Annotated in this window: 104 protein-coding genes, 1 tRNA gene, 1 other RNA gene and 2 pseudogenes; 61 read left to right on the plus strand and 47 right to left on the minus strand. The window is 64.8% G+C overall.

Annotation, left to right across the window (positions count from 1 at the left end; translation table 11 throughout):
* On the minus strand, positions 1 to 897 hold an 897-nt coding region (locus ACW2Q0_RS24485), incomplete at its 3' end, for a cbb3-type cytochrome c oxidase subunit I (protein ID WP_457193250.1).
* 817 nt (positions 898 to 1,714) lie between these two features.
* Here ACW2Q0_RS24485 and ACW2Q0_RS24490 point away from each other — a divergent pair.
* Positions 1,715 to 2,452, plus strand: a complete 738-nt coding sequence (locus ACW2Q0_RS24490) for an STAS domain-containing protein (RefSeq protein ID WP_457193251.1) — start codon at positions 1,715 to 1,717, stop codon at positions 2,450 to 2,452.
* 13 nt (positions 2,453 to 2,465) lie between these two features.
* Here the strand turns inward: ACW2Q0_RS24490 and ACW2Q0_RS24495 are convergent, their stop codons facing one another.
* The 5 genes and pseudogenes from ACW2Q0_RS24495 to galK form a co-directional block, all read right to left on the minus strand.
* Positions 2,466 to 3,506, minus strand: a complete 1,041-nt coding sequence (locus tag ACW2Q0_RS24495) for a DoxX family membrane protein (protein WP_457193252.1) — start codon at positions 3,504 to 3,506, stop codon at positions 2,466 to 2,468.
* A gap of 362 nt (positions 3,507 to 3,868) precedes the next feature.
* Positions 3,869 to 4,444 (minus strand): annotated as a pseudogene (locus ACW2Q0_RS24500) (AMP-binding protein); the annotation flags it as partial.
* Entirely contained in the window at positions 4,350 to 4,604 is a 255-nt protein-coding gene (locus tag ACW2Q0_RS24505; RefSeq protein ID WP_457193253.1) for a hypothetical protein, read from the minus strand. The gene ACW2Q0_RS24505 and the pseudogene ACW2Q0_RS24500, both read right to left, overlap by 95 nt.
* Before the next feature lie 12 nt (positions 4,605 to 4,616).
* The gene (locus ACW2Q0_RS24510; protein ID WP_457193342.1) at positions 4,617 to 6,323 is read right to left on the minus strand and encodes a sodium:solute symporter family protein; all 1,707 of its coding nucleotides are present in this window, start codon (positions 6,321 to 6,323) and stop codon (positions 4,617 to 4,619) included.
* Positions 6,324 to 6,472: 149 nt separating this feature from the next.
* Complete coding sequence (galK, locus tag ACW2Q0_RS24515) at positions 6,473 to 7,609, minus strand: galactokinase (protein ID WP_457193254.1); 1,137 nt, start codon at positions 7,607 to 7,609, stop codon at positions 6,473 to 6,475.
* Between the two features lie 173 nt (positions 7,610 to 7,782).
* Between galK and ACW2Q0_RS24520 the strand changes: the two genes are divergently transcribed.
* The 3 genes from ACW2Q0_RS24520 to ACW2Q0_RS24530 are packed head-to-tail and all read left to right on the plus strand — an operon-like array spanning position 7,783 to position 10,555.
* Positions 7,783 to 8,373: a pyruvoyl-dependent arginine decarboxylase gene (locus ACW2Q0_RS24520; protein ID WP_457193255.1), complete on the plus strand. Its 591-nt coding sequence runs from the start codon at positions 7,783 to 7,785 to the stop codon at positions 8,371 to 8,373.
* Entirely contained in the window at positions 8,370 to 8,987 is a 618-nt protein-coding gene (locus tag ACW2Q0_RS24525; protein WP_457193256.1) for a hypothetical protein, read from the plus strand. The genes ACW2Q0_RS24520 and ACW2Q0_RS24525 overlap by 4 nt, the downstream gene beginning before the upstream one ends.
* A complete protein-coding gene (locus tag ACW2Q0_RS24530) occupies positions 8,987 to 10,555 on the plus strand; it encodes a diguanylate cyclase domain-containing protein (RefSeq protein WP_457193257.1) in 1,569 nt (522 codons plus the stop codon). Before ACW2Q0_RS24525 ends, ACW2Q0_RS24530 begins: the two co-directional genes overlap by 1 nt.
* On the opposite strand, the gene ACW2Q0_RS24535 is transcribed toward ACW2Q0_RS24530, so the two are convergent.
* From ACW2Q0_RS24535 to ACW2Q0_RS24565, 7 genes are all read right to left on the minus strand, one after another.
* On the minus strand, positions 10,552 to 11,271 hold the full coding sequence (locus tag ACW2Q0_RS24535; protein ID WP_457193258.1) for a DUF6319 family protein: 720 nt from the start codon (positions 11,269 to 11,271) through the stop codon (positions 10,552 to 10,554). The genes ACW2Q0_RS24530 and ACW2Q0_RS24535 overlap by 4 nt on opposite strands.
* Positions 11,272 to 11,655: 384 nt before the next feature.
* Positions 11,656 to 13,104 carry a PepSY-associated TM helix domain-containing protein gene (locus tag ACW2Q0_RS24540; protein WP_457193259.1) on the minus strand — a complete coding sequence of 483 codons (1,449 nt, stop codon included), beginning with the start codon at positions 13,102 to 13,104 and terminating at the stop codon, positions 11,656 to 11,658.
* A 296-nt stretch (positions 13,105 to 13,400) separates the two neighbouring features.
* The gene (locus ACW2Q0_RS24545; protein ID WP_457193260.1) at positions 13,401 to 13,964 is read right to left on the minus strand and encodes a hypothetical protein; all 564 of its coding nucleotides are present in this window, start codon (positions 13,962 to 13,964) and stop codon (positions 13,401 to 13,403) included.
* A 145-nt stretch (positions 13,965 to 14,109) separates the two neighbouring features.
* Positions 14,110 to 15,768, minus strand: a complete 1,659-nt coding sequence (locus tag ACW2Q0_RS24550; RefSeq protein WP_457193261.1) for an acyl-CoA synthetase — start codon at positions 15,766 to 15,768, stop codon at positions 14,110 to 14,112.
* 142 nt (positions 15,769 to 15,910) lie between these two features.
* Positions 15,911 to 17,536 (minus strand): acyl-CoA synthetase, encoded by a 1,626-nt coding sequence (locus ACW2Q0_RS24555; RefSeq protein WP_457193262.1) that lies wholly within the window; start codon positions 17,534 to 17,536, stop codon positions 15,911 to 15,913.
* Between the two features lie 182 nt (positions 17,537 to 17,718).
* The gene (locus tag ACW2Q0_RS24560; protein WP_457193263.1) at positions 17,719 to 18,345 is read right to left on the minus strand and encodes a hypothetical protein; all 627 of its coding nucleotides are present in this window, start codon (positions 18,343 to 18,345) and stop codon (positions 17,719 to 17,721) included.
* Between the two features lie 183 nt (positions 18,346 to 18,528).
* Positions 18,529 to 18,843 carry a hypothetical protein gene (locus ACW2Q0_RS24565; protein ID WP_457193264.1) on the minus strand — a complete coding sequence of 105 codons (315 nt, stop codon included), beginning with the start codon at positions 18,841 to 18,843 and terminating at the stop codon, positions 18,529 to 18,531.
* A gap of 69 nt (positions 18,844 to 18,912) precedes the next feature.
* Between ACW2Q0_RS24565 and ACW2Q0_RS24570 the strand changes: the two genes are divergently transcribed.
* The gene (locus tag ACW2Q0_RS24570) at positions 18,913 to 19,119 is read left to right on the plus strand and encodes a hypothetical protein (RefSeq protein ID WP_457193348.1); all 207 of its coding nucleotides are present in this window, start codon (positions 18,913 to 18,915) and stop codon (positions 19,117 to 19,119) included.
* A gap of 823 nt (positions 19,120 to 19,942) precedes the next feature.
* Positions 19,943 to 20,770, plus strand: coding sequence for a hypothetical protein (locus tag ACW2Q0_RS24575; RefSeq protein ID WP_457193265.1), 828 nt, complete (start codon positions 19,943 to 19,945; stop codon positions 20,768 to 20,770).
* A 57-nt stretch (positions 20,771 to 20,827) separates the two neighbouring features.
* Here the strand turns inward: ACW2Q0_RS24575 and ACW2Q0_RS24580 are convergent, their stop codons facing one another.
* Positions 20,828 to 21,514: a GntR family transcriptional regulator gene (locus ACW2Q0_RS24580; protein ID WP_457193266.1), complete on the minus strand. Its 687-nt coding sequence runs from the start codon at positions 21,512 to 21,514 to the stop codon at positions 20,828 to 20,830.
* A gap of 222 nt (positions 21,515 to 21,736) precedes the next feature.
* Between ACW2Q0_RS24580 and ACW2Q0_RS24585 the strand changes: the two genes are divergently transcribed.
* The 11 genes from ACW2Q0_RS24585 (at position 21,737) to ACW2Q0_RS24635 (ending at position 29,357) form a co-directional block, all read left to right on the plus strand.
* Positions 21,737 to 22,177 carry a hypothetical protein gene (locus ACW2Q0_RS24585; RefSeq protein ID WP_457193267.1) on the plus strand — a complete coding sequence of 147 codons (441 nt, stop codon included), beginning with the start codon at positions 21,737 to 21,739 and terminating at the stop codon, positions 22,175 to 22,177.
* A gap of 5 nt (positions 22,178 to 22,182) precedes the next feature.
* Complete coding sequence (locus tag ACW2Q0_RS24590; RefSeq protein ID WP_457193268.1) at positions 22,183 to 22,461, plus strand: hypothetical protein; 279 nt, start codon at positions 22,183 to 22,185, stop codon at positions 22,459 to 22,461.
* Position 22,462: 1 nt separating this feature from the next.
* The gene (locus ACW2Q0_RS24595; RefSeq protein WP_457193269.1) at positions 22,463 to 23,116 is read left to right on the plus strand and encodes a DUF2637 domain-containing protein; all 654 of its coding nucleotides are present in this window, start codon (positions 22,463 to 22,465) and stop codon (positions 23,114 to 23,116) included.
* A gap of 16 nt (positions 23,117 to 23,132) precedes the next feature.
* Positions 23,133 to 23,552, plus strand: a complete 420-nt coding sequence (locus tag ACW2Q0_RS24600; protein ID WP_457193270.1) for a hypothetical protein — start codon at positions 23,133 to 23,135, stop codon at positions 23,550 to 23,552.
* A 282-nt stretch (positions 23,553 to 23,834) separates the two neighbouring features.
* A complete protein-coding gene (locus ACW2Q0_RS24605; RefSeq protein WP_457193271.1) occupies positions 23,835 to 25,109 on the plus strand; it encodes an FtsK/SpoIIIE domain-containing protein in 1,275 nt (424 codons plus the stop codon).
* Entirely contained in the window at positions 25,106 to 25,438 is a 333-nt protein-coding gene (locus tag ACW2Q0_RS24610; RefSeq protein ID WP_457193272.1) for a hypothetical protein, read from the plus strand. Before ACW2Q0_RS24605 ends, ACW2Q0_RS24610 begins: the two co-directional genes overlap by 4 nt.
* On the plus strand, positions 25,435 to 25,620 hold the full coding sequence (locus ACW2Q0_RS24615; RefSeq protein ID WP_457193273.1) for a hypothetical protein: 186 nt from the start codon (positions 25,435 to 25,437) through the stop codon (positions 25,618 to 25,620). The genes ACW2Q0_RS24610 and ACW2Q0_RS24615 overlap by 4 nt, the downstream gene beginning before the upstream one ends.
* An 82-nt stretch (positions 25,621 to 25,702) precedes the next feature.
* The gene (locus ACW2Q0_RS24620) at positions 25,703 to 26,110 is read left to right on the plus strand and encodes a hypothetical protein (protein WP_457193274.1); all 408 of its coding nucleotides are present in this window, start codon (positions 25,703 to 25,705) and stop codon (positions 26,108 to 26,110) included.
* A complete protein-coding gene (locus ACW2Q0_RS24625; RefSeq protein WP_457193275.1) occupies positions 26,107 to 27,894 on the plus strand; it encodes a replication initiator in 1,788 nt (595 codons plus the stop codon). The genes ACW2Q0_RS24620 and ACW2Q0_RS24625 overlap by 4 nt, the downstream gene beginning before the upstream one ends.
* A gap of 12 nt (positions 27,895 to 27,906) precedes the next feature.
* Positions 27,907 to 28,092: a helix-turn-helix domain-containing protein gene (locus tag ACW2Q0_RS24630; RefSeq protein ID WP_457193276.1), complete on the plus strand. Its 186-nt coding sequence runs from the start codon at positions 27,907 to 27,909 to the stop codon at positions 28,090 to 28,092.
* Positions 28,092 to 29,357, plus strand: a complete 1,266-nt coding sequence (locus ACW2Q0_RS24635; RefSeq protein ID WP_457193277.1) for a tyrosine-type recombinase/integrase — start codon at positions 28,092 to 28,094, stop codon at positions 29,355 to 29,357. Before ACW2Q0_RS24630 ends, ACW2Q0_RS24635 begins: the two co-directional genes overlap by 1 nt.
* Positions 29,358 to 29,450: 93 nt before the next feature.
* Here ACW2Q0_RS24635 and ACW2Q0_RS24640 read toward each other — a convergent pair whose 3' ends face one another.
* From ACW2Q0_RS24640 to hisN, 3 genes are all read right to left on the minus strand, one after another.
* Positions 29,451 to 30,671 (minus strand): acyl-CoA dehydrogenase family protein, encoded by a 1,221-nt coding sequence (locus ACW2Q0_RS24640; protein WP_457193278.1) that lies wholly within the window; start codon positions 30,669 to 30,671, stop codon positions 29,451 to 29,453.
* 30 nt (positions 30,672 to 30,701) lie between these two features.
* Positions 30,702 to 32,096 (minus strand): acyl-CoA dehydrogenase family protein, encoded by a 1,395-nt coding sequence (locus ACW2Q0_RS24645; protein WP_457193279.1) that lies wholly within the window; start codon positions 32,094 to 32,096, stop codon positions 30,702 to 30,704.
* A 770-nt stretch (positions 32,097 to 32,866) separates the two neighbouring features.
* Positions 32,867 to 33,649 (minus strand): histidinol-phosphatase, encoded by a 783-nt coding sequence (hisN, locus tag ACW2Q0_RS24650; RefSeq protein ID WP_457193280.1) that lies wholly within the window; start codon positions 33,647 to 33,649, stop codon positions 32,867 to 32,869.
* A gap of 271 nt (positions 33,650 to 33,920) precedes the next feature.
* On the opposite strand from hisN, the gene prfB reads away from it, so the two are divergent.
* The 9 genes from prfB (at position 33,921) to ssrA (ending at position 42,112) form a co-directional block, all read left to right on the plus strand.
* Positions 33,921 to 35,036 (plus strand): peptide chain release factor 2, encoded by a 1,116-nt coding sequence (gene prfB, locus ACW2Q0_RS24655; protein ID WP_457193281.1) that lies wholly within the window; start codon positions 33,921 to 33,923, stop codon positions 35,034 to 35,036.
* Positions 35,037 to 35,894, plus strand: a complete 858-nt coding sequence (locus ACW2Q0_RS24660) for a mechanosensitive ion channel family protein (protein ID WP_457193282.1) — start codon at positions 35,037 to 35,039, stop codon at positions 35,892 to 35,894.
* A 236-nt stretch (positions 35,895 to 36,130) separates the two neighbouring features.
* Positions 36,131 to 36,811 carry a cell division ATP-binding protein FtsE gene (gene ftsE / locus ACW2Q0_RS24665; RefSeq protein WP_457193283.1) on the plus strand — a complete coding sequence of 227 codons (681 nt, stop codon included), beginning with the start codon at positions 36,131 to 36,133 and terminating at the stop codon, positions 36,809 to 36,811.
* On the plus strand, positions 36,811 to 37,716 hold the full coding sequence (gene ftsX, locus ACW2Q0_RS24670) for a permease-like cell division protein FtsX (RefSeq protein ID WP_457193284.1): 906 nt from the start codon (positions 36,811 to 36,813) through the stop codon (positions 37,714 to 37,716). The genes ftsE and ftsX overlap by 1 nt, the downstream gene beginning before the upstream one ends.
* 190 nt (positions 37,717 to 37,906) lie before the next feature.
* Positions 37,907 to 39,793 (plus strand): DNA helicase RecQ, encoded by a 1,887-nt coding sequence (recQ, locus tag ACW2Q0_RS24675; RefSeq protein ID WP_457193285.1) that lies wholly within the window; start codon positions 37,907 to 37,909, stop codon positions 39,791 to 39,793.
* A gap of 114 nt (positions 39,794 to 39,907) precedes the next feature.
* Positions 39,908 to 40,159 (plus strand): hypothetical protein, encoded by a 252-nt coding sequence (locus ACW2Q0_RS24680; RefSeq protein WP_457193286.1) that lies wholly within the window; start codon positions 39,908 to 39,910, stop codon positions 40,157 to 40,159.
* Between the two features lie 51 nt (positions 40,160 to 40,210).
* Entirely contained in the window at positions 40,211 to 40,684 is a 474-nt protein-coding gene (smpB, locus tag ACW2Q0_RS24685) for an SsrA-binding protein SmpB (protein ID WP_364508176.1), read from the plus strand.
* 20 nt (positions 40,685 to 40,704) lie between these two features.
* Positions 40,705 to 41,544 carry an EamA family transporter gene (locus ACW2Q0_RS24690; RefSeq protein WP_457193343.1) on the plus strand — a complete coding sequence of 280 codons (840 nt, stop codon included), beginning with the start codon at positions 40,705 to 40,707 and terminating at the stop codon, positions 41,542 to 41,544.
* Positions 41,545 to 41,741: 197 nt separating this feature from the next.
* Positions 41,742 to 42,112, plus strand: a transfer-messenger RNA (tmRNA) gene (gene ssrA / locus ACW2Q0_RS24695).
* 114 nt (positions 42,113 to 42,226) lie between these two features.
* On the opposite strand, the gene ACW2Q0_RS24700 is transcribed toward ssrA, so the two are convergent.
* On the minus strand, positions 42,227 to 42,661 hold the full coding sequence (locus ACW2Q0_RS24700) for a hypothetical protein (RefSeq protein ID WP_457193287.1): 435 nt from the start codon (positions 42,659 to 42,661) through the stop codon (positions 42,227 to 42,229).
* A gap of 114 nt (positions 42,662 to 42,775) precedes the next feature.
* On the opposite strand from ACW2Q0_RS24700, the gene ACW2Q0_RS24705 reads away from it, so the two are divergent.
* Both ACW2Q0_RS24705 and ACW2Q0_RS24710 read left to right on the plus strand, forming a co-directional pair.
* Positions 42,776 to 43,051: a hypothetical protein gene (locus tag ACW2Q0_RS24705; protein WP_457193288.1), complete on the plus strand. Its 276-nt coding sequence runs from the start codon at positions 42,776 to 42,778 to the stop codon at positions 43,049 to 43,051.
* A 71-nt stretch (positions 43,052 to 43,122) separates the two neighbouring features.
* A complete protein-coding gene (locus tag ACW2Q0_RS24710; RefSeq protein ID WP_457193289.1) occupies positions 43,123 to 44,427 on the plus strand; it encodes a serine hydrolase domain-containing protein in 1,305 nt (434 codons plus the stop codon).
* Positions 44,428 to 44,787: 360 nt separating this feature from the next.
* On the opposite strand, the gene ACW2Q0_RS24715 is transcribed toward ACW2Q0_RS24710, so the two are convergent.
* Positions 44,788 to 44,985: a hypothetical protein gene (locus ACW2Q0_RS24715; RefSeq protein WP_457193290.1), complete on the minus strand. Its 198-nt coding sequence runs from the start codon at positions 44,983 to 44,985 to the stop codon at positions 44,788 to 44,790.
* Between the two features lie 114 nt (positions 44,986 to 45,099).
* Here ACW2Q0_RS24715 and ACW2Q0_RS24720 point away from each other — a divergent pair, with 114 nt between their 5' ends.
* The 7 genes from ACW2Q0_RS24720 to ACW2Q0_RS24750 all read left to right on the plus strand — a co-directional run bounded on the left by ACW2Q0_RS24720 (position 45,100) and on the right by ACW2Q0_RS24750 (position 49,321).
* The gene (locus ACW2Q0_RS24720; protein WP_457193291.1) at positions 45,100 to 45,495 is read left to right on the plus strand and encodes an ankyrin repeat domain-containing protein; all 396 of its coding nucleotides are present in this window, start codon (positions 45,100 to 45,102) and stop codon (positions 45,493 to 45,495) included.
* 107 nt (positions 45,496 to 45,602) lie between these two features.
* Positions 45,603 to 46,871, plus strand: a complete 1,269-nt coding sequence (locus tag ACW2Q0_RS24725; protein ID WP_457193292.1) for a glycosyltransferase 87 family protein — start codon at positions 45,603 to 45,605, stop codon at positions 46,869 to 46,871.
* Positions 46,872 to 47,112: 241 nt separating this feature from the next.
* Positions 47,113 to 47,286: a hypothetical protein gene (locus tag ACW2Q0_RS24730; protein ID WP_457193293.1), complete on the plus strand. Its 174-nt coding sequence runs from the start codon at positions 47,113 to 47,115 to the stop codon at positions 47,284 to 47,286.
* A 97-nt stretch (positions 47,287 to 47,383) separates the two neighbouring features.
* On the plus strand, positions 47,384 to 48,097 hold the full coding sequence (locus ACW2Q0_RS24735; RefSeq protein ID WP_457193294.1) for an IclR family transcriptional regulator: 714 nt from the start codon (positions 47,384 to 47,386) through the stop codon (positions 48,095 to 48,097).
* A 94-nt stretch (positions 48,098 to 48,191) separates the two neighbouring features.
* On the plus strand, positions 48,192 to 48,554 hold the full coding sequence (locus tag ACW2Q0_RS24740) for a hypothetical protein (RefSeq protein ID WP_457193295.1): 363 nt from the start codon (positions 48,192 to 48,194) through the stop codon (positions 48,552 to 48,554).
* Between the two features lie 72 nt (positions 48,555 to 48,626).
* Entirely contained in the window at positions 48,627 to 48,917 is a 291-nt protein-coding gene (locus ACW2Q0_RS24745; protein WP_457193296.1) for a hypothetical protein, read from the plus strand.
* Between the two features lie 113 nt (positions 48,918 to 49,030).
* On the plus strand, positions 49,031 to 49,321 hold the full coding sequence (locus ACW2Q0_RS24750) for a hypothetical protein (RefSeq protein ID WP_457193344.1): 291 nt from the start codon (positions 49,031 to 49,033) through the stop codon (positions 49,319 to 49,321).
* Here the strand turns inward: ACW2Q0_RS24750 and ACW2Q0_RS24755 are convergent.
* The 3 genes from ACW2Q0_RS24755 to ACW2Q0_RS24765 are packed head-to-tail and all read right to left on the minus strand — an operon-like array spanning position 49,318 to position 51,667.
* Positions 49,318 to 49,860 carry a thioredoxin family protein gene (locus ACW2Q0_RS24755; protein WP_457193297.1) on the minus strand — a complete coding sequence of 181 codons (543 nt, stop codon included), beginning with the start codon at positions 49,858 to 49,860 and terminating at the stop codon, positions 49,318 to 49,320. The two genes, ACW2Q0_RS24750 and ACW2Q0_RS24755, sit on opposite strands and share 4 nt — an antisense overlap.
* 49 nt (positions 49,861 to 49,909) lie before the next feature.
* Entirely contained in the window at positions 49,910 to 50,851 is a 942-nt protein-coding gene (locus ACW2Q0_RS24760; protein WP_457193298.1) for a serine/threonine dehydratase, read from the minus strand.
* A 45-nt stretch (positions 50,852 to 50,896) separates the two neighbouring features.
* Entirely contained in the window at positions 50,897 to 51,667 is a 771-nt protein-coding gene (locus ACW2Q0_RS24765) for a dienelactone hydrolase family protein (protein ID WP_457193299.1), read from the minus strand.
* Positions 51,668 to 51,800: 133 nt separating this feature from the next.
* Here ACW2Q0_RS24765 and ACW2Q0_RS24770 point away from each other — a divergent pair, with 133 nt between their 5' ends.
* On the plus strand, positions 51,801 to 52,280 hold the full coding sequence (locus tag ACW2Q0_RS24770) for a hypothetical protein (protein WP_457193300.1): 480 nt from the start codon (positions 51,801 to 51,803) through the stop codon (positions 52,278 to 52,280).
* 199 nt (positions 52,281 to 52,479) lie between these two features.
* On the plus strand, positions 52,480 to 53,190 hold the full coding sequence (locus tag ACW2Q0_RS24775; RefSeq protein WP_457193301.1) for a helix-turn-helix domain-containing protein: 711 nt from the start codon (positions 52,480 to 52,482) through the stop codon (positions 53,188 to 53,190).
* Between the two features lie 7 nt (positions 53,191 to 53,197).
* Here ACW2Q0_RS24775 and ACW2Q0_RS24780 read toward each other — a convergent pair whose 3' ends face one another.
* On the minus strand, positions 53,198 to 53,590 hold the full coding sequence (locus ACW2Q0_RS24780) for a VOC family protein (RefSeq protein WP_457193302.1): 393 nt from the start codon (positions 53,588 to 53,590) through the stop codon (positions 53,198 to 53,200).
* 48 nt (positions 53,591 to 53,638) lie between these two features.
* Positions 53,639 to 54,052, minus strand: coding sequence for an arsenate reductase ArsC (locus ACW2Q0_RS24785; RefSeq protein WP_457193303.1), 414 nt, complete (start codon positions 54,050 to 54,052; stop codon positions 53,639 to 53,641).
* Positions 54,053 to 54,454: 402 nt separating this feature from the next.
* Here ACW2Q0_RS24785 and ACW2Q0_RS24790 point away from each other — a divergent pair, with 402 nt between their 5' ends.
* Complete coding sequence (locus ACW2Q0_RS24790) at positions 54,455 to 55,201, plus strand: SIR2 family NAD-dependent protein deacylase (RefSeq protein ID WP_457193304.1); 747 nt, start codon at positions 54,455 to 54,457, stop codon at positions 55,199 to 55,201.
* A gap of 12 nt (positions 55,202 to 55,213) precedes the next feature.
* On the opposite strand, the gene ACW2Q0_RS24795 is transcribed toward ACW2Q0_RS24790, so the two are convergent.
* Positions 55,214 to 56,509 (minus strand): D-arabinono-1,4-lactone oxidase, encoded by a 1,296-nt coding sequence (locus ACW2Q0_RS24795; RefSeq protein WP_457193305.1) that lies wholly within the window; start codon positions 56,507 to 56,509, stop codon positions 55,214 to 55,216.
* 55 nt (positions 56,510 to 56,564) lie between these two features.
* The gene (locus tag ACW2Q0_RS24800) at positions 56,565 to 57,245 is read right to left on the minus strand and encodes a TetR/AcrR family transcriptional regulator (protein ID WP_457193306.1); all 681 of its coding nucleotides are present in this window, start codon (positions 57,243 to 57,245) and stop codon (positions 56,565 to 56,567) included.
* Positions 57,246 to 57,651: 406 nt separating this feature from the next.
* On the opposite strand from ACW2Q0_RS24800, the gene crcB reads away from it, so the two are divergent.
* From crcB to ACW2Q0_RS24830, 6 genes are all read left to right on the plus strand, one after another.
* Positions 57,652 to 58,080 carry a fluoride efflux transporter CrcB gene (crcB, locus tag ACW2Q0_RS24805; RefSeq protein WP_457193307.1) on the plus strand — a complete coding sequence of 143 codons (429 nt, stop codon included), beginning with the start codon at positions 57,652 to 57,654 and terminating at the stop codon, positions 58,078 to 58,080.
* 33 nt (positions 58,081 to 58,113) lie between these two features.
* Complete coding sequence (locus tag ACW2Q0_RS24810; RefSeq protein WP_457193308.1) at positions 58,114 to 58,488, plus strand: DUF190 domain-containing protein; 375 nt, start codon at positions 58,114 to 58,116, stop codon at positions 58,486 to 58,488.
* Positions 58,485 to 58,847 (plus strand): fluoride efflux transporter FluC, encoded by a 363-nt coding sequence (locus ACW2Q0_RS24815; RefSeq protein WP_457193309.1) that lies wholly within the window; start codon positions 58,485 to 58,487, stop codon positions 58,845 to 58,847. The genes ACW2Q0_RS24810 and ACW2Q0_RS24815 overlap by 4 nt, the downstream gene beginning before the upstream one ends.
* Before the next feature lie 47 nt (positions 58,848 to 58,894).
* Positions 58,895 to 60,535, plus strand: coding sequence for a phosphoglucomutase (alpha-D-glucose-1,6-bisphosphate-dependent) (gene pgm, locus ACW2Q0_RS24820; RefSeq protein WP_457193310.1), 1,641 nt, complete (start codon positions 58,895 to 58,897; stop codon positions 60,533 to 60,535).
* 100 nt (positions 60,536 to 60,635) lie between these two features.
* Positions 60,636 to 61,970: an MFS transporter gene (locus ACW2Q0_RS24825; RefSeq protein WP_457193345.1), complete on the plus strand. Its 1,335-nt coding sequence runs from the start codon at positions 60,636 to 60,638 to the stop codon at positions 61,968 to 61,970.
* A gap of 119 nt (positions 61,971 to 62,089) precedes the next feature.
* Positions 62,090 to 62,827, plus strand: coding sequence for a DsbA family protein (locus ACW2Q0_RS24830; RefSeq protein WP_457193311.1), 738 nt, complete (start codon positions 62,090 to 62,092; stop codon positions 62,825 to 62,827).
* On the opposite strand, the gene ACW2Q0_RS24835 is transcribed toward ACW2Q0_RS24830, so the two are convergent.
* Together ACW2Q0_RS24835 and ACW2Q0_RS24840 are read right to left on the minus strand one after the other, a co-directional pair.
* A complete protein-coding gene (locus tag ACW2Q0_RS24835) occupies positions 62,797 to 63,129 on the minus strand; it encodes a hypothetical protein (RefSeq protein WP_457193312.1) in 333 nt (110 codons plus the stop codon). The genes ACW2Q0_RS24830 and ACW2Q0_RS24835 overlap by 31 nt on opposite strands.
* Before the next feature lie 703 nt (positions 63,130 to 63,832).
* A complete protein-coding gene (locus ACW2Q0_RS24840) occupies positions 63,833 to 64,165 on the minus strand; it encodes a transglycosylase family protein (protein ID WP_457193313.1) in 333 nt (110 codons plus the stop codon).
* 1,002 nt (positions 64,166 to 65,167) lie between these two features.
* On the opposite strand from ACW2Q0_RS24840, the gene ACW2Q0_RS24845 reads away from it, so the two are divergent.
* Positions 65,168 to 65,240, plus strand: a tRNA-Ala gene (locus ACW2Q0_RS24845).
* Between the two features lie 96 nt (positions 65,241 to 65,336).
* On the opposite strand, the gene ACW2Q0_RS24850 is transcribed toward ACW2Q0_RS24845, so the two are convergent.
* Positions 65,337 to 66,287 carry a tyrosine-type recombinase/integrase gene (locus tag ACW2Q0_RS24850; protein WP_457193314.1) on the minus strand — a complete coding sequence of 317 codons (951 nt, stop codon included), beginning with the start codon at positions 66,285 to 66,287 and terminating at the stop codon, positions 65,337 to 65,339.
* Here ACW2Q0_RS24850 and ACW2Q0_RS24855 point away from each other — a divergent pair.
* A complete protein-coding gene (locus tag ACW2Q0_RS24855) occupies positions 66,247 to 66,537 on the plus strand; it encodes a HEAT repeat domain-containing protein (protein WP_457193315.1) in 291 nt (96 codons plus the stop codon). The two genes, ACW2Q0_RS24850 and ACW2Q0_RS24855, sit on opposite strands and share 41 nt — an antisense overlap.
* On the opposite strand, the gene ACW2Q0_RS24860 is transcribed toward ACW2Q0_RS24855, so the two are convergent.
* The 6 genes from ACW2Q0_RS24860 to ACW2Q0_RS24885 all read right to left on the minus strand — a co-directional run bounded on the left by ACW2Q0_RS24860 (position 66,451) and on the right by ACW2Q0_RS24885 (position 71,040).
* On the minus strand, positions 66,451 to 67,056 hold the full coding sequence (locus ACW2Q0_RS24860; protein WP_457193349.1) for a hypothetical protein: 606 nt from the start codon (positions 67,054 to 67,056) through the stop codon (positions 66,451 to 66,453). The two genes, ACW2Q0_RS24855 and ACW2Q0_RS24860, sit on opposite strands and share 87 nt — an antisense overlap.
* Positions 67,057 to 67,366: 310 nt before the next feature.
* A complete protein-coding gene (locus tag ACW2Q0_RS24865) occupies positions 67,367 to 67,828 on the minus strand; it encodes a phage tail protein (RefSeq protein WP_457193316.1) in 462 nt (153 codons plus the stop codon).
* 307 nt (positions 67,829 to 68,135) lie between these two features.
* Positions 68,136 to 68,996, minus strand: coding sequence for an ABC transporter substrate-binding protein (locus ACW2Q0_RS24870; RefSeq protein WP_457193317.1), 861 nt, complete (start codon positions 68,994 to 68,996; stop codon positions 68,136 to 68,138).
* Between the two features lie 16 nt (positions 68,997 to 69,012).
* Positions 69,013 to 69,759: an SDR family NAD(P)-dependent oxidoreductase gene (locus ACW2Q0_RS24875; protein WP_457193318.1), complete on the minus strand. Its 747-nt coding sequence runs from the start codon at positions 69,757 to 69,759 to the stop codon at positions 69,013 to 69,015.
* A gap of 103 nt (positions 69,760 to 69,862) precedes the next feature.
* A complete protein-coding gene (locus ACW2Q0_RS24880; protein WP_457193319.1) occupies positions 69,863 to 70,354 on the minus strand; it encodes a TetR/AcrR family transcriptional regulator in 492 nt (163 codons plus the stop codon).
* On the minus strand, positions 70,336 to 71,040 hold the full coding sequence (locus ACW2Q0_RS24885) for a class I SAM-dependent methyltransferase (RefSeq protein ID WP_457193320.1): 705 nt from the start codon (positions 71,038 to 71,040) through the stop codon (positions 70,336 to 70,338). Before ACW2Q0_RS24885 ends, ACW2Q0_RS24880 begins: the two co-directional genes overlap by 19 nt.
* 447 nt (positions 71,041 to 71,487) lie before the next feature.
* On the opposite strand from ACW2Q0_RS24885, the gene ACW2Q0_RS24890 reads away from it, so the two are divergent.
* Positions 71,488 to 72,429 (plus strand): acyl-ACP desaturase, encoded by a 942-nt coding sequence (locus ACW2Q0_RS24890; protein ID WP_457193346.1) that lies wholly within the window; start codon positions 71,488 to 71,490, stop codon positions 72,427 to 72,429.
* Between the two features lie 297 nt (positions 72,430 to 72,726).
* Here the strand turns inward: ACW2Q0_RS24890 and ACW2Q0_RS24895 are convergent, their stop codons facing one another.
* The 5 genes from ACW2Q0_RS24895 to ACW2Q0_RS24915 form a co-directional block, all read right to left on the minus strand.
* The gene (locus tag ACW2Q0_RS24895; protein ID WP_457193321.1) at positions 72,727 to 73,452 is read right to left on the minus strand and encodes an MspA family porin; all 726 of its coding nucleotides are present in this window, start codon (positions 73,450 to 73,452) and stop codon (positions 72,727 to 72,729) included.
* Positions 73,453 to 73,487: 35 nt separating this feature from the next.
* Positions 73,488 to 74,093 (minus strand): MspA family porin, encoded by a 606-nt coding sequence (locus tag ACW2Q0_RS24900; RefSeq protein WP_457193322.1) that lies wholly within the window; start codon positions 74,091 to 74,093, stop codon positions 73,488 to 73,490.
* Between the two features lie 400 nt (positions 74,094 to 74,493).
* Complete coding sequence (locus ACW2Q0_RS24905; protein WP_457193323.1) at positions 74,494 to 75,342, minus strand: class I SAM-dependent methyltransferase; 849 nt, start codon at positions 75,340 to 75,342, stop codon at positions 74,494 to 74,496.
* 3 nt (positions 75,343 to 75,345) lie between these two features.
* Positions 75,346 to 75,690: a VOC family protein gene (locus tag ACW2Q0_RS24910; RefSeq protein ID WP_457193324.1), complete on the minus strand. Its 345-nt coding sequence runs from the start codon at positions 75,688 to 75,690 to the stop codon at positions 75,346 to 75,348.
* Positions 75,691 to 75,710: 20 nt separating this feature from the next.
* Entirely contained in the window at positions 75,711 to 75,869 is a 159-nt protein-coding gene (locus tag ACW2Q0_RS24915) for a CopG family transcriptional regulator (RefSeq protein WP_364393553.1), read from the minus strand.
* Between the two features lie 157 nt (positions 75,870 to 76,026).
* On the opposite strand from ACW2Q0_RS24915, the gene ACW2Q0_RS24920 reads away from it, so the two are divergent.
* Complete coding sequence (locus ACW2Q0_RS24920; protein ID WP_457193325.1) at positions 76,027 to 76,614, plus strand: hypothetical protein; 588 nt, start codon at positions 76,027 to 76,029, stop codon at positions 76,612 to 76,614.
* Positions 76,615 to 76,726: 112 nt separating this feature from the next.
* Here the strand turns inward: ACW2Q0_RS24920 and ACW2Q0_RS24925 are convergent, their stop codons facing one another.
* Positions 76,727 to 77,167, minus strand: a complete 441-nt coding sequence (locus ACW2Q0_RS24925; RefSeq protein WP_457193326.1) for a hypothetical protein — start codon at positions 77,165 to 77,167, stop codon at positions 76,727 to 76,729.
* 102 nt (positions 77,168 to 77,269) lie between these two features.
* Here ACW2Q0_RS24925 and ACW2Q0_RS24930 point away from each other — a divergent pair, with 102 nt between their 5' ends.
* Entirely contained in the window at positions 77,270 to 77,857 is a 588-nt protein-coding gene (locus ACW2Q0_RS24930; protein ID WP_457193327.1) for a SanA/YdcF family protein, read from the plus strand.
* A gap of 108 nt (positions 77,858 to 77,965) precedes the next feature.
* Complete coding sequence (locus ACW2Q0_RS24935; RefSeq protein ID WP_457193328.1) at positions 77,966 to 78,637, plus strand: hypothetical protein; 672 nt, start codon at positions 77,966 to 77,968, stop codon at positions 78,635 to 78,637.
* A gap of 133 nt (positions 78,638 to 78,770) precedes the next feature.
* Here the strand turns inward: ACW2Q0_RS24935 and ACW2Q0_RS24940 are convergent, their stop codons facing one another.
* Positions 78,771 to 79,301 carry a phenolic acid decarboxylase gene (locus tag ACW2Q0_RS24940; RefSeq protein WP_457193329.1) on the minus strand — a complete coding sequence of 177 codons (531 nt, stop codon included), beginning with the start codon at positions 79,299 to 79,301 and terminating at the stop codon, positions 78,771 to 78,773.
* A 145-nt stretch (positions 79,302 to 79,446) separates the two neighbouring features.
* On the opposite strand from ACW2Q0_RS24940, the pseudogene ACW2Q0_RS24945 reads away from it, so the two are divergent.
* Positions 79,447 to 79,608, plus strand: a pseudogene (locus ACW2Q0_RS24945) (ATP-dependent DNA ligase); the annotation flags it as partial.
* A 4-nt stretch (positions 79,609 to 79,612) separates the two neighbouring features.
* Here ACW2Q0_RS24945 and ACW2Q0_RS24950 read toward each other — a convergent pair.
* The gene (locus ACW2Q0_RS24950) at positions 79,613 to 80,596 is read right to left on the minus strand and encodes a DUF4389 domain-containing protein (protein WP_457193330.1); all 984 of its coding nucleotides are present in this window, start codon (positions 80,594 to 80,596) and stop codon (positions 79,613 to 79,615) included.
* A 550-nt stretch (positions 80,597 to 81,146) separates the two neighbouring features.
* On the opposite strand from ACW2Q0_RS24950, the gene ACW2Q0_RS24955 reads away from it, so the two are divergent.
* The 5 genes from ACW2Q0_RS24955 to ACW2Q0_RS24975 all read left to right on the plus strand — a co-directional run bounded on the left by ACW2Q0_RS24955 (position 81,147) and on the right by ACW2Q0_RS24975 (position 85,610).
* Positions 81,147 to 82,511 carry a glutamine synthetase family protein gene (locus tag ACW2Q0_RS24955; RefSeq protein ID WP_457193331.1) on the plus strand — a complete coding sequence of 455 codons (1,365 nt, stop codon included), beginning with the start codon at positions 81,147 to 81,149 and terminating at the stop codon, positions 82,509 to 82,511.
* Complete coding sequence (locus ACW2Q0_RS24960; protein WP_457193332.1) at positions 82,492 to 83,232, plus strand: gamma-glutamyl-gamma-aminobutyrate hydrolase family protein; 741 nt, start codon at positions 82,492 to 82,494, stop codon at positions 83,230 to 83,232. The genes ACW2Q0_RS24955 and ACW2Q0_RS24960 overlap by 20 nt, the downstream gene beginning before the upstream one ends.
* Complete coding sequence (locus tag ACW2Q0_RS24965; protein WP_457193333.1) at positions 83,229 to 84,587, plus strand: aldehyde dehydrogenase family protein; 1,359 nt, start codon at positions 83,229 to 83,231, stop codon at positions 84,585 to 84,587. Before ACW2Q0_RS24960 ends, ACW2Q0_RS24965 begins: the two co-directional genes overlap by 4 nt.
* 10 nt (positions 84,588 to 84,597) lie before the next feature.
* Positions 84,598 to 85,365, plus strand: a complete 768-nt coding sequence (locus ACW2Q0_RS24970; protein ID WP_457193334.1) for a 3-oxoacyl-ACP reductase — start codon at positions 84,598 to 84,600, stop codon at positions 85,363 to 85,365.
* 80 nt (positions 85,366 to 85,445) lie between these two features.
* Positions 85,446 to 85,610 (plus strand): hypothetical protein, encoded by a 165-nt coding sequence (locus tag ACW2Q0_RS24975; protein WP_457193335.1) that lies wholly within the window; start codon positions 85,446 to 85,448, stop codon positions 85,608 to 85,610.
* Between the two features lie 413 nt (positions 85,611 to 86,023).
* On the opposite strand, the gene ACW2Q0_RS24980 is transcribed toward ACW2Q0_RS24975, so the two are convergent.
* Complete coding sequence (locus ACW2Q0_RS24980; RefSeq protein ID WP_433762116.1) at positions 86,024 to 86,230, minus strand: hypothetical protein; 207 nt, start codon at positions 86,228 to 86,230, stop codon at positions 86,024 to 86,026.
* Between the two features lie 252 nt (positions 86,231 to 86,482).
* Here ACW2Q0_RS24980 and ACW2Q0_RS24985 point away from each other — a divergent pair, with 252 nt between their 5' ends.
* Positions 86,483 to 86,629, plus strand: coding sequence for a DUF1059 domain-containing protein (locus tag ACW2Q0_RS24985; RefSeq protein ID WP_063721623.1), 147 nt, complete (start codon positions 86,483 to 86,485; stop codon positions 86,627 to 86,629).
* A 60-nt stretch (positions 86,630 to 86,689) separates the two neighbouring features.
* On the opposite strand, the gene ACW2Q0_RS24990 is transcribed toward ACW2Q0_RS24985, so the two are convergent.
* Positions 86,690 to 87,409 carry an SDR family oxidoreductase gene (locus ACW2Q0_RS24990; RefSeq protein WP_457193336.1) on the minus strand — a complete coding sequence of 240 codons (720 nt, stop codon included), beginning with the start codon at positions 87,407 to 87,409 and terminating at the stop codon, positions 86,690 to 86,692.
* 169 nt (positions 87,410 to 87,578) lie between these two features.
* Here ACW2Q0_RS24990 and ACW2Q0_RS24995 point away from each other — a divergent pair, with 169 nt between their 5' ends.
* The 4 genes from ACW2Q0_RS24995 (at position 87,579) to ACW2Q0_RS25010 (ending at position 91,875) form a co-directional block, all read left to right on the plus strand.
* Complete coding sequence (locus tag ACW2Q0_RS24995; protein ID WP_457193337.1) at positions 87,579 to 88,163, plus strand: TetR/AcrR family transcriptional regulator; 585 nt, start codon at positions 87,579 to 87,581, stop codon at positions 88,161 to 88,163.
* A gap of 156 nt (positions 88,164 to 88,319) precedes the next feature.
* A complete protein-coding gene (locus tag ACW2Q0_RS25000; protein WP_457193338.1) occupies positions 88,320 to 89,756 on the plus strand; it encodes an ammonium transporter in 1,437 nt (478 codons plus the stop codon).
* Positions 89,753 to 90,130, plus strand: coding sequence for a hypothetical protein (locus ACW2Q0_RS25005; RefSeq protein WP_457193339.1), 378 nt, complete (start codon positions 89,753 to 89,755; stop codon positions 90,128 to 90,130). Before ACW2Q0_RS25000 ends, ACW2Q0_RS25005 begins: the two co-directional genes overlap by 4 nt.
* A gap of 443 nt (positions 90,131 to 90,573) precedes the next feature.
* Positions 90,574 to 91,875, plus strand: a complete 1,302-nt coding sequence (locus ACW2Q0_RS25010; protein WP_457193347.1) for an MFS transporter — start codon at positions 90,574 to 90,576, stop codon at positions 91,873 to 91,875.
* Positions 91,876 to 91,919: 44 nt separating this feature from the next.
* Here ACW2Q0_RS25010 and ACW2Q0_RS25015 read toward each other — a convergent pair whose 3' ends face one another.
* On the minus strand, positions 91,920 to 92,279 hold the full coding sequence (locus ACW2Q0_RS25015) for a hypothetical protein (protein WP_457193340.1): 360 nt from the start codon (positions 92,277 to 92,279) through the stop codon (positions 91,920 to 91,922).
* Between the two features lie 254 nt (positions 92,280 to 92,533).
* On the minus strand, positions 92,534 to 93,712 hold a 1,179-nt coding region (locus tag ACW2Q0_RS25020), incomplete at its 5' end, for a transcription termination factor Rho, short form (RefSeq protein ID WP_457193341.1).

The raw sequence follows: 93,712 nt of genomic DNA on the forward strand, positions 1-93,712 counted from the left end.
GCCGATGGCCAACGTCGCATAAACCAGTGTGGTGTAGCCGAATAGCGGCTTGCGGCTGAATACCGGGAAAACCTCGGTGACGATGCCGAAGAACGGCAGCGCGACGATATACACCTCGGGATGTCCGAAGAACCAGAACAGATGCTGCCATAACACAACGCCACCGGTGCCCGGATCGTAGATATGGGCACCGAGGTGGCGGTCGTAGGCCAGTGCCATCAGCGCCGCGGTCAGAATCGGGAACGCGAGCAGGATCAGGATGCTGGTGACCAGGATATTCCAGGTGAAGATCGGCATCCGGAACATCGTCATGCCCGGACAGCGCAGGCAGATCACCGTGGTGATCATATTGACCCCGCCGAGAATGGTGCCGACACCGGAAACCGCCAAACCCAGGATCCACAGGTCCGCGCCCGCGCCGGGCGCATGCCCGATGGTGCTCAGCGGGGTATAGCCGGTCCAGCCGAAGTCGGCGGCGCCGCCGGGGGTGACGAAGCCCGCCGTCGCGATGGTCGCGCCGAACAGGTACAGCCAGTAACTGAGGGCGTTGAGCCGGGGGAAGGCCACGTCCGGCGCCCCGATCTGCAGCGGCAGCACGCAGTTGGCGAAGCCGAACAGGATGGGCGTCGCATAGAACAGCAGCATGATCGTGCCGTGCATGGTGAACAGCTGGTTGAACTGCTCGGTCGACAGGAACTGCATACCGGGCCGGGCCAGTTCACCTCGCATCAGCAGCGCGATGAGACCACCGATGAAGAAGAAGGTCATCGCGGTGGTCAGATACATGACCCCGAGCACCTTCGGATCGGTGGTCGTGATCATTTTCCAGAAATAGGAGCCCTTCGGCCCGACCCGCTGCGGATAGGGCCGCACAACTTCGAGTTCTGTGGTACTCACGGGCCGTCGCCACCTTCCGATCGCCGAGCAGCCTTGTCCGGATTATGCGCCTTTCCGATCGCCGACATGCGTGCTTTGCCCCAAGGCCGCCGTCGGTTCCGCTGCCACGGTATGACTGGACCTGCGACCACGGTGGGATGTGCGTCCGTCACGCGTGCCGCAGCGTGGAAATACGCCGATCGGGCACGCTGGAGTGCAAGGAAGAGCTTCATCGGATGGGCGATGCCGCAGGGTACACCAGGGCTGTTCCCGCCTCGGCCAGAGACAATCGTACCGAAGCCGGCGTGGCCGTCCCGCTGGTCGTTGATGCAACGCCGTTTCGGCGGTAAGTGCCGCGCCAACAGCTGACCCGGCCACTCCGGCGTCGAGCCGAGAGCGGATTGTCGCGGCGTCTTCGGTCACGCCGCCGTCATTTCGACGCAGGCATGAGCGTGGTGCAGCCCTCACGGCCCGGCAGCCTGATCAGGCGGCACGTGATCTGTGCGGATCGATCGGCCCGCACAGACAATGAGCGCGGGAACGATCATGGCTGACCGGCCTGAGTGCGAATCCCGATACACCGGCTACCGGTCGGTCAAAGAAATTGCGGCGTAATGCAATCGGATGAACCGTCGTCGTATCGCTCCGCAGAATCATTGACACCGAAGACATCCCGCAGCGACTCGCGCGTCATGACCGGCCCGTGGGACTGGGTATTGGTGATGCGGTCCGACACCGAGAGTGACCAGCGACGAAATTCGTCGATGAACCGCCGTTCATCACCACGACCCGATTCGGCGCCTCGGTGACGGTGTAGCTCTTACCGAAGCTCTCTGCGGTGACTGGGTATTTCGTGACGCCCTCGGTCACGGCGGGTCTGGTGGACGCGGATTCGCAGACCGTGGTCGAACATCCGGTGACGGCGAGAGTGCTCACGGCCAACGCCGGCACAGCGGCGCGTTTCATAGGCATGAAGGCTTGGTTGTCCGGCGTCACGCCTTGGTTCCCGGAAATTTTTCGCATCTGTTACCGTGTGCCGCGCATCATCCCTGTACAGACCCAGCCGACCCTGCTTGACTTGGGAGACAGGTCCAACCGGACCGCAGGAGAGCGCATGTCGACCCATTTCGCTTGTCCGGCAGGTAGACCCGCTGACCGCAACGAACCGGAACACGGTGAGCGCGTCGATATTTCGACCGTGCCCGAAGCTCGAATCATCCAGTTCGCGGTCAGCCATCCGCGTGGCGATGTGACGCTGGTGGTCGTCGCGGGCGAGGTCGATCTGTGCACCGCGCCGCGACTACGGGACAAGCTGTTGCGTGCCTTCGGTTCTCGAGGCTCGATCACGATCGTCGATCTGTCGCCGGTCACCTTCTTCGCCGCCGCCGGACTGGCGACCCTGGTCGAGGCCCAGGCGGCGGCCGAAAAGGCTGACCGCAGAATGGTTTTGATCACCACGGTGCGCTGCGTCGATCGGGCCATCGAGGTCACCGGACTTGCCACGAACTTCCGCCGCGTCGGATCCCTGGCCGCCGCACTCGCGGACCATACACCGGGATGTGCTGCCCCGGTGTAGGGTCCACGCGAAATCAGCGGCGCCGCGCCTCCAATCGGGCGCGGGCCCGCGCGATCCGTGCCTGCGCGAGAGTCACCCGCTCCTGAGCTTCATCGAGACGACGCAGCGCCTTGTCGACCCGTGGCTGGGCCTTCTTGGCGCGCCGCTCCGTCTTCTCGGCCAAGCGCGCGCCGCGCTTGTGTGCCTTCTTCGAGAGTTCGGCGCCGCGTTCGCGTGCGGTCGATGCGAGTTCTGGTCCGCGTTCCTTCGCGAGCTCGGCGAGTTCGATGCCGCGGTGCTGGGCGATTTCGGCGAGGTGTGTGCCGCGTTCGCGTGCCGTCGATGCGATTCCTGGCCCGCGTTCCTTGGCGATTTCGGCGAGTTCCGCGGCCTTCTCGGCCCACTTCGCACCGCGCTCCCTGGCCAGCTCGGCCCATTCCGGACCGTGCTCCCGGACCGTCTCCGCGATATCGGAGCCCCGCTCCTGGGCGACCGCGACCTGGGCCGCCGCGACATCGCCGAGTTCGCGGGCCCGCACGGCGGCATCGTGCGCATGGCGGCGCAATGCCTCGCCGGTCGAATCCGTTGCGGTGAATGGCAATGCGGCCGAAACCGCCGCCGTGGCATTGCTCGCGGCACGTCGACCACGCCAGCCGAGCGAGGGCCTGCCCTCGGTATCCGCGCTGGCGATTATCAGACCGCCGAGCAGACTCACATCTTTGAGGAAGGCGGTGCGCTTGGCCGCCTTACGTTCTGGATCCTTCTCCGCCCAGAAGTCCTGCTCGCTGACCGTCGCAGGAATCACTGTCGCGGCCAAGGTGAGCGAGGCCAGGCGCGGAAACTTACCGAGGGCGAGCAGCACACCGGCCGAGACCTGGGTGATCGCATTGATCCGCACGAATGTCCCCGGATCCGATGGCAATTTCGCGGCGATTTTGTCGGGCAGCGATTGCTGACCCTGCTGGACCAGAGCCGATGCCGCTTGGGCGCGCGGCTCGGGGTGGACCAGTGCGTCGACCCCATCGGCGACGAACGTGGTCGCCAGCAGTGGTCGGGCAAATCGGCGTAGCAACATGACGTCCCTTTCCTCGATGGCTGAGGTTCGGGTAACCGCGTTCGGCGACGTCAAACAACAAGATCAACACCCGTAATCAGGGTTTGACCGGGTGTTCTGTCGCGCCGAACGGCCGTACCTCCGGACTGGACAGAAAGGTGGTGATGATGTTCGTTACGGTCTTGGGATCTCCACCATAAGCAGGTGACCGCATTCCGTGAGCTGAATTCGAGTGCGCGGATGCAGTGTCTCGTCGAGTCGGGCGCCGGCGCGGGCCGACAGGACGCGGTTCTGCTCGCCCCGGATGGTGCAGATCGGCGCAACCGCGGGCCCGGGGTGGGAGATATCGAAGTCGGCATAGATCGGATCGGATATGGTGCTGGGAGGACACCGATATCGCCGGTGCGTAACCAGCGGTCGGGCGTGATGGCGGCGGCCGTCGCGGCCTCGTCGGCCCAGTAACCGAGCATGACATAGGGACCGCGCATGCAGATCTCACCCTCGACACCCTCGCCGACGGGCGCGCCCAGCCCGTCGCGGATCTGCAGTTCGACCCCGATGACCGGGCGACCGACGGTGTCCGGGGTGGTGGCGAGTTCGGCCGGTGTGGCGATGGTCGCCGCGGTACTGCATTCAGTCATGCCGCAACTGGTGACCAATGCGGTCTTGGCGACCGGAAGTTGTTCGCGCAGTCGCTGCTGCAATGCGGCCGAGGACGGTGCCGAGTTCAGCGAGAAGCCGGCCAGCGAGGTCAGGTCGTACTCGGCCAGATCCACTTCCAGCAGGCGACTCGCCATGGTCGGCGTCGCACCCCAACTGGTGATCCGCTCCCGTTCGATCAGCCGCTGTGCGGGAACACGGCGGTCAGGGCTGGGTGGGCGAGTCCTCGTCGGGTGCCTGGTCGTGCACCTCGGTCGGCACCGGGACCGGCCGCAACAACACCCAGACCAGGAAGGCAAGCGCCACCGCCCCCATCCCGAGACCGGCCCAGAGATTCACATTCACCCCGCCGGTCTTGACTTCCTCGGCACCGGTGTCGTGCACCAGCCCGGTCACGACCAGAATTACGGCGTAACTGCCCAGCAGTGCGCCGACAATGGTGCGGATATCGAAAAGCATCGTCTGGCCTCCTTATCCGACGATGAAATTCAGCGCGATGACCAGGACCAGCGCGATTCCGGCGAGCAGCACCGGCCGCTGGTACCACGGCAGGCTCGCCTCGTCTGGATCGTGCCGCAGTTGCTTCGGCGTCTCCGAATACACCAGTCCGACGAGCTCGGCATCCGGTTTCGACTGCGTCACCTGGGTGACCGCGACGCTGATCACGATATCCACCACGAACGCCACTGCGGCCGCGACAAAACTCGACCCTTGACCGGACAGTTCGAAGACTCCGGTCTTGTGCAGGATGAAAACCACAATGGCCGACGCGGTTCCGAGGACCAGTCCCATCCACCCCGCGGTCGGCGTCATCCGCTTCCAGAACATGCCGAGAATGAAGGTCGCGAACAGCGGTGCGTTGAAGAAGCTGAACAGTGTCTGCAGATAATCCATCATATTGCTGAAATTGCCTGCGATGAACGCGGTTCCGATCGCCGCGACGGTCGCGCCGACCGTCGCGAGCCGACCGACCTTCAGGTAATACCCGTCCGGCCGATCCTGGCGCACATACTGCTGCCACAGGTCATAGCTGAATACCGTATTGAAGGCGGAGATATTAGCCGCCATACCCGCCATGAACGCCGCCAGCAACCCGGCGAGCCCGACACCGAGCAGCCCGTTCGGCAGCACATCCTTCATCAGATACAGCAGCGCCTGGTTATAGGTGACATCACCCGAGTAGTGCGAACCGGCCGTCTCCGCGGTCTTGTACTCGCTCATCTGCGGCACCAGCACCGCGCTGATCATGCCGGGAATCACCACGATCAGCGGAATGAACATCTTCGGATACGCGCCGATGATCGGCGTGCGCCGCGCGGCGGAAATGGAATGCGTCGCGAGTGCGCGCTGCACCTCGACGAAGTTGGTGGTCCAGTAACCGAACGAGAGTACGAATCCGAGCCCGAAGATGATGCCGATCACCGACAGGAAGTTGTCGGAAAACCCACTGAGCGCATTGCCCGGCCAGGACTCCAACTGCGCGCCACCGCCGGGCGCAGCGGTCACCTTGTCCCGCAAACCATTCCAGCCACCGGCCTTGTGCAGGCCGACCAGAGTCAGCGGCAACAGCGCGGCGACGATCACGAAGAACTGCAGCACCTCGTTGTAGATCGCCGCGGATAATCCGCCGAGGGTGATGTAGGACAGCACGATCACTGCGGCGGCGAGCACCGACACCCACAGCGGCCAGCCGAGCAGCACATTCAGAATCGAACCGAGCAGATACAGATTCACCCCCGCAATGAGCACCTGCGCGATCGCGAAGCTCAACGCGTTCACCAGATGTGCGCCGGTGCCGAAGCGCCGCCGCATGAATTCCGGCACACTGCGCACCTTGGAGCCGTAGTAGAACGGCATCATCACCACGCCGAGGAACAACATGGCAGGCACCGCGCCGATCCAGAAGTAATGGAAGGTCGGGAAGCCGTATTCGGCGCCATTGGCCGACATGCCCATGATCTCGACCGCACCCAGATTGGCGGAGATGAAGGCGAGGCCGGTCACCCAGGCGGGCAGCGATCGTCCGGACAGGAAGAAGTCGATACTCGACGAGACCCGCCGCCGGGCCAGCAGACCGATGCCGAGTACGAAGATGAAGTACAGCGCTACCAGCGCGTAGTCGACGGGCTGCGCGTCCAGGCGCAGTGTTGTCTCGGCTTGTACCGAGACGGCATCCAGCGCCGAGGGGAAAACGGTCGAATCGGCAAGCGGCACAGCGCCGTCCCTCCGGGCGATGAAACCAGGCGTAGGGCTAACTCTCGGGTTCTACTGTGCGTGATCGTGCAGTACCCGCGTGGCACAATCACGCACAAATATTGGACAGTTGGTCAAACGATGCGGTGCGCACCCGCACCGGGTACGACGACGAATGTGCGCGGTGCCGCGAAACCCGATCGCGCGAACCGGTTTCGCACCGCGTCGGTGACTGCCGCGGTGTCGTCCCGATCGATCAGCGCGATCGCGCTGCCGCCGAAGCCGCCGCCGACCATGCGGGCGCCATATGCCCCGGCCTCGAGCGCGGTGGATACCGCGGCGTCCAGTGCCGGTGTCGAAACCTCGAAATCATCGCGCAGCGATTCGTGTGCCGCGGTCAGGATCGGTCCGATCGCACGCGGATCCGTGCCGCATCGCAACTTTTCGGCAACCGAAAGTACGCGCGCATTCTCGGTCACCACATGCCGGGCGCGCCGCCGTAGTACAGCATCGCCGATGCGGTCCACGGCGGCCACCGATTCGATATCGCGCAGCGCGGGCACCTCGAGTGCGGCGGCGGCCGCCTCGCATTGGGCGCGCCGCCGCGCGTAATCGCCATCGATCAGCGTGTGTGGCTGTCCGGTATCGATCACCAACAATTCCAGCCCGAACCGATCGAGATCGAACGGAATCTGTTCGTGCGCGACACCGTCGCGTGCGACCAACCGTCGCACATCCAGGAACAACGCATGTCCGGCCGTGCACAGGATCGATGCGGACTGATCGAGCAGTCCGGTCGGCACCCCGGCGTAGTCGTTCTCGGCGGCGCGGGCCAGGTCGATCAACTCCCGATCGGTGACGATGGGCGCGAACAGATCTCGCAGCGCGACCGCCACCGCACAAGACAACGCCGCCGAGGACGACAATCCGGCACCGATCGGCACCGCACCATCCAACGCCAGGTCGACGCCGTCGCGCGCATATCCGCGCCGGGCGAATTCGGACACCGCGCCCAGCGGATAGCGCGACCAACCGGGCACCCGATCCCGTTCGGCAGCAAGCTCGCTCACCGCGACCAGCACCGTCTCACCCGGCCGCTGCCGTGAGAGCACCCGCACCCGGCCGTCGGTCCGCACCTCGGCCTGACACTCGACTACCAGCGGCAATGCGATGGGCAGTACGAAACCGTCGTTGTAATCGGTGTGTTCACCGATGATGTTGACCCGCCCCGGAGCCACCCACTTCGGCACGAATTCCTCACTTCGTCGCATTGGCTGTGCCCACGCATGTCATCCCAGCAACCGTGGGTACCACACCCTACGAGACACGCCGCCGGAGCATGTCTTTCGGCCCACGCGGATGCGTGATCGATCGTCTTGACGCACAGTCGAATTTGACGCAATACCGGCCTAAATAACCCGGCCGGTGGTTTCGGGAGGGCATTATGGTTCTGACAACCCCACGCGGCGGCTTACTCGGGCTGCAGTGGATCGATCGACTACTCCCGCCCATGGGCAGGCCGGACCGCGGCGATCAGCGTGACTCCGGAGCTCCACTGACGATCGAGATCGGCGCGGCGACGGGGGTTGGCCCGACGAGTATGTCGGCCTTCGATGCGGCACTGCGTGACCTGGGAGTAGGTGATGCCAACTTGATCCGCCTGTCATCGGTCATCCCACCGCGTGCCGCCTTGGCCCGCAGCGGCCGCGTCCGCAAACCGATTCCCTGGGGCGATCGGCTCTACTGTGTCTACGCCGCACAGCATGCGAATGCGGTGGGTGAGCGCGCGGGCGCGGGCATCGGCTGGGTGCTGCGCGACGACGGTTCCGGCGCCGGACTTTTCGTCGAGCACGAGGCCGAGACCGCCGCGCAGGTCGCGGAGCTGATCCGCACCAGCCTGACCGATATGACCCGCAACCGGCCGGAGCGATTCGGCCCGATCCACTTGTGCACTACCGAGGCCCGCTCCGATGGCACGCCGACCTGCGCGCTGGTGCTCGCGGCATACCACACGACACCGTGGGGACGACCATGACCGCATCGCGCAGCGTTTCGATGGGGCGGGCGACGGGTGGGCCGCCCGAACTCACGGTCACCATCGAATCGACCATTCCAGACGACCGGATCGACATGTTCTACTTCCTGTACGAGGAGGCCTTCGGCCCCTTGCGCACCAAGGCCATTGCCAGACAGGTCCTGCACCGATCCGAATTCCACGAGGAGATGATCGACCCGAGGGTTGCCAAACATGTCGCGCGCACCGCGACCGGCGAACCCATCGGCGTGACGACGCTGACCAAACATCTCGAGACCGTCCCGTGGATCAGTCCGGAGTATTTCGTCGCCCGCTATCCCGAACATGCGGCACGCGGTGCGATCTACTACGCGGGTTTCACCCTTGTTGCGCCAAGTGCGCGACAGGGGGCGGCATTCCATGCCATGATCAAATCTGTTGTCCAGGTATTGGTGGCCGAGCGCGCGGCGGTCGGCTGGGACATCTGCTCGTACAACAACACTCGGTTTTCCTTCGCCGACAGCATTCGAGCGGTGCTCGACGAGCAGGAGGCGAAAGTCGAAGTCGCGGTGGAGGATTCGCAGACCTACTACGCGGCGCGGTTCACTGAGGATGGAGCGACCAAGGGGGGCTGATGACCGCCAGTGCAGAGCAGTCGACCATCATTCGACGCCGCCTCGAAATGCCGTGGCGCACAGTATTTTTCGCACTTACCGCAATGGGTCTCGCGGTACTGCTCGGCATTGATGTCCGGCCGTTGTCGCTGCTGACCATGGCCGCCGTGGTACTCGGCGCGCTCACCATGATCTGTATCGGCCTGCGGCGATACACTCCGGTGCGGCCGTTGCCCTGGTATCTGCTGTCGGCCTCGGCGGTACTGTTCGCCGTGGGTACGGCCGCCCGCGAGATCGACGACGCGCTGCACCCGATCGACGACCTGTTCACGCTCGCAGGCTATTTGGGCACGGGGGTAGCCGCGGCGCTGTGGTTACGTCCACGCCAGGTCCGGCCCAACTACGATCTGCTGCTCGACTCGGCGCTCATCGGACTCGGCGCGTTGCTCGCCTCCTGGACCTTTCTCATCTCACCGATCCTGCAGTCGCACGACACCACCGCGAATACGCTGGTGGCCGCGACCTATCCGGTACTCGATGCACTGCTGCTGACCTTGGTCGCGCATTCGATGGCAACCGCGAGCCGCTCGGAGATCTCGCTGCGCCTGCTACACCTCGGGCTGATCTTCGTGCTGATCGGCGATCTCGGCTACAGCCTCGACGCTGTCGGCCGCGTACCCGTCGCGCACGAACTGCTGCTGGTGCCGCTGCTGGCTGCCTATCCGATCGTCGGCGTCGCGGCGCTGCATCCGACCATGGCGAGTCTCGGTGCGCCCCGGCGCATCCACCCGCACCACTCACGGCAGCGGGCCAGTTTCATTGCCGTCGCGTTGATCATGGCCTCGCTGATTCCGGTGGTCGGATCCCGGCTGGACACTCTCGATCGGGTGGTGGTGTCGTCCCTGTGCGCGCTGCTGCTCGTCGGAGTGCTGGTGCGCAGCGAACGCGCGATCGTCCGCAGTGCGCGCAGTGAACGGCGCGCGCAGTATCAGGCCGATCACGATATGCTCACCGGCTTGCTGAACCGTTCCGCGCTGCTGCGCGCGCTGAATCGCAATAGCCAGCACTGGATCGAGCAGCCGCTGTGTCTGCTGTTCATCGATCTCGACGGCTTCAAGATGGTCAATGACAGCTACGGCCACGCGGTCGGCGACGAGCTGATCGCCAATGCGGCATCCCGGATCCGGCACATCATCCGGCGCGACGATGTGGTGGCCCGCTACGGCGGCGACGAATTCGTGGTGCTCGCCCCGCTCGACCGACAGGAGGCCGCCATGCTCGCGGAGCGACTACTCGGCGCCTTCGTTCGGCCGTTCGAGCTGAGCGCGGGCGAAATTCCGATCACCGCGAGCGTCGGCCTGGCCTGCGGCAGGCCGTGCAGCTCCGACGACACCATCTACGACCTCATCCGGGACGCGGATTCGGCGATGTACCACGCGAAGGAGTACTCGCTCGGCTACGCCTTCCACGACGATCTGCGCCATGGTGCCCAGCCGCGGCACAGCACCGCCGACCCGGGACGCCGGATCTGGCGCCCGAGCGGGCGGTCCCATAACGCCAGCGGCCAATCCGCCAGCACCGCGGTCTAGTCCGAGAGCTCGTCGAGCAGTCGCCGCGCTTCCTCTAGTTCGGCCTGTAACTGCTGCACCTTGGACTCCTGGACCACCCGGGCTGCTTCCAGGATTCCGGCGACCACCTCGGCCACCTCCGGATGCAGCACCTTGGCCGCCTGCGCCACCGCGGAACTGGCCACCGGCAGACCGCGCACGGACTTCTTCTTGCCGCTGACCACGTCGACCGACCATTCGCCGTCTGCGGTGCCGGTGAGCGTGACCGTGACCTCCGGCGCCTTCGCCTTGCTCCGCGCGGCGGTCGCCTTCGCCGCGGGCTTCGCGGTACCGGCGGGCGTGGCGGGTTTGGCCGGTTCCGCAGCGGGGGCAGCCGGTTTCGCGGTCGCGGCGGCCGGGGTGGTGCTCGGGGCCGGAGGTGTAGGGCTCGTCAGGGTCGACGGCTGGATCACAGTGGCTTCCTTCCTGGTTGTCGACTTCGGCTGGGCAGGGCTTGTGCTTGCCGCCTTATCCCGCGGCGGCTTGGTCAACGTCACTTCGGTCGGAGAAAAGGACAGTACATCCTTCGATCCGGTCGGCTTGACCCGCAGGAAGTCGCTCTCGGATCGATCACCGATCTCGACCACTTTGCCGGACCGTCCCTCCGGCACGCCCACCGCGGCCGCGGTGAACCACACCATCGGCGGGCGGCCGCCGGCGATGTCGGTGGCGATCCGCTGAATCTCAGTGTCCGACAACGGCTGTGGTTTTGTTCGTGGGGACGACATGGTGGCACTCCGAGCGGTATTCGTGGATGGCTGCGTGCACAGATGATGCCGCACACCACCGACAAATTCACAGGCCACCATCGAATCCACCCACTATCGGACAAGGTCCCAAACCTCAGCGAATATGCGGCAACAACACTCGTAGCCCTCGCAAACCCACCAGCCGAGAATGTATCGGTGGCGCTATGTGTCGACTCTCCACCAATGCACTCTCGCCGCATGTGTCGAGCGCCCCGGCCGGGAGTGGGCGGGCCGCTTGTATTTGTTGTGGGGTAGGGGGTTGCATACTGGCAGTTGGGGTGACGGGCTGGTAACCGCCGGAGCCCCTCACGCCCCGGCGATTTCAGTTGGCAACTAGGCCGCGGTGCCCTTGCGTGTCACGAGACCGACGATAATGTCGACGACGAGAAACGCGAGCAGGCTCAGCCCGACCAGGGGCGCGAACCAGCCCACAACCAGCGCGGCCGCCGCAATGGGCACCGCCAGCCACGGCGAACTGCGGCGTAATGCACCGCGACGTGGTGCGCGTCCGATGGCGAACCGTGACCCACTGCGGGTCGGCCGCCGCTTCCACCACATCGAATAGCCGAGTCCGAGCACGACGATCAGCCCGATCATCGCCACCAGCAGCAGGAACTGGTTGAGCAGCCCGAACATCAGGCCCATGTGGAATTGGATGCCCCAGTTGGTGAGCTTGGCCATGATCGGCCAATCGGCGTAGGCGAGCTTGTCGGTAACCGTGCCGGTCGCGCCGTCGACCGCCACCGCATCGATGGTGTAGGTGCCGGGCATGCGCCGTTCCTTCACCGCGAAGGCGACACCGGGCTCAGTCGGAATGGCGATCTCGGAGCCCTGAGTGATGCCATTGGCGCGGGCCGCCGCATAAACACCGTCGAGTTGCGCGATCCGGGTCGGGATATCGACCGGCGCGGGCGCATGGTCGGCGCCACCGTGGTGCTCGCCGCCCGCGTGCTGCTGCGTGGTCGCACCGGGTAGTGCGGTGCTCACCGCGGGTGTGGTCCAACTGAGCTGCTCGCGCAGTTCGGTGATGTTCTCGCCCGCATAGGTCGACCAGGTCAGCCCGGTCGCGGACAGCAGCAGGATCACCGGCATGATCCAAACGCCGACGGCCCCATGCCAATTCATCGAACGACCACGGCCCTTTTGGGAACCGTCGGGTGCCAGCAGCCAGGCGGCGGAGTTGCGGTTGCGACGCCCGCGCACCCGACGGATCCACAGCACCAGACCGGCCAGTGCCACGACCCACAGCCACGAGGCGGCGAGTTCGCTGTAGACGCGACCCGGTTCGCCCAGGTGCAGATCGCGATGCAGCCGATCGATCCAAGTGCGCATCGGGAGCGCACCCGAACTGCCGTAGACCACCTCGCTGCCGACCGGCTGCGCGGTATACGGATTCACGAAGACCGCACGCCGTTCGGACTCGCCGAGCGACGGGTCGTCGAACAGTACACGGGTGGTGTCGTCGGCTTCGGGTGCCGGCGCCACCGCGACCAGCCGCAGATTCGGCTGGGTGGCGACGGCCGCGGTGACCTGTTCGGACAGTGGTCGCATTTCGCCGTTCGCCTCGACCTGCAACAGGTCGCGCGAGGTAATCGCTTCCAGGGTCGGGGAGATGGCGTAGAGCGCACCCGTGACCGCGGCGATCAGGATGAACGGTGCGACGAAGATGCCCGCATAGAAATGCGACCGCATCGCGAGGGGATACAGGCCATTGCGTGACCGTGTTTCCTGTGCCGGAGCCGATGATTCGGTGTCTGGCGGACTGGTGTCCGTAATGCTCATGATTATTCGTTTCTGGAGTTCGGAAGAGCCCGGAAGATCGTCGGCCGTCGCTGATCGGCGAGTCGTCGGAATCCGCCGGATACCGCCGAAGTGACGAAATTCCTGACGGATGGCGGATCCCGGCGTTCGCCGGGCGAGGCAGAGCGCCACGCCACAACTCGACAGGTTCGCGCTCGGCAATACTGAGCCGAACCAGGGAGTCGATCTCACCTGGCTATGTGAAATCTCGCCCTGGCAAAGGTGTTGCGCGACAACGACGACGCACGAGCCGAGCCCGTGCACCGGGTAAGGAAATATCAGTGACCGAACGCCGGCGGCGGCCCACGCGTGCGCAGCGATTGCGCCGTGAAAACGCGCAGCACGACACGATCTCGATGCGTCAGGCGCAGCGGCACCGGCCCGGGTATCGCGGGTGGGTGATACCGCATCGGCAGGACCCGCGACAGCACCGCACAACCGATCCGATACGTGGCCTCCGCACCCCGGATGACCACCGCCGCGAGCACCGCCGCGACGAGGTGCGCGGCGACCATACCGGGCGTGAGCTGGGCATCGCCGTGACGCATATGCCCAGAACCCCAGCCAACGGTGACGTGTCCGAGCAGTTGACCCGCGACGAGCGCCGAAATCAGCCCGACCGAGCTTTCGCGCAGCGGTGCGAGCCCGGTGACCAGTGCGCCGACCACGGCGCAAGCGGCGGCGAGGAGCGCGATCGTGGTGCTGTTCAGCGCCATCCCGCCGGACGCCCAGCCGTGTGCCGCAACGGATATGGCACCGGAGATCGAGCCGGCGCATGCGCCGCGCACCTGCGCGACGGCGCTGCGTTGCCCCGCAGCGGCCGGGCCGGACTCGATACTCACGCGCCGATGATAGCCGACGAATTACCCGCCGATTCCCGCCCCGATCGGCAGCCGGAATTCGTGGGATGCGTCTAGTCTCCAGCTGGAAGAAATGCGAAAGCCGAACACCTGCCGAATTTCAGTAGGTGTGCGGCTCAGCCGGAAATCAGCCCGCGTCGACTTCCATCTCGATCAACGGCTTGCGCAGCAACTTGCCGGTCGCATTGCGCGGCAGCTCATCGAGGAAGATCACTTCGCGCGGCACTTTGTATCGCGCCAGATTCGCCTTGACGTAATCCTTGATCTCCCGTGCGTCGCGCTTGGATTCCGGACCGGGAACGACGAAGGCGCGCAACCGCTTGCCGAATTCGCGATCGTCCACGCCGACCACCGCGGCCTCGAAGATATCGTCGCGGCCGGCGATCAGGTTCTCCACCTCGAGCGGGAAGACGTTCTCGCCGCCGGAGACGATCATGTCGTCGTCGCGGCCGTCGATGTAGAGCAGGCCCTCGGTGTCGAAATGGCCGACGTCACCGCTGGACATCATGCCATCCACGATCTCCTTGGTGCGGCCGTCGGTGTAGCCGGTGAAGGCGAAACCGTTGTCCACGAAGATGGTGCCGGTGATATTCGGCTCGGTGATCGGTTTGCGGTTCTCGTCCAGCAGCACGATCCGGATGCCGACCGGCGCCTTGCCCGCGGTGGTCGGGGCCTTGCGCAGATCCTCCGGGGTCGCGACGGTCATGACGGCGCATTCGGTGGAGCCGTACAGGTTGTAGAGGCTGTCGCCGAAGTAGTCGAGGGCGCGAGTGACCACATCGGGTGCGATGGCCGAACCCGCCGCGAAGATCACCTTGATGGTGCGCGGGTCATACTTGGCCAGCACCTCGTCGCCGAGATCGAGAATGCGCTGCAGCATGGTCGGCACCACGATCAGCGAATCCGCCTGGTAGCGCTGGATATTGGCGAGCGTCTGCTCCGGATCGAATCGACGCTGCTGAAAGATCACCCGGTTGCCGAGGGCAAGCCCCAGGGTGAACTGGGAAAGTCCGGTGCCGTGGAAGATCGGCGCGGCCATGATCATGGTCCCGTTATTCGGCAGCGGCACCCGGTCGACGAACTGGGCCGAGGCGAACGGACTGACCCGGTCGCGCGGCGCACCTTTCGGGGTGCCGGTGGTGCCGCTGGTCAGGATGACCATGCCGCCGGGCTCGGCGGGGGCGGGCAGCGGCGCGGTCGAGCGGCCCTCGCACAGCGATTCGATGGTCGGCACCGCCGCATCGGCATGGTCCTTTTCATCCACCCAGGTGAGCACCCGGGGGATCTCGGCCGGGATCGCGCTCATCAGGCCGAGGAATTCGCTGTCGTGCAGTACGACCTTGACGTTCTCGCGCGCGGCCACATCGGCGAACTGCGGTTTCGCGAAGCCGGTATTCATCAGCACCGTGCGGACGCCGAGCTTGCCGGTCGCGAGCAGGCTCAGCACCATGCCGCGATGGTCGCGCGCCAGCAGCGCGACGACATCACCGGGCCCGAGACCCTGCGCTTCGAGCCCACGGGCCAGGGCGCTGGACTGCTCGTCGAGTTGGCCGAAGCTGACTTCACCGCGCTCGTCGACAATGGCCGCCGCATCCGGTCTGGTCTGCGCCGCGTGCATGACGACACCGGCGAACGGTCCGAATTTGAGCACATTGAACATCGACCGTGCCGCGTGATCGGGTCGGAGCGGATTGAACAATTGCCGCTTGATCATGACATTCACGCCCTTGGCGAAATCGCCCGCTTTCCGGACGGAGTCATTCAACGCAAGTTTGGATAGAAACATTCGACAACGCCTTCCGCGATCCACCTACCGGGACCGAGGGCGGATCGGACCACAATTTCGAGATCAAGTGCTGCCGTTAACAATAGCAAGCGTCGGTGACTCGCTGTTTTATGTATCTCAGTCGTCCCGACGGCTGCCTGGGCTATGCCGTGACCTCGTACTCCACGAGTACCCGGCGCAGCAGTTTTCCGGTGGGATTGCGGGGCAGATCATCGAGAAATACGACTTCGCGCGGCACTTTGTAGCGGGCCAAATTCTCCTTGACGTAGGCCTTGATCTCCTCGCCGTCGGGGCAGTGGCCCGACTCGGGGACCACGAAGGCGCGCAGGCGCTTACCGAATTCCACGTCGTCGACTCCGACCACGGCCGCGTCGAATACATCCGGCCGCTGCAACAGCAGGTTCTCGACCTCCTGCGGGAAGACGTTCTCGCCACCGGAGACGATCATGTCGTCGTCGCGGCCGTCCACCATCAGCAGGCCGTGCTCGTCGAAGTGGCCGATATCGCCAATGGACATATGGCCGTCGATGATCTGCTTATGCCTGCCGTCGGTGTAGCCCTCGAACGGCGCACCGCTGCGGACGAAAATACGCGCGGTGGTGTTGATGGCGCTGACCTGCTTGTCGTTATCGTCGTAGAGCCGGACCTCGCAGGTGATCGGCGCTCGGCCGGCGGTGCCGGGTGCCACGGCGAGATCGTCCGGATTCGCGACAGTAGCGACGGCGCATTCGGTTGAACCGTACAGGTTGTACAGCACCGGGCCGAAGATTTGCGTGGCCTTGACACACAGTTCCGGCGACAGCGCCGAACCCGCGAGCAGAATGCATTTCAGCGAGGTGATGTCGTATTCGGCGCGGATTTCCGGTGCCAGTTCGGTCATCCGGTGCAGCATGGTCGGCACCGCGATCAGCATTTCGGCCTTGTGATCGGCCACCATCTGCAGCGTGGCCTCGGCGTCGAAGCGGCGGCGCACCACCACCTTGTTGCTCATCGCGGATGCGACCAGGTACGTGCCGAGGCCGGTGCTGTGGAAGATCGGCGACACGATGACCTGAGTTCCCCTGACCGGGAACGGAATTCGGTCCACCATCTGCGCGATGGCCAGCGGGGTCACCTTGCTGCGCGGTGCGCCCTTCGGCAAGCCGGTGGTGCCGCTGGTGAGGATGACGAACCCGCCCGGCTTGGACGGCGCGGGCAGATTCGCGGTCGAGTTGGCGGCGATGAGATCGTCGAAAGTCTGTGCGCCATCGGGCAATTCGGTGCCCTCATCGACCCAGGTGAGGTGGCGCGGCAGACTTGGCGGCAGTGCGTCGAGCAGGCCCAGGAATTCACTGTCGTGCAGGACGGCCTGGACTTTCTCGCGCTCACACACTTCGGCGAACTGAGGTTTGGCGAAGCCGGTATTCATCAGCGCGACCCGCACGCCGAGCTTGCCGGCCGCGGCCATGGCCAGGATGAGGCCCCGATGGTCGCGGGCCAGCACACCGACCACGGACCCCTCCGCCAGATTCGCCTGGCGCAGCCCCCGCGCGATCGCGGTCGACTGCTCGTCGAGTTGCCGGTAGGTCAGTTCGCCGCGCTCGTCGACTAGTCCGGGGGCATCGGGCGCAACTCGGGCCGAATGCCGGATCAAGGCCGCCTGCGGCCCGTAAACCCGTGACTCCTTCGCTGTCCGCAACGTTTCCAGCGGCTTCTTGGGATCGCTGACCCGGCGTGCCCGCAGCACCCCGAATGCCTTCACAACCTCCAGCGCATGCGCCAACTTCATCGTCGACCACCTCTACCGCCAACTCGCGTCGGCACTCGCCCAAGCGATCTGAACCACGGTTCTGTTTCACCAACCGTATCAGCGCTATGACTAACATCACATCACATCCGATGCCGGGCGAGCGGGACCCGAACCACAAAAGCCCGGCGCGGGAATCCGTGCCGGGCTCGCGTGCTGGACGGTCAGTTGTAGATGGATCCGAAGGACGGGACCGAGATGGTCCCCAGTTTGTACTGGTAGCCGTCCGGGTTGGCGTCGCTGACCGGGACTGGCCAGCGGTGCAACAGGCTGCCGTAGACCGCGCCGACGATGACACCGGCACCGGTATCGAGCGGGCGGGTGCGAATAGTGGTGTCGACCGCGGCATCGTTGTGCTCGGAGAGCACTTCGGTGCCGCTGCGGCCGTTGGACAGATTGATCCACAGGACCTGGAGCCTGGCCCCGGTCTGATCCGGTGCGATCGTGCCCGGTCCGCCGAAGAATCCGAATCGGAACCCGTCGTAGCCGAGCGCGATGCCGGACCCGTAGACGCCCGGACCGTCTCCGCGCCCGATATCGGATTGCGCCGGGATCTGGAACGGCTGCGCGGGCACTGCCACCTGGGTGGCGACCTGCCCGGATGCCAGCAGTCGGTCCATCGCCTGTTCGGCGGCGGGATTGCCGCTGGCGGCCTTACGCAATTGCTGCGTGGCAGTATTCCAGTCGAATGTGGTCGGCTCGGCCGTGGCATGCCCCGCGAAGACGAGAACGAATGCGGTGGTGGCCGCGACCGCGGCGGTGAAGCGACGTATCAAACCCAGCCTGTGCATAACCAGTCTCCTGTTTGGGGTCCTTGGTACTGCTCCATGGAATTCGTGCGCTGATTCTCAGCAGGCAAGATACCGTCCGCTACTGCACGGCTCTCGGCGGGTATCGCACAGCCGGAGTGATGATCGAACAGGTCCATCGACCTATCGCACCTGATGCCACCTTGGGAAGGCGCCGGGTGCGGGCTAGCCGCGCTTACGGCTTTCGCGTACCACTACGGTCCCCCGGGCGTCGTATTCCACGCGCTCGAACGTGGGGAAGCCCAGCTCGTTCAGTGCCTTCAGCGCGGTGTGCGAGTTGTAGTTCCTGGTCTCCCCCGAATTCCCCGCCACTCTGGTGGCCAATCCGATGAGTTGAATCGGCGGCCATAGAACATTATTGACAAGGACTGCATAGGTCTGCGGATTCTCTGGCGTCTGGTCGCGGGTGGCAAGAAATACCTGATCATCGCTGATCTGAACCGGATTGCCGCTGATCGTGATCGTTGTTGAGCGAGCCATGTGCAGAGATCCTGCCATCGGCTCTGCAGCTGAATCGAATCCGGCTTCGTCGACCGGGACCACAGCCGGTTGACCGGACAGATCGTGATGCGCGGTGACCCAGCGAACGAAAAACCGGTGTCGGCCATAGAATGGACCGGCACCGGTTTTCCGTTGTGCGACTTGCTATTTCAGCTCGGCGCTGGTTTTGCCGAGGATGCGGCGGGCGACGATGAGCTGCTGGATCTGCTGGGTGCCTTCGAAGATGTCGAGAATCTTCCGGCGGGTTTTGACTGACTTGGAGGAATGGCCCAAAAACTGGCTCTGAGCTGCTGCTATGCATCTCAGGGGTTCTCGGTATTTCTGGGTAGTTTTCGGCGTCCAACGGCCTGTGAACGGCCTGGTGACTTCCCTTCCCCTGCTTCCTCATACTGGCCATCCTGAGCTGAGGGAGGTCGTGTCAAGGGCGCTTTTTCCCTTGACTCGGCCGAGTGAGGTCAGACAATTGGGCCATGAGGAGGCAGGGACTACGACCCGCGAGCAGAATCACGCGGCCACCGGTCGCGATACCCCGCACTCGTCGGAATCTACGGCCCTGCAACTTGCGCGTTCGGTGCTCGAGGCGCGTATCCCACCGCCGGATTCGTTCAGCAATTCATTCGCTCCTGGTGAGCGGCTTGGTGATTGGGCAGAGTGGCGGCGGATTCGGCTGACTGGTGACGGTTTGGTGACCACCTACGCGGGTTCGGCAGGCTGGTCTTATGAGGCAAGCGAGCGAAGCTCGTGCGGCAGCACCGTTTGAGAGTCGCCGCGGCTGGTGGCTGTCGATCGGGCAGAGTGCCGGCCGATTCGGGCTCGGTGATCCGTTCAGCAATTTGCTGTCGGGCGTCATCGTGGCCAACGTCAGCAGCTCGGGGCCGGTGCTGTCTGAGCATTCAGGAGTTCGGGCGGTCTGCTGGTAGCGCATGGGTGTCGCCGACGCGCCGGTGTCCGAGGAGCCTGCGACGAGGAACGCCGTCGCGCGGCGGCGGCGCGCATGCGCCGCCGCAGGCGCCTTGACTCTATATAGCGAAATTCAGCAACCACTCGCGAACGAGCTGCGAGAGTGGACAATTGAGCCATGACGAGCCTGGTGCTGACGGTAGAGCGGCGTGCAGAACTGGTAGCGCTCCTGAACGATGATGCGAAGTTGGACGCCGAGTACCCGCACGTTGCGGACTATCTCGACACGATGATGCAGCTGCCGGGTTCTGGCGATCCTGAACGGGACGCGTCATTTGATCTCCGTGTTGTCCACTTTCTGACCGGTGGTGCACCAGCCGCCAGAAACCCCTATTGGGAGATAGTCGAGCCTGCGGTCTCACGCGATGAGTCCGGGCGTCGAGTCGTCGGCGGAGAATCGGGAAGTGCTCGGGTAGCGTATGCCGAGACGGTGCTGCAAGGTGTCTATGCCTACGCGGTCCCGTCGCCGGAGACCATCGAATGGGTTCGCGAGTTCGCCGACGGTCGTCCGCTCGTCGAGTTGGGGGCCGGGCGGGGGTACTGGGCGGCTCAGCTTGCTGCTGCGGGTATGACGGTGGACGCGTACGACTCGGAGCCGCCGAATTCGGCACCGAATCCATCCTTTCCGAGCGGGCGCGGGCAGCACGATGTGTGGTATCCGGTCCAAGACCTGGCCACTTACGCAGGCGTCGACAAATCGCGAGCGGTGCTGTTCCTGTGCTGGCCGCCAGGCTGGGGTTCGTCGATGGCCTCGGAAGCACTGGATGAGTTCGAAAGGGCAGGGGGTGACCGGCTGGTGTTCATCGGCGAGGAAGTCGGCGGCAAGACCGGCGACGATGCGTTCTTTGCGATGCTCGCTGACCGATGGCAGCTCGCCGCACAGGACACAGAGCACATCTCGTGGCCACGAAATCGGGATGTCGCCCAAGGCTGGACGCGGAAATAGCAGAAACGACGAAGCCCGGCCTGTCACGAGACAGGGCCGGGCTTCTGCGTTTGCGGGTCAACCTTCGTCTGGCGCCTCGGGCGTCAGCGCCATACGGAACACGAAAGCCTCGTATCGGTCGCGTGGATAGGACACATAGGACAGCATCAGTACCTGGTCCTCGGGTCCGATAAATCGTTGCTGCACCGACTTCACCAGCGTGCCTGCCGTGACGCCCAGCCATTCGGCGTGGAGCGAGGTCGGCAGCGAGTCCGAGACGGTTTCCTCGAGGAACGTCGCAGCGGCAGTTCCCTCGACCCCGATCGGCTGGTAGCTGTCCGAGATCGAGATGGGCCGACCGTCTTCGCTGGCCCGGACAATCTCATGGGTGACGCGAGTCCCGGCCTTCAGCCCCATAGCCGCGGCGACGCTATCGCTTGCGCTGATCTCCTGCTTGTGCCGGTCGATGGCGATTGCCTGATCCGATTCCCGCGCATACGTGTCCTCCGGGTCCTCAAGCTGACGTTCGGGCGACACACGGACGAGGTTCGGGCGATCAGCGACGAACGTTCCACGCCGGGGAACGGACCGCACAAGCCCCTGGCTACCGAGTAGGTCAATTGCCGACCTGATGACGATGTCCGAGACGCCGTGCCGTGCGGCCAGTTCGGCGTAGCTGGGTAGCTGCGTGCCAGGCCTGAGTGCGCCGCTGCGGATTTCACGGGCGAATTCGCCAGCGATGGATACATATGCCGGTTCGGACATGACGTAGATCCTCTCGGTCGGGCTTGCGATCTCCAAATTCAGTATACGCAACTACGTATACGTACTGTTCACGCCATATGCGTCTTCGCGGAGCAAACAGCCAGCGCATCTGTGTATACATAGGTCTTGTGTGTATACGCAACTGCGTATACACTGAAGTCAGCGCGGATGAGACAGACGGCGCGATTCCAAACCTCAACCAGCACAAGGGAGTTGATTTCAATGGCACTCAAGGACATGTGGCTTTCCACCGATTTCCGTACCGCGTTCCCGATGGGGGTGTTCCTGCTCGGCAATATCGAGGCGGTTACCGAGTTCAATCAGGATCGCAGCGCGCCGAAGCGTCATCAGCTCGATTTCGATCGTGACGGTAACGGCACCGGTAAGCGTCTGTGGAAGGCCACGATCATGGACCCCACGGGCGGGAAAGCGGCTCAGGCCAGCTTCGATGTCGTGTTCGTCTCCGATCACCAGCCGGTTCCGTCGACTCCGGAGATCTCGCCCGGCCTGCGCCCGATCGAGCTGGAGGGCTTGATGCTCAAGCCGCGAGTTGTCGGTAACGGTGAGTTCAAGTCGATCGGCTGGAACATCCGCGCGACCGGCATCGTCGGCGACAACTCCGGTGCGAAGGTCAACCAGTCCGCCGCCTCGAAGGCTGCGTGATCGCCATGTCGCACATGAGCATGCAGGTCGGCCTCTGCGCCTCGATGAAGGTGCAGTACCACCCATCTCGTGACAGTGAGTACGGCGGCAAGATTCCGGCTTCGGTGTGGATCTCGCTGGACAACGAACGCTCCGGCGGGTCGACGGTGTTCCTCGAGATCGAGCACGTTCGTCAGCTCGCCGAGGAGTTGCCGGGGCTGTTGATGGCCCATGATGCCGCCGAGCACGCTGCGGCTGAACGGGCTGCCGCTGAACGGGCTGCGGTCCAGGCTGAGGCGGCCTGAGATGGACACGGCGGATCAGCAGTCCAAGGGGATGGCGTGGGCTCGCTGGTCCGCCGTTCTCGTTGTCGTGGTCATCGGCGTTGCCGCGTTCGTGTTGTCGTTCGCGGCGCTGCGTGACCTCGCGGTCAAGGCCCACACGCCCGAACAACTGGCGTGGCTTTTCCCGGTCATCGTGGACGGCACCATCATTCAAGCCACCATCGCCGTGTTGGCGTTGGCCGACAGCGATGACCGCAAGTGGTTCGAGCGGGTTCTGGTCGCTGGGGCTGCGGTCTCGATCGGCGGCAACATCGCTCACGCTCTGGTGTCGGGTCACGGGATCGGTGCTGCCGTGCTGGCGGTGATCGCCCCGGCCGCTCTGTTGATCGACACACACGGCCTGGCGGTGCTGTTGCGCACTCGCCAACCCACCCTTGTCGAATCGGACTCTCCTGCAACGGATTCGGTTCCGGTGGACGCTTCAACGCCGCAACTTCCGGATGCCGTGCCTGAGCCCGTTGAAGTCCCCGAGCTTGTCGAAGTCCCTGTGCCCGCTGTGGTGGCGGAGGTCCCGGTTGCGCCGGTGGTTTCCGCGCCGGTGCGCACCATCCAACCCATTCCCGCGCGCCCGGCTGCTCCGTTGCTGCCTGCCGCGGCTCCGCTCACCATGTTCTGAAAGGTGTTGATTAGCAATGAATTTGATGTTCTTGCGTGAGATGTTCGGCTTCCCACCGCCGCCTGTGCGGATGGAAACCGGTTACGACCGCGATCAAGACGTGGTTTTCCTGAAGTTGGGTCGCAAGGGCGTAGCGCTGTCACCTCGAGAGGTGTTGTGGCTGATCGAGGATCTGCGCGATTCGGTGGATGAGCAGGCCCGCAGCATCGGGACCGACCAACAGCCTGCCGTCCCCGCCAAGTCGCTTCCCGGTGAGGTGGAAGCATTCTGCCACCGATTCCCGGGCGGTGAGCTTGCCGTGGTGATGGAGATCGGGAGCGACACGATCGTTCACGCCTCGGTGCGCATGGATTACACCCAGGCCGAAGCACTTGCGGCTGATTTGGTTGTGGCCTTGACCGAGTTCGGTATTGCTCGCGGGTCGGCGGTGGCGTGATGTCGACATCGTTGCTGCTGCCGGTGGGTGTGGTGTTCGCCGCTGTGATCGTGTCGGCGGCTCCGGTGGCTGTGGCTAATCCGTCCGGGTGCGTGATGTTCTGCCAAAACCAACCCTCGGGCCCGTCGCCGGACAAGTGCGCGATGTTCTGCGAACCCCCGGCACCACCGCGTGATGAGAGCGCCTGTGGCCAGTTCTGCGTGCTGAACAACAGCTGGGATCGCGGGCCGCGCTGATTCGTCGCCGGGCCGGTCCATTTTTTCTGAAAGGTGTTGAGTAACAATGAGTTTGACAACTATGTTGCCTCCGCTGGCCGCGATGGCTGGTGGTGTGGGCATGGCGGCACGGATGGCGTACTGGTCACGGCGCAAATCCGCTGCCCGTCAGGAGACGGTTGCCGATTGGGTGGCGGCGGCACCGATGCCGTTGAAGGCTTCGGTCTTGGTGTTCTGTGATCGTCAGCAAGAGTTCATGTTGTGGCGTGAGCTGGGTTTCGGCTCGAACGATGACGGTTTCCCCACGGTCCTGGATGTCGAGTACACCGCCTACGGGCTGGATGTGGACGTGCAGATGCGTGGCGGACACAAGCTCTCGGACTGGACCGATCAGGACACCCTCGACGCGTTGGCCCAGTACATCGGGGTCCCGGAAGTGACCGCGCTGTCGTCGTTTCCCGGATTCATCCGCCTGCAGGTCCGGGTGCATGACACCCTCGCCGACCCGGTCCCGCTGCCGACAGAGATCCCGGATCACGTGGATTTGGAGGCTGTTCCCGCTGGCGTGTTCGAAGACGGTGTGAGCTGGAGTGTTCCGATTCAGGGCCGTCATGTCCTGGTCGCGGGCGGTATGGGGTCGGGTAAGTCGAGTGTGTTGTGGTCGCTGGTCAACGGGATGGGTCCGGCGATCCGTTCCGGGCGGGTGGATCTGCGGGTGATCGACCCGAAGGGCGGCATGGAACTGGGATACCTGGAACCGTTGTGCACTCGGTTCGCCTGCACCGGTGAAGAGGAAATGGTCGGGGTGCTCGAGGAGACCGTCACCGACCTTCAGGAAGCCACCCAACGCTATCGGGGCAAGGTCCGCAAACCTGTTCCGACGCCGCAGAACCCCCTGGTGGTCACGATCATCGATGAGGCGGCCACGCTGTCGGCGTTCTCCACTCCGAAGCTGCAGGCTCGTTTCGAACGTGCTCATGGTCTGCTGTTGTCGCAGGGTCGGGCGCCACTGTATTCGGTGATCGAGACGGTGATCGATCCGTCGAAAGAGAATGTGCCGCAACGGCAGTTGCTTCCGTATCGGGTCGGTATGCGCATGGACGAAGCCGGTCAGGTCGCCATGATCCACGGACAAGGGGCACGTAACCGCGGCTCCTACTGCGACCGTATCCCGCACTCGACACCGGGTGTGTGCTACGTGCAGGAAGACGGCACGGCAGGGTTCCGGCGGGCTCGCGCGTTCATGGTCACCGACACCGATGTCGACCGGATCGTCGCCCAGTACACGCCGGTCCCTCGTCCGGTCGATTTGGCCGACTTCGCCGAGGGGCGTGCGGCATGAGGACCGGGTTCGTCACCGAGGTGCACGTGGTCATCTACTGCGACGTGTGCGGGGACACCTACACCGAGAACACCGTTGAGGGTATCTGCTTCGACACGGTCAACCAGGCTATCGGCTACCTCAACACCCGCTCCGCCGGTGTCGGCTGGATCTACGACGGCGACAAGGTCATCTGCGACGGCTGTCAAGCCTTGGCCCGCTGCACCGAGCACGGTCACACCTTCCCCGACCCCAGTCGCGCCCTCGTCCGGCTGCCCGGCAAAACCACCCGTTCCCGCACCTGCGCCGCGTGCGGCATCTCCGAAACAGAAATCGAGGCCCTGTCATGAACACCAACCACACCACCCACAGCTACGACGACAACGTTATCGACCTGCATGCCCGCCGCCGATGCCAGCTGCAAGCCCGGGGCCTGGATGCCGTCTCGGTCGCGGTTCACCTGCTCGCCGAAACCGGGACACTCCCGGCCTGGGCCAGCGACGACTACGACGGTGGGGACTGGGCGGCTTGAACCAACTCGCCTTGTTCGAACTCGCAGCCGAAGGGAGACCATCGAAATGATGTGGTGGACAACAGTTTTCGCAGGTTATGCGATGGTCGCGGGAATGCTGCTGTGGCGGTTCCGGAGCCCGCGCACCTTCCGGCGGTGGATCGGCGCCCCGCTCCGCGCCCGCTACCTGGGCTGGTTCCGCTACCGGCTGCGTTGGACCCGCCGCATGACCGCCGCTCGCCTCGCCCTCACCACCGCCGACGGCGTCACTCGTGTTCCGCGTCTGCTGTCGGTCCGCATCGGCGACACCACCGACCGGGTTCGGGTCCGGATGCTGCACGGGCATTGCCCCGCCGACTACGAAAACCGCACCATCCGCCTCGCCGAGGTCTTCGGTGTCCCGGGGTGTGACGCCGCGATCGTCGGCCCCGGAACAGTGGAAATCGTTCTCTACCAACAACTCTCACCCACAGCTGTCGCCCTACCGGATGAGTTGAAGGACGTGGCATGACCGACATGATCGACGGAGGCCGGACCGGGGACACCACCCCCGCTCCGGCCTCCGGGCCATCCACCCAGCACACCGCCCCCATCGCCGGTGTCGCCCCCAACCGGGTGACCGCCGCCGAGCGACGCGCGATGCCCGACATCACCGATATCGCCGAAGCGGCTGCCGAGAAAGAAGGCGTGTGCGCCCGCGTCGTCCCCATGCGGGCCTTCGACCCGATCACCTCCCGCACCTCCTACGTCGGCGCCCCCTGCAAATCCACGAATGCCTCGACGTGCCCAGCGTGCGCGAAAGCCAACCGGTACCTGCGCATGACTCAGCTGCGCGAAGGGTGGTGCGCCGAACACGAACCCGTCGACCCCGAAACCGTGGTCACCGAAGCACAGCAAGACGTATTGGGTAGTCGCGCAATCCTTTTCACCGACTACCATGACGCTCGCCGTACCGGTGATCACGAACTGGCGGACGCGATCAAAGCGTTGGTGGCCGACCTCGATGTCGAGCTGCGGGAACTCGGTGTGCGGGGCCGTCTGCCCGCTCTGGATGAGAAACCCCGTCGCAAAGCCAAGTCCACCCGTCGCCGTGACGACCTGCCCGACCTGCCACGCCAGAAGGTCAACAAGGCACTCACCGTGGGCGCCGCCTACGCCAACGGCAAGTACCGGCCCTCGACGTTCTTCACCCTCACCCTGGACACCTACGGGACGATCAACCGCGTCCGCGACCCCGAAACCGGGAAGATGGTCTCCGACGGTTCCCCGCGCGACCCCGAGAGCTACGACTACACCCGCCAAGCCCGCGACACCATCCACCTGGCCCGCCTGTTCGACCGGTGGATGCAGAACCTACGTCGCGCGGTCGGCTGGAACGTCCAGTACTGGGCATCGGTCGAACCACAGAAACGCGGTGCCCCACACCTGCACATCGCTATCCGGGGTTCGATTCCGTCGAAGTTGCTGTATCAGGTCACCGCGGCAACCTTCCGCAACATCTGGTGGCCACACTTCGACACCCCCGTCTACACCGACACCAACATGCCCGTCTGGGACTATTCGGCCGGGACGTTCGTGGACCCCCGTACCCGCAAACCGTTGACCTATTGGGATGACGCGCTGGCGGTGATGGACACCGTGGACGACCTCGAACCAGCGCACACACTGAAGTTCGGTGGCCAGTCCAAGGCGGTGCAGATCCTCGGCGGCAGTGAGGAAATGCACACCAAGGTCCGCTATCTGACCAAGTACCTCACGAAGTCGATCGGGGAAGTCCTCGAGACGGACTCGACCCGCGTCGCGGTGCACTACGACCGGTTGCACGCGGAGTTGCAACAGACTCCGTGCTCGGAGAAATGCGCGGTGTGGCTGCGTTACGGCATCGTCCCCAAGGGCGCCAACGAGAAAACCCAACCCGGCAAGTGCAAGGGCAACGCCCACCGCCGTGACACCCTCGGCCTGCCCGGTCGACGCTGCCTGAACTCGGGCAAATGGTCGGGCAAAACGATCCCCGACCACAAGGCCGATCGCCTCGAGTTCGTCCGCCAGGAGCTTGCCCGTGTGGGCATCCTCACCCCCGATACCTCACACCTGCGGATCACACCGGTCGGGCCTGGCGACAAGGACGCACCACCTCGTTCGCATCTGGTCATGGCGTTGGTGGCTGCCCGGATCAACCAACGCGCCCAATACACCAACGCCCGCCTCGCCATAACCGAAGGACCCCCAGGAGAAAACCCAGGAACCGGTAAACCGCAAGACCTTTCGACCGTTCAGCAATCCGCAGCAGCATAGGGAGGGACAACGATGGAACTGCCCGCCGACCGCATGTGGACGGTCGAGGAAGCCGCCTACTACCTCGGTATCCCAGTAAAGACGCTCTACCAATGGAAATGGCAGGGTGAAGGGCCTCCGGTGCGCAAGGTCGGTCGACACTTGCGCTACAACCCCGTTCGCCTGCGTGCATGGGCCGATATAGATGAGGCCGCCTGATGGGCCACGTTGATGACCGCTGGTGGCGGCCGAAGAAGGACGAGAACGGTGACGTGATCGTCAACAGTCGGGGTAAGCCGGTCATGGAGAAGACCGAACTGTTTGGGCGGGGGATGCGCTATCGAGCCCGTTACAAGGACCCGGACGGGGTTGAACGTGGAAAGTCGTTCCCTGACAAGCAGAAGGGACGCGCTGAGGATTTCCTGATCGAGGTCGAATCCGACAAGCGCGAGGGCAAATACATCGACCCGAAAGCGACCCAAAAGACCTTTCGCCAACAGGCTGAGAGTTGGTTCCGAGCACAGTCGGCCGATCCTGCGACCCGTGAAACGCTGCGGAGTCGGCTCGATTCGCGTATCTACCCGGAGTTCGGTCACTTGCCGTTGGGGCGAGTTCTGCCGTCAACCGTTCGCGACTGGGTGAGCAAGCTCGAAGAGAAGAAGTATTCCGACAACTATAAGGCGGTGCTGTTCGACATCGTCGTCGGCGTCCTTGACACTGCGGTTGATGACCGGCTGATCAGGACCAATCCTTGCCATGCGAAGACGGTCCGTCGCCCGGTGCGTAAAAGCCCGAAAGTAGTTGTCTGGCAGGACAATCGAGTGTCGTCTGTGCGTTCTGGTCTCGTCAGGGTCGATGAGCGGTACTCCGTCGTGGTGCCGATCGGGGTTGGTCTGGGTCTGCGGCAAGGTGAGCTTTTGGGGCTTTCGCCTGCCGATATCGACCGGGAGGCCATGACGGTGCATGTTCAGCGTCAGGTGAAATTCGTCAAGGGCGTTCTGATGCTCGCGCTCCCGAAGCGGGAGAAGACACGCTACGTGCCGCTGTCTGCCGCGCTGCTCGAAGCGATTGATGATCACCTGAAGAAGTTCCCGGCTCAGAACGTGACACTGCCGTGGGGCTCTGCTGATGGCGATCTGGTGACAGTGCCCCTGCTAATCACCAACAGCAGGGGAGAGTCGATGAGTGGTGACCTGTTCAACAAGATCGTGTGGAAACCTGCGTTCGGCAAGGCAGACCTCGAGTACGTGAACCGTGCGGACGGGATGCACTCGGGCTTGCGTCACCTCTACGCTTCGAAACTGCTCTCGCGTGGTGTCTCGGTCAAAGAGCTCGCTGACTACCTCGGCCACGAGGATCCAGGTTTCACGCTTCGGGTTTACACGCACCTGTTGTCGTCCAGCCACGAACGCGCTCGCCAGGCCGTTGACGAGTCGGCCCACATCTGGGAGCTTCCCCCCTCCAACGGCCTGGAAGCGGCCTGAGTGATCGTGAACCCGAATCGTCGGGTATCCGGAAACGAGAATCCGGTGCGAGTCAGCAAGTCGACTCGCACCGGATTTCTGTTGTCTACCAGCTCATTTGAGCTCCGCCGAGGTCTTGCCGAGGATGCGGCGGGCGACGATGAGCTGCTGGATCTGCTGGGTGCCTTCGAAGATGTCGAGAATCTTGGAGTCGCGGCCCCACTTTTCGAGCAGTGTGCGCTGGGAGTAGCCGATGGTGCCCGCGAGTTCGACGGCCTTGAGGGTGATATCGGTCCCCGCGCGCCCCGCCTTGGCCTTGGACATCGAGGCTTCCAAGGAGTTCGGCTTCTTGTTGTCGGCCATCCACGCGGCACGCAGCGACAACAGGTATGCGGCCTCGTAATCGGCCTCCATCCGGAGGAATTCGGCGGCGGCCGCGGGCTGGTTGTTGGCCGGGATGTCGTAGGACGGTTCGATGCCCGCATCCTTCAGGATGGCGCGCAACTCCTCCAGTGCCGCTCGCGCGACACCGACTGCCATCGCGGCGACGAGGGGACGGGTGTTGTCGAAGGTCTGCATGACCCCGGCAAAACCCTTCTCCACATTGACTTCTGGGCTGCCGAGGATGTTGTCCTTCGGAATCCGACAGTCCTGCAACAGCAGTACGGCGGTATCGGAGGCCTTGATGCCGAGCTTGTGCTCGAGCCGGGCCACCGAAAGTCCGGGAGCGTCGCGCGGCACGACGAACGACTTGATCGCCGCGCGGCCCAGGCTGCGATCCACCGAGGCCCACACCACGATGTGGGTGGAGCGCTGACCAGCGGTCACGAAGATCTTCTCGCCATTGAGCACCCACTCGTCGCCGTCGAGTACGGCGGTGGTGGTGACCGCGGCCGAGTCGGAGCCGAAGGACGGTTCGGTGATGGCCATCGAGGCCCACACCTTGCCGAAGCGCTTGAGCTGCTCGTCGGTGGCGACGGCCGCGATAGCCGCATTGCCCAGACCCTGGTACGGGATCGACAGCATCAGGCCGACGTCGCCCCATGAGGTCTCCAGCGCGTTCAGCAGCGCGGACATATTGCCGCCGTTGGAGTTTCCGAGCAGTTCGGTGGCGTGCTCGTCCGCGTCGGAACGGCCGCCGGCTGCGCCGCCGATCTTCTGGGTGCCGGAATCGGCCAGACCCTCGACCATGGCGGCCATGGTGTCCAGCTCGACCGGGTACTCGTGTTCACCGAGGTCGTACTTGCGCGAGATCGGCCGGAAGATTTCCTGGGCGACCTGATGGGCCTGGTTGGCGCTGGCCCGCAGCTTCTTGGGGAGTTCGAGATTGATCATGGTATCTCCTGGAAGTAACGAACCAGCCGATCAGATGAGCACGACACCTTCAGCGACGCCGATGACCCGCAGATCGCGGTACCAGCGCTCGACCGGGTGTTCCTTGGTGAAGCCGTGGCCGCCGAGCAGTTGCACGCCGTCCAGGCCGATCTGCATACCCTTGTCGGTGGCGAGCTTGCGGGCCAGCGCCGCCTCGCGGGCGTAGGAAAGTCCCTGCTCTGCGCGTGAGGCACCCCGCAGGGTCACCAGCCGCAGGCCATCCAGTTCGATCGCCATATTCGCGACCATGAACGCGACCGCCTGGCGATGCGAGATCGGCTCGCCGAATGCTTCGCGCTGGTTCACATACGGAATCACGTAATCCAGCACGGCCTGTCCGGTACCGATGGCCAGCGAGGCCCAGCCCAGGCGGGCCAGACGCACCGCGTCGGCGTACTCCTGCGCGCGGGTGATGGCATCGCCGTCGCCGAGGATGGCGTCCGTGCCGACCGCGACATCGTTGAGCAGCAGGCGACCCAGGCCGGCGGCGCGCAGACCCATGCTCGGATCGGCCTCCACGACCAGACCCTGGCTGTCGGAAGGCACGATGAACATGGCGGGGCGGCCGTCGAGTTCGGCGGCGATGATGAATAGCTCGGCGTCACCGGCGGCCGGTACCAGGCTCTTCACGCCGTTGAGGCGGTAGCCGCTCGGGGAGCGGGCTGCCTTGGTCTGCAGGGCGAACGGGTCGAACAGGGCGCGCGGCTCGCTGATCACGACCGCGGCCTGCGGCACGTTCTCGCCGGTGAAGGCGGGCAGGTAGGTCTGCTGCTGCGCGTCGGTACCCCACTGGGACAGGGCGACGGCGACACCGCTGGGCGCCAGAATCGGCAGGGCCAGACCCATATCACCGTGCGCGAGCGCCTCGGCGACCAGTGAGTTGGTGACCGCGCCGCGCTCGGCGGCCGCGCCTTCCAGCTCCTCGGGCACATTGATCAGGGTGATGCCGAGTTCGGCGGCTCGCTCGAGCAGGTCGCGCGGGGCCCGGGCGGAGTTATCGGCCGCATAGGCGGCCGGGCGCAGGATCTCGGCGGCGAATTCCCGCACCGTCTCGACGATCATCTGCTGCTCGTCGCTCGGGGTCAGGTCGAAGTAGCCCTTGTTCTTGGACTCGTTGTCCGCCAAGCGTTTCGGCGCACCGCCGCCGGCGACCTTGCCGAATGCGCGCGTAGCGGCGCCGAGGGTGCGGAAACCGGTCTTGGTGCCTTCGTAGGTGACCCGCTCGATCGGCTTGCGCAGGTTGTACTTCTCGGCGAGCTCCGACCCGGTAAGGGTCGTCATCACCCGCATTGCCGCGCCCATCCAGTCCCGCTTGGGGTGGTTCAGGCCGACCGCGGACGTGTCTGGACGTCGCTTCGTTGCGCTGTCTCGAGTGCTCATCATCACCTGGTTTCTCGGGGGGTCGGTGAGGTCTTTTCCCAGTTATCTTACTCTTGAGTAAGACAATATTACTTCAGAGTAAGAAGTGCGTCGAGGTGCAGTATCCGCCGCCGAACCAAGTCAGGCTGGAAAGTGCCCACAATCGCGGGACGACAGCGGTCCGTCATCGCTCTGCTATTCGCCGCATTCGCCACGCGCTACGGCTATCACCGGGACGAGCTGTACTTCTCGCGGCAGGATCGCGGCTACCCGGATCAGCCTTTATCAACTCCGCTACCGGCCCGCACGATGTCGGCAATCGATGCCGACTCGATACTGCTACTGCGGCTCCCATCGATCGCGGCAGCAACATTCGTCGTTATTTCACGGGGTTGATGGCACGCGAACTCGGCGACGGGTACGGGGCCCAGGTATTGGAAATTGAAGCCCATCCACGCGCCCGACGGCAACGAAGACCGATCGACGCCCTTCTACAAGAGTGCCGTCCACAGTGCTCGGCCGTGGTTTTCCAGATGCTGAACACCACCCGTACCAGTAAGGAGATGTCATGTTTCTTCGCGTTGTCGATCAGCTCGTCTCCGGGGTCCTCAATATGATCGCGACGTTTTTCGTTCCGTGAGTCGAGTCGCCCGGGGCGGTCTGTCCGTCCCGGGCAACATTCCAGCGCGAGAGTTAGGTTGTGCCGCATGGCAAGACGGCCGCGGAGTCGGCGACTGAGAAGCACTGAGGGCTGGGGCCATTCGCGATGGTTACCGTCGTCAGTACATTCTCGAGACTCAGTTCAGGTGGGTGAGGACGGTGTCGTGGAGTAGGGAGTTGGTGGCTATGGCGTCGCCGTCGTGGGGGCCGGGGATGCCGGTGAGAGACGTGAAGCGGCCGCCGGCTTCGCGGACGAGGATGTCTAGGGCAGCCAGGTCCCAGAGGGAGACTTCGGGTTCGGTGGCGATATCGACGGCGCCCTCGGCGAGCAGGCAGTAGCTGAAGAAGTCGCCGTAGCCGCGGACTCGCCACACGGCATCGGTCAGGTCGAGGAATTTCTCGCGCAGACCGCGTTCGCGCCAACCCGACAGGCTGGAGAAGGCGAGGCTGGCCGAGCCGAGATCACCGACCGCGGAGACCGAAATCGGTTTCGCCCTCACGGAATCGACGCTGGCCCAGGCACCGGAACCGGCCGCTGCCCACCACCGTCGCGCCAACGCGGGCGCACTCACCACGCCGACTACCGGAACGCCGTCCTCGAGTAGCGCGATCAAGGTCGCCCAGATCGGCACCCGTCGCACGAAGTTCTTGGTGCCATCGATCGGATCGATCACCCACTGCCGCCCGGTGAACTCGACGTCGCCGCCGAACTCCTCACCGAGCACCGAATCCGCGGGACGCTCCTGCTCGAGGACCTGGCGTATCGCCTTCTCCACCGCCAGATCCGCATCCGAGACCGGCGTCAGATCCGGCTTGGCGTCGACCCGCAGATCCAACGCCCCGAACCGTGCCCGGGTAATCCCATCGGCCGCATCGGCCAACCGCAGCGCAAGTTCGAGATCGGAGGAGTAATCAGCCACCCCCGAACCCTATCGTCCATCCCCGTCCCACCGGACCCATCCCCGATGCCGCACAAGCAGTACCCACCTCGCATAGCCTTCTTACCTGCGAGGCAGGCACGAGTTATGGGTCGGCTGTGAGGGCGCTGGCCCTCCGGCGCAGTTGGTCGAGCATGGGCTGGGCGGCCGTGGCGGGTCGGGCCGGGTCGGCCGGGCCGGGCTGCGCGCTGTCTCGGCTGAGGTCGGCACGCGTATTTCACCGTCTTCGCGGCGCCCAGTAGTCTTGACCATCGTGCATCCTGATGTCTCCGCTGACCTCGCCGAACTCGACGCCACGCTCAAGACCGTCGAGTCGGTCCTCGATGTCGAGGAGTTGCGTCGACGGATCGATGAACTCGAGCACCAGGCCGCCGATCCCGAGCTGTGGAACAACCAGGAGCACGCGCAGCAGGTCACCAGTGAACTGTCGCATGCCCAGAGCGAGTTGCGCCGGGTCGAGGAACTGCGTCAGCGCCTCGACGACCTGTCCGTGCTGTACGAATTGGCCGAGGAGGAAGAGGGCGAGGCCAGGGTGTCCGCACTTGCCGACGCCGATGCCGAGCGGGCCACGCTGCACAGCGATGTCGAGGCCATGGAGGTCCGCACCCTGCTCGCCGGCGAGTACGACAAGCGTGAGGCGCTGGTCAATATCCGCTCCGGTGCGGGTGGTGTGGACGCCGCCGACTGGGCCGAAATGCTGATGCGGATGTACATCCGCTGGGCGGACCGGCACAAGTACGCCGTCGAGGTCTATGACACCTCCTACGCCGAAGAGGCGGGCATCAAGAGCGCGACCTTCGCGGTGAAATCGCCGTACGCCTACGGCACCCTTTCGGTGGAAATGGGCACGCACCGGCTGGTCCGGATCAGTCCGTTCGACAACCAGGGCCGCCGCCAGACCTCCTTCGCCGAGGTCGAGGTGCTACCGGTGGTCGAGACCACCGACCACATCGAAATTCCCGAGGGCGAGGTCCGCGTCGACGTCTACCGTTCGTCGGGTCCCGGCGGCCAGAGTGTCAACACCACCGACTCCGCGGTGCGCCTCACACACATCCCCACCGGCATCGTCGTGACCTGTCAGAACGAAAAATCCCAGCTGCAGAACAAGATTTCGGCGATGCGGGTGTTGCAGGCGAAGCTGCTCGAGCGCAAGCGGCAGGAGGAGCGCGCGGAGATGGATGCGCTCAAGACCAACGAAGGTGCGTCCTGGGGTAACCAGATGCGCTCCTACGTGCTGCATCCCTACCAGATGGTCAAGGATCTGCGCACCAACTACGAGGTCAATAATCCGACCGCCGTGCTCGACGGCGATATCGATGGTTTCATCGAATCCGGAATTCGTTGGCGGATGCGAGAGCAGGCGAGCTAGTTGGATGTACCCCAGGCTTTCTCCACGTCCTCCGACTTCACCACCTGGCTGCGGTCCGCCGGTCTAGAGATCGTCCTGCTGATCCTCGGCGCGGTGCTGTTCAGCCGTTTCGCGACCTACGTCCGGGATCGGATCACCCGCAGGATCGACGCCGGATTCCGCAGCAGCGACGCACTGGTGCGTTCCGAGGCGGCCAAACATCGGCACGCGCTGGCGCAGGTGGTTACCTGGGTGGTGCTGACCGTCGTCTCTGTCCTGGTCGGCATGGAAGTGCTGCGGCGGCTGGGTTTCGCGGTCACCGGTCTGGTCGCGCCGGCGGCGGTGCTGGGTGCCGCACTCGGTTTCGGCGCCCAGCGGATCGTGCAGGACATCCTTGCCGGATTTTTCCTTATCACCGAGCGGCAGTACGGTTTTGGTGATGTGGTTCGCATCGCGGTCACTGGATCCGCGGAGCAGGCCGAGGGTACCGTCGAGGACGTCACGCTGCGGATCACCACACTGCGCAATGCCGACGGTGAGGTGATCACCGTGCCCAACGGCCAGATCGTCAAAGTAACGAATCTGTCGAAGGATTGGGCGCGCGCCGCAATCGACGTTCCGGTCGCGGCCAGCGTCGATATCACGAGGATCAACGAGATCCTGCACGAGGTCGGTACAAAGGCGTACGAAGACCGCGGGTTGAAGCCGCTGCTGCTCGACGAGCCGACTGTGATGGGCGTCGAAGATCTGACAGTGGACCAGATGAATATTCGTATGGTTGCTCGCACATTGCCGGGTAAGCAGTTCGAGGTCGGTCGCGAGTTGCGGGTGCGAGTCGCCGCGGCATTGCGCCGGGAGGGAATCAGTGAGACCACGTAGATCCACGGCGATTCTGATGGCATCATGGATCGCCACTTTCGTGCTATATCTGTTCGTCAAGCCCGATCAACCGACTGTGACATCGCCGGAGAAACTCAACATCGTTCCCGCAGTGGTGAATACGGCTACGCCCGACCATTAGCGATTGCTTGTGGGTCGCTTGATCCGTCGGTCGACCCTGATGTAGTCACTGGCCACACGACGACTGCTGGTTACACTGGCCAACCGTGATCGCTATGCGGAACGTGACCAAGTCGTATCAGACCTCGACGCGACCCGCGCTGGACAACATCACCGTCGATGTCGGCAAGGGCGAATTCGTCTTCATCATCGGCCCGTCCGGTTCGGGCAAGTCGACCTTCATGCGACTGTTGCTGAAAGAGGAGGCCCCGACCGCGGGCGAGATCCGGGTCGCCGACTTTCGGGTCGACCGGCTCCCCGGGCGGAAGGTGCCGAAGTTGCGTCAGCGCATGGGTTGCGTCTTCCAGGACTTCCGGCTGCTACAGCAGAAGACCGTCGCGCAGAATGTCGCATTCGCGCTGGAGGTGATCGGCAAGCGGCGCCAGTTCATCGACCGGACCGTGCCCGAGGTGCTGGATATGGTCGGGCTCGGCGGCAAGGCCGATCGGTTCCCGCACGAATTGTCCGGTGGTGAGCAGCAGCGCGTGGCGATCGCGAGGGCGTTCGTGAACCGTCCGCTGGTCCTGCTCGCCGATGAGCCGACCGGCAATCTCGATCCCGATACCAGCGGCGACATCATGTTGCTGCTGGAGCGGATCAACCGCATCGGTACCACTGTGGTCATGGCCACACACGACAATCACATCGTCGACGCGATGCGTAAACGGGTGGTGGAGTTGGATCGAGGTCGGCTGATCCGCGACGACGCGATCGGTGTCTACGGGGTGGGTCGATAATGCGCGCCGGATTCCTGCTCAACGAGGTCCTCACCGGTCTGCGTCGCAACGTCACGATGACGATCGCGATGATCCTGACTACCGCGGTATCGCTGACCATGCTCGGCGGCGGTCTGCTCGCACTGCGGATCGCGGACAAAACCCAGAACTACTTCATGGATCGGGTCGAGATCCGGCTATACCTCACCGACCTGGTTTCGGCCACCGATCAGGACTGTTCGCAGAATCCGTGTCAGCAGCTGATGTCGGATCTGAAGAAGACCGACGGCGTGGTCTCGGTCCAGTTCGTCAACAGCGACGAGGCGATGAAGGAAGCCACCGAGGTGACCTTCAAGGATCAGCCCGAAATGCTGGACATGATCAAGGACACCCGGCTGCCCGCGTCCTTGCGCGTGAAGATGACCGATGCCGATCAGTACCCGCGGATCTACGAGACGTTCAACGGCAAGGACGGGATCCAGAGCGTACTCAACGACAAGGACACTGTGGACCGGCTGGTCGGGGTGTTCGACGGTCTGCGGAATGCGGCATTCGGATTGGCGGCATTGCAGGCATTGGCCGCGCTGCTGCTGATCGCGAATATGGTGCAGATCGCGGCGTTCAGCCGACGCGAGGAGGTCGGCATCATGCGGATGGTCGGCGCGACGCGCTGGTACACGCAGCTGCCATTCCTCTTGGAAGCGGTGGTCGCGGCGCTGGCGGGGTCGATTCTGGCGGTTGTCGGGTTGTTCCTCGCGCAACCGCTGGTGGTGAATCGTGGGCTCGGCGCGCTGTTCAACAGCAATGTCTTCCCGCACCTCACCGGTGAGGACATCGCGCTGGTGTCCTTGACCATCGCACCGCTCGGCATCGTGTTCGCCGCGATCACGGCCTACGGCACATTGCGCTACTACGTGCGCGACTGACGTGCCGCGAACCATATGACGACCTCGCACATGCTGTATGTGGCTTGTGCGAGGTCGTCAGTGGGTATGCGAGGACCCCGCCGCGCGATGATCGAAATTTGTCATCCACATGTGGGCAACCTCGCGGGTCACGGGTGGCCGCGCCGATGTAGGGGTTCCGTTGTCCGACCGCGCTCGTAGGATGGGCCGCGTGGAATCCCCCGATGCTTTCGCGGCCGTATCGACCGTCGGCGCCCCGGTTGCCGAATCCGGTGCGGCGCAAGAGGTTCTACGCCGGGTGTTCGGCTACGACAGCTTCCGCGGTGATCAGCGCGAGATCGTCGAGCATGTGGTCGGCGGCGGGGACGCGCTGGTGCTCATGCCCACCGGTGGTGGTAAGTCGCTGTGCTATCAGGTGCCCGCATTGGTGCGACCGGGCGTCGGCGTGGTGGTGTCGCCGCTGATCGCATTGATGCAGGATCAGGTGGACGCGCTCAGCGCGCTCGGCGTGCGCGCCGGATTCCTGAACTCGACGCAATTCCCGGATGAGCGGCGGATGGTCGAGGCACAGTTCGTCGCGGGGGAGTTGGATCTGCTGTATCTCGCGCCCGAGCGGCTACGCCTGGAGTCGACGGTGGCTTTGCTGGATCGCGGCGAGGTGGCGCTGTTCGCCATCGACGAGGCGCACTGTGTATCCCAGTGGGGCCACGATTTCCGGCCCGATTATCTGGCTCTGTCGATGCTGCACGAGCGCTGGCCGCAGGTGCCGCGCATCGCGCTTACCGCGACCGCGACGGCGAAGACCCGCGACGAGATCATCGAGCGCCTCGATCTCGGCGCGGCGCGACGTTTCGTCGCCAGTTTCGACCGGCCCAATATCCAGTACCGGATCGAACCCAAGAACCGACCGGATCGGCAGTTACTGGAATTCATCAAGACCGAGTACGCCGGGGACGCGGGCATCGTCTACTGCCTATCGCGCAATTCCGTGGAGAAGACCGCGGCCTTCCTCACCGAGAACGGCGTCGAGGCGGTGCCGTATCACGCGGGCCTGGATCCGCGTACCCGGGCCGCCAACCAGGCACGGTTCCTGCGCGAGGACGGCCTCGTCGTGGTCGCGACCATCGCCTTCGGCATGGGTATCGATAAGCCCGACGTCCGCTTCGTCGCTCACCTCGATCTGCCCAAGTCCGTGGAAGGCTACTACCAGGAGACGGGGCGAGCGGGCCGCGACGGCCTGCCGTCGACCGCGTGGATGGTCTACGGACTCGCCGATGTGGTCCAGCAACGCAAAATGATCGACTCCTCCGACGGCGACGCCACCCACCGCAGGCAATTGCAACTGCATCTCGACGCGATGCTCGCGCTGTGTGAAACGGTGTCCTGCAGGCGAACTCAGCTACTTGCCTACTTCGGACAGTCCGGGCAGCCGTGCGGCAACTGCGACACCTGCCTGACCGCACCGCAATCCTGGGACGGCACGGTGCCCGCACAGAAGGTGCTCTCCACGGTCCTGCGGCTCAAACGCGAACGCGGGCAGAGTTTCGGCGCCGGCCATATCGTCGATATTCTGCTCGGTAAGTCGAATCCCAAAGTGCTGCAACATGATCACCACGAGCTGAAGGTCTTCGGCATCGGCACCGATCTGCGTGATGTCGAATGGCGCGGTGTCATAAGGCAATTGCTCGCACAAGGTTTGCTCGCCGTGCACGGCGACTACGGCGTGCTCATCCTCACCGAGGCCAGCAACGAGGTGTTGTTCGACGGCCGGGAAGTGCTGTTGCGCCGCGAACCGGAGCGTGCGGTCAAACCGGCCAGGACACCCAAGGCGGCCAAGGGCAAGTCCCCGGCGGCCGATCTGGCTCACGTGGACGTGCCGGTCTTCGAGAAGCTGCGGGAATGGCGGGCCGCGACGGCCAAACAACAGGGTGTACCCGCCTACGTCGTATTCCACGACGCGACGCTTCGGGAGATCACCGCACGCAAGCCCGCGAGCCTGTCCGAACTCGGAACGGTCGGCGGTGTCGGTGAGAACAAATTGGCCAAGTACGGCGAGGGAGTACTCGCCGTGCTGGCCGGCGAGTCAGAAGAAGGCTGAACGACAGCCTGCTCGGGCTGCGTGGGCTGCGGGCGCGGCTACCGCAGCCTTCACACGCCGAATTGCCTGAATCGCAACAAAATTGCCCGGCGCAGAATCGGTTCGGCGGCTACCGTGCACGATATGCATTCCGGTGATGGCCCCACCGACGACGGGCCCGATCTGGGCGGACCGCCGTCCACGGATCCTGGCGATCCGTTGCCGTATCGGCGCGGCACCCACGACCCCGCGGTGGAATCCGTCTGGTTGCGCCGCAGGCCGTCACCGCCGCTTCGGCGCGGCGTGCCGCGCATAACCACGGTCTTGCTGGTCGCGGCCTTCATCGCGGTGCTCATGCTGTATCTCATGGTCCGTCCGGGTGGCTAGCGGAACAGGCCCGGAATAAACCGGTTGCCGAGTCACTTAGAGTTGACCGTTATGAAGGAGAAGGGGCGCAAGGTCATCGCGACCAACCGCCGGGCGCGGCACAACTACACCATCCTGGACATCTACGAGGCCGGGATCGCGCTGGTCGGTACCGAGGTCAAGAGTCTGCGCGAGGGTAAGGCCTCGTTGGTGGACGCCTTCGCGACCGTCGACAACGGTGAGGTGTGGCTGCGGGGTCTGCACATTCCCGAGTTCAGCCACGGCACCTGGACCAACCATTCACCACGCCGGGTGCGCAAGCTGTTGCTGCACAAGCGTGAGATCGAGCGACTGGTCGGCAAATCGCGCGAGGGCAACCAGACCCTGGTGCCGCTGTCGATGTACTTCTCCGACGGCAAGGTCAAGGTCGAACTCGCGCTCGCCAAAGGTAAGCAGGACTACGACAAGCGACAGGATATGGCCAGGCGCACCGCCGAGCGCGAGGTCACCCGAGAATTGGGGCGGCGGATCAAAGGCATGCGTTGACCGCTGTGCTACTGGCGCTGGTGGCGGCGGTCGGCTACGGCGTGAGTGATTTCTTCGGTGGTGTTGCGTCGCGGCGGGTCACGGCCCTGCGTGTTGTGGTCGTCTCCTATCCGATGTCGGCGCTGTTCGTCCTTATGCTGATACCGCTGATAGGTGGCACCCCGGACACCGCATCGATGCTGTGGGGGCTGGCGGCCGGTGTGGCGGGCGGCTTCGCGGTGTGGTGGTTCTATGCCGCGCTGGCCAGCGGCCCGATGGCGGTCGTGTCGCCGTTGACGGCCCTGCTGGTAGCCGGCATTCCGGTGCTGGTCGGTCTGGTGCTCGGCGAGCGCCCCGGTCCGCTCGCCATCGCCGGCATCGTGTTCGCACTCGGCGCGGTGTACCTGGTAAGTCGCGAGTCGCCCGATGACATCACCGAGGAGATCACCGGCGGGCGTGAGCTGCGCTTCACCAGGAAGGTCGCGTTGCTCACCATCGGCTCGGGCGCGGCCTTCGGAATCGCCTTCGTCTTCCTGCACGAAACCAACGCGAGCGCCGGGGTCTGGCCGCTGCTGGCCCAACGTGGCACGGCGAGTCCGATGATCTGGCTGATCGCGTTGTCGGCGGGAGAGTTCCGGCCGCTGCGCGGTGAACCGCTGCGGTTGGCGACCTATATCGCGGTGCTGGACACCACGGCCAATGCCGCACTGCTCTACGCCTTCCACGGTTCGCTGCTCTCGCTGGTCAGCGTGATCGGCTCGCTGTACCCCGCCGCGACCGTCCTGCTGGCGATGGTCTTGCTCGGTGAGCGGGTCGGTCGGCAGCAGCGGGCTGGGATGGTGTTGGCGCTCGCCTCGGTCGGGTTGATCGCGGCGGCCTGATCGGTTGGCTCGGGTTTCGTTCGCGGTATACAGAGCGAATGGTGCGGCTGGATATGCGGCAGTGACATCGTGGCGTGATGCGTCCGACACTGTTTTCCCGCAGGTCAGCCCACTGAAGTCAGGTGTGGGGATAAATGGAATGAACCCGGCGTGGCCGAGTGTTAACATAACTAGCCCGACAAGGTGTCGGGGCGTGCGGGGCTGAACGGTTTCGACTGCGTACGTTGATTTAGGGGAAGCGTGTCGGTGCAGGCAAGAGACCACCGTAAGCGTCGTTGCAACCAATTAAGCGCCGATTCCAATCAGCGCGAGTACGCCCTCGCTGCCTAAGTAGCAGGCGTCTCTGTCAGTCCGGGTTCGTCCCTCGACCCGGGTACTGGCATCAGCTAGAGGGAATTACCGTCCGACTCGGTCGCGGAGCCGGACGGGACATCCAACAGCGACTGGGATCGTCATCCGAGCTTGTTCGCGAGACCCGGAGATCCGAGCAGAGACCTAGCGAACTGCACACGGAGAAGCCCTGAAGACGCGGCGGAGGACCCGGGTTCGATTCCCGGCAGCTCCACTCACGAAGAGCCCGGCCGGATGGCCGGGCTCTTCGGTATTTCGGGGTAGGTCCCGGCCGCGCTGGGTGATAGTCGGAAACCGGACCGGGGCTTGTCGTTTCGGTGGATCCTCTGACCTATATGCAGATGCCGCCGAGGTTCACTGCGGTGACGTTGGTGTATCCGGCCGCCGGTTGGTAGTCGGGGAGGCCGTCGTAGTAGACGGCGCTGACGACGTGCTGGCCCGCGATATCCGGAATCCAGAGGATGTTCGCGGTGCCGTTGGAGACCGGCACGGTCCCGACGATGTTCCCGCCGAGGCCGGGTAGGCGACTCGTGAATTCGACGACGCCGCGATCCACCGGTGTGCCATCGGGCCGCAACACCGTCGCCTGTGCAGTCCGCCCACAGCCGACCGCCGCGATACTGTTCGCGCCGAGTGACAAGCCGGTCATCGTCACCGACAACGTCGGGGCGACGGTCGCATTCGCTTGGGGTGCCAAGGTTGTAGGTACTGCCAGACACGCCGCCGCCAGCGCCACACCGGCCGCGCCGCGCGAGAGTCCGCCCATCATGCCCGCCTTTCGCTGTGCCGACCGAGCCCCGCATGGCCCGGCATAGGCGTCGCACGGTACCTGAGACCCGGATCATATCGATGCAGGCCGCGCCGAAAACCCCGAAGTCCAGTGGTCAACGGTCCGGTGCATCTCATCGACGCCGCGCACCGCGCCGCCGTGCAGTTCACGACCAGATGGGCGGCCCGGACCAGCCATCCGTCGCGGGATTCCGAGGCGTCAGCGGTCGTCATGATCGGCGCCGTATTCGATGACAAACACACGCAGTGGACTTATTCGCAGTCGCCGCTCGGCGTCGACGAGGACCGGTTCATCGCCTACTGGGTGGACTACTGCTACGACCTGCCCGCGGTTCGAGCTGACGGTTGCCCGGCATTCACGCCCTGAATCGTGTCGCGCGGAGTTAGTGTTGCAGCGCGCTACACAGCCACATTTCAGCAAACCTCGAACGGAGCGTTATGGGGCACAGGACAGGTATCGCCGCGTGCGTTGCGGCCGCGTTGTTGATTGTTGCGGGCTGTGGAACGTCGACGGACTCCAGTGGAACTTCCGCGCAATCGACCGCGCAGGGAGCCGAGCCCGCGTACGCCGCCGCTCTCAGGCCGGTGATAACCACGCTGATGAAGGACAATGTCATTCCGGGCGCCGTCGTGGTCGTCAAATCGCCTGAGCAAGGCAATTGGGCTGCGGCGTTCGGTACCCGAGCCATCGACTCGAGCGAGCCGATGAAGGTCGACGATTACTTTCGCATCGGCAGTAATACGAAGACGATGACGTCGACGGTCATCCTGCGGTTGGCGCAGGATGGAAAGCTCTCGCTCGACGACCCCATCGACAAGTATTGGCCCGGCGTGCCGAACGGTGATCGGATCACGATCGCTCAGCTGAACGAAATGCGCAGCGGGCTATACAGTTACACCTTCGACCCGCGGTTCAATGCCGCGCTCGACAACGAACCGCAGAAGGTATGGGCGCCGGAGGAATTGCTGGCCATCGCGTTCGCGCATCCGGTGAACTTCCAACCCGGCGAGAAGTTCGAGTACAGCAATACCAACTTCATCCTGCTCGGCCTGGTCATCGAAAAGCTCACGAAAATGACGGCGGCCGAGAGCTTTCAGAAGCACATCTTCGAACCACTCGGCCTCGAGCACACATCACTGCCTGCGCCCACGGACTCCTCGATACCGGATCCACATCCCCAGGGCTATGCCTTCGGCACCAATGTCTCCACGATCGACACGTACGCACTTGCCCCTGCGGAACAAGCCGACGCCGTTGCGGGCACCCTGAAACCGAGTAACCAGACAAACATCAATGTGTCCTGGGCGTGGACCGCGGGTGGTGCGATCTCGACGGCCGACGATATGGCGACGTATGTGAAGGCGCTCGTCGGCGGTGGCCTGCTCGATGCGACGATGCAGAAGATTCGGCTGGACAGCATTCAGCCGATCGATCCGGCCGATCCGGACCAAGCCGGATACGGTCTCGGCATTGTGCGATTCGGTACGCACCTCATCGGACACGACGGTCAGCTCCCGGGATTCATGACCTTCATGGGACACGACCCGGCGTCGGACCTCACGATCGTGGTCGCCACGAACCTCGCGACGGTTCCGTCGAGTGAGGGGTCGGCCCTGGTATTGGTCAAAGGCATGCTGCCGACCTTCTACGGCGCCAATGCCCTGCCGGGGAAGGACCCGGCCGCGGCGAGCACCGGCGCAAGTCCGACGAGCACCACCCAGACGACCGCCCCCGGTCGATGACATGAAGGTGATGTCGGATGGATGAGATCGATGTATTCATCGCGGGCGGCGGTCCGATCCGGCTGACAGTGGTGCTCGGGTTGTGTCGCGGGAGAGTTACGTGCCGCATCATCGACCCATCCCCGGAACCGCCGCGGTACGCGAAAGCCGTTGGTATTCAACCCCGTAGGCTGGAAGATCGCATCGGCGGGCAAGACCGGGTGCCATGGCGAGCCGGGCCGGCGATGCGCGCACCCTGACCTCAGCGATCCGAAGCGGCCGGTCCAGGTCAACGCGGACCGCGAAGGGGCCGCGCAGCAGTACAAGGACGGCGGTAAGCCTGCCGTATCGGGCTGCGGAGTCGACGTTCTGGTGGACCGCCTAACGACTGTGCGGCAGGATGCCGAGGGTCACGACCAGACCGGCCGAGATGCATCCGGCGGACGCCGCGGTGGTCGCGAAGGATCGGGTGATGGTGGCGATGCCGGCCACGAAAATCAGGCAGGTTACCGCGGCCAGCAGCGCAGTTCCGCGATCGACACCGCCGGGGCGGTGAAATCGCTTGTGCGTCACTGTCATGTTCACCGGATACCCAGACCGTCGAGTTATGAAACTGTTATCGACCGCGACAGGCCGAATCTCATTCCGTGACAACTGTCGTCTTCGGTGCGTCTCTAGTGGTAGTACTGGCAAATGGGCAATGACGAGATGGACGCGGACCTGATCGAACTCGCCACGAGGATCTTCGATCTAGCTCGGCACGGTAATGCCGAGCAGCTCACGGCGTATCTCGATGCCGGTGTCCCGGTGAACCTCACCAACGACAACGGCGACACGCTGCTCATGCTGGCCGCCTACCACGGTCATCAGGACGCTGTCCAGGTGCTGCTCGCCCGCGATGCCGATCCGAATCGGGCCAATGACAAGGGACAGACGCCGCTGGCCGGTGCCGTCTTCAAGGGCGAGACCGAGATCCTGCGGGCCTTGCTCGCCGCGGGTGCGGATCCGGATGCCGGGACACCGTCCGCGCGCGCCGCGGCCGCCATGTTCGGCAAGAACGATCTGCTGAGCTTGTTCGGTGCGTCCTGACCGTTGGCCGGTTGTCATGAGCAAGAACGCCGATTCGGCCGCGTTCGTGCGGGTCGGTATAGTCGCCGCGGATGAGTAGTGTCACCACGCCAGATAGGTCGAAGCCCGTGAACCGAAGATTCGGGCACGCGGTGTGGTTGGTGCCGGTGCTGCTCGTCGCCTTCGCCACGTGGTGTCTGACGGCGCCGCTGTGGCCGTTGCACCGGATCACCGGTGGGTTCATCGACCTGCAGGTGTATCGGCTCGGTATCGAGGCGCTGCGCGACGGCGCGGATATGTACGGTCAGCTGCCGCAGACCACCATCGGTATCGGCCTGCCGTTCATCTATCCGCCGTTCGCCGCGCTGGTGCTGAGTCCGTTCGCACTGCTGCCATGGGACGCCGCGGCCTCAACCTTCTTCATCTCCTCGACGCTCGCGCTGGCCGTGACGCTGTATCTGGTCGCGCGGCGACGCTGGCCCGACCGCAGCGGATTGCGGCTCGCGCTGCTCGCCACTTCCTGTGCGACACCGCTGGCCATGCTGTTGGAGCCGGTCCGCTCGACGCTGGACTTCGGTCAGGTGAATCTGCTGCTGATGGTGCTGGTCGCCGCGGACGCGTTGACCGCGAAGCCGAAGTGGCGGCGCGGCATGCTGGTCGGCGTGGCCGCCGCGATCAAGCTGACACCGGCCGCATTCGTGCTCTACTTCCTGGTGCGCCGGGATTACCGCGCCGCGGCCACGGCCGCGATCACCGGTGCGGTGGCGACCGCGCTCAGCTTCGCGATCTTGCCCAAGGAATCGGTCACCTACTGGTTCGGCGGACTCGGCAATGTTTCCGGACTCAGCGGCTCCTCCTTCCATACCAATCAGTCGATCCAGGCCGTGCTCGCCCGATTCGGTGTGGAGAAGCCGCTGTTCACCGTGCTATGGCTGGTGTTGAGTGCGGCGCTGCTGGTGCTGGTGGTCCCGGCTATGCGGCAGGCCGCCGAGGTGCCCGCGCTCGCGCTGTCGATCAATGCCGTCTTCACCCTGCTGGTATCGCCGATCTCCTGGTCACACCACTGGGTGATGATCGCGCCCGCGGTATTCGCGATGGTCTGCTATGCGACCACACTGCCGCGCGGTCGGGCGATCGGTTGGTATGTGGCGATCGTGCTCACCACCGCGGCATTCGTCTATGGGCCGCAGAACTGGCTGCCCGGCGACGACAGACGCGAATTGGCTTGGACGCCTTGGCAACACCTGTGGGGCAACACCTACGTGTGGTTGAGCGTGTTGCTGGTCATCGCGTATCTGATTGCCGGCAGGCGGGCGAAGTCGCAAGCGGGCGAAGCCGATTCCGCGTCGAAGGATATCGCTCTCGTCGATCTGGCAGGTCCTCGCCCGGCGGCCTGACCCTTTCTGGGACGCCGGGTTTCGGGACGGAGGGCGCCGCGTGGTCGCGATCGATATCGAACGGAATCCGAAGTCGGCGCTGTCGACTCGTTGTTTGTAGGTATTACGAGATGGCCGCCGATTCGGTTCGGGGTCGTTTCGGATTCTTGCCGAGTTGGCGCTGCCTACCGCCCGGGTGAGACTGGGACCGAGCGGGGCAGCCACCGGTCATTGAACGGAACAGTTCTGAGACCAGAGGTAGGTGTTCGATGAGACTTCCCTGAGAAAACCTCGGCCGCGTCAGCTGTCCGGCGCGCGGCGCGCCGTAGGCTGGTGCAATCAGGCGCGGACCTTCCTGCTCGAGCGGGCGGCGGCCGCGCAGGAGGAGAGCGAAAAGGGGCGTGGCCCAGGCAAGGTCGTGCTCGACGTGAGCTGATCTCGTCTCAGAACGCCTTGTTGCGAACGACAACCGGCGTACCATCTCTTCTTGCCGTGTGCCGCTGCGAGCCGCGGTAAAGAGGAGGACGGGCGCGATGGCTGGTAGCCCATCGGCTGACGGAACGGGCCGCGGTGTGCTCGACGCGGGTTTCCAGATTCTGGAGGCCATTTCGGCGGCACCGGAGGGTTGTGGGCTCTCGCAACTGGCCCGCAGCACCGGATTGGCCAAGGCCACCGCATATCGGTTGGCCGAGCAGTTGGTGGCGCTCGGTGCCGTACAGCGGGTGGAGCAGCGGTATTTCGTCGGTGAGCGGATGGCGGAGCTGGGCCGGCATTGGCAGGCCGCGCCGATCCTGCGTCGGGCCGCGCAACGGCCCGCCCGGGTGCTGGCGGCATTGACGAATTCGACTGTCGCGGTGTGCATTCTGGATGCGGACGGGGTTCAGTTGGTCTCCGGGATCAAGGGTGCTGAATTCTTTCTCAATTCCGCCGCGGATCCGGAGCTGATCTATCGCACCGCCTTGGCGCAGGTGCTCTTCGCGGGACGGGCGGACAATACCGTCCCGCCCCCGACCTACTCCGCCGCCGAATGGCAGCGCGTATGCTCCGGAATCGTCGATGCCGGAATGGTTTCCGTCGATCACCACAAACTGATCCCCGGGATCTGTTGTGCGGCGGCGGCAATCCGGCAACCGGATATGTGCGATGCGGCCGCGATCGGCTGTATCGCACTGTCTCAACAATTTCCACCGAATCTGCCCGGGCTGATCGCGCATATCGCACGCGAAATCGAGAAGAATCTTCGCTGATCGGTTCGTTCAGTGGACCGTGCCGTTCTGCATGCTCGGCACGGGAACCAGGATAGGTGAGCTGTCGAACGCTGTGAGTAAGGGCGATCAACCGATGCAGAATTCCGATCTCTGGGGCCACCGCTACATCTCATCATCCGTGACCGAGAATGGCCGACCACGATTCCTGGTCCGCGGCACCCGGATCACCCTGTGGTTCGTCGACGAAACCCGCCGCCTGTCCGCCCATGCGGGCGCCAATACCTCGATGTTCGAGGTGGATCCCGACAGCGGCGTCTTGAAAACCCGATGCCCGTTTTCCACCGTTCTGTCCTACCCGCCGGAATTCGCCGACCAGGACACCTGGCTCAAAGAATTCCTGCTTCTCGCACCCGCGTGGACCACGAGCAACGGCACGCTCATCCTCAGCGACGACCGGATCCGGATCGAACTGCAACAGACCGCCGACCGTCCCTGATCGCTATGTCGCCGGAATGAGGAAGCTCTCGACAACTCGGCGGAACTCGCCGCAGTCGGCAATGTCGGTGTGGTGACGGTGTTTACGTACTTCACCTGGGGTGCGCACGAGGTGAGTGGTTTCGTAACGGGTGTGGTACCCGCGCTTCCGGTGGTGTACGGCGCAGGTGCGCCCACACCGGCTATCGCGGTCAATGCCGCCGGATTCCAGCTCCTCGCCGGATTCGCGGGCCGCATCGGCAGCTGGGCCATCGACGACGGACCGGGACTTCTTTCGGTCTATTCGATCGCCACCGTGCTCACAGTATCGGGCTCGGCGCTGGCGCTACACATGCCGCGGTGTGCCGCGACGGAATCAAGCTGACCGGTACGTCGATGAATCCGATTGCTGCACAATCTGTCTCGAGTCGAGCCGCTATTATCTGGCTAGGCGCTTACCAGCGTCGCAGATATCAGAAGAGGGGTACGACTGTGAGCATGATTCTCGCCGCGGCACATGACACGTATGGAGCAGTCCTGGCCCAACTCGGCAACCCGACACCTCAGGCGCCGCCCCTCGCGGACAAGATCCTGCAGATGGTGCGCTATTTCACCTGGTTCGTCCTGCTGGCGGGCATTACCGCCATCACCTACGCGGGCGGTCGGTTCGCCTGGGAGAAGTGGTCCGGTGGTGGCCTGCAGTCGCCGAAGATGGTGGCGGGAGCCATGATCGGCGGCGTCGTCGCCACCAGCGCGGGCACCATCATGAATGCCGTGATCGGCACCTAGGAACACCATTTGATGGAGCAGCCCATGCTCGGCCGATGCGGCTCGGGCACGGGTGTTCCGGTAAGTACCGCCTCCACTGCGGCGCGTAATGCGTTGCCGGTCACCGGCTTACCGTTGCCCGGGGTCGATTCGTCGAATGCGCCGCGGTAGGCGAGTTCCAACTGTGCGTCGTAGAGGAAGAAGTCCGGCGTGCACGCGGCCCGGAAGGCTCGACCCACCTGCTGTGTTTCATCGATCAGGTAGGGAAACCGCCAACCGGCGCGATCGGCTTGGGCCCGCAGATGCTCCGGCCCGTCATCCGGGTAGGCATCGGCGTCGTTGGTGCAGATCGCCACCGTCGGAATCGTCAGCGTGGCGAGCACCTCGCCGAGTCTCGACTCGAGGTGCCGCACGTATGGGCAGTGGTTGCAGGCGAAGATCACCAGTAGCCCCGGCCCGTCCCTGTAGTCGGCGCGGGAGTGGCGGTGACCGTCGAGGTCGGGCAGGGCGAAGGCCGGGGCGGGTGTTCCGATCGGGACCATCAGGGATTGGACCGACATGAGGTGCCTCCATCCGAGTCGATATCGAGCCTAGTGCGCCCGGCCCGATTCACCGCGCCAGATCGGCCGCATCGGTATTGGCCCCGCACAGTACGACGCAGACCCGTTCACCGGCCTCGGGACGATAGGCGCCGGTGGCCAGCGCCGCGACCGCAGTGGCGGCAGCGTGTTCTACGGCCAGGCGGCGGTCCTGCCACAGTGCCAGCCGGGCCGCGATGATATCGGCGTCGGGGACGAGCACCGAGGTCACGTCATAATGCTGGGCCGCGTGCAACGCCAGTTCGGTGGCGCGGCGGGCACCGAGGGAATCGGCGGCGACCGAATCGACCGGCGCGTCGACGATCTGTCCGGCCTGGATCGCATCGTGCAGTGCCCGGCAGCGTTCCGGTTCCACCGCGATCGTCCGCACACCGTAGTGGTCCGCGGCCGTGGCGACCCCGGCGAACAGACCGCCGCCGCCGACCGCGACGACGACGGTGTCGAGGCGGGGGAGCAGTTGATGGATCTCCACCATCAGGGTGCCCGCACCGGCCGCGATGTAGGGATCGTCGTAGGCATGTGAAGGCAAAGCGCCACTGCTGTCGGCGAATTCGTGACAGGCGGCGAGTGCGTCGGCGTATTCGGTACCGATCAGGCGGACCTGCGCGCCATAGCCGCGCAGCCGCTCGACCTTCACCATCGGCGCGGTGGTCGGCAGGAATACCGTCGCCCGCACGTCCTGTTCGCGGGCCGCCCACGCACACGCTAATCCGGCGTTGCCGCCGGATGCGATGGTTACGCCGGCATCCGGCAGGGTCCCGTCGTCCAGATGCGCCTGGATGAAGCTTCGGGCTCCACGGGCCTTGAACGAGCCGGTGTGCTGCATGAATTCCAGTGCGAGCCACAGCTTGCCGGTTGTCGCCACCGGGTCACAGGGTGCCACGGCGACCGGCCGCACATGTCCGGCGATCCGATCCGCGGCGGCCTTCACATCGCCGTAGCTCAACTCCATTCGCAGTCCTGTCCGCGGTCCCGACAGATCATCTTGTCCAGCGCATCAGGCGCTGGGGAACGCCCGACGCAGAAGTCCGAGCAGATCGGTGAGATGGCGGTCGTAGGCCGCCTGATCGAAGACGGGGGTGTCGCGCATGGTGAAGCCGTGGCGGGTATTCGGGTAGACCACCGAGGTGTAGCGGACCCGCGCCGCGTCGAGGGCCTTTTCCAAACGGGCGATCTGCTCGGGCGGTATCGAATCATCTTGGCTCGCATGCGCGATCAATAATTCGGCGGTAATGCCCGCAGCGGTGTGGTGCGGGCTGTCGGGTTGTTCGTCGACCGCCAGGCGGCCGCCGTGGAAACTGGCGGCCGCCGCGATGCGATTCCCGAATGCACCCGCGGCGCGCAAGGCGAGTCTGCCGCCCATGCAATATCCGGCCACCGCCACCGGGCCCGGCGCCACGAACTCGGCGGCGGTCAGCCAATCGAGATAGGTTCGCGCGTCCAGCAATGCCTTTTCCGGTGTGAGCGCCGCTCGCGCCGGGCCAAGTGCGACAAAGAATTTCGCATGCCCTTCCGGATCGGTGGAATCGGGCATCGGGAGCACCGGCGCGGGCCCGGTTCGGTAGAAGATGTTGGGTGCCAACACGGTGTAGCCGTTGGCCGCGATGGCTTGCATCATTTCGCGCAGCCAAGGCCGCAGGCCATAGGCGTCCATATTGAACAGCACGCCGGGATGCGCGGCGCCGTCATCGGGTCGGGCCAGGTAGGCATCGGCATTGCCGTCGGCGGTGCGGACATCGAGGGTGCTGAATGCGACGGGCATCGTCATGAGCATCAGGCTATCGGAGATTTTCGATATCCGCCGAGTCCTGTTATTCGCGAACAAATCGCCGATTTGCCCGCCATGTAGTCTGCGTCCATCTGGAAGTTGTAGTCATGCTCTGTCGAAGAGAGGTTGACCGGTGAAACTGATCTGGATGGCGGTGACTGCGTTTGTCGCCGTTGCCGTGGTGGGATGCTCCGATGACAAGTCCACGATGGCCGCGTCGAGTTCGCCCGCACCATCGGAAACGAGTTCGGTCGGTGCGACACCGGCCGAAATCGAAGAGCAGGGCAGCGGTGTGCGGATTCCGTTGGGGGACACCAAGAAAGTACCGATTCCCGCCGATGCCGTAATGGATATCAAGGTGCCCGTCGACTGGGGCGTGGCGAGCGCGAGCCTACGCTGCGCGGTAACCGACAGCACCGGACGCAACGAAGACCTCCGTTCCACCGATACCAAAAAGCAGGAAACAATCGGCGGGCAAGAGTGGATGACGCTTTGGACCTTTTCCTCGCCCCCAGGCGCCGAGGTCACCGTCGGATGTAAGGATCCGGATTCGAAAATCGCCCAGGGCGACGATCGCACGATCTGGGTCATCCCGCGCGGCATCGTGCACTGAACCCGTGCGGAGACTCCAGCGCGCGGGTGCGCAACTCGGAATCCGCATAGTGCGTGTCTGCTCGGCAGTTGGTCCGGTCTATTCGATGGAACGGATCCTGGCCTGCGGCCACTTCGTGCCGCAGAAGCGGCCGCAGTGGCCGGCCGGCTGGTGACCTTCCTCGGCTGAGTGACGAGGTGACCCGGGTAGCCTCGGATTCGTGGCAGAGGTAGCGCCGGAATATCGGGAGCGGCCGTCGCGGGTCCCGGGTGCCGTGGTGTGGACGAATACCATTGCCACCGGGCCCGCGGCATTACCAGTGTTGCCGGATGGCTGTATGGATCTGCTGTGGAGTAATGGCAGGTTGCTGGTGGCAGGTCCGGACACTCGGGCGTATCAGGCCGATGGTGCGGCGGGGGCTCGGTGGGTCGGAATTCGATTCGCACCGGGGAGTGCGCCCGCACTGCTCGGGGTGCCCGCGCAGGAGTTGCGCGACAAACGGGTCGAGTTGGCTGACCTGTGGCCCGCCGCGACCGTTCGGCGGCTCGCGGAACAGGTTGGGGCGGCAGCGGATCGGCCCGCCGCATTGGAGGCGATCGCAATGCGCCGGGCCTACGACACCGACCCGCCCGACCCGGTATTGCGGCGGATCGTCGTCGCGCTGGACGCCGGATGGTCGGTCGCGGCCACGGCCGAGGCCGTGGGGCTCGGTGCGCGGGTATTGCACCGACGCTGTCTCGCGGCCTTCGGCTATGGGCCCAAGACATTGGCGCGCATCCTGCGGCTACAGCGGGCGCTCGCGGTGGCCCGCAGCGGTGTGCCGCTCGCGGACACCGCGTTTCGCACCGGATTCGCCGATCAGGCGCACCTCGCGCGTGATGTGCGTGAACTGGCCGGAATGCCGTTGAGCGAGTTGCTCACCCGCGCATAATGACGGCTCAATCGGATAGCGGGGCGTACAGATCGACGCTGTTGCCGTCCGGATCCAGGATCGTCGCGTAGCGCTGGCCCCAGAGCGCGTCCCATGGCTTCAGTTCGCCGCGGTATCCGGCATCGATGAGTTCGCTGTAGAGCGCGTCGACCTCGGCCGGATTCGCGCACTGGAATGCCAGCCCGAGCCGGCCCGTGGTCGTCGGCGGCTGCCAGTCGGAGTGGAAGGACTTGATCACGGCCTCGGTATCCAGAGTCAGGCGCATACCGCCGGGCAGCGTGGCCTCGAGATGCCGGTCATCGTCCGCGCCCGGGAACTCGAGACCCAGGCGTCGATAGAAGGCGAGCGAGGCGCCCATATCGCTGACGACAATGCCGATGACATTGAGTTGTGGAGTCATATCCGCAGCGTATGCCGCACTTCGGCGGTCGTCTTGAACAAATCGGACTCAGCAGGCGGTCGCCGGGATCAGTTCCGCGATCAGATTCTCTACCAGGATGCGGATCCGGTCGCGGACCGAGCGCACGATGGCGATGTCCTCGCCGGTCGCATCGGGCAGCATCCAGTCGCGGTAGCTGATACCGGGGAAGAACGGACACGCGTCACCGCAGCCCATGGTGACGACGACATCGGACATGGCAACCGCGTCCACGGTCAGCAGCTTCGGTGCCTGCTCCGAAATATCGATATCGAGTTCGGCCATGACCGCGACGGCGGCCGGATTGATGACCTCGGCGGGCGCGCTGCCGGCGGAGTGCACATCTATGCGGTCGCCGGCGAGCGCATCGAGGAATCCGGCAGCCATTTGCGACCGGCCCGCATTGTGGACACAGACGAACAGCACGCTGGGCTTGTGAGCCATGTGCGGGAATACCTTTCGGGCTGGTGAATCGGAGCGGTGCCGTGGTGGGGATGTCTGGGCGCAATGTCGGGATTATCGGGCAACGGCTGCACCGGTCTGCGTCGTAGGGTGCGTGATACGTATACCAGGACGAGCGGAATGTGTTTCGCGACGAGGGGGTGACTTTGCCCGCCAAGGCATCTCGAGGACCGTCGCGCGAGAGTTGTTGCCGCACGCGGGATATCGACCGAGAAGAAACCGGCCGGTCAGGAAGTTTGCGTTTTGCCTGGATACGACGCGGCCCGCAGGTGCGGGAGCGGCAACCGTGGGCCGAGGACGCGCGTCGTGCGTGGCAGGCGTCACACAGGACGCAGATCGCTCATCTGTGGGCTCGGCTGACGCATGCCCCTAGGCTGATTAGATATGACGACCGACTGGCGCAACCGCGACGGGCGGATCGGCGTCCTCACCGGCGCGGGCATCTCCACCGATTCCGGCATTCCCGACTTCCGCGGCCCCCGCGGTGTGTGGACGAAAGATCCCATCGCCGAACTGTTGTCGACCTACGATGCCTACCTCGCCGATCCGGAGCTGCGTAAACGCTCCTGGCTGGCCCGGCGCGACAATCCGGCCTGGCAGGCTGAACCCAATGCCGCGCACACCGCGCTGGCCGATCTGGAGCGCGCCGGACGCACCATCACGATCATCACCCAGAACATTGATCGGCTGCACCAGCGCGCCGGATCCTCACCTGGCCGAGTGATCGAAATCCACGGCAATATGTTCGAAGTCGTCTGTATCGGTTGCCAATACCAGACCAGCATGGCCGCCACACTGGCGCGGGTGGCCGCGGGTGAGCCGGATCCGCCGTGTCCGGCCTGCGGCGGCATTCTCAAATCCGCGACCATCATGTTCGGTCAGCAGATGGATCGCGGCACCATGACCAAGGCCGCGCTGACCGCGGAGGCCAGCGATATCTTCCTGGCCGTCGGTTCTTCGCTGCAGGTGGAGCCCGCCGCTTCGATGTGCGCGATCGCGGTCGACAGCGGCGCGGATCTGGTCATCGTCAATGCCGAACCGACGCCTTATGACAGCATCGCCACCGAGGTCATCCGTGAACCCATCGGCACGGCCCTCCCGCGCCTGGTCGCCGAGATATTGGCCAGCTGACCACGCGCGGGCTCACACAGACCCGAGCACTCGCTCGACGTAGGCGTTGGCGAAGCGACCTTTCGGATCGAAGCGGCGGCGCACCTCGGTGAAGTGATCCCAGTCCGGGTAGCGCGGGCGCAGCGTCTCGGCGGTTTGGAAGTGCCGCTTGCCCCAGTGCGGGCGGCCGTTGCATGTGTCGAAAACCGCCTCGCAGGCGCGGAAATACGGTTCGAAGGCCATGCCGCGGTACTGGTGCACGGCGATGTAACAGGTGTCGCGGCCGTTCGCGGGGGAGAGGAACGCGTCATCGGGGGCGACCCAGCGCACCTCGATCGGCATCGGCGTGTCGAATCGCGTCGCGAGTTCCTTGATCTCACGGATGGCGGCGACGGAATGTTCGCGCGGGATGGCGTATTCCATCTCGGTGAAGCGAATCAGCCGGGGCGAGGCGAAGACTCGATACGAGCGGTCGACCTGGCGGCGGTAGCTGCCCGCATAAGCGGCGCCCCGATGGATCAACGGCATCAGCCGGGGCCGGTGCTTGCCGAGTCGGCACACCGCGTCGAAGGCGTAGTTGGACATGAGGATGTCGGCGAACCAGTCGGCGGCCCTCCCGCGCGGCTGTTCTGGCAGGTCGACGGGGTTATTGCGCTTGGTCATCGCCAGTGGGCTGTGCCCGAACAGGTAGAACTCGAAATGCTGGTTGCCGTCGATGTAGGTGTCCAGATCCGCGAGGACATCCTCGACCGGCACCGGCCGCTCGATCCCCTCCAGTACGAACGACGGCACTAGTTGCAGCGTGACCGCGCTGACCACGCCGAGCGCTCCGATGCTGACCCGCGCCGCGCGCCAGCCGTCCGGATCGGACGCCTCGTTCAACTCGATCCGGCTGCCGTCGGCGAGCACCAGTTCGATGGATTGCAGTGCGGCCGAGATATTCTGCAGCGTCGCGCCGGTGCCGTGAGTGGCCGTCGCGGTTGCACCCGCGATGGTTTGCCCATCGATATCGCCCAGATTGGGGAAGGCCAGGCCGAGGGGATGTAGCGCATTGCTCGCGGCATTGAGGGTGATGCCCGCCTCGACTCGAACGCGGCCGGTCTCCCGGTCCACCTCGAGGATGCGGTTCAGCTGCGCGAGGTCGACCAGGATGCCGTCGGTGAGTACGGCGTCGGTGAACGAATGTCCCGCACCGGCGACGCGTACGCTTTGCCCGGTGGTGGCGGCGCGGCCGATGATCTCGGCTAATTCTTCGGTATTGCGTGGGGTGGCGACGGCGGCTGGTGCGCACTGCTGGTCCCCGGTCCAGTTCCCCCACGAATTGGTCATGTGTCCAATTTTAGGGGCTGGCTCGGACCGTCGCTAGATTTGTCCGGCTTTTGCGCTAACGTCTGCGGCCCGCGCAGACGAACGACTTGGCCTGTTCGACTTCCTCGTCCGTCAATGCCGGTACCGGCAGCGGCCGACGCGGGGTGTCATCGCTGCGTACGCCATTGAGGGCGATGGCCATATAGCGCTGCCAGGCGTTCGGATTGACCGGCTTGGAGAACTCGGCGAGCGCGTCGACCATATGGATCAGCGCGAAGAAGTCCGAAGGCTCGATATCGGGCTGCAGTACACCAGCCTTGCGCGCGCGATCGATGACCGCGGCGATGGTCGGCTTGATCCGGTCGCGCAACTGGGCGAAGCGGTCCGGGTCCTCCTCGAGTTCGAGAACGACCTCGCTGAAGCCGCGATTGGTCGCCAGATGGGTGCAGGCGTACTCGAAGAACTGGACCAGGCCCAGCCAGGGATCGGGATGTTTGGCGGCGGCGTCGGCGGCGACGGCGAATTCGCCGACGTTCTGTTCGAAGACCTCGGCGATCAATTCCTTCTTATTGGCGAAGCGCCGGTAGACGGTGCCGACGCCGACCCCGGCGCGTTCGGCCACGTCATCGAGGCTGATCTCCAGGCCGTGATCGGCGAAGAGTTGGCGAGCTGCCTCGACGATGCGCTGCTGATTGCGGGCAGCGTCGGCGCGTAGACGCCGAGGTGGGGGCACGGTAGTGGCGGGATTCACAGTCATATCCTAGCAATACGCGGGTCTAAGCGGAGGAGTTATCTCCGCTATGGCAATAGCTCCGCGCAGGTAAGCGGAGAAGGTTATTTCGGATCAAGCCCAACGCGATGCCGAGTCGCCGGACCGAGGCTCCCCAGTTACCACGAATAGATCTGCCGAACAGTTGCTGGCGCTCGCTTTCGTCCTCTTCCGAGGCGCTCTTGGTACCGCCGTCGGTGCCGCCATCATCGTCGGACCTGTGTCCGTAGGTGGGGACTTCGGCCGAACCTTCCAGGACTGGTACCTTTTCGGCGCTGACGTGTCGACGAACGACGGGCGGTCATAGTGCGTGCCGCCGTCCCGGATGTTCGGCTCGGCCGATCCGACCGTTAGCATTGCGCCGGTGGCATTCGGCTCGGCAGGAGGTCAGCGCATGGGGAAGCGGGCCCACACCCCTGCCGTCGAGCCGATGGTGCTGGTGGTGATCTCACTCGGCGGTGGTGTCGGCGCGCTGGCGCGCTACGCCATCGGCGTGTGGTGGCCCACACAACCGCACCAGGTCCCCTGGGCGACCTTCACGATCAATGTCGTGGGATGCTTTGCGATCGGAATTCTGATGGTTCTGATCACCGAGGTATGGGTAGCCCACAGACTGCTCCGCCCATTTCTAGGTATCGGTGTGCTCGGCGGCTTCACCACTTTTTCCACCTACAGCGTCGAGGTTCGTAGACTGCTCGAATCGGGTGCCGCGGTCGAGGCGCTCGGCTATCTCGGGGGGACGGTGGTCGCGGGACTGGGGGCGGTCGTGCTCGGCATGATTTCGGCGCGGTGGGCTACTGGTACGGCACGGCGGATGAGTTGAATAGTGGAGAGCGCGACGGAAGGGGGTCAGGCGATGAAAGATTCACTGACGGGCACTGGTCCGGCGGCGGGACAGTGGCACTCGGCGGCGCGGCTGACGCTGCTACTCGACGAGGACGACAAGTGGCGGCACGGTCCCCTGTACCACGAGATCGTGCGGCGCGCCCGCGACTGCGGACTGGCCGGTGCCAGCGTGTGGCGCGGGGTGGAGGGTTACGGCGCGTCCTCGCGCATCCACACCAGTCGGATCCTCGATCTGGCCGAACACCTACCCGTGCTGGTGATGATCATCGACGAGGCCGAACGGTTACGCGCCTTCGTCGAACAGAATTCCGAGGTTTTCGCCGCGGTGAACGTCGCATTGTCCGAAGTCGAGGTCTGGCAGCCGACGCTGGGGGTCGCCCGATGATGGTGCTGCTCGTCCTGGTCGGCGGCATGGTCGGTGCGCCGGCGCGATATCTCATCGATCGTGCGGTGGCCGCGCGATTCGAATCTCTGCTGCCGCTGGGCACATTGACCGTTAACATTGTCGGTTCGGCGTTGCTCGGTGGACTGATCGGCGCCGGCGCGAACCACTGGCTGCTGGCCGCGGCGGGAACAGGTTTCTGCGGTGCGCTGACCACATTCAGCACGTTCGGCTACGAGACGATCAGGCTCGCGGCCGAGGGCGCGTACGCCTATGCGCTGGGCAATGTGGTGCTCAGTGTCGCGACCAGCCTGACCGCGGTGTTCGCCGCCGCGGCCACGACCCACTGGTTGTGGTCATGATTTTGATGACGAGCCGGGCGCAGCCGATACGGAAGGGAAACCCGAGCATGGCCCATGATCGAGCCGGGCGGCCCGCGCGTCCCACCGACCTGGAGGACATCGCGCGTCTGGTAACGGCCTACTACAGCCGCATCCCGGATCCGGCCGAGCCCGCGCAGCTGGTGGCGTTCGGCACCTCGGGCCATCGGGGCTCCAGCCTGGACACCGCGTTCAATGAGGCGCATATCCTGGCCATCACCCAGTCGATTGTGGAATACCGTGCCACGCGGGGGATTACCGGTCCGGTGTATCTGGCCCGCGATACCCACGCGTTGTCCGAACCCGCGTGGACCACCGCGCTCGAGGTGCTCGCCGCCAATGATGTGACCGCGATGATCGACGCCCGCGATCGCTACACCCCGACGCCCGCGCTGAGCCATGCGGTGTTGCGGCACAACCGCGGTGGCGCAAAGCATCAGGCCGATGGCATCGTCGTCACGCCGTCGCACAATCCGCCGTGCGACGGCGGCTTCAAATACAACCCGCCGCACGGCGGGCCGGCCGATACCAAGGCCACCGATGCCATCGCCAACCGTGCCAACGAACTGTTGCGCAACGGCCTGGCCGGGGTGCGACGGACCACGCTGCGGCATGCGCTGGAGAACTGCGTCGAGCGCTACGACTACCTCGACCACTACATCGCGGATCTGCCGAATGTGTTGAACCTGGACGCCATTCGCGGCGCCGGAATCCGCCTCGGCGCCGATCCGATGGGCGGTGCCAGCGTCGACTACTGGGAGGAGATCGGGCAGCGCTACGACCTCGAACTCGAGGTCGTCAACCCGTTCGTCGATCCGACGTGGCGGTTCATGACGCTGGATTCCGACGGCAAGATCCGGATGGATCCGTCCTCGCGCTACGCGATGGCCTCGCTGATCGCCATCAAGGACGACTACGACATCTCCACCGGCAACGATGCCGACGCGGATCGGCACGGCATCGTCACACCCGATGGCGGACTGATGAATCCGAACCACTTCCTCGCGGTCGCCATCGAATATCTGGTCGCGAATCGGATGGGCTGGGATGCGCTCACCAAGATCGGCAAGACCGCGGTGAGTTCGTCGATGATCGACCGGGTGGTCAGCGTGCTCGGCCGCGATGTGTACGAAGTGCCGGTCGGATTCAAATTCTTCGTGCCCGGATTGTTCAGCGGCAGTCTGGCTTTCGGTGGTGAGGAGAGTGCGGGCGCATCGTTTCTGCGCATGGATGGCACCGTGTGGACCACCGATAAGGACGGCATCCTGCTCGCCCTGCTGGCCACCGAGATCGCCGCTGTCACCGGCCAGAGCCCGTCCGCGCGCTATGTCGAACTCGAGAAGCGCTACGGCAGTCCGGCCTATGCCCGCATCGACGCCGCGGCGACGCCGGAACAGAAAGCGCTGCTCGGGAAGTTGACTCCGGACATGATCACCACGAAGGAGATCGCCGGTGAGTCCATCACCGCCGTCCTCACCCGAGCCCGCGGCAACGGCGCGCCCCTCGGTGGCCTGAAGGTCACCACCGAAAACGCCTGGTTCGCCGCCCGCCCCTCTGGCACCGAAGACAAGTACAAGATCTACGCGGAGTCCTTCCAGGGCCGCGAACACCTGACCCAGGTCCAAGCGGCCGCGGAAGAAGTGGTTGGGCAGGCGCTGTCCGGTGAGTGATAGATCGACCGCGGGTTCGGCTGGGGCGCTAGGCTCGGCGGGCTCGGGAGTGACAGCGAAGTCGACCGGCGTGTTGGGATCGGTGGACACGGCAGCGGCGTTGGATCCGGGCGGGGCGGGGGCTGGATGGAGCGGGGCGACGTCCAGGGCGTTGCCGGTCGAGATCTGGGTGTTGGTCGGTGCGTCGTTTGTTATCGCCGCCGGGTTCGGGCTGGTGGCGCCGGTTTTGCCGCAGTTTGCGCGGGCCTTCGGGGTCGGGGTTGCAGCGGCTTCGGCGATTGTCAGTGCCTTTGCGTTGATGCGGTTGCTGTTCGCGCCGGTCAGTGGGCGGCTGGTGCAGCGTCTGGGGGAGCGGTCGGTGTATCTCGGCGGCTTGTTGATTGTCGCGGTATCGACAGGGGCCAGTGCATTCGCCCAGAGTTATTGGCAGTTGTTGGTGTTGCGGTCGGCGGGCGGGGTCGGGTCGACCATGTTCACGGTGTCGTCGCTGGCGCTGGTGATCCGGATGTCGCCACCGGCGCAGCGCGGGCGGGTGTCCGGGCTGTGGTCGACGAGCTTTCTGATCGGGTCGGTGAGTGGGCCGCTGGTTGGTGGTGCGCTCGCCGGGCTCGGGTTGCGCGCGCCGTTCCTGATTTACGCCGCGGCGCTGCTGCTCGCTACCGGGGTCGTCTATGTGAACCTTCGGCATTCGACCTTGGCCGCACGGGAACCGGTGGGTGGGCTGCGACTCATGTCGTTCCGGGAGGGACTGGCTCGGTCGGAGTACCGGGCGGTACTGCTCTCGAATTTCGCCAACGGTGCCGCGGTATTCGGCGTGCGGATGGCGCTCGTGCCGCTGCTCGTTGTCGAAGTGTTGCATCAGAAACCAGGCATGGCCGGTGTGACGCTCACGATGTTCGCCGCGGGCAATGTGGCAGTGCTTTTCGCATCCGGCAGGCTCTCGGACCGCTTCGGCCGCAAGCCATTCCTGATCATCGGATCCCTGATCTGTGCGGCCGGTACCGCCGGGCTCGGGCTCGCGCCGAACCTGGCCTGGCTGCTCGTGACCTCATTCGTGGCCGGGCTGGGCTCGGGCATGTTCACCCCCGCGCAGCAGGCGGCGGTCGCCGACGTCATCGGACCGAAGGCCCGCGGCGGCCCGGTCCTCGCGGGCTTCCAGATGGCGGCCGACCTCGGCACCGTCATCGGCCCGGTCGCAGTGGGCGCGGTGGCCCAGCAATTCTCTTACGGCCTCGCCCTCGCCCTGACCGGCGCACTACTTGCCATTGCCGCCGCCATCTGGGCATTCATCCCGGAACCACTGCATCGACGCGCTGTCGAATCGATAGTGGAAACCGTCACGGATTGCCCGCCCGACCACATCCGCGGCCCGGAGGGCACCGAGCACCTCCTGGCCGACAACCCCACCCGCAAGACGTCTCCCCTGGACATCTGATCACCGTGTAACCATGGCGGGGTTTCTCGACATTCGCCTGCGTTGATGCATGGCGATCAACGGTCCAGAACTTGCACCCCATGCGCGGGGTGGGCAGTGGTTGGGGCAGAGTGTTCGGGGTGAGCGAATCGGGATCGAAGTACACGCCGCGGCCGATGTCCAGCGCGACCACATATGCCCTGGGTGGGGTGGCGCTCGCGCTCATCGTGTTGATCGTGTTCCTCGCGTTCCGGTGGGGGCGCGACGACGCGGAGATCCGAAATGACGGGTACGGATCGGTGCACAGCGCGGACGTGCACACGGTCCTGGACCAGAACAACGGCACGATTCTCCTCGGCCGCCCTGACGCGGCGAAGACCATCGATGTGTACGAGGATCCGCTGTGCCCGTCCTGCGGCGCGTTGGAGCGGCTCTACGGTCAGGAGATCGCGCAGCAGATCGACGCGGGCAAACTCGCCATCCGATACCACCTCGTGACATTCCTCGACCCGAAGTCGAAGAGCAAGGATTATTCGACCCGTGCGGTCGCCGCGAATGAATGCGTCGCGGATAACGGTTCGGGTCCGGTGTATTCGAAATTCCACGCGCTGCTGTTCACCTCGAAGCAGCCGGGCGAAGGCAGCTCGGATCTGAGCAACGGCGATCTCGCCGACGTTGCCAAGCAATCAGGCGCTTCGCTGGAGGCGGTGCAGTGCATCAGCTCCGGCGCGAAACTCGACGCGGCGAAGATCCACGCGCAGATGGCTCGCGCCGCGCTGACCGATGCCAATGGCGAGGTCGCCACGCCCGCCGTCTTCGACGGCAAGGACAAGGTCGATGTCAACAATCACGAATGGGTCGTCGACCTGACGAAGTGAAGCACCTGTCCGGCGGGTTCCGGCTCACCCTTCGCGATCGCGGCCAGTTCACGCTCGACGAGTTCGTCGTGCGCCTTGGCCTGCGCGTCCGCCTTCTTCGGGCTCCAGTGCCCGGCCATCAGGGAGACGGACGGTAGGAATACGACCTGCGCGCCCAGGCAGATCCACCACCAGTGTTCCCACTGCTTGGGCGAATCGGCCTGCGCCTGCTGCACTTCCTTGGCGTCTCCGGCCAGATAGGCCCGGTCATCGGCCGGAATGGTGCCGAGCGCCGACTGCAGCTGGGGTGTCGCCTGCGCCAATTTGGGGCCGACGGCCGCCGCCGTACATGCCGACGATGCTGATCAGCGCGCCGAGGATCATGAACGGCTTGCGCACCTCGAGTTATTCCGACGTAATTCCGGCCAGCACCAGGGCGATCGCATCGGCGCCCCAGTACCAGTTGCCGAGCATATTGGCTTTCGCCGGCTGAAGCCGAAGTTCGTCGCCATATACACGGGTAGGAACGACACGATGGTGTAGAAGAAGGCGAGGAACAGGCTGATCGCCAACGCCGAGCCGATTATGTTGGGCCGCAACATCTGTCGCCACACGCCCCGCTCGATTTCCTCGACATCGAGACCGCGGGCGCGGGCTTCGATCAGCGCACGGTTCGCGCAACGTCAGCATGACCCGCGCGTGGATCAGGACGAGTTGCCGGGTGGACACAGGGTAGTGAGATGGATCATTGCCCGCAGGTGTTTCGGGCCATGAGAACGCTCGATTTGCGCAATTGGAATATTCGGTACCGATGAGTGGGACGATCGATTGACGTCGCAGGGATCTCGAGCTGGGTTCGGAATTATGCATTCCGTCGCCGCGGAGGGGTTTCGATTCCGCTGTTGGGCGGAGCTGTGCGGCGATTGCTGACCGTGTTGCTGGAAATAGCTCCGGCACTTGCGATTTCGTTCCGAAGACAACGGGGCCCGTGCCCGATGGCACGGACCCCGTCGCGTCTATCCGGTTTTACAGGTAAGAGCCGCACACGGGCCAAGCGCCCGGGCCCTGGGTGGCGAGTACGTTCTCCGCGACGCGGATCTGCTCCTCGCGGCTGGCGTTGGCCGGGCTGCCCGAGCCGCCGTTGGCGGCCCAGGTGCTCTGGGTGAACTGCAGGCCGCCGGAGAAGCCGTTTCCGGTGTTGATACCCCAGTTGCCGCCGCTCTCGCACTGGGCAACGGCATCCCAGTTGTGGCCGGCGGCCGATGCGGTGGCGGTGGACAGGCCGAACGGAACAGCGGCGATGGCACCGGCGACGGCAGCGAGACCAAGGGCACGGGTGAACTTGCGGTTCTGAGTCATGTGGATTCCTGGCTGCGCCCGCTCGGCTCCGGCGGACTTCCGCCGTGTCCCTGCCCCCAGCGGTGTAGGGGACCCTCGAAACCGCGGGGCAGGGTTACCGGCGTTCAGCGGTTCGGTTCGAGCCCGTCGCGTTGATCCGGGCTGTCGACGACGCTAGCGAATAATTCGCTACAGATCACGCTGCGATAACGCACGAATTGATCCGCTGGAAGGCTTGATTTCCCTTTATTTCCCCAGCTCGAATGCCTGAAAATTTATATATAAGACCGTTTGTGATAGTTACGTTATGTGTTCGGGATCACTACGAAATAGTGATCTGCGTCGCATTTTGGCGCCGGGTCCTGGGATGAATTTCCGGTTTCGCGGTCGGTTCCCTGTACTTCCAGTCAGGTGCGGATGGTGAAGTTGTTATCCGCTGGGGTATTTGTGAATTTCGCGCGCGGGCCGATTCGCGGTTCGAACGATCGAATGTCCGGGCGCCCAGTTGGTGCGCGACGGCAGGCCGGGCCCGCAGGATGGCCGCGCGAAAGTCCACTGCGCAGCGGTCGAAGCGCGCGATAAGCGGCTACAGTGCGCCGGGAACCTCTGGACCGGCATCGTTTGCGTAGATATCGCGGTAGAGACGCGGGACGTTGACCTCTAGTTCGTCTATGCTTTGGCCGCGGAAATGGCCTGGGTAGAGTCCGACCGGTAGCGCGCCGTCAGTAATTGCCGCGGCGACTGACCGACGGTCCTACTGAGCTGCGGCGCGCAGACCATACCCTCGGCATCCTCGGGTGCTTGTTGGATGCACTCTCGCCGGGACTGCCAAGCGTCAACCCAATCCGGGTCCACCGCACCGGTCGCAACCATCCTGCGGGGCAGTCGAGATCCTGCCGAAAGGTTGACCCAAGACAGTCGAACAACCCCCTCCGTCCCCCCGAATCGAGGCGATTTGGTTGCCGACACGGCAGTGGTGTAACTTCGTTCAGGCAGTCAGGGAAACCCGACAGCGACCCACTCGGGGCTATGGCGCAGCTGGTAGCGCACCACACTGGCAGTGTGGGGGTCAGGGGTTCGAGTCCCCTTAGCTCCACCCATGCAAAAGGCCAGGTCCGGCGATATTCCGGATCTGGCCTTTTGCTTTCACTCATGTCATTCACAGCCTTCTGACGACACGATTGACGACAGTTCAACTCGCCGTGTCGTCGGCGGACGAACCGAACAGGCTGTCCATCGAATCCAACGCGTCACGCTTCACGGCCTCGATCACCTCCATGTAGATGCCGGTCGTCACCGTGATCGAGCTGTGCCGCAAGATCTTTTGGACCGTGGCCGCCTCGACGCCCATGGTGAACAGCAAAGTCGCGCACGAATGCCGCAGATCCTGCACCCGGACTTCCGGAACCCCCGCTTTCTCGCACAGTCGATGGAACATGCGATTCACGTTCCGAGGCTCGATCGGTCGCCCCAGTTTCGTGGTGAACACCAAACCTGACTCGCGCCATTGGTTACCGGCCGCGAACCGCTCTTCGAGCTGACGTTTCCGATGCTCACGGAGCACGGCGAGCAGTGGCCGCGGTACCGGCAGCGTGGCCCGCGAACCATCCGTCTGGATGAGGTCGTGATCCGTCTGTCCGCCCTCGCCAGCGTTATCGCCGAACATCTCGATGCGGTCGACGCCAAGGTTGCGACCTTGGCGGGAACCGGTTGGGACGGTGTTGCCGCGCAGGCATATTCGGACGCTCATCGTGAATGGGCAGCCGGGGCAAGAGAATTCGCCGAAGGTGCCCGCGATATCAGCGAGGTGGCGCGCAAGGCACACATCGGCTACACGACCGCGGTCGAGGAAAACTTGGAGATGCTCCGAGGGGGATGAGCGGTGAAGGTCAACTGGCGGACCTACTATGAGGCCGCCAAGCAATGTCACGACCTCGCTGGCGAGCTGCGGCACGCCGATAAACCCGTGCACGACGCGGTCAAAGGCGCGTGCGCAGGTATGGCCGGTGACGCTCCCGGCTGCAAACAGTGAACAGGAAGGGCAAGCCGCTGTGAGTACGTACCAAAGCCTCGAACCGATCGGCCGGAATGAGGCGATCGCGATGCTCGATTCGGACGACAACCTGGCGGTTTCGCAGGCCATACTGCGGTTGGCTCTTCACGACCCTGATGGCGGATGGGTCACCGACCGCGCGCTCGCCCTGCTCGAGAATCCGGACCCCAATGTTCGCTCCGGTGCGGTGACGGCCCTGGGACACCTCGTGCGTATTCACAGGGCCATCGACACCGACCGCGTCGTTCCTGCGCTACGCGAACTCGTCAACGACCCGATCATCGGTGGTCGCGTTGAAGACGCATTGGACGACATCACCGTCTTCGGGGGACGGTCCTGAATCCCCAGCGCTGGCTGACAACAAGCAGGTGACGTGGCTGGCGGGGTGGGGACATAAGCGAGCCAGCGGATATTCGAATTTTGTTCTGCTAGCGGCACGGTCACCGGGACCGGCCGTGGCTATCACGCCTTGGGATTGCGCGGTGTTCGAGTGCCGACCGAACGGTGGTGTGGCGACGTTCAACCGGTCGCCGATGCGGTTCAGCGACTCGCCGTGCTGGTAGCTGGTGACGGCGTGGTCGATTTCGTCTTCGCTGAGCCGCCCTCGCTCCCGGATGTGGGTACCCGCGTCGCGCAGGATGGAGCGGATGCTGGCTTTGGCGAGTTGCCACTGGATGGCGAGCTGTTTGGCGGAGGCTCCGGCATCGTATGCGGCAGCGATCTCGGCGCGCTGGTTGGTGGTGAGGCGTCGTTGGAGTTGGTGGGGCCGGGCTGGATTAGGCCGCTTAGTCGGTGCAGGGGCTGGTCCGTCGGGGTCGGGCAGCGCCGCCAGCAACTGCTCCAGCGCTTCTACCTGCATGTTCGTGTTGTAGTACGGTCCCCCAAGGTCCACGGAAGTACCAGGTCAGGCTCGGTTTTTAACCGGGCCTGACCTTATTTGTTTGGCCTGGCCGCACGGAAACCCACCGTTTGCATTCTGCTTTGTATCGGATTCTTCGGACGGGCCGATGGGTGTGCTGATCCAAGGCATCCAAAGCCGCACAGCCGAGTTTCGGTGCGCACCGATATACGGAATGAGCGCACGTTGACCTGTAGGCGTTACTTCTCGGTTTGTGCGGACGTCAGCCGTCTCGCGACGCTTCGCGCACCCGATCGCGCCGGTCCTGGGGTCAGTACTCGTTCTTGATGACGAAGTAGGAGCCGCGTATGGTTCCGGCCAGCTTCGACTTCTGCCTCGCGAACTTGAACGAGGCGAGTTCGCCAGGGACTTCCATCCCGTCGGAGAGCTTGAACCCGACCGCCCGTTTCCCGAGGTCGTCGACGGTGTACATCACGTTGATCGACAGACCGTTCTCATAAAAGACGTATGCGATCCGTATGTTGTCGACCTGGAACGCTGTCGCCTCGAGCGGGCGAGAGGAGATGACGATTCCACGTTCTTCCGCGAGGATCCGGTTCACCCAGTCGATGGTCGACTCGGCGTCACTCGCAGGCTCAACCGTGAAGACGTGGCCGTACTTGTTCTTGAAGTACCGGGCCTCGTTCGCCCGCAGACCAGCCAGCGCGGCCGCGACCGGCGACGACTCCAGGCCGACGGTAGATACGGTGTTGAAGTCAACGGCATAGGGCATGGGAATTCCTCAGCATGTATGTCCGTTCGTGTCTGCGCGAATGTCCTTTGACATCGGACGAACCGCAGCGCTTCCAGTGGAAACATTACAAGGTCGCCTCCCGAGCTGTCGGTGACCGGCGGCGTGGCGGGCTGGTCGCGCGTGTAGCGGTCCCGGCCAGCGGGTCTGGAGGTCGCGGGCCGTGGTCGTGGCCGGCTTGGTGCAGCACGATCCGAGCCGAACACCCGGTTCCGGTCTGCCCCAAGGAAATGCGGTCACTGACAGCAACACCACCGGTGACCGTCGAGCTTTTCCTGCAGTGGGTTGCCTAGCGGTAGAAGTCGGCCGCGTCGAGGCTGGCGGGCACACCGAGCTCGGCGGCGACCGCAGTGATCGCGCTGTCGGCGACAGCCAGATCGACCTTGCCGTCGGTGGTGTAATACGGTGCGATGAACTTTTCGTAGTGGGCTCGGACCTCGCCCGCGGTTTGGCTGCCGAGGAACGTTCGCATATGCCGAACCGTGGTGTCGGGATCTTCGTGGATCACCCGGAGGGCGCGCCGGTGGGCGCGGACGAGGGCCTGGACCGCGGGGGCGTCCGGCTGGATGTGGTTGGGGTCGACGGCCACGCCGACAGTGGGGATCTGGAAGTGGTCGCCGACCCAGGCCAGTACCTGCCACCCGTGCTCGGCGGCGACCGCCTCCGGCGCCATGGTGCTGCCGACGTAGGCGGCGTCGATGCTGCCGTCGCGCAGTTGGCGCAGGTCCATGCCGTAGTCGCCGGGCGGCCGCACGATGCAGTGCACGTCGCGGTCCGGGTCCAGGCCGGCTCGGCGCACCACGATCCGGGCGAAGCAACCGGGCGCGGTGTCCGGCGGGTGGACCGCGAGCCGTCGGCCGGCCAAGTCCGTCAGCGAGGTCAGGCCGGCGCGGGCGAGGAACCAGAACAGCGGACGGTGTGTGTTGACGGTGAGCGTCACCCACGGGATGCCGCCGGTCAGCCGCGACAGCAGCGCCCGGCCGAGCCCGATGGTGGCGCTGTGGCGCAACCGTTCCTCGTCCCAGGTGGTGCCGTCGTGCAGTGCGACGTGCACCCTCTCGTCCGCGTAGTATCCCTCCTGGTCGGCGATATGGGCGACCAGTTCCTCGTGCAGGCCCCGGCCGACATAGGCCAGGTCAATGGTGTGCATAACCGTCCCCTTCGCTTTAGTACATCGCCATGCCGCCGTTGACCGCGGCGGTGGTGCCGGTCATGAAGCTGTTGTCCTCGCTGGCGTAGAAGGCCACCGCCTGGGCGACGTCGGCCGGGATCGCCAGGCGGCCCAGTGGGGTGGCGGCCACCTGCCGCTGTTTCACCTCGTCGTCGAGTACGTGCGACATCCTGGTCTCGGCCACCGGGCCCGGCTCGACGACATTGACCGTGATGCCCTGCGGTCCCAGTTCCTGCGCGAGATACCGGGCGAACTGCGTCAGCGCCGCCTTGGCCGTACCCAGCGCGATCATGCCCTCCCGCGGCCGGCGGCTCAGACCCGTGCCGAGATAGATGATGCGTCCCCAGCCCTGGTCGGTCATGGTGGGTAGCACGGCCTTGGTGACCACATACGCCGCCCGCATCTCGTCGTCGAGTTTGCCGCCCAACTCCGCCCACGTCATGTCCTGGAACGGCTTGATCGCGTACGGGGTGAGCGCGTTGTGCACGAGCACGTCGACACCGCTGCCCCAGGCCGCCCGGATCTGCTCGATCATGCCGTCGACCGCCACCACGTCGCGCACGTCGGCCCGCACGGCCATGGCCCGGCCGCCAGCGCCCTCGATTTCGGCCACGACATCCTTGGCCGCCTGATCGCTGTGCAGGTAATTGACCACAACGCGCATTCCGCGTTCGGCCAGCAGGCGCGCGGTCGCGGCGCCGATTCCGCTGCTGGCCCCGGTCACCAATGCCACCCTGGTCACGATTGGACCTCCTGTTCACGAATTGCCTCATACAGAACCGTGTCGACGGTCATTCGCAGCAGATCGGCCGCGCTGCGATCGAACTTGCCCGGCAACGGCGAGTTCAGCAGCTGGCGCCGCGCCGCGGATGATCTCGCTGAGCAGTTCGGGTGGTGTCGACCGCAGCCCGTGCCGGTACAGGTCGTCGAGCCGTCGGTAGACCACTGCGTCCATCCGCTGTGCCACGTGCTTGCGCAGCACCGCGTCGCCCGCCCGGTTCCCGCTGAGCCGCGCCGATGCGCCCGAGTTCGCTGCACGTCGCGTATCGGAACCGCTGCACCTGCTCACCGAACGGCCGGCCTTCGGTCTCCTCGGCCGCCGCGACCAGCGTGCGCTCGACCGCCCCGAACAGCCGGTCCAGCACCGCGGTTATCAGGCTGTGCTTGTCCGGGAAGTGCCGGTAGATCGTCTTCTTACTCGTCCCGAACTCACGGGCGAGGTCGTCCATGCTGACCCGCCCGAGCCCCGGCGCGAGGAACAGTCGGCTGGGCAACTCCTGCCGCCAGCCGCCGGACAGCGACCGGCTCGATTCCGAGGTCAGCCCAGCCGGGCGCACAGCAGCCAGGCGGGAACCGATTTGCGGCCGTTGGGTTCGTCGCGGATGCCCTCGAACCGGAACGTCGGACCGCCGGGAGTGAGCCCGATGTCGCCTGCGGGCAGATTGCCATGGATTCGCGCCGGCCTGATCTCATCGACCACCCAGTACTTCTCCACCGCCTCGCGAAGTTCGTCGGCGGTGACCGGCGAAGGCCCCGGTACGGGTGCTTCGGGCAGGGCGGCGCGGTCGAACACCAGCGCGAAATACGATGCGCCCGGCGCGGCGGCGCGCACGATCGACTGCTGGTAGCCCGTCCGAGACTCGACCGGGATCGAATGGAATAGCGTGCTGTCGACGATGGTGCCGAAGCGGCCGTCGTAGCCGGTGAAGGAGGTGATATCGGCGACGTCGAAGGAGGCGTTGGCCAGGCCGCGCCTGGCCGCCTCGGCGCGAGCGAGCTCGATCGCGGTCGGCGACAGATCCAGTCCCACGGTGGTGTAGCCGCGCTCGGCCAGATACAGCGAGATCGCCGCTTCGCCGCATCCGACATCGAGGACGTCGCCATGGAATTTGCCCTGCTCGATCAGCGTGGCGAGTTCCGGTTGGGGTTCCCCGATACTCCACGGCGGTTTGACGCCCGGCCCGAACGGGCCGCCCGTGCCTTGGTAGACGGCTTCGAACTCGAAATCATCCGGCGCAGTCATAGCATATGAGTATCAGTGACTTCGGTGTCTGTCAATGTCGTCGATGGCGCTAGGGGTAGGGCCGGGTGATGGTTCGTCCGTGCCCTGTTCGGCCTCGTTGTGGAGCTGATCGCGGATCAGAGCTTCGGGTGTGAATCCCGCTTTCCCCGCGGCCCGTCAACCGAAACAAATCGGTGCTGCGCCGGTCGGGGCAGGTCGGAGGGGCCGTGATCTCGGGCGAGGTCGCATAGGGCCGTCGACGTGGCATGGTGCCTGCGGGACTGTGATCTCGGGTGATTCTGCCGCTACCGCCCCCGGTTCAGCTAGCTAACAGCAAACGGAGCCTGGCCCAGATTCGCGTAGAACCGATCGCGCTCGTTTAGGGTGGGGGTGGTGAGGTCGCAGAGTCGATGATGCGTGCACGGCGGTACGTTCCGTGGTTGTTTCCACCGAATCGAAAGGCGCTGCATAGCAATGGATTTGACGCAGATCGAGTTACTGACCGAGTTGGAGCCGGTAGTCGCGGCCAACGTCGACCGGCACCTGGCGACGGCGAAGGACTGGTGCCCGCACGATTATGTGCCATGGGACGAGGGCCGCAACTTCGCAGCAATGGGTGGCCAGGATTGGGATCCCGAGCAGTCGCGGCTCTCGGAGGTCGCCAAGGTCGCGATGATCACGAACCTGCTGACCGAGGACAATCTGCCCTCCTATCACCGCGTGATTTCCGAGAACTTCTCGCAAGCGGGTGCCTGGGGCACCTGGGTCGGCCGCTGGACCGCCGAGGAAAACCGCCACGCCATCGCCATGCGCGACTACCTCGTATGCACGCGTGCTGTCGACCCGGTCGCCCTGGAGAGCGACCGGATGGTGCATTTGACCCGAGGTGTACACGCACCGGAGGGCTTCAGCGGTGTGCTCGATCAGGTCGCGTATGTGACGTTCCAGGAGTTGGCCACCCGGGTCAGCCATCGCACCACCGGACGAGTCTGCGACGACCCGATCGCCGACCGGATGCTGCAGCGCATCGCGGCCGATGAGAATCTGCACATGATGTTCTATCGCAACATCACCGGTGCCGCGTTCGACATCGCTCCCGACCAGACGATGGAGTCCGTGACCAAAATCGCGAAGACGTTCGCCATGCCGGGCACCGGTATGCCGAACTGGCGTCGCAATGGCGTGTTGATGGTCAAGCACGGGATCTACGACCTGCGTCAGCATTTGGATGAGGTGTTGTTGCCGGTGCTGCGAATCTGGAACGTCTTCAAGCGCACCGACTTCACCGCGCGCGGTGAGCGCAGCCGCGAAGAACTCGCCGAATACCTCGACAAACTCGGTCGCGATGTCGTCCGCTTCGAAGAACAACGCGCCCGCATTCTCGCCCGCGAGGCCGCGCGAGTCGGCTAGCACACCGTGTGTCGCAATCATTCGCGACCCACCCGACTGTGACATCCTGCCGGACGCGACGGAGATAGTTCGACCGCCGCGATCCACTGTTGCCTGAGTTCGCTGGCCCGGCAGTCGAGTTCGGCGTACCGCAGGGCGACCACGCGGCAGTGCGAGTGATATCGAGTGAGCAGTGCCGAAGCCGATCACCCGGGCGGTCACAGTGAACGCGCCCAGGCCTGGGTAGGCGATGCCGTTGACCGACGAGTCGACGATCGCGACGCAGAGTTCGGTACCGCAGGGGTCCGGCGTGGGTGATCAGCCGAGGCTGAAGGGTTGGCCCCATAGGGTTTCGGAGTCGTCCATGACATTGTCGTGCACGGTGACCGTGGTGTAGGCACGGGCTTCGGCGGCGCCCGCGCAACCTTCTACGGACAGCGTGTGATCCACGTACTGGGTAATGCCGGATGTGCCGGTGAAGGTGTAGTCCTCGATTTCCTTGGTGGCTACCTTGCCGGGCTTCAACTGGACGCTCAGGGACGGATCGGCGTAGGGCGAGATCCCTGAATTGCCTGCGGTACCACCGGCGTAGCCGCCCGCGGTGATGCCGCCGCTGCCGCCGCCACCGTCGCTGTCGTGGCCACCGTTGTCCGCACCAGCGGGTGCGTCGGCCTTCGGTTTGGGCGGCGTGTCGCCACTGCCGTCCGCGTGTGTGCCACTGCCGAGGTCGACCTGGCAGCCCACGAGATAACCGGTCTCGATCCGACCGCCGGTGACCGTGATACCCGCGGGCACGGTGATGTGTACCGATGTCACGCCGGATACCCACGCATTGCGGGAAAGTGGGCTCGCGGCCATCGAACCGGAGATCGTCGCATGTTCACCGGTGCGGTCGACGGCCACGACAAGGCCGTCTTGGGTGGTGAACTGGTCGTGGCCATCGGGCAGGGGTATCGAGGTATCGGCTTGTGCCGCACCGGATGTCGCCAGCCCGACGGGCAGGAATGCACACGTCATGAGCACGGCGCACACTGAACGGCGCATTGCGCTGTTCCTCTCGTTCGATCGCATTACGCCGCTCATCCGACGCTGAACGGGTCGCCGTACAGCGTCACTTCGGCCGAGCCTTGGTCGTTGGTCACTGTCAGGGAGCTGTACGCGCGCGCCTGCGCGTACCCGCCGCATCCACTCAGCTGGATGCCACGATTGCGGTAGGCGATGCCGACCGCACCCGCCGCGGGGTCGAGTTTCTTGGTGCCGAATTTCACTACCGCGACGCCACCGGGCACCAGTTTGATACTCGGATTCAGTTCCGGCGATACCGAGCCGGGCGAGACGTAGACATCGCCGCCGAGCGACAGCCCGCCGGACAGGTCGACCTGGCAGCCGATCAGATAACCGGTCTCCAGACTGCCTGCCGTCGCGCCCGGCGCCGTCGCGTATGCGGTCGCGGACAGCTGCGCCGTGCGGGACATGCCGTTGGCGGCGAGAGACTGGGAGATGATCGCGGTTTCACCAGTCCTGGTCAGATCCACCGGAATACCCGTTGCCGTTGTGAAGGCCTGTTCGCCGTCGGGCAGCGGTACCACCGTATCCGCGCGCGCGAACCCAGCCCCGAGCATCAGCAGCGCTAATCCCACGCTCATACCGGCCGACCACCGACCGGCGCCATAGATCACCCTCATCAAACCTCATCCTCGACCGCCAGCAGCTACGGCAGAATCTCGCACACAAATCTGAGCGTCAGCTGGGAATCAGCAGTGTGGTTGCTGTCGAACGGAAACCGCCTGGGGTCAACGCGCTGACAACTGGCTCTTGATGCGGCACGCGCCGGGCAGCGCGCCCGCGATATCACAACTATGGTGTGGGCGTGCGGATTCGACGGTGGCGGCTCGCTTACCTGGGCGCCGAATACGCGGCACTGTTCTTCGGCGGGGCAATGGCATACAACGCGGTATTGCCGGGGAGGCCGCCGATTCCAGCGCTGCTCGCGTTGACGGTCGGCGTCACCGGTTACCTGCGGCGCTCGTCGGACTTCGACCGCGCGACGCTGTGGCGAAATTGTTGGCGGCCAACTCCGATGTATCAGGTCGTCGCTACCAGGAACTGTTCCGCACTCGGTGGTCGCAGACCGTCTGTTCTGTCGGCGAAGTAGCGCTGGGTCAGGATGGATGTGGAAATATGTTGTGCCGCTGCGAAACCTGCTGCCTCGGCCAGCTCGATCAATTCGTCGGGGCTGAACAGGCTGCGGAATGGCACGCCACTTGCGCGCGCGGCATTCTCGACGGCCTCGCGGATCGCGCGTTCCTCGGCATCCAGTAGGTCCAGCGGCAGCTGGAAGGTCATGGCCAGGGTAGAGCCGGGGGCCAGGGTCGAGATCCGCTGCAGCGTCTGGATATTCGCAGCGCGAGTGAGATACATGGAGACGCCGGTTTCGGCGACCACCGCTGGAAGCGACGGGTCGAATCCCGCGGAAATGAGCTGGTCCCACCAGGATTCGGCCTCGAAATCGACCGGGACCAGCCGCAGCCACTGGGGAATTCCGAAGCCGAGTTCGACCAGCCGCCGCCGCTTCCATTCCTGCGGGCCCGACTGATCCACCTCGAATACTGTTAGACCGGAAGCGATTTCGGGTCGGCGCTGAGCGAACGTATCGAGCCCGGCCCCGAGGACGACGTACTGATCGACACCGCGCGCCGCCTGCTCGACCACCAGATCCTCGACGAAACGGGCGCGCGCAACGACGCACGCGCGCGAGAGGCTGGTCGTCTCGGGATCCATATCTCCCCGGGCGTGCCACCCGTCGTCGGGGTCGATCAGTCGCAGCCCGATCTCGTCTTCGAGCACATGCGGGGCCGGATCGATCTCGACATGCAAGGCGCGCCAGAGCGCCACGCGCTCCGCCGTGCTCTCCGGGCCGATGACCTGTTGCATGGTTCAGCCGACCTTTCCGACCTGCAGACTCCACACCCGGCCATCCGGGTCGCGGACTGTCATTTCCGTTGTCCCGTAATGGGTTTCCTCGAAAGGTGTCACCACCTCGACATCGCTGCTCGGCCGGAACGCATCCGGTTCGGTCACCGTCAGCACGAGCTGCGTCTGCGGGGTCTGGCTGCGCGGAATCTCGGCGATGAATACATACGGACCGTCGCCGTTGCGGAACAGTCCGGAGTTGTGGTCGGTGGTGAATTCGGGTTCGAAACCGAGCGCCTGAAAGAACCGGGCCGCCTTGCCCCAATTGTGCGTCTCGACGAAAACGCCTGCAATGCCCTGCGTCGTCATATCGTCTCTCCTTCTCGCGCTCACGGTTGCTGATCATGGGCGTCGTCGAGGTATCCGCGCAGTGCCTCCGCGACCAATGCCGACAGCGACATGCCGGACTCGATCGCCCGGAACTTGACCTGCTTGATCAACCCCACCGGCAAATACACGTTGAACTGCTTCACATCCTCGTCGCCCACATTCCGATGCTAGCATTCTAGAAAGCTAGTAACAAGATCATCGTGCGTTGGTGGCGGCCAACGTCGACTGGTACGCGCAACCAATGCATGCCGCTGTTGATCAGACGGAGTGTGGGGGCATGCGGCGGGCCGCGGGACGGCGCGATAGCTTGATCAGGTGATCAAGAGTTCGGATTCCGCGACGGCGGGGGCTTGGCGGGCAGGTGACGGCGTCCCGGTGACGTTGCGGGAGGCGACGGTGGCATGGGCCTTCGCGGCACATGCGGAGCTGTCCGAGATCGCCACGGAGTACGGGAACTTCATCACTGTGGACGAGTTGGCCGAGCGGGTGCAGGAAGCGTCCGGGGTGCACACCGGTGCGCCGACGCGGACCTGGATGGAGGCCATTCTGCGCAAGGTCGCGCGGCGTTGCCACAATGCCGGCGATCCGCCGCTGACCTCGCTCTGTGTGCGGGGGAACCACACCGTCGGTGACGTCTACAAGTACGTGCTGGAACTCGCCGGGCTGCCGATCCCGAAGGACCTCGAGTCGCATGCCGCCTATGCCCGGTGGCAGTGCTACGAACACCACGGCGCCACCATGCCCGACGAGCCGACCGCCCCGCCGCTCACACCGAAGGTGGCGGACCGTCGCTCGGCGAATACCACTGCGCAGGAGGCCAAGCCCGAGCCTGCTCGCGCCGCCGTGTGCCCCCAGTGCTTCATCCAACTACCTGCCAGCGGAACCTGCCAGTACTGCGTGTAGCGCGGCTCGCTGGTCCGGCGGAACTGTCCATTCGCGTCTGGTCGGCGACAGATGGGCGGCGCGGCGCCGACCCACCTCGGCCGAGCGCACGTCGATCCGGGAAACCGGGTATTCAGCGCCGAACGCTCAATGTGCCCACCATGAGCGCGTGATATCGGCAGTAGAACGGATGTGCGCCGATTTCATCGGGCGCGGTGAAAGTGATGGTCTGTCCAGGGCCGATCTCGTGATCGAAGAGGCCGGGGCGTTTGCTGGTGATGCTGTGCTGCACCGAATCGAGGTTGACCACGGTGAGCACCGCGCCCGGCGTGATCGGAGGCGTGCCGGTGTAGTTTTGGTGTTCGATGGTGATCGTGACGGCCGGTATCGGCGCGGGACCGGACCACGGGGGCGCGGCGCTCTCCTCCGAGGTGCCGCACCCTGCCGCCCATGCGACGGTGAGCAAACCGATCGCCATCCGATGCCGCCACGGGCAGGATCGAGTGCTGTCCACGTAAACCGGCTGCCCACAATTCGCGCCGTCATGCTCGTGCCTGGCGACGACCTTGGGCATCGCACGCTTCGACGGCGATCTCGACGGTGGTGTGCGCATGGCCTGGTGCCGCGCCGGTATCGTCGGGCAGGTGCAGCTGATAACCGACCGGAAGAGTTCGGCGTGGTAGTGCTCTGGGTGGGTATCGGTCTGGTCGCCGCAGCGGCCATGGTCGTCGCGAGTGCCAATATCGGATTGTGGCTGATATCGGCCGGATATCGGTCCGGCCCCGCGGCCGCGCCGACGGTCCCGGTGGTAATCGTGCCGGGTGCGAAGGTCGGACCCGATGGTGCGCCGATGGCCTATATGCGTGGACGACTCGATGTCGCGATCGAACTGGTGCGGACCGGAAAGGTACGCGAGATTCTGGTGTCCGGTGACGCAGCGGGCGCCTCGGGCGACGAAATCGCTTCGATGACCAAGTATCTCGTGGGCCAGGGCATCGATCCGGCGATTGTGCGCGCCGATGGCGCAGGGTTGTCGACTCGGGCGACATGCGAACGAGCCAAGAACCTGTTCGGCATCGACCGCGCGATCATCGTCACCCAATACCAGCATCTGCCACGAGCGGTCGCATTGTGCCGCGGTGCGGGCATCGATGGTTACGGTGTCGTCGCATATTGTGAATGCAAGCGAACAACATTGGTGCGCAACACGATTCGTGAGTGGCTGGCCGCGCCCAAGGCAGTCGCCGCCCTGATCTGGCGCTGATCCCGCCTCGCGCTGCCGAATGCTCGGTAGTACTGGAAACCACGGGTTACCGCGTCGCCCATAGTGCGAGTGCAAGCGAACAATATTGGTGTGCAACGCTATTCGTGAATGGTTGGCCGCGCCCAAGTGCATGTCGCCGCGCTGATCGCCAGCCCTATGGGGGGTCCGGCAGCGCTGGATCCATCGGATCGACCGGACCGCCGGGATTCGGGATCGGTGGTGGTCGCATCGGATCCGGACTCGGCCGAGGATCAGGCAGCGGTGGCTCTGGTTTCGGGCCCGGCTGCGGCGGTGGTGGTGGTGTCGGCTCGGGGTGTGGAACGGGACCAGGCACTGGCGGTATCGGATCGGGGCCGGGACCGGGCACCGGATCGGGGCCGGGCTGCGGTGGTACCGGATCCGGATCGGGGCCTGGTACCGGATCGGGGCCGGGTGCCGGATCGGGGCCGGGTGCCGGTGGTATCGGGTTGGGGCCGGGTGCCGGATCGGGGCGGGGTTGCGGCGGAATCGGATGCGGCAGCGGACTTGGCATCGGCTGCGGATACGGTTCCGGCTCCGGAAGCGGCTCGGGCCCGGGTACTGGTTCCGGCCCCGGTTTCGGCGGCACCGGATCCGGGATCGGCGTCGGTGGCACCGGGTCCGGAATCGGTGTCGGCGGGATCGGGCTCGGATTCGGTGGCACGGGACGAGTCATGTGCATTCCTCCTCGGCACAGCGGTACCCATCCGATTGCGGGTGAATCAGTCGAACGTCCGACGGCCGCGCCGTGACCAGCCGTGACGGGCGAATGCCGGGGTGTTCGCTTCCCTGATCGGGCGACTCCGCTCGTTCGGATGATCGAAACCGCTTGACCGGCTGCGGGTTCGAGCCAGCTCAACGGGCCCGCCTGACCAGTCTGCCTCGCCTGACGCACTCAATTGGTTCGCGTTGCGTATCCCGGCGGTAGCTTGTCCGGCGGACAGTTGATCACCGTATCGTCGTCGAGCTCCCGGGATTCCAGGAAGGTGATGCGCCCGGACGAGCCGACCAGAGTCAGCGGGTAGGTCGGTCCCTTTTCACGATCGGCGATGATCGCCTCGAGATTGTCCTCGCATCGGGTGAGGGTGCTCTCGGGATAGTCGAGCATCCACTGCGGGTAGGAGATCGTGGTGTGCACCCGACGCTCGCCGAGCCAGATGATGAGCACCGTGGTGGCACCGGTCGGCTCCACCCACGCGATCTTGTACAGATCGTCGTTGAGCTGGACCAGCTTCGCCGCCTGACTTTTGGACCAACGCCCGAACATCGGTCCCATCAGACATCGGTATTCGATAGTCTGCGGGTTCCGCACATACAACTCGAATTTCCAGCCGTTCTCGTAGGCGTAGATGAGGTGTTTGCCGACAATTCCGGAGAGATCGCCGGTTAGTGCCGAGACCGTGATCGCTGACTGCCGCGCGCTCATCGGTAACTCCTCTCGGTCGACCAACGCGGTCGAGACCTGCGTCTTTGTCGTCAGCCTAGTCACTCGACCGAGCATTGCGACCGGTTTGCCGGGAACGGCGCGATCATGGCCGCGCGGCCGCGTAGAGGACCAATCTCGACGCACCGCGCCGAAGCAGTTGGGCGATCGGGATCCGTGGACGCGGGAGATGCCCGCGCCGCAAGCGTTGCCCGCCGACCTCATCGCGGAGGGCCACACCATCCCGGTGGCCCGGGTCCAGGCTATGCATGAGGGCAAGCGCCGGGCCCGGGCTCGTAGGCAGAGTTAGTTTTTCAGGGCTCGATGACAGTATGGAAGTGCGCGGCCCCGTCGGTGATCGCGTAGACAGTGACCAGGGCCCGGAACTCGACGCCGTCAGCGGTGACGGTGCAGACCTCGCTCGCGCCGATATCGGCACCGAGGGAGTTGGGGCAGTGCACGCTCTGCGGTGTATGCCCGGTCTGATCGGTGAAGTCGACGGCGACCTGCCGGGCGAGCTGTGAACTGGAGATCGCATCGGTGTCGTCGTCCATGTTCCAGCCCACGGTGGCTCGGGCGAGGCTGCCGAGTATGCCGACGACGAGTATGACGATCAGCAGGGTCCGACCGCCGCTGGACAGCACCAGCGGGCGGGTGGGCGACTGCGCGGGCGGTTCGGTCAATGCCGGACCGGATACCACCGCCCGCTTATCGCCGAAAACGCCCATCAGGTACGTCGGTGTCAGCAGGTAGGTGTAGGCGGATACCCGCATCTCGGTGCGCAGCACCGCCGAGCTCGCCTCGAAGATCGCACCGGGCATCCGGCCGGTGATCAGGACGATCAGCCACAGAATGAACGCGATGATGCCCCATCCGTAGGTGAGCCAGGCCGACAGCACCAGGATCGGAAAGGCCAGGATGAGGCGGAAAAGCACCGCAAGTCGGTTCAGTGGCGTCGGCGCGGGGAACTGCAGGCGGACCGGGTAATCCGGCGCGGTCCAGGCGAACGGTGGGTAGTCGTCGACCAGCAACATGAGGTAGCCGTATACCCGCGCGGTGTAGCCGTAGTATCCGCGCAAGAACTCGCCGCACCAGTCGGGCAATCGACCGAGCACCAGTGCACCGAACCAGCCGCAGACGCTCACCACGAAGGCGGCGATGCTCAGCGCCCAGAGCACGATCAGCTGGGGTATCGCCAAGAGCAGCCGCAACAGAACGGTCCAGCGGCGGTGTCGCTCCGGTGGAAAGATATCCAGTTCGACCAGTGGTTCGCTGTTGGTCGGCGATCCCTCGTGCATTACCACGGCGACCCACTCACTTCCTTCGTCCAGTGGAATTGTCCAGAACTCGGATGAGCGAGATCGAATGTAGCTCGTAGTTTGCCGATAGATCGGTAACCGCGCCGACCGCGGCAGCTCCAGTGCCTGACGACTCTCTGTTAAGCGATCTTGAATAGTCTCCGAACAGGCGCGACGACCGGCTGCCCGACCACGGCAGTGAATTCCGGATACCGGTCGAGACCGCGCCGGGATGGAAGGCGGTGACCGTCACGCCGGTGCCCGCCAGCCGATCGGCGAGTGCGCGCGCATAGCACATTGGTCAATTCGGCTCGGCTGTATGCCTTTTCGCCCGAATAGCTGGTGCGGAACCCGCGATAGTCGAAATCGAGGGTCGCGCCGTAGCGCATCACCGAGGACGTGAACAGAATGCGGTGGCGCCGACTGGAAGTCCCGCCCTGCCGACGCCAGGCCATTCAACACCAACCGACCATTGGGTTTTGTGTGTCGGGCCACACGCGCGACCCTTTTGCTCTAGCGTTGGCGAGGTTGCTGCCGAGAGGGGTTGTCGATGCGTACGGGGATGCTGGAGCTGGCGCAGTTGCGGGCGCACGTCGAGGCCGGGGAGATCGACACGGTGCTGGTGGCAATGACCGATATGCAGGGCCGTTTGCAGGGAAAGCGTTGTGCGGCAAGGTTTTTCCTGGACGAGGTGGTCGGGCACGCGACGGAGGCGTGCAACTATCTGCTCGCCGTTGATGTCGATATGGCCACTGTCGACGGTTATGCGATCTCGTCCTGGGAGACCGGCTACGGCGACTTCGTCCTGCGGCCGGATCTGAGCACGTTGCGGCTGGTGCCGTGGCAGCCGGGAACCGCGCTGGTGCTGTGTGATGTCGAGCATGTGGAACCAGCGCGTAAGCCGGTCACGGTATCGCCGCGGCAGATACTGCGGGCGCAGTTGGCGCGGCTGGCCGAGCGTGGACTGCGCGCTTATGTCGGTACCGAACTCGAGTTCCTGGTCTTCGACGAGAGCTACGAGCACGCTTGGAACTGCGGCTATCGCGATCTGCGGCCCGCCAACCAATACAACGTCGACTATTCGATGCTGGGGACCGCACGCGTCGAGCCACTGCTGCGTCGCATTCGCAATGAAATGGCCGGTGCGGGACTGTATGTCGAATCGGCGAAGGGCGAATGCAATCCGGGGCAGCATGAAATCGCGTTTCGCTACGACGAGGCACTGGTGACCTGCGACAACCACAGCGTCTACAAGAACGGCGCCAAAGAGATTGCTGCCCAAGCGGGGCGCAGTCTGAGCTTCATGGCGAAATATAATGAGCGCGAGGGAAATTCGTGCCATATCCATATCAGTCTGCGCGCCGAATCGGGTGCGCCGGTATTCGCGGGCGACGGCCCGCATGGCATCTCAGCACTCATGAGGCACTTCCTCGCCGGGCAACTGGACTGTCTGCGCGAGCTCACCTATCTGCTGGCACCGAATATCAACTCCTATAAACGATTCGTATCCGGTAGCTTCGCGCCGACCGCGCTGGCCTGGGGACGCGACAACCGGACCTGCGCGCTGCGCGTGGTGGGCGAGGAGCTGTCCCTGCGGATGGAGAACCGGATCCCGGGCGGGGATGTGAATCCGTACCTGGCCGTCGCCGCGACCATCGCCGCCGGATTGCACGGTATCGAGCGCGCGCTCCCGCTCGAGCCGGAGTTCCATGGCAATGCCTACCGGTCTCAGCGCCCACGAGTGCCACGTACGCTGCGGGAAGCGGCGCAATTGTTCGGCGAGAGCAAGGTGGCACGGACGGCGTTCGGCGACGACGTGGTGGATCATTATCGGAATGCGGCACAGGTCGAGCTGGACGCCTTCGACGCCGCTGTCACCGATTGGGAGCGAATCCGTGGTTTCGAACGGCTCTGAGGAGATCCGTCCGGTCATCGGCCTGCCGACCTACCTGGAACAGGCCCGATTCGGCGCCTGGGATGTGCCGAGTGCGGTACTGCCGTCCAATTATGTGGAGCTGGTCGAGCGCGCGGGCGGCATCCCGGTGCTGCTGCCACCGGCCGGTGTGGCGCGCGCCGAGCTGGTGGATCGGCTCGACGGACTGGTGCTCACCGGCGGCGCCGATGTCGATCCGGCACGCTATGGCGCACCGCCGGATGTGGCCCTGGGACCACTGCGCACCGACCGCGACAATTCCGAATTCGAGCTGCTGGCCTTGGCGCGCACTGCTGGTATGCCGATCCTCGCGATCTGTCGTGGCCTGCAACTGGTCAATGTCGCGTGCGGCGGCACCTTGATCCAGCATCTGCCGGATCTGCTCGGCCACGACGGCCATTCCGGTACGCCCGGCGGCTTCCACCCGAACCGGGTGACGACGGTGCCGGAGAGCCTGGTCGCCACCATCGCCGGACCGGAGGTGGAGGTGAATTGCCATCATCACCAGGCCGTCGCCACCGTGGCCGAGGGCCTGATCGCGACCGCACATGCGGCCGACGGCACGATCGAGGCGGCGGAGGCGACGGACGGTCCGTTCCTGGTGGGTGTGCAATGGCATCCCGAGGCGGATGCGACCGATACGCGGCTGATGCGAGCATTGGTCGAGGCGGCGGCCACCTATCGAAGGGAACGGAATTCGTGACGACAACGCAGGTGGTCAACCCGGCGACCGAGCAGGTCGTCACGACACTCGAGCTGGTCGGTGCGGTGGAGACCGATGCGGCGATCGAGCGGGCACAGCGGGCCGCGGCCGATTGGCGCGCGGTCGCGCCGGGGGATCGGGCGCGGCTGCTGCGTCGATTCGCCGAAACCGTCGACGCGAATCGCGAGCAGCTGGCCCAGCTCGAGGTCGCCAATGCCGGACACACCATCGGCAATGCGCGCTGGGAGGCGGGCAATGTCCGTGATGTACTGCACTTCGCCGCCGGTATTCCGGAACGCTTGCTGGGCAACCAGATTCCGGTGGCGGGCGGGGTCGACATCACCTTCCACGAGCCGCTCGGGGTGGTCGGGGTGATCGTGCCGTGGAACTTCCCGATGCCGATCGCGGCATGGGGGTTCGGGCCCGCACTGGCCGCCGGGAATACGGTGGTGCTCAAGCCTGCCGAGCTGACACCACTCACCGCGATCCGCCTGGGTGAGCTCGCGCTCGAAGCCGGTGTGCCGGAAGGGGTTTTCCAGGTACTGCCCGGCAAGGGGTCGGTGGTGGGGCAGCGGTTCGTGACCCATCCCGCGGTGCGCAAGGTCGTCTTCACCGGGTCCACCGAGGTGGGCAAGGAGATCATGGCCGGATGTGCGCGCCAGGTGAAGCGGGTGACGCTCGAATTGGGCGGTAAGAGCGCGAATATCGTTTTCGCCGACGCCGACCTGGAGCGTGCGGCGGCGACCGCACCCTACGGAGTTTTCGACAACGCCGGGCAGGATTGCTGTGCGCGATCGCGGATCCTGGTGCAGCGCAGTGTTTTCGACCGATTCCTGGAAATGCTGGAACCCGCCGTGCGCGGTGTTCGAGTCGGTGATCCATCGGCGGAATCCACCGAAATGGGGCCGCTGATTTCGGCCGCGCATCGTGCCCGAGTGGCCTCGTTCGTCGAACCGTCGACCAAGGTCGCATTCACCGGCACGCAGCCCGACGGACCCGGATTCTGGTATCCGCCAACGGTTGTGCTGCCTGACGCGCCATCGGATCGGGTGCTCACCGAGGAGGTGTTCGGGCCGGTGGTCGCGGTGGTTCCGTTCGAGCACGAGGCCGATGCCATCCGCATCGCCAATGACACCGAATACGGCCTGTCCGGCTCCATCTGGACCAATGATGTCGGCCGCGCGCTGCGGGTGTCGCGCGGTGTGGAAGCCGGGAATCTGTCGGTGAATTCGCATTCCTCGGTGCGGTATTGGACGCCGTTCGGCGGTTTCAAACAATCCGGGCTCGGCCGCGAACTCGGCCCCGATGCGGCACTTGCCTTCACCGAGACCAAGAACGTCTTCATCGCCACCTGATCAAGGAGATATGTTGCAGCGCTTACAGGATCGAGTCGCCGTCGTCACCGGCGGCGGGAGCGGAATCGGCCTGGCCACCGTTCGCCGGTTCACGGCCGAGGGTGCCAAAGTCGTCGTCGCCGATATCGATACCGCCGCGGGCGAGGCCGCGGCCGGCGAAGTGGGCGGCCTTTACGTGAAGGTAGACGTCACCGACGAGGCCCAGGTCGAGGCCATGTTCCAGACCACCGTCGACACCTACGGCGGACTCGATATCGCCTTCAACAATGCCGGAATCTCACCGCCGGACGACGATTCGATTCTGACCACCGGTATCGAGGCCTGGCGTCGAGTGCAGGAGGTCAATCTGACCTCGGTGTATCTGTGCAGCAAGTACGCCATCAACCACATGTTGGAGCGGGGGAAGGGCTCGGTGATCAATACCGCGTCGTTCGTCGCGGTCATGGGTGCGGCGACCTCGCAGATCTCCTACACCGCATCCAAGGGCGGTGTGCTCGCGATGAGTCGTGAGCTCGGAGTGCAGTTCGCGCGGAACGGAATTCGGGTCAACGCACTGTGCCCCGGACCGGTGAACACCCCGCTGCTGCAAGAGCTGTTCGCGAAGGATCCGGAACGTGCCGCGCGCCGCCTCGTGCACATCCCCGCCGGACGCTTCGCCGAGCCGGAGGAGATCGCCGCGGCCGTCGCATTTCTCGCCAGCGACGACTCCTCGTTCATCACCGCATCGCAGTTCCTGGTGGACGGTGGCATCTCCGGCGCGTACGTCACGCCGTTGTAAAGGTACGGTTGATTGGGGCGGATTACTGAGCGGAAAGCCAGGATTCGCGATACATCGCCGATCAGAGGGAGGCTCGTGAGATGAGTACGGAAGATGGGCTATCGCCCGGGTTGTTCAGTCACGACGCCGTGTCGACGGAACAGTCGGTGCAACCCGACATCGGGGGTGCGGATTTCCGCCCGGTGTTCAGCCGCGGTGACGGCAGCGCGCCCGGATCATATCCGCAGCTGGATCAAGGGAATTGAGTTTCGTATAGCGCCGAATGCCGTACGGCGCTATGCCCAGAGCGATAGCGCGGATGGGTAACGCCACGGCGTTCGCTGTGCCGGCCGCCGGACGACGGATTGATGTCGTCGCGTTGGATGGATTGGCCGAGGTCGGCATTGGTGATTCGAGGGGAGCGGGGATCCGGCCATCCTGAGACAGGCTGCGGATGTGTTGCGCGCGTCGATCGTTGAGGGCGACCTCGGGCAGCGGGTGATGTCCGGCAGGCAGTAGTCCGACTGCGGGGCGCGGCCGGGATGTCCCGGGCTCGTTACCGGCGCCGACTCTTCGACCGGACGGGCGGATCCAGCGGGTGGCCGAGGCACGCCGATGCCCGTCGCCGCACACCGAAACTCGGCGGCGCGCTCCTACGTCGAAGAGCCCAAGACGGCCTTCAGGGAAGGTGCATCAGCTGACCGGCGAGCGTGAACAGGCGGCGGGCGAGCCGCATGACAGGGAGCCCCAGCGGAATGAGGATCAGCGTCACGCACAGCACCGCGCCGACGAGCCAAACCACGGCCGCGAGGATCCCGACTACCGTGCCGAGCACGGCTGTCACAATCCCCAACACCACGCCGAGCAGGCCCTTTAGCAGTTGCATTATGACCTCCTGTGCATTATGATCTCCTGCCCCCATTCTGCGCTCTTTCGAGCGCGGGGCCGAGTTCCAGCCGGATCATGTCCGGGCCGTGCCGGGGCCGTCTCGTCCGGCTATTGGCAAAGTTCCGGCGCTGCAGCCGTGTCGAATGGGATGGCAGAACCTGGCGGCTCCTGTCGTAGCCCGGATAGGGTATGCACCGGCCCGTGCGTGGGATGCGTGCCTAGACTGACGGGCGAGAAGGAAGGACCGCTGATGAAGCGAAATCTGAACTGCCCCTGCGGCGAACAGATCGTCGGGACGGATGAGGACGACCTGGTCGAGAAGACCAAGGCGCATCTCGCCGAGAACCACCCGGGACACGACTATTCCCGGGACGAAATTCTGTTCATCGCCTACTGATTCACCACACCCGGCTTTTCGTAACCCGCGCTTGCCGGGACGAAAAGCCGGGTGGGTGGGTTACTTGGGGGAGCCGAGGCGAGCGCCACCGTCCACCCGAATCACCACGCCGGTGGTGAAGGTGTTGTCGGTGAGGAATTCGATGGCCTTGGCGATATCGTCCGCGCCGCCGACGCGGCCGACCGGGGTTTGTGCCCCGATTCCGGCGAACACCTCGGCGCGGGCATCCTCGGGGAGAAAGTTCCACCATTCGGTGTCGATCACACCCGGGGATACGGCATTCACGCGGACCGGTGCCAGCTCGACCGCGAGGACGGGGACGATGGCCTCGACACTGGAATTTACGGCGGCCAGTGCGGCGGTCGTCGGCATGGCACCGCCCGCGGATGCGGCGGAGACCAGCGTGATGGATCCGTCGTGTGCGAGGTGGGGCAGCGCCGCCTGAATGGTTGCGACGTGCGGCAGCAGTTTGCCCGAGACGTGGGCCTGCAGGTGGTCCAGGCGGAGTTCGCGGAACGGGGTGGTGCCCGACGGTCCGGTCACGGTCACGACCACATGGTCGACCGGGCCTACCTCTGAAAACAGTTGCGCCAGTTCATTTTCGGCGCGTGCGTCGACCACCTTGCCGGTGACCTGCTGGCCCAGGTCGGCCAGGGCGGCGGCCAGTCGTTCTTCGTTGCGTCCGGCGATGACGACCTCTGCGCCGTGCTCGGCGAGTCGGCGAGCGGTCGCCAGTCCGATTCCAGAGGTTCCGCCGACGATGACGACTTTGCTGCTCACGACCGGGCCTTGCCGACGCTCGGCTCCGTCGTGCGCAACGCGCGCTGTGGCATGGTTCGCTCGCTGACGCTCGCTCACAAGATCCTCCTGAAGTGCGAATCACGATGATTTTCGAACCATCGTGCCTCGTTAATATATTCGAGGCACGGTGTCTTGTAAAGTGAGCCGCATGACAGGCACCCGGGGCCGACCCCGCAGCGAGGACGCCAGACGCGCTATCCTGCGTACGGCGCTGGAACTCTGCGAGCGCGACGGCTATCAAGACCTGACCATCAAGGCCATTGCGGATGGGGCGGGCGTCGGGCGGCAAACGGTCTACCGCTGGTGGCCGGATAGGGCGTCGATTCTGATCGAGGCGCTGATCGGGTTGGCCGAAGAGCATGCGGCGCTGCTGGTTCCGGATGAATCGGTAGAGGTGCTAGTCGCGGTCGAGCGCCTGCTCGCGGCCACTTTCGAACTCACGCAGAAAGTGACGGGTCAGGCGCTGGTCGGCCTGATGGCGGACGCGCAGCGTGATCCAGACCTATCCAAACGATTGCAGGACACCGTGATCGGCCCGCGACGAGCGACTCTGCGCGCACTGCTCCAGCGCGGTGTCGACGCCGGAAAGCTGACCGCGGCGGTCCCGCTGGATCTCGTCGTAGATTTCGTCTTCGGTGCGATGTGGTACCGGCTGCTCAGTCACCACGCGCCGGTGAACGCCGCCCTGGCGAAGGACGTCACGAGCAGCGTCGCCGCCATGCTCGCGCCGTGAGATCCAGATTTAACGTCGCGTAACCGGAGTGAAACCTCGTGTGATGACACTAGGTGAAGCAGTGTGACGCTAGACACCTTACGCCACAGACACTTCAGCGCTAGGGCGGGATCGGCGTTTGCCTGCCTGCGTGCGCAGATGAGGTAGCGCAGAATCATGTCACCGTACCCTGACTGGCTCAACTCCGGGGACAACACCTGGCAGTTGGTCGCCGCGACACTCGTCGCTCTGATGAGCATTCCGGGTATCGCCGTACTCTACGGCGGTATCGTACAAAGAAAATGGGCCGTCAATACCATCCTGATGGCCTTCACCGGTTTCTCCGCGGTCCTGCTGGTCTGGGTGCTGTGGGGTTTCAAAATGGGTTTCGGTGAACCACTGAAGCTCGGGCCCGGCATTCTGCGTGCCGCGGTCGGTGTGCCGCACACCATTCTCGGCAGCGATAACCAGAACCGGGCCATCATCCCGCTGCTCGACGGCCTGATGCCGAAGCTCAGATTCTCCGAAACCACGCTGGCGTATTTTCACTTCGCCTTCGCCGCGATTACTCCGCTGCTGTTCCTCGGCAGCGTGATCGGCCGAATCAACTTCAAGGTGTGGTTGCTGTTCGTCCCGCTGTGGACCACCTTCGCGTATACGGTGAACGCCTTCCTGCTGTGGGGTGGCGGTTGGTGGGCCTCGATGGGCGCGCTGGACTACAGCGGCGGCTACGTCATCCATTTGGCGGCTGGTACAACGGGTTTCGTTGCGGCGGCCGTTATCGGACCACGCCTGGCCAGGGATCGTGAGCGAGCCGTGCCGAACAATCTGCCGATGGCCGCGGCGGGCGCGGGCATTCTGTGGCTGGGCTGGAACGGATTCAATGGCGGCGATATGTATTTCGGCGGCGCGAATGCCTCGCTCGCCGTATTGAATACCAATCTGTGCACCGCGGTGGCCGTGTTGACGTGGGTGTTCTGGGATATGGCAGTGGGGCCGCAGCGCAGGCCCAACTTCCTCGGCGCGATCAACGGCATGATCGCCGGACTCGTCGCCATCACACCGGCGGCCGGTTTTGTGAACAGCTTCGGCGCGATGATCATCGGTGTCATCGCGTCGACACTGGTATGGCTGTCCTGGAACAAATTGGGGCACACCAAATTGTTCCGCAAGGTCGACGACACGCTCGGCGTATTCCACACCCACGGCGTCGCCGGTCTGGCCGGAGGTCTGCTGGTCGGCGTACTCGCCGATCCGCACGTCATCGTGTACCCGGGCAATGGCAATGGCGTTGCCGACGTGGCGTTTTCGGGCTGGTTGTACGGACATCATCCGAAACAGCTGCTCTGGCAAGCAGGGGCCGCGGTGACGGTGATCGCATGGGATGCGTTCGTCACCTTTGTGATCCTGAAGATCTTGGGCTTGTTCATGAGTCTGCGCATGCCGGACCACGTGTTGGAGACCGGTGACGTCGCGGCCCACGAAGAAGAGGCCTACCCGGACGAGACTCTGGTCTTCGCCCATGTGGGGACCCTCCCCGCGGCGCCCGCCCTGCCCAAGCAGGCACCGGCCAAACGATCGGGCGCGGCGCCCGGGAATCAGGCGACCACGTGAATGCCACCATCCACCTCCAGCGCAGTGTCGGGTACGGCATCGAGGACCCGATGAGCCCAGGTGACGGCGTCGACGCGAAACTCATCACGTTGGTGCTGCCCGCGAACCTCTTCGACCAGATCAAGCAGGCGTTGGCCGTGTTCGGCGTGCGACGGATGGTGGTGTGCCAGGTCTACCGGGTGGACGACCGGGGCAGCCGGGTCGAACGCTATCGCGGCCAGCAGTTCGTCAGCGATGTCGAGGCCGGGCTGCGCATCGAACTGCTGGCCAAGAACGACGACGTCGCCGATCTGGTCCGGTTGATCGATCGGATCGGCGAGGATGCCGGGCCGTCTGGAATTCAGATCTGGATAATCGACGCGCGCTCGCTGTGATTGCTCCTGGTTTGGACGGCGAAGGCTCCCCGGCTCAGGCTGCCTGGTGCTTGCCACCGTCGCGCTGGAGTCGCACGAATGGTCTATGCCCGAGTCGGTGACGGTTCGGCTCGATATCCGCGGCCCTGTACGCGGTCGCGGCCAGCTGCTTGTTCCGGCGGCGATCGTGCCAGTGCGAGGTTCCGAGCGACGGCCGATAGCGAACTGCATTCGTCGCCGAAAAGGCAGTTGTGACCAGTATCACATTCACTGTCGATGTCGCAGGTGGCGGCGGGCCCATCACCGGCTTGGCGGGTCCGCCGCTTGTTTGCCCAGTTCGGAACCGGGGTATCGGTCTATTCCGTGTCTGCATCCGGAAATCCGGGTTGGGCCGGTCGAACGAATCGAGGCCCGTAACCGGGGCCGGTGAGGAGGCGGATGTGACGGATCGCGAATCGGAGAAGATGACGCTACGTCGCTCGGTCGCCGCCTCGGCGATGGGTAATGCGACCGAATGGTTCGATTACGGCGTCTACGCCGCGACCGCCACCTACCTCACCGACGCATTCTTCCCGGGCGAACTCGGCACCCTCGGCACCATGCTCGGCTTCGCCATCTCCTTCCTGCTGCGCCCGCTCGGTGGCATGGTCTGGGGACCGCTCGGCGACCGTCTCGGCCGAAAAGTCGTGCTGGCCACGACAATTCTGCTGATGGCCGGTGCGACCGGATGCATCGGCCTGCTGCCGACCCATGCCCAGATCGGTTGGTTCGCACCGGTTCTGCTCATCGCCCTGCGCGTCGTGCAGGGCTTCTCCACTGGTGGCGAATATGGCGGTGCCGCAACATATCTGGCCGAATGCGCGAACGACCGCAAGCGCGGATTCTTCGGTAGCTTCCTGGAATTCGGCACTCTCGGCGGATTCGTCGGTGGCTCGGCGGTCGTGCTGCTGTGTCAGCTCATCTTCGGTTCGGACGCGATGCACGATTGGGGTTGGCGGGTGCCGTTCCTGTTCGCGGTGCCGCTCGGCCTGATCGGCTGGTACCTGCGCTCGCATCTGGACGAGTCGCCGGTATTCACCGAGGTGGCCGAAAAACCGCACCCGCCGGGCGGTCTGCGCGAGGTCCTGACCACCTATCGCCGCGAAACCCTGACACTCGTCGGCCTGGTCGTCGCCCTGAACGTGGTGAACTACACGCTGCTCACCTATCAACCGACATACCTGCAGAACACCATCGGCGTCGGTGAATCGACCACCACCGCGATGATGCTGATCGGGCAGACGGTGATGATGATCGTGCTGCCGTTGTTCGGCAGACTGTCCGACCGGGTGGGCCGTCGCCCGCTCTGGCTGGTGTCGCTGGTCGGACTGGCGATACTCGCGTTGCCGATGTATTGGCTGATGGGGCAGGGAACCGGTTGGGCCATAGCCGGATTCATCGTGCTCGGACTGCTGTATGTCCCTCAGCTGGCGACGATCAGCTCGACCTTCCCGGCGATCTTCCCGACCCATGTGCGCTATGCGGGTTTCGCACTCGGCTACAACATCTCCACCGCCGCGTTCGGCGGTACCGCACCGCTGGTCAACGAGGCCACGATCGAAGCGACCGGCTGGTCGCTGTTCCCGGCCGCGTACATGGTCGGCGCCAGCCTGATCGGTCTGCTCGCCTGGTCGTTCCTGCGGGAGACCGCGGGTACTTCGCTGCGCGGCACCGGCGTTCCCGATGCTCAGGCGGCGCCACAGATCGCGGCACGAACCGCGGTCTGAACCGGGCATTAGCCGACGGCACCGCCATCAGCGCCCTACCGCACCTAGCCTTCGTCACCGTCGTCTACGGGCCAAGAGTCCTCGATGATCAGGCGGCCGGATTGCATTGCCCGCGTGTACTGTTCGGCGATCGCGGTGATGGGGTAGGTGGGCCAATAGGAGATGGCGCCGGTGGGTTTGTCGATGACGCAGACCGAGCCGCCGATGGTCGGAGGTAGCGGGGGGTTACGTGGGTCGATACCGGGTGGTGGCGAGAAGATGGCGACGACCACGAACCCCGCATCGAATTCGGTGAGCAGGTTGCTGATGCCGTCATCGGTGGGCAGGTAGTGGTCGGCGATACGTTGTGCCTCGGCGAGATCCACCGGAATATTCGCCTCGGTGGGGTAGGCGTGGATATCCATGACTGAGAACTTAGCGCGAAGCACGCCTTCTTCTTGCCTGGCCGAGAGCCATCCGACGAACCCGCCGCCGCCGATTCGCGGCAGCCGATATCGGAGCTGTTCGCCGCCGAATTGGTTTGAGCACGAACTGAATACGACGAGAGCCCGACCGACCCTGTCTCCCCCGAAGACAGGCCCGGTCGGGCTGTAACAAAGATGCCTCGGAGGACTTGACAAGGCGTTAAAGGATCCTGAATAGCGATGTGTCAAGTGTGTCAGTGCCGCTTGGCGCCGAGTTGGGCCAGGAATTCGGCATTGGTCGGGGCCTGGCGCAGGCCCTCCAGCAGCAGGTCGATGGTCTGCTGACCGTCCACTGCGGCGAGGGTGCGGCGCAGCAGGTGGGTGGCCGCCAATTCGTTTCCGGTGAGCAGCAATTCGTCCTTGCGGGTGCTGGATTGGGCGATATCGATGGCCGGGAAGACCCGGCGGCCGGCGGTCGCGCGATCCAGCTTCAGCTCGGCATTGCCGGTGCCCTTGTACTCCTCGAAGATCACGGTATCGGCCAGCGAGCCGGTTTCGACCAGGGCAGTGGCGATAATGGTGAGCGAGCCGCCGTTCTCGAAATTTCGTGCGGCGCCGAGGAATTTCTTCGGCGGCGCGAGCGCGGCGGCATCGATGCCACCGGAGAGGACGCGCCCGGAGGACGGGGCGGCGTTGTTATAGGCGCGGGCCAGGCGGGTCAGCGAGTCGAGCAGCACGACAATGTCTCGCCCCATTTCGGCCAGGCGCTTGGCATGTTCGATGGCGAGTTCGGCCAGTGCGATCTGCTCGCGCGGAGTTTGATCGAAGGTGGCGGCGGCGGTATCGGCGGGCACCGATCTGCCTAGATCGGTGACTTCCTCGGGACGTTCGCCGACCAGTACGAGCATCAGTTCGCACTCCGGGTGGTTCTTCGCGATGCCGTGCGCGATCGCTTGCAGCACAGAGGTTTTGCCCGCTTTGGGCGGCGCGACGATGAGGGCGCGCTGCCCCTTGCCGATGGGCATGACCAGGTCGGTGACCCGGGTCGTCATGGCATGCGGTTCGGTCTCCAAGCGCAGCCGCTGGTTGGGGTAGATGGGGACCAGGTCCTCGAAGTGCGGACGGGCCGTGGCGCGCCGCGGATCCTGTCCGTTGACCGATTCGACACGGACCAGCGGGTCGAGCTTGCCGCTGCGTGCCGGCTCGGCGGCGCCGATGATGAAATCGCCACGGCGCAAACCGAATTCACGGATCAGCCGGGGCGGTACGTGCACGTCCTGCGGGCCGGGGAGGTAGCCCTCGACCCGGAGGGTGGCGGCACGGTTGTCGGCGAAATCGAGGATGCCGCTGACGGATCGTACGGGGTGCGCAGCGCTCTCGGCTGCCGCATCCCCGTTTTGTGATACGGGAAATGTGTTGTCTTTCATGGTTTT

The sequence above is a fragment of the Nocardia citri genome (assembly GCF_054065835.1).

Bases quoted from the DNA above. Each gene is read 5' to 3' on its own strand.
- ftsE (WP_457193283.1), top strand. From the start codon at position 36,131: ATGCGGAACGTGACCAAGTCGTATCAGACCTCGACGCGACCCGCGCTG.
- smpB (WP_364508176.1), top strand. From the start codon at position 40,211: ATGAAGGAGAAGGGGCGCAAGGTCATCGCGACCAACCGCCGGGCGCGG.
- ACW2Q0_RS24755 (WP_457193297.1), bottom strand. From the start codon at position 49,860: ATGTCGGTCCAATCCCTGATGGTCCCGATCGGAACACCCGCCCCGGCC.
- ACW2Q0_RS24640 (WP_457193278.1), bottom strand. From the start codon at position 30,671: ATGATCAATCTCGAACTCCCCAAGAAGCTGCGGGCCAGCGCCAACCAG.
- ACW2Q0_RS24850 (WP_457193314.1), bottom strand. From the start codon at position 66,287: ATGGCCTGCGAAACCGCCAGGTTGTCGTCCGAATCGAGCATCGCGATC.
- ACW2Q0_RS24860 (WP_457193349.1), bottom strand. From the start codon at position 67,056: ATGCAGGTAGAAGCGCTGGAGCAGTTGCTGGCGGCGCTGCCCGACCCC.
- ACW2Q0_RS25010 (WP_457193347.1), top strand. From the start codon at position 90,574: ATGACGCTACGTCGCTCGGTCGCCGCCTCGGCGATGGGTAATGCGACC.
- ACW2Q0_RS24785 (WP_457193303.1), bottom strand. From the start codon at position 54,052: ATGGCTCACAAGCCCAGCGTGCTGTTCGTCTGTGTCCACAATGCGGGC.
- crcB (WP_457193307.1), top strand. From the start codon at position 57,652: ATGGGGAAGCGGGCCCACACCCCTGCCGTCGAGCCGATGGTGCTGGTG.
- ACW2Q0_RS24900 (WP_457193322.1), bottom strand. From the start codon at position 74,093: ATGAGGGTGATCTATGGCGCCGGTCGGTGGTCGGCCGGTATGAGCGTG.
- ACW2Q0_RS24550 (WP_457193261.1), bottom strand. From the start codon at position 15,768: ATGTTTCTATCCAAACTTGCGTTGAATGACTCCGTCCGGAAAGCGGGC.
- ACW2Q0_RS24870 (WP_457193317.1), bottom strand. From the start codon at position 68,996: ATGCACACCATTGACCTGGCCTATGTCGGCCGGGGCCTGCACGAGGAA.
- ACW2Q0_RS24620 (WP_457193274.1), top strand. From the start codon at position 25,703: ATGGTCGCGGGAATGCTGCTGTGGCGGTTCCGGAGCCCGCGCACCTTC.
- ACW2Q0_RS24885 (WP_457193320.1), bottom strand. From the start codon at position 71,040: ATGACTGCGCCGGATGATTTCGAGTTCGAAGCCGTCTACCAAGGCACG.
- ftsX (WP_457193284.1), top strand. From the start codon at position 36,811: ATGCGCGCCGGATTCCTGCTCAACGAGGTCCTCACCGGTCTGCGTCGC.
- ACW2Q0_RS24925 (WP_457193326.1), bottom strand. From the start codon at position 77,167: ATGCCCAAGGTCGTCGCCAGGCACGAGCATGACGGCGCGAATTGTGGG.
- ACW2Q0_RS24865 (WP_457193316.1), bottom strand. From the start codon at position 67,828: ATGCCCTATGCCGTTGACTTCAACACCGTATCTACCGTCGGCCTGGAG.
- ACW2Q0_RS24530 (WP_457193257.1), top strand. From the start codon at position 8,987: ATGACCGCCAGTGCAGAGCAGTCGACCATCATTCGACGCCGCCTCGAA.
- ACW2Q0_RS24935 (WP_457193328.1), top strand. From the start codon at position 77,966: ATGGTTGGCCGCGCCCAAGTGCATGTCGCCGCGCTGATCGCCAGCCCT.
- ACW2Q0_RS24750 (WP_457193344.1), top strand. From the start codon at position 49,031: ATGATTCTCGCCGCGGCACATGACACGTATGGAGCAGTCCTGGCCCAA.
- ACW2Q0_RS24740 (WP_457193295.1), top strand. From the start codon at position 48,192: ATGCAGAATTCCGATCTCTGGGGCCACCGCTACATCTCATCATCCGTG.
- ACW2Q0_RS24625 (WP_457193275.1), top strand. From the start codon at position 26,107: ATGACCGACATGATCGACGGAGGCCGGACCGGGGACACCACCCCCGCT.
- ACW2Q0_RS24905 (WP_457193323.1), bottom strand. From the start codon at position 75,342: ATGCAACAGGTCATCGGCCCGGAGAGCACGGCGGAGCGCGTGGCGCTC.
- ACW2Q0_RS24715 (WP_457193290.1), bottom strand. From the start codon at position 44,985: ATGACAGTGACGCACAAGCGATTTCACCGCCCCGGCGGTGTCGATCGC.
- ACW2Q0_RS24720 (WP_457193291.1), top strand. From the start codon at position 45,100: ATGGGCAATGACGAGATGGACGCGGACCTGATCGAACTCGCCACGAGG.
- ACW2Q0_RS24950 (WP_457193330.1), bottom strand. From the start codon at position 80,596: ATGCACGAGGGATCGCCGACCAACAGCGAACCACTGGTCGAACTGGAT.
- ACW2Q0_RS24555 (WP_457193262.1), bottom strand. From the start codon at position 17,536: ATGAAGTTGGCGCATGCGCTGGAGGTTGTGAAGGCATTCGGGGTGCTG.
- ACW2Q0_RS24595 (WP_457193269.1), top strand. From the start codon at position 22,463: ATGGACACGGCGGATCAGCAGTCCAAGGGGATGGCGTGGGCTCGCTGG.
- ACW2Q0_RS24795 (WP_457193305.1), bottom strand. From the start codon at position 56,509: ATGACCAATTCGTGGGGGAACTGGACCGGGGACCAGCAGTGCGCACCA.
- ACW2Q0_RS24940 (WP_457193329.1), bottom strand. From the start codon at position 79,301: ATGAGCGCGCGGCAGTCAGCGATCACGGTCTCGGCACTAACCGGCGAT.
- ACW2Q0_RS24505 (WP_457193253.1), bottom strand. From the start codon at position 4,604: ATGCTTTTCGATATCCGCACCATTGTCGGCGCACTGCTGGGCAGTTAC.
- ACW2Q0_RS24525 (WP_457193256.1), top strand. From the start codon at position 8,370: ATGACCGCATCGCGCAGCGTTTCGATGGGGCGGGCGACGGGTGGGCCG.
- ACW2Q0_RS24605 (WP_457193271.1), top strand. From the start codon at position 23,835: ATGAGTTTGACAACTATGTTGCCTCCGCTGGCCGCGATGGCTGGTGGT.
- ACW2Q0_RS24520 (WP_457193255.1), top strand. From the start codon at position 7,783: ATGGTTCTGACAACCCCACGCGGCGGCTTACTCGGGCTGCAGTGGATC.
- ACW2Q0_RS24700 (WP_457193287.1), bottom strand. From the start codon at position 42,661: ATGGGCGGACTCTCGCGCGGCGCGGCCGGTGTGGCGCTGGCGGCGGCG.
- ACW2Q0_RS24575 (WP_457193265.1), top strand. From the start codon at position 19,943: ATGACGAGCCTGGTGCTGACGGTAGAGCGGCGTGCAGAACTGGTAGCG.
- ACW2Q0_RS24635 (WP_457193277.1), top strand. From the start codon at position 28,092: ATGGGCCACGTTGATGACCGCTGGTGGCGGCCGAAGAAGGACGAGAAC.
- ACW2Q0_RS24810 (WP_457193308.1), top strand. From the start codon at position 58,114: ATGAAAGATTCACTGACGGGCACTGGTCCGGCGGCGGGACAGTGGCAC.
- ACW2Q0_RS24560 (WP_457193263.1), bottom strand. From the start codon at position 18,345: ATGCACAGGCTGGGTTTGATACGTCGCTTCACCGCCGCGGTCGCGGCC.
- ACW2Q0_RS24495 (WP_457193252.1), bottom strand. From the start codon at position 3,506: ATGTTGCTACGCCGATTTGCCCGACCACTGCTGGCGACCACGTTCGTC.
- ACW2Q0_RS24985 (WP_063721623.1), top strand. From the start codon at position 86,483: ATGAAGCGAAATCTGAACTGCCCCTGCGGCGAACAGATCGTCGGGACG.
- ACW2Q0_RS24610 (WP_457193272.1), top strand. From the start codon at position 25,106: ATGAGGACCGGGTTCGTCACCGAGGTGCACGTGGTCATCTACTGCGAC.
- ACW2Q0_RS24980 (WP_433762116.1), bottom strand. From the start codon at position 86,230: ATGCAACTGCTAAAGGGCCTGCTCGGCGTGGTGTTGGGGATTGTGACA.
- pgm (WP_457193310.1), top strand. From the start codon at position 58,895: ATGGCCCATGATCGAGCCGGGCGGCCCGCGCGTCCCACCGACCTGGAG.
- ACW2Q0_RS24855 (WP_457193315.1), top strand. From the start codon at position 66,247: ATGCTCGATTCGGACGACAACCTGGCGGTTTCGCAGGCCATACTGCGG.
- ACW2Q0_RS24975 (WP_457193335.1), top strand. From the start codon at position 85,446: ATGAGTACGGAAGATGGGCTATCGCCCGGGTTGTTCAGTCACGACGCC.
- ACW2Q0_RS24630 (WP_457193276.1), top strand. From the start codon at position 27,907: ATGGAACTGCCCGCCGACCGCATGTGGACGGTCGAGGAAGCCGCCTAC.
- ACW2Q0_RS24565 (WP_457193264.1), bottom strand. From the start codon at position 18,843: ATGGCTCGCTCAACAACGATCACGATCAGCGGCAATCCGGTTCAGATC.
- ACW2Q0_RS24710 (WP_457193289.1), top strand. From the start codon at position 43,123: ATGGGGCACAGGACAGGTATCGCCGCGTGCGTTGCGGCCGCGTTGTTG.
- ACW2Q0_RS24790 (WP_457193304.1), top strand. From the start codon at position 54,455: ATGACGACCGACTGGCGCAACCGCGACGGGCGGATCGGCGTCCTCACC.
- ACW2Q0_RS24895 (WP_457193321.1), bottom strand. From the start codon at position 73,452: ATGCGCCGTTCAGTGTGCGCCGTGCTCATGACGTGTGCATTCCTGCCC.
- ACW2Q0_RS25000 (WP_457193338.1), top strand. From the start codon at position 88,320: ATGTCACCGTACCCTGACTGGCTCAACTCCGGGGACAACACCTGGCAG.
- ACW2Q0_RS24955 (WP_457193331.1), top strand. From the start codon at position 81,147: ATGCGTACGGGGATGCTGGAGCTGGCGCAGTTGCGGGCGCACGTCGAG.
- ACW2Q0_RS24970 (WP_457193334.1), top strand. From the start codon at position 84,598: ATGTTGCAGCGCTTACAGGATCGAGTCGCCGTCGTCACCGGCGGCGGG.
- ACW2Q0_RS24815 (WP_457193309.1), top strand. From the start codon at position 58,485: ATGATGGTGCTGCTCGTCCTGGTCGGCGGCATGGTCGGTGCGCCGGCG.
- ACW2Q0_RS25015 (WP_457193340.1), bottom strand. From the start codon at position 92,279: ATGGATATCCACGCCTACCCCACCGAGGCGAATATTCCGGTGGATCTC.
- ACW2Q0_RS24540 (WP_457193259.1), bottom strand. From the start codon at position 13,104: ATGAGCATTACGGACACCAGTCCGCCAGACACCGAATCATCGGCTCCG.
- ACW2Q0_RS24910 (WP_457193324.1), bottom strand. From the start codon at position 75,690: ATGACGACGCAGGGCATTGCAGGCGTTTTCGTCGAGACGCACAATTGG.
- ACW2Q0_RS24760 (WP_457193298.1), bottom strand. From the start codon at position 50,851: ATGGAGTTGAGCTACGGCGATGTGAAGGCCGCCGCGGATCGGATCGCC.
- ACW2Q0_RS24765 (WP_457193299.1), bottom strand. From the start codon at position 51,667: ATGACGATGCCCGTCGCATTCAGCACCCTCGATGTCCGCACCGCCGAC.
- ACW2Q0_RS24580 (WP_457193266.1), bottom strand. From the start codon at position 21,514: ATGTCCGAACCGGCATATGTATCCATCGCTGGCGAATTCGCCCGTGAA.
- ACW2Q0_RS24995 (WP_457193337.1), top strand. From the start codon at position 87,579: ATGACAGGCACCCGGGGCCGACCCCGCAGCGAGGACGCCAGACGCGCT.
- galK (WP_457193254.1), bottom strand. From the start codon at position 7,609: ATGCGACGAAGTGAGGAATTCGTGCCGAAGTGGGTGGCTCCGGGGCGG.
- ACW2Q0_RS24585 (WP_457193267.1), top strand. From the start codon at position 21,737: ATGGCACTCAAGGACATGTGGCTTTCCACCGATTTCCGTACCGCGTTC.
- ACW2Q0_RS24590 (WP_457193268.1), top strand. From the start codon at position 22,183: ATGTCGCACATGAGCATGCAGGTCGGCCTCTGCGCCTCGATGAAGGTG.
- ACW2Q0_RS24840 (WP_457193313.1), bottom strand. From the start codon at position 64,165: ATGACTCAGAACCGCAAGTTCACCCGTGCCCTTGGTCTCGCTGCCGTC.
- ACW2Q0_RS24615 (WP_457193273.1), top strand. From the start codon at position 25,435: ATGAACACCAACCACACCACCCACAGCTACGACGACAACGTTATCGAC.
- ACW2Q0_RS24780 (WP_457193302.1), bottom strand. From the start codon at position 53,590: ATGACTCCACAACTCAATGTCATCGGCATTGTCGTCAGCGATATGGGC.
- ACW2Q0_RS24600 (WP_457193270.1), top strand. From the start codon at position 23,133: ATGAATTTGATGTTCTTGCGTGAGATGTTCGGCTTCCCACCGCCGCCT.
- ACW2Q0_RS24800 (WP_457193306.1), bottom strand. From the start codon at position 57,245: ATGACTGTGAATCCCGCCACTACCGTGCCCCCACCTCGGCGTCTACGC.
- ACW2Q0_RS24735 (WP_457193294.1), top strand. From the start codon at position 47,384: ATGGCTGGTAGCCCATCGGCTGACGGAACGGGCCGCGGTGTGCTCGAC.